An 80892-nucleotide genomic window follows, 5' to 3' on the forward strand; every position below is an offset into this window, starting at 1 on the left:
AAAGAAAGACTATCTGAAGGAAAGAACAGGCATTCAGATGGCCGTTTCCTCAAAAATGATGGAAGCTTTGAGAAAATGGAAGAAAGCTTATATCAATGAGTCAGAATGGGTCAGTGAAAAAGTTCCCAGTCTTGAACTCCCATCATCTATAGCAAGTGAAATCGCACGTCTTGTGACGATAGAAAGCAAAGTTAATTTATCTGGCTCAGCAAAAGCTGATTATATAAATTCTTGCCTTGAACAGTATATAAACAACAAAAAGAACATTGTTGAAACCGCCTGCTCGATTGGTGGAATGTATTTCAAACCTTTCTATGATGGTGATGAAGTTCTTATTGATTTTGTTTACCAGGATGAAGCTATTCCTTTCAGATTTGATGGAAAAGGAAATGTAACAGGAGTCATATTTCCAACGTTTCTATTCAAGAACAATAAGCGCTATACAAAACTTGAAATTCATGACTTTCGAAAAGATAAATATATTATTGAAAATCGTGCTTTTGTATCTAAGGAAAAGAATATCACAGATTTATTTGTAGGTGATCCAGGACATGAAATATCTCTGACAGATGTAGAAGAATGGCAGAATATAGAGTCTAAGATACTAATTAATGGAGTTGAAAATCCATTTTATTCCTATTTTAGAATACCATTAGCTAATAATGTCGATAGGAAATCACCTCTTGGTGTATCCGTTTATGCAAGAGCGTTGAAGGATATTAAAAAAGCTGATATACAGATGTCACGACTAGATTGGGAATTCGAAAGCAAGGAAACTGCTATAGAACTTGATGAAAGCTATCTGCAGCAAGATATATACGGGCAAACATTCCTTCCAAGAGGAAAGGAGAGAATGTTCCGAACATACCAATCACAGGATAGCTTCGATAAACAAAAGTTATTTGAACATTTTAGTCCTGAAATCCGTGATCAGTCATTTATTAATGGTTTCAATAAATATCTTCAGCAGATAGAATTCAAGTGTGGGTTAGCGTATGGAACACTTAGTGATCCACAACAGGTCGATAAGACTGCTGAAGAAATAAAGACATCAAAGCAACGTTCATATCAATTAATCAGCGATATACAGGGGTCTCTAGAAAATGCACTCAGGGGACTGATCAATTCCATTGATGATTTGTGTATTGCGAATGGAATCTTTGATGGTGGTGAAATAAACGTTGCATTCACATGGGATGATTCAATCATTATCGATGCCGCCAAGGAAAAACAGCAGGATATTCAGGATATCAATACTGGGGTGTTGAACAAATATGAATATCGCATGAAATGGTATGGTGAAGATGAAGAAACAGCAAAGGCAAAGATTGCAGAAATGAATGCATCTCGTCCAGGCATAACATCTGCCTTCATGAGGGACGATGTTGGTGAAGAATAATGCTTGATCCAGATTACCTGAAGGACTGTACTCAGGATCTAGAAAATTACTGGTACAATCTTGAAACACAAATACTTTGTGATATTGCTGAAAGAATTAAGCTCAACGAAAACAAATTGACTTCTACTGCCAATCATGAAATAGCCATCGCTCAAAACATTGGGGTCACAATTGATAGACTTAATGCATATCTTTCTGAAGCATTGGATATTACAACCGAAGAGGCTTCAAGGTTGATTGAAGATTCTTCATATATGTCTGTTGAATATGACAATGAGCTGTTTCAAGAAGCCTATAAAAAGGGATTGATTGATCATTTCAGTTATGACAAAGAAAGTTTTAAAGATATCATCAATGAAGGAATATCTCTTACTGTTAATGACATAAACAATCTGTGCGATACCACTGCTCAGGTCGCCCAGGAAAAGCTTTATGAATCTCTAAACTCCGCTTATATGATGGCGCAGAGCGGAGCTTTTGGAAATGATGTGATTGTCGATAAGGTTGTAACAAAACTCTCGCGAGATGGGCTGGAATGGATTGATTATGATACTGGAGTTCATAGAAGGCTAGATACTGTTGTGAGAATGGCAGTAAGAACTTCAATCAATCAAACTGCTGCAAAATGTCAGGAAAAGAATCTGGATGATTTGGAATGCAATCTTGTAGAAACAAGTGCTCATGCTGGTGCCAGACCAAGTCATGCCGAATGGCAAGGTCAGATATTCTATCGAAACAAGCCATATAAGGGTTATTCAAATTTCTATGATGCAACTGGATATGGAACTGCTGGAGGGTTATGTGGCGTTAACTGCAGACATAGCTTCTTTCCCTATATTGAGGGTATAAGCACACCTTCATTTGAGAAGATTGATTCCAAGGAAAACAACGAGTTTTATGAAAAGCAGCAGGAGCAACGCTACAATGAACGTCATATCCGTGAATGGAAAAGACGACAGAAAGTCGGTGAAGCCGCTGGTCTTGATGTCACAAAGGAAAAAGCAAAGGTTCGTGAGTGGACCAAGAGAAATCAAGAGCTTATCGCATCAGATTCAAGGCTTAAACGAAATTATGCTAGAGAAAGGGTGCAATTAACATATAAAAATGGTAAAATAGACTTGTCAGATATAAAGGTATCTGGGGCTTTAGACCCAACTTCTAAACAAGCAAGTAAACACGCTGTTCAATATTATGAGTCTGTTAGAAAAATGAAAACAGACTATAAAAAAATTGCTGAAAATACAGGATATAGTGAATCTCTTATAAAACGAGTAAAGGACTATACCTTTATAAATGAGCATGAGTTAATTAATGGAAAGTCAAGATTTTATCCTGATTATCATATGGCACAAAGTTGGCAGCGATTGATTGATGGTAAGAATATACAGGAACATGATTTTCTTATGCTTGAACATGAACTTTATGAATCTATTCTTGTTGATGAAGGGGTATCTCAAATGGAAGCTCATGATCTAACTAATCAAATCTATAACTACAAGGAAGGATGTGACAAATACGATGGTACTATTAAGAAATTTTACAAGAGATGATAAAAATTTAGAATGTGACTTTTATCCAGAGGCAAGTGAAACAAAAGAAAATAAATGTCATATTGTCATTGATATAGAAACAGAAGAAATCGTATCTGTTGATATTCCTGAAACATCCAAATGTTATAGTATGGATATAGGTGGAGCAAGGGCTGTTCTTGCAAAATATATAAATGAAGAAAAGTTTCCAGAGATGGATTATTATATTGAAGGTTAATTTAGGATAAGATATTCTGAAGTAGAGAATGTGCTGCTACGCACCGTAAGGTCAAAAGAAATGCAAGGTTGGCACGCTTGCCAGAATTCTTATGGAACGCCACTAAAAAGCTGTGTTTTCTTTTAGAACATATAATGATATTTAGCGAGTAGAAATACTCGCTTTTATTATGCCAAAAAACAGGAGGTGAGACTATTGTCTGAAGGATTGAAACCACATTATCATCAATATTATCTCTATGATATTAAACGATATTTTGATAGACATAAGAATTGCATGATAAAGCACGTAACTTTTAGAAGTATGATTTGTGATAAGGAATATCATGAAAGATATGAGTATAAGCCACCTCCAAGAAAGGAAAAAAATAAAGATAAAGTCCTATACAAAAATAGGAGAAAGCATAGCAGCCATAATTAAGGTACTTTTTATTTTGTCCAATCGCAGTCATGACATGAAACTGTCCTGGAGAACTTGGTGAGACACACCTAAAACAGGAAATATAGTGAGCTACACTCAAAACTTGTAATACTTAAAAATATCGTGTGACACACGTAAAACAGGAGGAATTTATTTATGAAACAAAATTTTTTGAAATATCCATTGAATATTCAGTTATTTGCTGAACCTGGTGGTGAAGGCGGAGATGGTGGAGACGGAACAAACCAAACTGTCGTTAATACAAATACAAGCATTGATTATGACAAGTTGGCCGAAGCAATTGAAAAAAGAAACGCTTCTCATGAAACAACCATCCTAAAAGGAATGCTTAAGGAACAGGGAATGACCAAAGAAGAAGTTGATGAAGCAGTCAAACTGTATAAGCAAAACAAAGCTAACAAAGCAAAAGAAGAGCAGCAGAAAATTGATGATATTCTCGCAGAAAACAAGCGTTACAAAGAAGCCGAAATTGTCAAACAGGTTAATGGAGAAGCATCCAATATTGCTAAAGAACTTGGTGTGCGTGATGATCGAGTTGAAACGCTTATTGCATTATGTGACAGAAGCAAATTCACTGATGACAAAGGAGCTATTATCAAAGAAGAAATGAAGAAGGAACTGGAAGCAAAATTGACATCGGTTCCTGAATTTAAGAACAAAAAGCAAGTAACTATTCAGTCAGTCAAAACAAATGCCCAGACACCGCATGAAATGACTGATGAAGAAGAATATCGAAAAAGAAAATATGGAAAGAACAAATATTTTAGAGGATAACAAGGAGGAAAATTATGAATTACGGAAACTTAAATGTTGATGAAAGATATAGCTCTATTGTAGAGCCTAACTTATATGCCGACAATATCTTTGAGCCAGGCGTAACATACAATGATGTATATCAGGGGGATGCTAATTCAGGAGCAGTAAAAGTGTATAAAGAAGTTTCTGATGGAATCGTTGGTGCAGATACACCCGCTGGTGATTTCTCAGATGAAGCAGCAAAAAATGAATTGTTGGACATTCATTTGAACAACTCATTCAGAAAATCTAAGAAGATCTATAAAGTAGGAGCAAATTCTGTTTCTTATGATTTAGCTGATCAGACTCTTTCTACTGCTATCAAAGATTGTCAACAAGGAGAAATGGCTGCAGGTTTAGCATGTTTAGTGCATGAAGGAACTGACTTAGGAGATACAACTGCAATCACTTCTAAAAACGTGAAATCAATGATCTTAAAAGCACGTGTAAAAGCAAGAAAAGGAAAATCTTCTCCAAATGTAGTATTAGCAAGCGTTGATGTATTCTCTGCAATGCTTGAAGCTGCAGGAGATCAATTCACGCCTATCTTTAATGATGAAACTGTTAGAACTGGTCAGGTTGGTTACTGGTTAGGCATGTTATGGAAAGAGGCTAATGCGTTAGAAAATTCTGCAGCTGCTTACTATGATTATGCTGGGACAAAACAGACAGAAGATCTAACAAAAGTTGATTTTGTTATGTATGATTACAAGGCATTCCATAAAGTTGACAACTTGGAAGAAATTCGTGTAATTGATTCAGAAAGATTTGTTGGATCATTAGCACAGGTTGAATTCAATGATGGGTTCCGTGTATCAAATGCCGCTCGTGTTATTGTAAAAAAAAACAGCTAACTGAGGGTGAAATGAAAGACAATGCAGGAATTGCTTCTAATCTATCAGCTGTTGATGCAGAAACTGACTGCTACGGGAAGCAAGCATCAGAACTAGGTACTGTTACATTTGATGGTAAAATCCTTTCAGGAACTTTAAACAAGGTGACTGGATATACAGGATTTAACTCATCTGTCGTAGAAGAACAGTCTGGATACTATTTGCCATTCCTTTATGATGGAACAGACAACTTGAAAATGTATGTCAAGACTGCTGAAAAGCAGGCAACAGTAGATAAGGCTCCAACAGTCAATGTTGCATTTCTAGGAGCAGATAAAACCACTGCAGAAAAAGCAGTTCTTCATCTTGTGAAGGAAGATGGTGCCATGACTGAAGTATATATGACTGGAATCACATTCAATGAAGGTGAGTAGCCATGATTAAATATGATCAATATACAGAAACTTTTGATGATGACATTGATAAAGGGGAGTTTGACTCCCTTTTATTGAATGCCACGACTTTTCTGCAAAGCTATTGTGAAGAATTCATATTTCAATTCAAGCTGAAGGATAATTTCGAGGACTATGGATTGAATATCGATGATGCAATCATGCAGCAGATTCATTTTTCGTTCGAGAACGGTGGCGATGCTATCTATTCAGGACAATCAGACATGGATGTTACACAGGTTTCAACTTCTGGGTTTTCCTTTTCCTATGGATCAGGAGGCAATGAGAAGATTACATTCTTTAACGGAATACCAGTTTCACCTATGGCCAAGATGTTGATCAACAAAGAGCTTAGAAAGAAAGGATATCTAAATAGGTGGGTATATGCCTAGAAGTCCAAGATTTTTAAGACCTCATTCTGTAATTATTAAACATAAGCTTGGCGAGAATGATCATTTTGAATCTGTTTATGAAGAAACAACATTAAAATATGTCAAATTCGAGAATGACAAGTCCTTGAATCAATCTGATCAAGGAAAAGAAGATACAGCCACTTCATTATTGATTATTGACTGCAATGATCTATATGCCAAGAAAAATGGCCTAAAATGCAGATATGTTAATTCAAGCAAGTATGTTCCTGAAGATGGAAGGTTTTCTATCTTTATCGGTGATACGATTATGTTTGGGGATGTTGAATATGTAGTGACATCCGTTAAAGAAATAAAACCATTTGGACATAGACCAGAATTCATAGAAGTGAACTGCAATGGCTAAGGATGTAAAAGTCAGGATTGATTTTTCTGCAAGTGCTATAACGAAAAGATACAGAAACAAAGGCAATATGGCATTGACTACATTAAAGAATGAAATCATAAAGGATACCGATCCATATGTTCCTATGCGTGATGGTGGATTGAAAAAATCTGTTTTAAGTAGCACAGGAACAAAAAAGATGGAAATAGTATATCGAAAGGTCTACGCTAAATTTCTTTATTATGGAAAAGTCATGGTAGGTGTAACCACACGTCGTCCATGGGCTAAAAAAGGCGAAACAAAGGAAACAATCAATCGAAATCTGACATATTCCTATGGTGGTCCAAAGTGGTTTGAAGAATCAAAGGAAAAGAATTTGAATAAATGGATTGATATTGCAAAGAAACTGTTTAAGTAGGTGAAGAAGATGAGCGAAAAGAAATTTGTTGATTCAGCTGAACTCACTCAGCTGGGAATTGACCTTTACAATTATGTGAGAAAGCTAGATGTTGGTACAAAAGCAAAGTGGCATAACGAATATCTGGAAGCAAATGAAATTCCATGCATTGCTTTTAAGAAGGAATCAGCAACTGTTGAAAAATTGAACGCAAACATTAAGGGAGGATATGAAGCGGAAATACCTTTTGTTGTTTACTATCGTGACGAGGTAAAGGATACGAAGGCGACGCTTAACATTGTTCAGCCATTGAATATGCTTGCGGATTTGTTTAATGAGGAAACCGATAATGGTTTTCCTAATCTAAAAATAACAAATGAAAAGATAGAGCCAGTATCATTGGAGATGACAGCCACTCCAAGTGATGCAACTGGTGTTGAGAATAATAGAGCTACATTTGTAGCGTCTTATAGATTTACTTATAGAAAGAAAGGAGATTTTGAATAAATGGCAGTTACATTACCAAAAAGAGAATTGAAAACAGAAGAAAATCTTCATTATGTAAAGCCTTTGACTGAAATTACTGGTGTAACATTTGAATCCTATGTATTGGCCGGAGATGGATTGACTGACTGGACACAATCATCTAATCCAAATACAGAAGACGGACAATACATCCATGAAAAGACTCAGCATTCAAACATGCTGGGATATGCTGGATCAGTATCTTACTCTGGGATTGCATATCCGTCTGATCCATTCAACTATTGGATCTATTTAATCGGTAAAAACGAAATTGTCGGTGCTCAGTTTGAAGAAATTGAGGTTGAAACATGGAACAGCACTGAAGCAGGCAAATATAAGGCTTATAAGCACATCTATGAAGTGCAGCCTGATAACCCAGGATCAGGAGAAGGTGGAGCAAAACTTGCAATCGAGGGAACTTTTGCTCAGCAAGGCTCAGTTGTTCCAGGAGTTTTTGACATCAGCACAAAGACATTTACTGCTGATAGTGAACAACAGGATGAATTATAATATTTAAAGAAACAGTAGGAGGAATATGAAATGAAAGAGAATATTCAAGACATAAATCAAGTTGAAAATCAAAAAGTTGATGAAACTATCACTTTATCGCTTGGCAAGAATGTCAAGACAATTGTCATTGACGGCATTAGATTAGAGATGGATCTAGATGATCCAGATGTTTTCAAAGCATTGTTGGAATTCAAGGATGATCATAACGATCATCCGGCCAATATCGAAACTGATGTTGACGGATTATTAGAAGACTGTGCTGATGTCATTGATACCGTTCTTGGCGAAAGAACTTGCAGTAAGCTTTTCAAAGGGCCAGATATGAAAATGTATCTGCTTGTTAATGAATTAGCTAAAATCTATTTAGAAAATTTCATGAAGGAAGAACGTGAAGCTGCAGAAGCAAGAAACAAAAAAGAAATGGAAAACCTAAAGGAAATTATTCATTCCATGACAAAGATTGCTGATATGGCTAAATACGCTGACAACAAATATGGAAATAAGAATAGAGGTATGAGAAATTATGTCCGCAATAAGAAATCTTCCCAAAAGCATAAGAATAAAAAGAAATAGTTATAAACTGAGGACTGATTTTCGTACATGGATTGATGTCGAGAGAATTCTCATGGATGATAACATTCCTCCAAATTTCAAGATATATGTTATGTCGAATAATCTTGATTTGTTCTTTGGAAATGAAAATATATTTGATGAACCAATGGATGCCATAATGTCTGGCATCCTTTCTTTTTGGAGACTTTTCAAAAACGATGATAAATCGACTGAAACCAAGAAAACCAATACCGATATTGCCTATGACTATGATGAAGATTACGATCTCATCTGCGCTGCGTTCATGCAGCAATATGGCATAAACCTAAGACGTGCGCGACTGCACTGGTTTGAGTACAAATCGCTTTTTGATGGTCTTACTAGAGAGACACAGTTTGTCAAGATTGTCGGATATCGAACAACCGATATCAATAAACTTCCAAAGGAACAGAGAAAAGAGGCTCGACATCTTAAGGAACTCTATGCAATCAGGAAGAATCAGCCTCCAAAAAGAACGCAAAAGGAGATTGAAGCTGAACTGCTTGCAAAACTAAAAGAGTAGAAAGGCAGGTGGATACATGCCTAGTAATACGGCTGATGGTTATATTTATATAGACCTTCAGTTGAGACAAGATGAGTTTGAAAAAAGATTAGCGCAAGTTGAGGGTAAAACTTCAAGCTTCGCTTCTAAAGTTAAAAAGACCTTATTAGCTATTGGAATCGGAGCAATAGCTAAGCAGGCAGCGGGATACATTTATAACGTTGGTGCAGAATTCGAAGCAGCAATGTCAAGAGTGCAGGCTATCAGTGGTGCTACTGGTAAGGATCTGGAAGCCTTGACTGAAAAGGCCAAAGAGCTTGGAGCTAGCACAAAATATAGTGCTCCAGAAGTTGCTGCAGCCATGGAAGAAATGGCAAAGGCAGGATGGAACACTCAGCAGATACTTGAAGGTATGGAAGGTGTCCTTGATGCTGCAGCTGCAAGTGGTGAGGGACTCGCTACAACATCAACTATCGTTGCCGATGCAATAACTGGTTTTGGTCTAGCAGCTAAAGACTCTACAAGAGTTGCCGATTTACTAACTCAAGCAGCAAATGCAGGAACTATTGATATTGCTGATCTAGGCGAAACATTCAAATATATAGCTCCTGTTGCCAGAACGATGGGTCTATCAATCGAGGATGTCACAACCGCTGTATCTGCTATGTCAATGGCAGGTATCAAAGGGTCACAAGCAGGTACATCATTAAGAACAGTTCTAACGAGAATGGTTAAGCCGACGGAATCTGTTTCAGTCGCAATGAATGATCTTGGCATAAGCCTTACTAATCAAGATGGATCATTCAAATCCCTTGATCAGATTGTAAAGGAAATGCGTAAATCATTCAGTGGATTGACTGATGAACAGAAAACATATTATGGAGCAATTCTTGCTGGGCAGGAAGGAATGTCAGGACTTCTTGCATTGCTCAACCTTTCGCAAGATGAGTACGATGCAATTGCAGAAAGCATGGATAACTGTAATGGTGTTGCAAAGGAAACAGCGGCAGTCATGCAGCAGAATCTTTCATCGGCAATGGAACAGCTTGGTGGTGGATTAGAAACAATCGCAATAAGCATCTACGAAAAGGTAGCTCCAGCATTAACAGAATTCGTAAATTATATTACTAATAATGTCTTACCGGTTATTAATGATTTCATTGTAAATATTGAAGATTGGTATCCAACCATCAACAGGATAATTGGTATTCTAGCAGGTCTGACATCTGGTTTTATTGCATTCAAGTCGGCTCTGGCCGTCAAGGGTGCTATAAAGAATGTCAAAACCTTATACAATACATTCAGCGGATTAAGAAGTCTTGGATTTTCTAATATTACTTCATTTTTAGGAATATTGGAAAAAGGAAAAGGAATATTCGCGACTCTTGCTGCAAATGCAATAAGTGCAGGTGGTGGATTAAAAGGATTAGGATCTGCACTTGTATCAATGGCAGGGGGTCCTGTCACGATAGCCATTGCAGCTATTACAGCTATAGTTGCAGCAATCATTTATTTCTGGAATACTTCAGAAGACTTCAGAAACTTTGTTATCAGCTGCTGGAATTCGATACTATCCGCGTTGGGTTCTGCTGCTACAGCGATTGCAGGATTCTTTACAGAAACCGTACCAAGTGCATTCAACTCATTCATTGAATTATTGAAATCATTTGGAAACAACATTGCTTCGTTTTTCACACAGACAATTCCAAGTGCTTTCAATTCGCTTTTGACATGGTTTTCTCAGCTTCCAACAGCAATTGGAACATGGCTTACAAACACATGGAACAGCATAGTTTTATGGGGTCAGAATCTTCTGGCAAAAGCCATAGAAATAGGATCTAATTTCCTTAATGGTATTCTTAATTTCTTTGATCAGCTTCCATACATGATTGGTTATGCAATCGGTCTTGCATTAGGACAGATCATTCAATGGGGTATTGATCTATACAATTTTGCTACAGTTGATATACCAAACTTTATAAGCATGGTGGTTGAATGGTTTGCACAGCTACCTGGAAAAATAAAGGAAACAGTAGATATTATGATTGCCACTGTGACAAAATGGCTGACTGATATGTATAACTCAGCGGTGCAGTGGATTTCTCAAACTGTAAATTCTATTGTTAGTTGGTTTAGTCAGCTCCCAGGAAAAGTCGCTACATGGTTATCTAATACATACACAAGAGTGACAACTTGGGGAAGCAATATGCTAAATAAGGCAAAAAGCATTGCCTCAAATTTCATAAATGGCATTATCAACTATATCAAGCAGCTGCCTGGAAAGATTGCCACATGGCTAACAAGTGCAGCTTCTAAGGTTGTTTCTTGGGGTTCTAGCCTTGCAAGCAAAGGGAAAGCTGCAGCCACAAAATTATTGAATGCTGTTGTTAATGGTGTCAAGTCTATTCCATCAAAGATGGCATCTATCGGGTCTGACCTTGTCAAAGGTCTATGGAATGGAATCAATGACATGGTTGGATGGATTGGGAACAAGATCAAGTCGTTTGGAAAAGGAGTATTGGATGGAATCAAGAGCTTTTTCGGCATTCATTCACCATCTAAACTTATGGCCGATGAGGTCGGAAAATATCTTCCTAAAGGTATTGCAGTAGGTTTTGAAGCAGAAATGCCTAATACAGAAAACGATATGATTTCTAATACTAGAAAGATGATAGACGACTTCAAATACGAAGTTAATAATAGTGCAAATAGAAATCAAGGTAATGGTCCATATAAACCTGGTCCAGGTACACCTGGAAATGATCCAATAGACTATACAAGATTAGGAAATGAAATGGTTAATGCCTTCAGCAAGGCTGGAATAACAGTAAGCATCGATAAGAGAAAAGCAGGAAGAATTTTAAAGGAGGTCCAATAATATGAGCAACATATATTATCTTAATTCAAGAAATGAAAGTGTTGATTTCGTTGAGGACTTTCCTCTTCTTGATATAGATGACCTTTTCGGTAATTCATTTACAAACATCACGAATAACAATGTCATAACTGGTTTCAAGAATGAAATTAAAAATTACACAATAGAAGGAGATGAACCGGTATTAGATATTGATAATATAACAGATATTTTTGATTACGATATCTATAACAATCTCAGAGGTCAATTCTATATCGGACAATATTTCATGTTCTGCAATATAATTGGATCAGATCTTTCTAATGTCAATATCCATAGAAAAAAGCTCAAGAACAAGCTGACAGTAACTACCGATATACCTTACTGGATAAAGGAAACAAGATTCTCTTTTGTCAAAAGCTTAGAAGTCAAGACGGATGGATTTACATATCCTTTCGAATATCCTTTTACCTATGGAAATGCTACAGGTACATCTTCTTTTACGAATGATTCAATAAAGGATAGCAATTTCAAGATGATTATCTATGGTCCTGTATCAAACCCAAGTGTTTCAGTCAATGGAAATATATACACAGTCAGCACTGAGGTGCTGGCAAGTGAATATCTTGTGATTGACTCAATCAACAGAAAAGCATACAAGGTTGGAATGAATGGTGAAAAGACAAATGTATTTTCTAAGAGAGGGTTAGATTTCGATATCTTCACGAAGTTTCCTTCAGGAAGAAATACCGTTCAATGGAGTGGTGCCTTTGGATTTGATATCTATCTATATGATGAAAGGAGCAAGCCTAAATGGATTTCATCTATACAGGAAATGATCTAGTCGACATTGGTTATCTGGACAGACAGATGGAGCTTGATATGGAGATAGGCTCATATCTTTCATCTTCACGAAACGATTTCGAATTAACAGTTCCTTATTCAGTATGGAACCCGAGATTTAGTGAAGGATCTATCATTTACGATGAAACCAGTGAATATGGTGGAAGAATCCAGGGAATCACCAGTGATACTGCAAATGAAAGTCTCACCCTCTATGGATATACCTGGAGAGGGCTTATATCAAAGAAATATGTTGTGCCACCATCAGGTCAGGCATATTATCAGGCACGTGGAGATGCCAATGATTTCTTAAGAGCAATCTTGGATGATCAGTTTGATGGCCTGATTATAGGATCAACAGAATTATGTGGTGTTGAAGTCAATAGAGACTTACGATATGTCAATATGCTTGAGGCTATAGAAAAGACTTTAGCTGATGTAGGACTTAAATTAAAGATAACTTTTGATATACAAAACAAGTGTGCTGTATGTTCAGCTGCTCCAATCGTTAACTACAGCAATGATACAGAATTGAATAATGACTATGGTTACAATCTTGTAGCAAAAGCTATAAAGAATGGATATAACCATGTCATTTGTCTTGGTCAGGGAGAACTCACTGAAAGAACTGTCATTAATCTTTACAGATTGAGCAATGGAACTGTTACGCAGGATGAATCCTTGGCCATTGCTGATGGAAATGTCGGAATAAACAGGAGAACTATGCTCTATGATTATTCCTCTGTAGAAAGTGAAGAAGAATTACTTCAGGGTGGAATTGATCAATTGAATGAAAACCAGGATACCAACACTCTTGAAATCAGCAATGTAGAAAATGTGGATATTAGTGATATAGTCGGTGCAAAGGATAGAATTACAGGCATCTACATGCAAAAACAGATTATATCGAAGGTGCTGACAGGATTTATAGATAACATTGATATTGAATACAAAGTGGGTGATAAATAGAAATGGCAAAGCTTATTGTTAAGACAGGGCAGGAAGTAGAAGCTAGAGACCATGCCCTGTTTTTTGATGGTATTTTTAGAGGAAATGGTGTCATGCATCGTGGCAATGAATTAGAACTGACAACACAGACAGCCAATCTCGTTAAAATAAAGGATGGAATTGTAGTCATTCAAGGATGGCCATACATCATCTATCCTGGAGAAATCATTGATGTGAGCATTGATAATGGAACTCAGAACATGAAAAGAAATGACATTGTTGTTGCTGAGTTCACGAATGTTGATGGCGTGCAGACAATGACAATCAAGGCTATTAAAGGTACACCAAACGAAACAACTGCTGATGATCCAGTACTGACACAGCAGGATACATTGGATGCAGGCACGACATATCAGTTTCCTCTCTATAGAATTCGATTGAACGGAATAAACATAGAGGGAACTGATGATTTAAGAACTTTTGTTAATAATCTCAACAACGCTCCTCAGGTAACAGCTGTGACGGATGAGTATGTCGAGATGGAAATTAATTTTGATGAATAATTTTTTATAAGAAAGGAGAAAAGAATGGCAATACAGACAGTAAAGGCCACAATTAATGGCCAGGAATACGATCTTACTTATAGTTCTGGTACAGGCAAGTGGACTGCAACGATTACCGCTCCAAACAAATCATCTTATAATCAGCCTAATCACTATTATGATGTCACACTGAAGGCAACTGATGATGCTGGAAATACGGTAACAAAGGATAGTACAGACACAACATTAGGGGATTCACTAAAGCTTTATGTAAAAGAAAAAGTCGCTCCAACGCAATCTATTACATATCCAACTGCAAATGCACTTATTACAAATAATAAGCCTACAATTACTTGGGAAGTCAGAGATGATGATTCTGGTGTAGATCCTGATTCAATCAAGTTAACGATTGATTCAAATGCTGCTATCACTACTGGAATTACAAAGACACCAGTAAGTGGAGGATATGACTGTTCGTACACTCCATCAACAACACTTGCAGATGGTCAGCACACAATCAAGGTCGATGCATCAGATCATGATGGAAACGCATCTATCCAGACATCAATATCATTCAAAATTGACACTGTGGCACCAATATTGAATGTCACAAGTCCAACTGAAAACTTCATTACAAATCAGTCACAGATTACAGTTGAAGGTACAACAAATGATGTGACATCTAGCCCTGTCACTGTAACAATCAATGATGAACCAGTGACTGTACAAAGCAATGGATCATTCAGCAAGCAGATTACATTGAGTGAAGGTGAGAACACAATCACTGTTGTTGCAACAGATGGTGCAGGCAAGTCAACGACAGTTACTCGTCATGTCACATTGGATACAGGTGGACCAGTCTTCAAGTCCGTAACAATTACTCCAAATCCAGTAGATGGTGGACAGACATTCATTATCGAAGTAGAAGTTGAAGATGATTAGAAAAGTATATGGGAGAGCCAATGATTTAAATATTACATTTACATATAACGAACAGAAGGGATTGTATGATGCTGCAATTCCTCGTTCTGTAAATGGAACGTATTTTCTAGATTTGTACGCTGAAGACGTAGCTGGAAATGTTACATTCATGGCTACAGCACTTTTTGAGTTTGATCCATCTTCTTTCAAATGCTCTATCAATATTATTGATTATGCAGAGAATGCAATGTTGAAAGAATTCAAGGAATCACTTTCAAATGGTGGCTTCAATGTCATCAAAAATGAAAAGAAATATGATGAAAGTTTGGCTCTACAAAACAGATATGAAATCGAGGTGGTGAAGATATGCTGTTCATAAAAGGGGAAGTCAGAAAAATAGATATGATAGTCTCGTCATGCAGTGGGAATGAAAACTTTGAAATCGCAACTGCAAAGGTGGAGCTTTTTAAAAATTGCGAAATGATTTCTGAACTTCCAAAGATGATTGAAGAGCAGTCCATCACAATCACTTTAGACACTTCTACTTTGGATGCAGGATATTACAATCTTGTTATTACTTACAGCATTGGAGCTGAAACCATGAAGAGAAAGTTCGAGGTGGAAATACAGGATGTGTGCTAGATACAGAATATATAGTGTAAAATTCTCTAAGCAGACCGTGGCCACGAATGAACAGATAATCATGGAAGTTGATATTCTTAGCTGGGACTGGATCAAGAAGAATGTAACAACTTGGAATGCATTAAGAAATCGTTTCAGCAAGTGGGGTGATCTGATTGAGCAAAATTGAACATATTTCATTTGATGAAATATCCTATGATGACATGCCAGATATTGCTGCAATCAACACGATACTTCAGCAGATTGAAACAAAGATAAATGAAACCATTGATCAAGTTAACAATGCAATTCAGTTTGTTTCAGCAACAGACGAATATGTAGAAGTTGAATACAATGAAGAATAAAGAAAGGATTGAAAAAAACATGGATGAGCAAGAAATGAGAATCACCCACACCCGCAAAATTCATGCGGGGGGGGTACAAAATACCGCAATATTATCAGAAAGGGGGATGCTATCGAGAGAAGATAGCATCTTCTCTTTTAGACAATTTGGAAAGAAAAGAGGTGAGTGCTTGTAGCATTCACCGTGATAAATTATGAAGGAAAAACTAGCGTTATATGATATTACAAATAATAGAGGATATTTTAGGGCCGTATCTACCCAAATCGAATTGAATCAAGCATATAATTATTATTCTAAAAAATGTAATGTTTTTCTTGTTTGCGCCCAAAGTGAAGAACATTTTATAATGCTAATTGCAGTTTGGAATGAAAAGTATTATGGCACTACCAATGTACCATATGAAAAAATCATTCAACATGGGATTATAGATGTTTCGGCAATAAATAATATAGGATCTATTGCTTTTACTCATAATGTTTATATAACTGTTATTCCATTACAATAATTTATCAATGCTACATGCGATTGTATGGGAATAAAATTACCGACAAAGGAATATGTGGATAAAGAAACTAATTATTCTCAAGTCTACAATGACTGGGGGTTGAAAGGATTCGTCAAGAAATGCAAAGGGATGACAATTGTACATGTGGAAGGAGTACTTAACAACAATACTTCATCTGCTGGCGATGCATATCCAATAATTACATTTTCTAACTCTCTGGTTAACTGTCCACACGTAATCGGTTATCGAATTGTGGATGTTAATGGTGGGCAATTTGGATATGGTGTTTTATCAGGAAATACATTAAAAATTTTGCCGGATGAAGGGAGTACATTAAATAGAGGAACCACAATAAATCTTACTTTTATCTACTGATTGTTTCTTTCCAAACGATAGCAAATTAATTTATGAATTCAATTAAAAATAACCCTCGAAAAATCGTCGGGGGGGGGTCAGAATTCTGGCCATGTATACAAATCAATGCTGGAAGGAGGTTGCTGTCATTTAGAAGCAGCTTCTATAACAGAAAGAGAGGTGAACGCTTATTAGCGTTTGCCAGTGATACGTTATGAGTAGCAATTATAAGTTATTAAAAAAGAGAAAGAATGTAACAATATCTTCCTGGGGGAATTCATTCTGTACTCGAGGAGATAATAATCGTTACATTATATATGTACCTGGTATTCTTATGGATGGAACACCAAAGTGTTCAAGTGCATCTTTTCAACTGGTTGGAATAAATAGCAACAACAATACTATTGCCAAACAAGATATAACTGAACTTGAATCGGTATATAACATAGTTAATGGAATTGCTTTTTCTTTTTTATATAAAAGCGGTATGAACATGATAAACTTTGGGATAGCAGTTCCTACAAAGGATATTATAGTTACAGTCTAATAACGTATCTAACGCTATAAGCTCTTTATGAAAGTAAAGATACCATTGTTTGATAAACTTCATACTCAGATCTGTGGATTCCATGAAAATAAAAAACTTGAATATCCTTTATTGGATGAATCATATAGAGGAATTTTTATATTTTTTATAGAGATGAACGGAAATACAAATCATGTCTTTGATTTAGTATATATAAATGGATATTCAATTACTAAAATTATAAATAACGCAGATGGAGGTATGAAGTATTCTATTTATAACAAACATCTAATTGTAGAATGTGCTAAGGAATGGAGCTATGGTATTGTCATCTCAAACTTTCTGTGACAGCGAAAGATAATGAGAAAAATGAAACACACGGTTGCGTGTGACACACACACACACACACAACCTTTACAAAATATATATCTTCTACAGAGAGGGGGCTACAATGTAGCTCCTTCTTGCATGAAGGGTGGTGTCAAGCTAGATTAAGCATGACACGTGATTGGTTATGAGTTCTGTTAAACTTGAAATAGCAAGTGAAGTCGTTGTGAAAAATGGAGTTGCAATTAAATTTTCTAATGGTTATATGATTGCATATGGATTTATTGGTTTATATGGAACATTTGAGGATAAAGGTGCATACCTCTGCACATTAGAAGTTAATACCCCTTTTCCTGTAAACTTTGTTGATTCAAATCCTGTTGTCTGTGCCACAACTTCAGGCACGACAGGTGGCATTTACAGATTAGAAAAAGATACAGGTAAAATTAAAAGTATAACATTAATAGGAAATGGAGCTTATGAGTTTTCAACGACAGCTAATTACATTGCAATAGGTAGATGGAAATAACCAATCATATGCTATCTAGCGTTTTCCATGAAAACAAAAATGCAAAGATATATAGAAAAAATAGAAAATGCAAATGGTACAGCCTTAAAGTTTCCAGATGGAACCATGATGGCTTACAAGGATTCTAATAGATATGACAATCTTATATTTTCAGATATTGTTGCAGGGAAAATGGCGATAATCAATGATGCATGGATATATCCTGTCGAGTTCGTTGAACCACCAGCAATATTTTCTACAGTGATAACTGGAAATTGCACTTCATACAGAACAATGCGAGATAAAGCCAGAGTTTATGAACAATCTGTACTGGCAATGACTTCTTCTATTTCTGTAAATGAAGTTAGATTATCATATTTTGCAATAGGAAAATGGAAATGACACCATAGCTACATAATTCTTATGAAGCTAAAACTACCAAATTGGGGAAGCTTATGTAACCCGAATCTTTTAATGAATTCTGATTATAGATCAGGAATTATCAATCAAAAAGGTATTACATCTCTTGATAAAAGTGATGGAAGTACAGAGTTAGGCATAGATGGTTGGATTCAATATGGCATTAATATTGCTGTTGGACCTAATTATGTTACTTTTGCCAATAGAACAAGTTCTAATCATACAGTACAGCAGCCCCTTGATATTAAAGGCTTAAAGACAGGAGATAAGGTTACATTCTATGCATCATGTTTTAATATTACAGGAAATGTATATATTTACATGACAGGATTGGATGCACAAAAGAAAAAGTTGGTTAATGGAGATAATGAATTTACATTTACATTAACTTCAGCTCTGGAAAGATTCTATATAGAGCTTGCACCAAACGCAGTTGTTTCTTTTAATTGCAAGAAATTAGAGATAGGTGAACATTTCACAGGCATGCCTGCCTGGGATAGGCCTGTAGAAGTCATGAAATGTCGAAGATGTTTTAGAAACTTGAATGGTAGTAAAGATGAAACAATTTTTATAGGAGTTACTGACCAAAATGGTGTTATAACTTTTCCCATTTCAACATATGACATGGCAAAGACACCATCCGTATCATTAAAGAATATATGGGCTGTAGCAGATGATAGTATTTATCAAGAAGTTAGTGTAAGTTCAACTTCGACCCGTAATACAATCTTACTTTTGACAAAGATACCTAATAAAACTGTAAGATTGTATTATTCTAGCAATGATAATTACTTCTATATTGATGCCTACAATTATGGTTAGTTCTCATGCACTTTTTATAGAGTGCTTTTTATTTTGAAGGAGGTGAGAGGACAAAGATGAAAAAATTATTTATTTCACAGCCGATGCGAGATAAGACGGATGAAGAAATTTTAAAAGAAAGAGAGTTAGCCATTAAAAAAGCTGAAGAATTGATCAAAGAACCAGTTGAAGTTATTGACTCATTTTTCCAAAATGCTCCAGCTGAGGCTAAACCATTATGGTTTTTAGGAAAGTCAATAGAGCTTCTTTCTACGGCTGATATTGCTTATTTTGCAAGTGGATGGGGAAATGCACGTGGATGTAAAATTGAACATGAATGTGCTAAAGAATATGGTATTCAGATAATGGAATAGGAGGAAGATTAAAATGATTAAAAAATATGATTTTAAACATTGGTGTAAAGCAGCGGGTGTACGTGCTGTTAAAACTATGGCACAGACATTCGTTGCAATGGTTGGTACTTCAACAGTCATGAGTGAAGTCAATTGGCCAATGATTGCAAGTGCAACAGTTTTATCAGGTATTTTGTCAGTGGCGACATCAATTGCTGGATTACCTGAGCTTGAAGAAGTGACAGAACAGTAGGTGTTAAAATGACACCGGAAACACAAGTATCTCTTGCATTGCTTATAAGTGTTTCTACATTTGTATTTGGAGCTATTAATTTCTTTTCGTCAAGAAAAAAAGAAATCAAAAGTGACAATGAAGCACTTATAAAGGCAAATATGAAATTGGATCAAATATGCGCCACAACAAACGAAACAAGAAGTGATATTAAGTCTATAAATGCACAGATTAAAGAAATCACTGAACAGCAGATTATTCAAGGTCAGCAAATTAAAGAGCTGTGGAGACATATTAACAAATTAGAAAAAGAAAAAAATGAGTAGTCAAAAAGACTGCTCTTTTAAATTATAAAAACGAGGAGGAAATAATTATGAAAATTGTAAAAGATTTAGTAAGTAGTTCAAAATTTGATATCAAATGTCCATATAGCATGACACCAAAATTTATTGTTATTCACAATACTGCGAATGATGCACCTGCTAAGAATGAAATCTCATATATGAAAAGCAATAACAACGAAGTTTCATTCCACTTTGCAGTTGATGATGTAGAAGCAAGACAAGGATTACCATTAGATCGTAATGGATGGCATGCAGGTGATGGTGGCAATGGTCAAGGCAATAGATATGGTATTGCTATTGAAATTTGCTACTCCAAGAGTGGTGGAGATAAATTTACTAAAGCTGAAAAGAATGCTGCAAAATTAGCTGCACAATTAATGCATGAACGTGGATGGGATATCTCGCATTTGAAAAAACATCAAGATTTCTCAAACAAATATTGCCCACATAGAACATTGGATTTAGGTTGGGATAGATTCAAGAAAATGGTTCAAACTGAATTAAATGCATTAGAAGGAACTACAACATCTAATTCAAAACCATCAACAAGCACATCAACTTCTTATTACAAGAAATTTGATAGTACAAGCATTGTAGATGGTCTAAAATCAATCGGCGTGGACTCAAGTTTCTCTAACCGTGAAAAAATTGCTAAAGCAAATGGTATTTCTAATTACAGTGGCACAGCTTCGCAAAATACTAAGTTATTAGATTTAGCAAGACAGGGAAAATTAAAGAAAGCTGGTAGCACAAGTACTTCAGGGTCATCAAATGCTTCAACGAGTTATTATAAAAAATATACTGGTAAGTCAGGATCTATCGTAGATGCACTAAAAGCAATCGGGGTAGATAGTTCTTATGATTATAGAAAAAATATTGCAAAGAAAAATGGTATTAACAATTACTCTGGTACTGCTAGCCAAAATGAAAAATTACTATCTCTTTTAAAACAGGGCAAACTCAAAAAGGCATAAAAATGGTAAAGTTTATTTTTGTAAAGATAGAATATCTAGCTCCAACAGTGGATGGAGATCATATGGAACTATGGTTGTATTCCAGACCGCTTTATGTTATAAAAGAAACAGAGAACACTGTTGTTGTACGTTACAATAATTCAGAATTTTATGTCTATGAATTTGACAAGAAATATATAGAAAAAAGCCTCTAGCCTTATGGTTAGAGGTGTTTTTTTATTTTTGGAAATAATTCAACAATTTTTGTTGAATTATTTCTTTTTGTGTGTTAATATAGTTATGCAAGGGTAAGGAGAAAAATATGATCGGAGGAACTGAAATGATAACAAATTTTGGAAAAGAATTAAGGAAATTGCGAATTGACAATGATGAGCTATTAAAAGATATGGCCGATAAGCTAGGTGTAACAATTTCATATTTGTCTGCTGTAGAACATGGAAAAAGAGAAGTACCAGATGATTGGGTGAATACTATTTCAAAATTATATCAATTATCTGACGCAGAAAAGGACAATTTAGAAGATTTAGCTTATATGAGCAAAAACAAAGTTAGCATTGATTTATTAGAAGTAAATGATAAAAAGAAAAATACAGCTTTAGCCTTTGCGAGAAAATTTGATAACCTTTCTGACGAGGAAATCAACAAAATCAATAAAATTTTAAATAATAAGGAGGATGATTAAAATGGGGACTGGCAATGAAGCTAAGCCACTATCAAGAAAAGATATCAGAAGGATGGCAAAGAAATTTAGAAAAAGATTAGGTATTGAAAATGTTATTTATGTAGATGTTCTTCGAATTTTGGAAATTGACATGCCTAATCTATTCCCAAATTTTGATTACGAAATTTTAACAGAAGAACAATTAGGCGTTCATGGATTAACCACACCAGATGAAAATAAGATTTATATCAGAGAAGATGTATACAATGGTGCAGCTAGAGGTGAGGGACGCGATAGATTGACTATTATGCACGAGATATTTCATTTTTTGTTTCATAGAAAACAAAATATCAGATTAGTGCAAAAAGGATTTGCAAGAGAAGATGTAAATAGACCTATTACATATAAGGATCCTGAATGGCAAGCAGATGCATTTGCCGGAGAAGTACTAATGGATTCTGATATTATTGCAGATATGAATATATTTGAAATTTCTCAAAAATGTGGAGTGAGCTTAGCTGCTGCTAGGACACAAAAAAGCAAACAAAAAAAATCAAGTTAAATAACTCGATTCCAAAAAAGATTTTTTGATAGTTAATTTTATTAGCAACAAAATTATAACATCATCAAAAAATCTTTTCAAGGATAAATTTTGAAAGGAAGGAGATGTTGTTATGTATATTTTTAGAACAAGCATGACAATCAATGGTGTAACATACTATGCCAAAGATTATGGAAAACGTGCATTCAAAATTGATGTTACATCTAGAAAATAAAAGTAAAAACACCATTAACCAATAAAGGTTGATGGTGTTTTTTTGTGCTTTAAAAAATTTTTAAACTTTTTTGCAAATAAAAAAAGAAAAATGAAAAATTTTTGCGTATATAAATAGTAGAGGGGGTGAAATTATGGATATATATGTAAATGAACTTCAAAAGGTTTCGAATGAATTGCAATTACATAATTCTATTTTAAACTTAATTTGCAATGTAAAAGATGATGCAGAAGTAGAAGATATTCAAATTGTTTTAGACTACTTTGCAGATCGTTTGATGGATCTTGACGATGAAGTTCAATCAATTTTAGAGTTCTAGCACTAGGCTAGAACTTTTTTGTCATCACAAATGATTTTTTGTCATCAATTTGTTAACAAATTATATTTATATCATATTTATACCAAGATATCATAGAATTACAAAAGTTATGTATATCAATGAAAATAAGGAAATATATTAATATCGTATTGCTATCAAAATACAATGCACAAATTCTCTTCTGTATTAGTGTTATTTTAATTATCCTCCTTCTTGTTATTCCTAATGTCACATCCAAAAATACAGTGGTTAAAAATAAAGGCTGCGAAGCACAAATAGAAGTCGTCAACTCACAGATTCTATTATATGAAATAGAGAATGGAGAATTACCAACATCTATTTCTGATTTAACAAGCGGCTCACATCCTTATTTAACCGAAAAACAAGGTATATGTCCAAATGGAAAACGTATTTCGATTGATGATGGTCAAGCATATGTTCAATAAATCAGGTTTTACTTTGATTGAAACATTATTTGTTTTCATGATTATGTGCATGTTGTTTGTTTTGTCTTTTCGCATTCATATACCACAAAAAAGCGATACAGTCAAGATTGAAGAAATTACACGATTTTTGAATCAAGCAAAAATGACAGCCATGAACCAAAAAAATCAGGTGAAAGTTATTTTTGGAGCCGATGAAATATTATATGAGTGTCAGGATATAAGTGAGAAATATGTTCTAGATACGCAAGATTCATTCGTGCCATATGAACTAACATTTAATGAAAATGGAAATATTCATGGAGCTAAGACATTAACTTATTACTGTGGTCAACATCAGTATCATTTGGTCTTTCAAATTGGGAGTGGAAGCTTCTATGTGGAATAATAAGGGTTCAACACTCATTGAAAGTTTATTTGCTTTTGAAATTTTTATTTCAATTTTGATTCTTTTTGTCAGTTTATTTTCAGTGTTGTATGAAAAAGAAATAATAGTAAATGAGAAGTATCAATATCTTTTAGAAAAAGAAGGTGATTTCACATATACAGCAGATTACACAGAAATAATCGAAAAGGTTTTACATTGATAGAAATGTTATTATCGCTAGGCATAACTTCTATAATACTATTATCTCTCACAAGTTTCTTTCAACTTGTTCGTTATGCATATACTGCTCATACAGAAAACCAGGAAGATATTTATATTGCATCAAAACAATGCACTCAGTATACAATAGGAAGCTCTTATCTGGAAGTAGGTGATGTATATCGCTTTATGAATTTAGAAGGTGAGGAAACGACTATTCTATACGATCAGGGAAGACTCGTAAAGAAACCTGGATATGAAATTCTATTATTTAATGTTGATGATGTTGATTTTTATATTGAAGACGATTTGATATATATGAATATTGAAAGGAATCGTAAAAACTATGTCTTTTTATTAACATATGCTTATTTAGAAAACGAGGATGAAAATGAAGAAGATATTAGTGAAGAACTTGAAGAATTGTGATGGATCAATCCTTCAAATCATTCTTATTGTTTTTATGATTTTGACCTTAGGACTTTCAATAACATCATTTTATATTCTTCAGTCTGTTAAGAATTATTCTGCAATTGAACAGTTGATGAAACAAAAGAATTTAGAAATATTATTAGTGAAATATTATAGTGACACAGTCCAAAATGATATTCTCCTTAGTGAAGATTATATGACGGATTTATGGGAAATAGAAACAGTTGTTGATGATCTGGGAAATTATTATGAAGTGAATACTTCAGTTCATACGAATCAAATGAACTATTCTTTTTTAACCTGGATTGAAGTAGAAACAGGAAAAATCTTAAAATTTGAATATCTATAAATGGGGGTGCTTATGATGATTTATTATATCGTTTTTGGGTTGCTCATATTCTGCTTTTTATTAACATGTTATAAGGATAAAGGTGTTGTTGAAGAAAAGCAGAAAAAGAAGATGAGAATATGGATTTATTTTTTATTAGGAATAGATTTGCTGATTATTCTTCTTTTTTAAAGATAGGTAAAATGAATGTTTTATTTTACAAGGTTATATAAATTTGCTATAATTCTAAAGGAAATCAAACAAAGGAGAGAATAATTATGGCAGTCAATATTAAAGAATTAAAACCAGGTAATGCATATACAGAAAATAATGATTTGTTCTTATGTATTTCTAATGAACAAAACAAACAAGGTAGATTATCAGGAAAATATATGGTTAAAAGAAAAAATATGAGAACAAGTGCTATTACTGAGGTTTCTTATAATCCAACAGCTAAAGTTGATTTAGCATTGATTGAAAAAAGAAAAATGCAATATCTTTATGATTCAGGGGATATGTTAGTATTTATGGATAATGAAACATATGAACAAATAGAAATTCCTGGTGAACGTTTAGAATGGGAAAAGAATTTCTTAAAACCATCAGATGAAGTAGAAATCACAAGTTATCAAAGTGAGGTTTTAGGTGTTCAGTTACCAATTAATGTTTCTATGAAAATCACAGAAACAGAACCAGCAGTGAAAGGTGATACAGCTACTGGTGCTACAAAATATGCAACAATTGAGACAGGTTTTCAAATTAAAGTTCCTTTATTTATTAATGAAGGAGAAGAAGTTATTGTCAATACTGTTGATGGTAAATATCAAGGAAGAGCGTAAGCTCTTTTTTTCATATTTCAGCTTCTTGAGACATATATTATATAGGAAGAAAAGGAGAATGAATATGAATAAACAGGCGTTTACTTTTTTAACTTTATTTAGTCTTATCCTTGTTTTATCTATCTATTATATTATGTTGCCTCCAGCATCTCAAAGTGAGGTTGTACAAAATGAACAATCAACTATAGAACAGTTACAAAATCAATTAGATAAAAAAAGGGAAGAAATTATCAGTAAAAACAATGAAATTATTGCTAAAGAGTCAAGTACTTCAGAATCTATTAATGAAGCGCTTGAAACCATTAGTGAAACAAAGAATATCACAGAAAAAGAAAAAAGTATTGTTTCTAAATTGACAGAATTAGGTTATCAGGAAAGTTATGTAGAAATTGATAATCAAACTGTAAAAATAACGATATTGAAAAAAGATGCTTCGCAAAGTGATGCATCCAATGTTATTAAAGAAGTTTTAAATCTTGTTGGTGATTCATATCAGGTTGAAGTCAAATTTATTGATGAATAAAACTTGTATTTTTATTGTTTTTTATATACAATAAGAATATAGAAAAGAGGTAATATTATGGCACACAATGATTATTATACTTATACCCAAGGGCGTGTTAATGGGAAAATAATGATGAATGTTCAAGTGTTTGATGAAATCGCTAAAAGAACTGTCAGTGAAATGAAAAATATTTCTTTAGATACATCAAAAGGAATTCAAATTCCTGGAACAAAAAAAGTCGTGAATTGTTCTATTAAAGATAATGAAGTTTATATTTGCATCCATGTTCGTATTAAATATGGCGTAAATATCTCAGCAATTACAAAAGAAATTCAAGAAAAGATTGCTGTTGCAGTTAAACAAATGACAGATGTTGATGTTAAACATGTTAATATTGACGTAGATAATATTGAATTCGATTAAAAAAGTAAGGAAGTCATTTTCTTACTTTTCTTTTGTTTATTTTTATGTATAATTGTGGTAAAATGTAATAAATTTGAGAACTGTGGAGGCATTTTAATTATATGGAAAAAACACATAGAAAAATAGCAAGAGAGATAGCAACTATTGGTATTTATCAAAATTTATTAGTTGATGCACCTCTTGATGATATTTTTAGTTATATATCTGAAAATGAAAAACTAGCTGAAAGTGAAGATTCAATGAATTTTGCAAAATGGTTGATTGAAACAACACTTTCAAATAAAGAGTCTTACCAAGAATTATTAGAAAAGCATTTAAAAAAAGGATGGTCTTTTGAACGTTTGAGTGTTATGGAAAGAGCCATCTTACTTATTGCAACATGTGAGTTACTGGAATCTGATCTTCCAAAAACAATTGTCATAAATGAAGCTGTTGTCAATGCAAAGAAATTCTGTGATGATGATTCATATAAGTTTATTAATGGAATATTAGGTCATGTTGCTTGATGAATGAAAAAAGATATATTAGTGTACATACTCTAAATAAATATATAAGATCAAAATTTGATCAGGATATATCTTTGCATAATGTCTATATAAAGGGAGAAATTTCAAATTATAGACCACATCCTAGTGGTCATCTTTATTTCACACTAAAAGATGATCATTCAAGGGTGTCAGCTGTTATGTTTGCTTCGCTTGCCCAAAAATTAGCGTTTAAATTAGAAAATGGCATGCAGGTTTTTATTCGTGCACGTGTTTCTGTTTACGAAATAACAGGGGAATATCAGTTATATGTTCAAAGCATAGAACAAGATGGATTGGGAAAACTATATCTTGAATTTGAAAATTTAAAAAAGAGATTAGCTAATGAAGGTTTGTTTGATGCCAAATATAAAAAACCCATTCCGCATTTCCCTAGATCTATTGCATTATTATCAGCTAAAAGTGGTGATGCTGTTCATGATTTCATTCAAATTGCCCATTCTCGTTTTCCTCATGTGAGAATTATTTTATTTCCTATACCAGTTCAAGGAAAAAATGCATATTTGAAAATTATAGAAACACTTCAGGCAGTTGATCGCATTGGTTTTGATCTTATTGTTATAACACGTGGTGGAGGTTCTATAGAAAATTTATGGAACTTTAATGAAGAAGCTTTAGCAAGAACAATTTTTCAATGTCAAACACCAATTATTAGTGCGGTTGGACATGAAATGGATTTTACTATTTGTGATTTTGTGAGTGACTTGCGTTGTCCAACACCTACTGCAGCAGCTGTAAGTGCAACACCTGATCAACAAAAATTAAAAGATCACCTTCATGAATTGGAAGAGCAACTTGTATATCGTATGAAACAATATTTACAGATAAAAAAACAGGTTTTATACAGGTTAGAAAATTCTTATTTCTTAACAACACCAGAAGCTCTATATTCGCAGGAAATATTAAGATTAACGCATATTAAAGACCAGTTATCATATCAATTTAAAGTTTTTAATATCAAGACATATCAACAATTGTCTCAACATCAGAAACGTTTAAAAGAACAACTGGATCAAAACATTCAAAAACAGAACTATAAAATAAAACAACTGATTATTCAGTTAGATGCACTAAGTCCTTTAAAAGTCATGCAAAGAGGTTATACATTAGTTCAAAAAGATCAACAGCTTATTAAGTCGTATCAAGATTTGAAGACTGGTGATTTGATTGATATACAGTTTTACGATGGAATAAAGAAAGCAGAAATAAAGTAGGTGAAGATATGGAAAATATGACATACGAAAAAGCAATTGAACGCTTAGAAGAAATTGTATCATTACTTGAAAACAATGAAATCCCATTAGAAGATAGCATTTCATTGTTCCAAGAAGGTATAACACTTTCTAAATATTGTGATGATAAGTTAAAGAATATTCAAGAAAAAGTTGCACAAATATATGAAAATGGTCAATTGAGCGAATTCAAAAGTGAGGAATAACGCATGGAAAAAATGAAAAATGAAATCAACCAAAGATTAGCAGAGTTATGTGAACCCTTAAAAGATGGAAAGGTCAAAGAAGCTGTTCAATACTCATTATTAGCACCAGGAAAACGTTTAAGACCTCTATTATTTCTGACTGTATTAAGATCTTATCAGATTGATTATCATCCATATATGGATATTGCTTGTGCTATAGAAATGATTCATACATATTCGCTTATTCATGATGACTTGCCAGGAATGGATAATGATGATTTAAGAAGAGGACGTAAAACTTGTCATAAACAATTTGATGAAGCAACCGCAATTTTAGCTGGTGATGCCTTATTAAATCTTGGAGTCAACATCATTTTACAGACTTCAATTGATGATTCTCTAAAAGTGCAACTCACAAATCTATTATATAACGCCAGTGGTATCAATGGGATGATTTATGGTCAACAACAAGATTTATTTTTTGAAAATCGTAAAGCAAATTTAGATGAATTACAAGATATTCATAAACATAAAACAGGTGAATTGATTTCAGCCAGTTTACAAATGGGAGCATGTATTGCAAAAATTTCAGATATTGAAAAATGGAGAGATTTGGGATTTGATCTTGGTTTAGCATTCCAAATTCAGGATGATATTTTAGATGTCACTGGAACAACTGAACAATTAGGAAAAAAAGTAGGAAGTGATGAAGATAATCATAAGTCTACTTATGTCACTTTATTAGGAATTGAAGAATCTAAGAAAAAAGTTGAAGATTTATTTCAGCAATGCTATGAAAAAATATATACAATGCAAATTAATCATGGATTGATTTTAGAATTGTTAATAAAAATTTTGAAAAGGGTGAGTTAAATGAAGCTTGAGAATATCAAGGATCCTCAATTTTTAAAGCAGTTAAATATTGAAGAATTAGAAGAATTGGCTGAAAACATAAGAACGTTTATTATTAAAAATGTTTCAAAAACAGGTGGTCATTTTTCTAGTAATCTAGGGGTCGTTGAATTAACTATGGCTTTACATTATATTTTTAATTCTCCAACAGATAAAATTATATTTGATGTCGGACATCAATCATATGTTCATAAAATTTTAACAGGACGTGGTTCTCAATTTGATACTCTTCGACAATTTCATGGGTTGAGTGGGTTTCAAAAGCGCAAAGAAAGTATACATGATGCCTGGGAAGCCGGTCACTCTTCAACTGCTTTATCTGCTTCTATTGGTATGGCTATAGCACGTGATCTTAATCATGAAAAAGGAGAAATTATTTGTGTTGTTGGAGATGCGGCATTGATGAGTGGTGAATCATTTGAAGCTTTAAATTATATTGGCTCTGTTGATTCAAAAGTTATCATCGTTTTGAATGATAATAATATGTCAATTTCAAAGAATGTTGGTGGACTTAGTAATTTCTTTTCAGATATTAGAATATCTACTCAATATAAAAATGCACGTAATAATTACATTTCTTTTTTAAGTAAATCAAGTTTAGGAAAAAAGATTTATAAAATCACAAAAAAAATGAAAGATCAAATTAAAAATAATATTATTAATGATAATATTTTTGGAGAGTTTGGTTTAGACTATATTGGCCCTATTAATGGTCATGATTTTCATGATTTAATGAATGCTTTTCAATTGGCTTCTGAGATGGATCATAGTGTGGTTGTTCATGTTCACACGATTAAAGGAAAAGGATATCCTTTGGCTGAAAATGATCATTATGGCATATATCATGGTGTAGCCCCATTTGATTATAGAGAAGGGATTCATAAAAAAGAAAGCTCTATGATAACATGGAGTGAAACCCTTGCCCGTCATTTAGAAAAATGGATGAGTACAGACAATGACATAGTCACAATTACTCCAGCCATGATATCTGGAAGTTGCTTGAATCATATTTTTGAAAAGTTTCCAGAGCGTTCTTTTGATGTGGGTATAGCTGAAGAACATGCTATGACTTTTGCGGCAGGTTTGTCTAATGCTCATAAAAAACCATTTATTACGATTTATTCTTCATTTTTACAGCGTGCATACGATCAAATTAATCATGATATTGCCCGAATGAACCTTCCGTGTTTAATAGGTGTTGATCGTGCTGGTCTTGTTGGTGCAGATGGAGAAACACACCATGGTGTGTTTGATATTAGTTTTTTATCTGCAATACCTCATCTTATTATAATGACACCTAAAGATGCTGCAGAATTAAAAAGAATGATGAATACTGCTTTTCATCATTTTACACAACCATATATTTTGAGATTTCCTAAAGGTTGTGTAGAAGACTGTGAAGTTTCTTTAGATGAAACGATAGAAATTGGTTCGTGGGAAAAAGTGATTTTTCAATCAGATTATCCATTAACAGTTATTACATACGATGCAAAAGTCAATAATGTCTATGAAGCTCTTTTAAAAGAGAATCTTCCTGTCAATCTCATTAATGCTAGATTCATTAAACCACTTGATCAAACAATGTTAAAAGAATTATATGAATTGAATCAGCATTTACTTATTTATGAAACTGATTTAAAAATTGGCTCACTCGGTTCAATGATTTCATATTTTTATTCAGAATCTCATATGCCAATGCAAATTGATTATATGGGAATAGATGATCATTATACACCTCAAGGTGATTGCGATACTTTATTAGAAACTGAACATATTCATGTCAATGATTTAATGCTAAAGATAAAGGAGATACTTCGTGAAGAAAGAAAGAGTTGATGTTCTCTGTGTCGAACAGGGATTATTTGAATCAAGAGAAAAAGCAAAAAGAGCCATTATGGCAGGTATTGTAAGAGATGACTATGATTATATTGACAAACCAGGTACAAAGATACCAGTTGATTCGCACCTATACATTAAAGGTGAAAAACTGAAATATGTTTCGCGTGGTGGATTGAAATTAGAAAAGGCCATTCAAACTTTTCATTTAGATTTAACTAATCTTTTAATGCTGGATATTGGATCATCAACGGGTGGATTTACTGATTGTGCATTACAGTATGGTGCTAGAGAAGTTTATGCTTTAGATGTTGGAACAAATCAGCTTGTCTGGAAATTAAGAAATGATGAACGTGTCCATGTCTTAGAACAAACAAATTTTAGATATGCAACTTTAGATTTATTTCAATATGGGCAACCAGAATTTGCAAGCATTGATGTTTCATTTATTTCACTCAAACATATTTTTCCTGCTTTATCTCAAATTTTAAAAGAAAATTCTTATTGTGTTGCTTTAATTAAACCACAATTCGAAGCAGGAAGAGACGATGTTGGCAAACATGGTATTGTTGCAGATGCTCATATTCATCAAAGAGTCATCCAAGAAGTTATACAGTATGCACATGAAAATGGTTTTTCAATCAAAGGATTAACATATTCACCTATTACAGGTGGAGTTGGAAATATAGAGTTTTTAGGTTGTTTTCTTTATCAAAAAGATGTTGATGTAGAAATTGATATCGAAAATGTTGTGAATGAGGCTCATACTCATTTTAAGGGATAGGTGAAAAAAATGTTAAAAAGTTTATATGTTTCATCATTTGTCATTATTGATAAAATAAAAGTTGATTTTTATGAAGGCATGAGTGTTTTAACCGGAGAAACTGGTGCAGGGAAATCAATGATTATTGATGCTATTGGACAATTATGTGGAAATCGCTCTTCTGCTTCATATGTAAAAAAAGGTTCTAAAGAGGCAGTTATAGAAGGGATTTTTGATGTTGATATTACACCTCAATTAGAAAAAATATGTGAAGAATTACATATTGATTGTGATAATGAGTTTGTTATTACAAAACATATTCAAAGTAATGGTAAAAGTCAAGTTAAGATTAATTATCATTCTTCTACACATGGTGCTTTAAAATTATTAATGCCTTTTCTTATTGATATTCATTCACAGTTTGAAACACAAAAACTTTTTGAAGAAAAAAATCATATTCATTTACTTGATGAGTATGCAAAAGAGGCTATTCAAGAGATCTTACCTGATTATCAAGAACAATTTTCTCAATATAGACATATCAAAAATCAATTAGAAAAAACAATTCAAGAAGATATGTCTGATGAACAGCTTGATTATTTAAACAGTCAATTAAAAGAAATTGATGAAGTTCCTTATAATGATGATGAGATTGATTCATTTGAAGAAGAATTAAAAATTTTACAAAATTATGAAAAGATGAATGAAAAAATTCAAAATTTTGATCAATTAATGAATCATAATCAAGGAATTTTACCAAAATTAAAAGAAGCTGTTTATGAGATACAATCCTTATCTCAATATCATGAATTTGAAAAGAGTTATGAAAATATGAATAATATTTATTATAATCTAATGGATGTGACAGAAGATATCCTTAATACATATCACTCTTTTCAGTTTGATGAATATCGTTTTAATGAATTACAGGATATTTTATTTAAAGTTAATAGATTAAAACGAAAATATGGTTTTACAATGGAAAGTATTCAAGAATATAGAGAAGAACTTATAAATAAAATTTCTATTATTGAAAATAGAGAAGAATATATTCAAGAATTACAGAAACAATTGAATGATCAACAGAAAAAAGTTGATCAATTAGCTGATCAGTTACATCATATTAGACAGACTTACGCAGAGAAATTTGAAAAAGATATTCAAAAAGAATTAAAAGATCTTTATTTAGATAAAGCTATTTTTAAAGTTCAAATAACAAAAACAAAACGACACGTATTAGGTGCTAGTGATATTCGATTTTTTGTTGCCATCAATCAAGGGCAGGATTTAAGCTTATTAAATGAAACAGCCAGTGGTGGAGAAATATCACGTATTATGTTGGCCATTAAAACGATTATCTTAAAATATAATGATATTGATACAATTATATTTGATGAAATTGATACAGGAGTGAGTGGTAAAGTAGCAACACGTATAGGTGAAAAAATGAAACAGATTGCCGATTATAAACAAGTCATTTGTATTACTCATTTACCACAAGTTGCTGCTTTAGCACATCATCATTATTGTATTGAAAAAAAATCTCATCATGATGATACAGTAACATCTATTCGTTTATTGAATGACCAAGAAAAAATTAATGAAATTGCTAAAATGCTTTCAGGAGAAAAAACAACTCAAGAAGCAATAGAAAATGCAAAAAAATTATTAAATGTATAAAATAAAGCATATATGCCAAAATAAAATGTAATCTTTAATGATTACAAGGAGGTGTATATGCTTTGCTTTTTAAAAAGTTAAGTATATCGCTCATCACTGTCGTTTCACTAATCTTTCCATCTTTCCAAGTTTTCGCTGCTGATGTCATCTTAGGTGGTCAATCTATTGGCATTGAGCTAGATTATGAAGGAATTATGATTACGGGTACTTATGATATTTCTATTGACAATGAGACCTACAATCCAGCAAGTGATGGTTATCAATCAGGGGATTTGATTACTCAAGTTAATCAACAAAAAGTACAAAGCATATCTGAATTAATGAATGCAATTAAAGAAAATATTGAAAATAATCAAAAAATCATCTTGACAATAAAAAGAGAAAATCATTCATTAGAAAAAGAATTAAAATTCCAAAAAAAGAATGATCAATTCACAACAGGTTTATATGTGCAAGATGGTCTATCAGGTATAGGAACAATGACGTACTATAATCCAGAAAATCATCATTTTGGAGCATTAGGTCATATGATGTATGATACTTCATTATCTAGTGAAACAGTTGTCAAAAATGGAACAATTTATAATTCTTATGTAAAAAAAATAAATCCATCAGAAAATGGTAACCCCGGAGAAAAAATTGCTGATATTGGTAATATAGAAATTGGAAATATTTTTGATAATAATCATTATGGGATATATGGAGAATATACTCATATTTCAGATGGTTTAAAGACAATTTCTACAGCATCAATAGATGAAGTTGAAACCGGTGGTGCCTATTTTTTAACAGTATTAGATGGACATGAAGTAACGCGTTGTTCGATTCGAATAACCGACTTAAAAAAGCAAGATGCGCCAGCAGTGAAAGGAATCACTTTTGAGATAACAGATAAAAGAGTTTTATCATTAACAAATGGTATTGTTCAAGGAATGAGTGGATCACCTATCATTCAAAATAATAAACTCATTGGATGTGTTACTCATGTCGATGTTCATAATGTTCATCAAGGTTATGGTTTGTATATAGATTGGATGTTAGAAAACGACAAATAGAGAGAGAATCGTCAAAGATTCTCTTTTTCTTATTTCAACATAATTAGACTTTTTAACAAATTTCTTGTCGGAAAAAGCAGTGAGAATTTTGACGAATTGATATAAATTCATTTTTTCATATATGTTTTTTGTCAAAAAGCTAGGAATATAATTTTGACACATATATAATAAATTTGCTGATGAGAATAAATCAAAAGGGAAAATTGGAAATCATGAAAACATATATTGCCATTGATCAACCGGAATTATTGGAAAATATAAAAATTAATTTAGAAAAAACAAATAAAATAACAATTGTAGGTACTGCTAACAATGGAAATGATTGTTTGAAATTTTTTAATCAAAGAACTTGCGATTTATTAATCATTGATTTGATGTTATCAGAAATTGATGGAATTGGTGTCCTAAAAAAATTAAAAGAAATGAAGAATCAAGCATATCAAAAAGTTATATGTATTACACAATTTACCAATCAAACAATATGTAATATGTTAGAAGAACTTGATGTTACATATTGTTTCAAATATCCTTTTGATATTCAACATTTTGTTCAATCGACACTTTATATAGCTGCTTCAGAGTTTAAAAAACAGGAATTAATGGATCAGGATGAATCTGAAAAGTATAAAAGAGTGAAAATAGAAAATGAAATCACAGAAATTCTTCATGAAGTTGGTATTCCTGCTCATATTAAAGGTTATATGTATTTAAGAACAGCTATTTTAACAACATATTACAATATTGAAATCTTAGGACAAGTAACAAAAGTATTATATCCAGATATTGCGAGAATGTATAATACAACATCTTCTCGTGTAGAGAGAGCTATACGCCACGCTATTGAAGTTGCATGGAATAGGGGAAATACAGATGCAATTGATGATATTTTTGGATATACTGTTTCAGCTGTAAAAGCAAAACCAACAAATTCTGAATTTATTGCTATGATAGCTGATAAATTAAGATTAGCTCATAAAACTGATCATGTAAAAAAAGAAAGTCTTTATAATTATAAAAACTATATGTTAAAATAGAATCATGAAAGTTGAGGTGATGTCTTTGCAAATTATATTTCATATTGATTTGAATGCATTTTTTGCAAGTGCAGAGATTTCGCATAATCCTCAACTTAAAGGAAAACCAATTGTTGTCTGTCGTGAGTCAAGACGAAGTATTATTACGACTGCTTCTTATGAAGCAAGGAAATATGGTATTCATTCAGCTATGCCTTTATTTAAAGCAAAAGAACTTTGCCCACATCTCGTTATCGTCCCACCTCATTTTACTTTATATAAGACATTATCAAATCATTTTTTTGAAATCATTTCTTCCTTTTCAAGAAAATTAGAAGTAGCAAGTATTGATGAATGTTATGTCGATATGACAGAGTATATTCAAACCAACAAAATAAGCCCCTATGAAGCTGCAAAAGCGATTCAAGACAAAGTATTTCAGACACTTGATTTGCAATGTTCTGTTGGAATTGCTCCCAATAAGTTTTTAGCTAAAATGGCGAGTGACATGAAAAAACCTATGGGTATCACAATTATTACAAATCGTAATTTTAAAGAAAAATTATGGCATTTACCAATTAGTGATATGTATGGAATAGGGAAAAAAACTGTTCCCAAACTTCAAAAACTGCAGATATATACAATTGGTGATTTAGCAAAATATGAGAATTATGAAAAAATAAGAAGTATCTTTCAAAAAAACGCTTTTATTATTTATCAACGTGCTAATGGAAAAGATTTTTCTAAAATCAATTATGAACGCAACGAATTAAAATCTGTAGGAAATTCTACAACATTTGAAAGAGACAGTCATGATGAAGAATTCATTCGATCTGTTTTCCATTCTTTATCACAAGAAGTTTCTTCTCGAGCCAAAAAAAGAAATCTGGTTTCTAACTCTATTTCTATCACTTTAAAATATACTCGTGAAAAGGCTAAGACAAAACAAATTATAATTGATCAATATACAAATGATTATGAAGTTATATATGCTACAGCATTATTATTATTTGAAAGCATATATCATGGTGAGAATTTAAGATTAGTAGGAGTCAGTTTAAATAATGTTGTTCAAATGAAAAATCTAAATATACAACTTTCATTGTTTGGAAATCATCAATCAGAAAGCCAAATTTCTCAAAATGAACAAACAACTGATCAGCTCATTTTTCATTTAAATGAAAGCTTTCCAAATACAAAAATAATGAAAGCTTCTTCTTTAATAAAAGACGAAGAAATTCAAAAGAAATATCTTGAAAATAATGAATAACTGTAAAGAACGCTCATATACTTTAAAGAGGTGATAAAATGAGTGTTTTTTTACGTCGACTTCTTCAAGATAAAAAATATTTTTTAATTATGATCAGTTTTATTGTCTTTATGGGTTTTTTATTTGGATTTTATCAATATTCTCATACGAATATAACAATTCAGGAGTTCTTTCGTTATTTGTTTTATTTTAATATAGAAAAATATGAGAATCATTATCAGCTATATCTTATACAAAGTGGGTTATTTATTGTTATATGTACATATTTAAGTACAAGTTATATTGGTCAATTTGGTTTATTATTTATAACTTTTTTAAAAGGATTACAGATTTCTTTTTCAATACAATATACATTATCTATTATTCAAATTGATTTTATGATTATTCTTTTGATGTTATGTGAAATTGTTTTTGAAATTGTAATGGTTTTTATTATGATGTACATTGGCTTATATATATCTAGTTATGTCACATTAGTTAATTTTTATATTGAACAAAACTTTAATATCAAAAGTATTCTTAATTATCGTTTAAATTTTATTATTGCAGTTTTAATTATTTTAACATTGTCTCTTGCATTTCGATTATATATCATACCATTATTTTAATAAGCAACATGAGTGGTTTTTTTGTCAAAATATTGTTATAATAATAAAGTGATGTATTATCAAGGAAGAAAATAAAAAAAGATTCATATCAATTACATCCAAGAATGCAAGAAAGGAAATAGAAAAATGGAAAAATATAAACGTATATTTCTCATTGTACTTGATTCATTAGGAATAGGTGATGCACATGATGCTGCTGATTTTGATGATTTAGGTGCAAACACATTAGGTCATATTTGTGAAAAAGTAGGGGGGTTAGATGTTCCATGCCTAGAAGGAATGGGATTAGGTAATATTGGTTCTTTTCAAGGAATACATCCTCTTAAAAATCAGTTAGCATATACAGCCAGATTAGAAGAAGTTTCTAATGGAAAAGATACAATGACTGGACATTGGGAGATGATGGGGCTTCACATTACCAAACCATTTAAAACTTTTACAGATACTGGATTTCCTGAAGAATTCATTCGTTTATTTGAAGAAAAAACAGGAAGAAAATGTGTAGGAAATTATGCAGAAAGTGGTACAAAAATACTGAATGATTGGGGAGAACATCAAATCAAAACTGGTGATTGGATTGTTTATACATCTGCAGATTCAGTTTTTCAAATAGCAGCAAATGAAGAAGTCATTCCTCTTGAAGAATTGTATAAAGCATGTGAAATTGCTAGAGAAATCGCTATGGATGATCGCTGGAAAATAGGACGTGTCATTGCGAGACCTTATATTGGAAAAAAGAAGGGTGAGTTTGTAAGAACGGCCAATCGCCATGATTTAGCATTAAAACCATTTGGTAAAACTGTTTTAGATAGCTTAAAGGAAAATCTTATTGAAGTTATTGGAATTGGAAAAATCCCTGATATTTTTGTTGATCAGGGAATTACACGTAAAGTTAAAACTGTATCTAATCAAGATGGTATGAAAAAAACAATTGAAATTGCAAAAGAAGATTTTACTGGATTAGCTTTCCTCAATCTTGTAGATTTTGATGCTGTATATGGTCATAGACGTAATCCAGAAGGGTATGGACAGGCAATTGTCGAATTTGATCATCAATTAGAAGAATTATTATATCATCTCAATAGTGATGACTTATTAATGATAACGGCAGATCATGGAAATGATCCAACATATAAAGGGACTGATCATACACGTGAAAATGTTCCACTTATTATTTATAGCAAATCACTACAAATGCCTAAACATTTAGGTTTATTAAAAAGTTATGCAGTCATAGGTGCAACGATTGCAGACAACTTCCAAGTAGACAATCCTGGTATAGGTACGTCATTATTAAATCAAATTATTTAGGAGTATTCTTTTATGAGTGATATGCAAAATGGACGTCGTTCAGTCATGTTGGTCTTGGGAGGAACATTGTTAGGTAGTTTATTATATATTTTTAGTTTATCTATGCAAAACCAAATTTTGTTAACAGTAGATTATTTGATAGCATTGTTCTTATATATATGTTCATTTTTGGCTTCTTATCAACAATTTAAAAAATCCTCTCAATATATTTTCTTATATATCATGGTGATGATCGTTATAATAGCAGTGATATGTACATATAGTTTCTTTATGTCTTTATAAACGTCTTATTGTTATATAAAATGATAGTATAAAAGCAGACTTAAATGTCTGCTTTTATCATATGTATTGTTATAGTCATTCTTTAATCATTTATGATTCTTTTGAGCTCTTGGATGAAAATGCTTATATTCTTCATTGATTTTTGTATTATTAACATGAGTATAGATGGTTGTTGTTGAAATATTTCTATGACCTAATAATTCCTGAATTGAGCGGAGATCTGCATCATTATTCAGCATTTCTGTAGCAAATGAATGTCTAAGTGTATGTGGAGTTATGTGTTTGGTAATTGGACTATTATTGACTCTTTTTTTTAAAATATTATAAAATTCATTTCTTGTCATCGGCTTTCCATTGTTTAGCAAAAAGACAAATGAGTTTTCATTTTTTATAAATTCATTTCTATAATGATTAAGATAATTAGAAAGTATTTCTTTTGTTTGTTCGTCAATAAAGACATTTCTTTCTTTTCTTCCCTTTCCATATACTTTAATTGTATTATGAGCCATAGATATATCTTTAAGCTGCAAATGACACATTTCACTAACACGCATTCCTGTCGCAAATAATAAAGCTATCATACATTTATCACGGACATCACTTTTATTTTTTATCTCTATTGAATTTAAAATCTGAGCCATTTCTTGTGATGTTAACGTTTGTGGAAGAGTAGAGGGCTTTTTTTGTGACTCAAAGAAAGATGCAGGATTTGATGAAATATAATGGTTTCTCTCTAAAAAAATAAAAAACATTTTCATAGAAGCTAAAAGGCGATTTTTAGATGCAATGGAGTATTTGCTATCAACACTAATAATATAACTGCGGATATGATCCCTTGATACATCTTGAATGTCATAAACATTTATAGTATTTAAATAATTATGAAATTGTTGTAAATCTGATAAATATCCTGATATCGTATTTTGACTGGCATTCATTTCAACTGTTAAATATATTCGATATTCATTTATAGCATCTTTAATAGTCATTATATGAAAACTCCCTTCTTTTTATATTACTAATATAACATAAATATGCTTTTTTTCAATAAAAAAAATGACATAACGTATATTATGCGAAGTTAATGATATTTAATAATTTCTTTGATTCCGTATAACCCCTTTTCTATATGTTCCTTCATTGAGTTGAATATGAGTTAATAAAGTATAAATATTAGGTTTGAATTTTCAAAAAATAATCCTATAAAATAAAAACACTTCCGTTTCCCATATCCATTGGAAGTGTTTTATACCTTTATCAATAGACTTCATTGATATATTTCTTTAAATCAAATTGATCTTCTGATAGCTGGTTTGACATCATTGTTATCACAAAATCTTTTTTTCCATCAATATTAACATTTATATCACACTCTACTATTAATTTTTTTGAAGTGTTCTTGAAATATGCAAGCATTTGATTGAAAGCTTGATTATTTAAATAAATCAATTCATGAACATATATACTTATTTCATCTTCATGATATACGAGATAACCCTTTTCTTTAAATATTAACACCTGATCCTCAAAACTTTGACATCTCTTTTTAAATAGATTCCAATAATTTTCAGAACGCAGTCTATACTCATCAAAGTTTTTAGTGAATAAATCATAATATTGTGATAATAAAGAAAAATCATCTGATAATTCAAATTTTTCAGTATCATTGAGAGTATCTTTATTAACCTCTATAACTTGATGGTAGTGGGATGCAAAAAATCCAAAAGGACGATAAATTTCTGGGTGATACGCTTGTAAATAAATCTTTTTATGATGATATTGCTTTAAAATATATTGCATTAATTGCTTCATTAAGCCTTGTTGGCGGAAATTTTGATTTGTACAGACACCCAAAATAAAGTAACATTCTTGTTCCTGTTGCTTTTGAATGATCGTCATGGGAACTATCTGAAGTACAGAAAGAATTTGATCATTATTTTTGAGTACATATGTATTATGGCTGTTATACATATAAGAAAAATAAAAATCTGTAGATTCATCAGTTTCATCTTTAAAGCAATCTTTCCATAAGCTCTTTATTTGATTTTTTTCACTTTCATTAGCCTTTTTTATAACAGTATGATTTTCATAAATACGATATTTATGAATCATTTTGACTGGATGAAGTGATTGTTTGGAACGACGTAAATTCTCTAGTCCCATATCTTCTTCTCTATTAATCCATTTCTCATCTTGAAAATGATGTTCTAACAATTCTTTTAAAATGGCCGGATATAAACCTCTAATCTTTTTATTCGCTTTTTCAACGTGAATTTGAATAGTTGAATGATTTAATCGTGATGCGATAATAAAAGCTTCCATTTGATTATCTATGAAAATGCCACCTATTTCAAAATCAAGCAAATGTTTAGAAGATAATAATGACATAATTCCGCGCACTTCACTTGTCATAGATTCACTCAAATATTCTTTTTCCCCTTCCCATCTATTCAGACAAGAAAGAATAGTATCAAAATCATTTGTAATATCTAAATCACGATATTCGTAATTTGGGTGTTCTTTAAGAAATGCATTATAATGATTTCTTCTTTTCTGCATTTTCTTTCCAGACAATGTTTGATGCATTTTCTTATCATAAATATAGTCATCATTATAGGGTGTTCTTTCAAATAAAAACTTTTTTTGAGAATCATTTCTTTGAATCTCTTTAACGAAATCCTCAACAGCACAATCAATCATAAATGGAAATTGGTGATCATGACTATATTGAATCATAAAATCCATAGCTTCTTGATAATACTCAGGTGTTGTAAAAGGCATAGCCCAAAAATAAATATTTTTATAATGATGTAACATGACAAGAAAATGGTCATGAATTTCATATTGAATATGATATTCATGATTCCACATCATCATCGTTACAAAATTCGAATTATATCCTTCATAATTAGCTTTTTTTAAATAAGGTTGAATAATAGAATAATCTTCTAAAGTTAATTGTTTCATGATTGTTTAGAAAGCAGCATATGAATAAATTGTTTTGCTGTTCTTCCAGAAAAACCTCCATTTCTCATTTCCCATTGCAATGCCAACTCATGTAGACGTTCAATTGGCATTTGAATATGATAGAATTTTGCTAAAGCATCAATAATATCTAAATAATGCTGTTTATCAGGATGAATATACATGATTTGAACTCCAAATCGGGATACTAAAGACAGTTTTTCTTGCATTGCATCATTATTATTAATTTCCTGATCATGATTACGATCATTCCATGTTTCCTTAATTAAATGACGTCTGTTGCTTGTTGCATAAATAAGAATATTATCTGGTTTCTTTTCTAAACCACCTTCAATGACTGCTTTCAAATACTTATATTCAACTTCAAATTCCTCAAAAGATAAATCATCCATAAAAATAATAAAACGATAATTTCTATTTTGTAATTCATCAATAATTTGAGGCAAAGATATAAATTGATGTTTATAAACTTCTATCATTCTTAAACCATCTTTATAATAACGATTTAATAATGCTTTAATACTACTTGATTTACCAGTCCCACTATCACCATAAAGCAATACATTATTTGCTTTTTGACCATTTAAAAAGGCTTCAGTATTAGCAGTTAATCTACGTTTCTGGTCTTCATAACCAATCAGTTGTTCAAGTGTATTATTCCCAATATGTTCTATTGGTATAATATGATGATCTAAATAACGGAAAGCTTTATTTAAACCATATTTTCCAACACCATACTGATAATAATGATTATATAATATTTGATAGAATTCTTCTACTGATGTGCTCTTTGAAAGTTTAATTTGAAGTTGAGTTAAAAGATCATAAATCTCTTGATTGATAATAGTAGAACTATTTTCAAAAGATAAAAATAAATCTCTATATAAATCATCTATATGAGAAAAATCATAATGATAGAGCTGAAAAATAATCTCTAAATCATGACAAACAACTTTTTTTAATGAGTTTGAAATTTCTTTTTTTCTTTCTAAAGCTAAAGTAAAAGTATTTTCATGATATGCTAATAAATGTGTCAAAAGACTTTGAAATAAATGACCATGAAGTTCATATTTTTCAGCCAAATTCAGCATATATGCAATAAATTCTGATTCATTTATATGTACTTCTTTATCATCAACAAAAGAAAGACATTTTAAAACAAGAGAATCTTCAGATATATTTTTATAAATAATAAGTTGATTATTAAGCATGATGAAATCCTGATATATACTTAACTTATGAGTTAGTATATAATTTTCCTTTCTATTAATTTCAATTAATTATATTTTATAAACTCTTTGTAAAAAAAGACGATTGAATCGTCTTTTAGTTTTTAAAACTATGAATTGGTGCAGGAATTCGTCCACCTCTATCAATGAATTCATCACATGAAAAAGGATTAACAGGCATAATTGGAGCATACCCCAATAAACCTCCAAATTCAACACTTTCTCCAACATCCTTACCTATAACAGGTATGATACGTACAGCTGTTGTCTTTTGATTGATCATACCGATTGCCATTTCGTCTGCAATAATACCAGAAATTGTCTTTGCAGAAGTTTTACCTGGAATAGCAATCATATCCAAACCAACTGAACAGACACAAGTCATAGCTTCTAATTTTTCTAATGTTAAAGCTCCTGCTTCTACAGCATCAATCATTCCCTGGTCCTCACTTACAGGGATAAATGCACCAGAAAGTCCACCTACATATGATGATGCCATAACACCACCTTTTTTAACCTGATCATTTAAGATAGCTAAAGCCGCTGTTGTTCCTGGAGCCCCTACTCTTTCTAACCCCATTTCAGTCAAACAATCAGCTATACTATCTCCAACAGCAGGAGTTGGTGCCAATGATAAATCTATAATTCCAAAAGGAATATTCAAAGCAGCAGATGCCTCTCTTGCAACCAACTGCCCTACTCTTGTAATTTTAAAAGCTGTTTTCTTTACAATTTCGCATAGTTCCCCAAAATCTTTTCCTTTAGCTGTTTGAATAGCTTTTCTAACAACTCCAGGACCACTGACTCCTACATTGATAATAGCATCAGCTTCACTTACACCATGAAAAGCTCCAGCCATAAAAGGATTATCATCAGGTGCATTACAAAAGACAACAAATTTTGCACAACCGATAGAATCGCTTTCTTGTGTCAATTCAGCTGTTTCTTTTATGATTTCACCAACTAATTTAACAGCATCCATATTAATTCCTGTTTTTGTTGATCCAACATTAACAGAACTACAAACCAGTTTCGTTTCTTTCATGGCTTGTGGTATAGATTGAATAAGTAGTTTTTCAGCTTGTGTCATACCTTTAGAAACAAGTGCACTATAACCACCAATAAAATTAACACCAACTTTTTCTGCACATCGATCTAAAGTTTTCGCAATCTTCACAAAATCATCTGTAGAATGACATGCAGCAGCTCCAACTAAACCGATTGGTGTTACTGAAATTCTCTTATTGACAATAGGAATACCATATTTCTTTTCAATAGCCTCTCCTGTTTCAACCAAATGCGCTGCAACAGTCGTTATTTTTTGATAAATATTTTGACATAAAACATCAATATCAGCATCAATACAATCAATCAGACTAATACCGATTGTTATTGTACGCACATCTAAGTTTTCCTGTTCAATCATCTTATTTGTTTCATTAACTTCAAATAAATTAATCATGACCATCCTCCTTAGATTCTATGCATTTTATTGAAAATATCTTCGTGTTGTAATTTAATATGAACACCAATATTCTCACCAAGATTTTCTAACTGATCACAAACATCAGAGAAAGATTCTTTCGAATCACTCATATCTACAATCATCATCATATTAAAATATCCCTCTAATATTGTTTGAGATATATCCAAAATATTAATATTTGTTTTTGCTAAATATTGACAAACATTAGCAATAATTCCAACTTGATCTTTACCCACAACAGTTATAATTGCTTTTTCCATTTTTCATCCTCCTGATTGACAATATTATAACAAACAATATATAAAAAGAAAAGAAAAAAGGAGCAATGCTCCTTTTTTGGGATTATTTTAATAAAGACAAAGCCTTTTCAAATACAGCTTTACCGTTCATTGTACCATAATCTCTCATATCAATGACGTCTACAGGGATAGGTCCAGCTTTTCTACCAGCAGCTAATTTTTCAATAGCAGCTTTTTGGAATCTAACTTGTGGTCCAAGCAAGATGCAGTCAACTTCTTCTAATACTCTTGGTGCATCAGAAAATGGTAATGCAAAGATTTTGCATTCAACTCCAGCATCTTTAGCAGCAGCTTCCATTTTAGTAACTAATAAGCTTGTAGACATTCCTGCAGAACATACTAATAAAATAGTTTTCATATTTCTTACTCCCTTTCTTATTTTTACAATATATATTGTAACAATTTTTAGATGAATTGTAAACACTTACGGACAAAAATTTTCTGTTTCAGAAAATATCATGATTTCATCAATAAAATATGATTTTATAAATGAGTTATGATAAAATAGATAAAGAAAAGAGATGATGAAAATGAAATTACTTGTTGTTAGTGATAGTCATTTATATAAAGATCATTTACAACGTGTTGTCAAATTGTATAGATCTCAGGTTAATTATATGATACATTGTGGAGATTCGTCTTTACCTTTAGATAATCCCTATATTCAAAAGTTTGATATAGTTGTAAGAGGTAACCATGACGATGCTCCTTTTCCTATTTATCAAGTTTTACAAAATATATGTATAACACATGGACATTATTATGACGTTTATTATGGTTATGATAAACTTATTCAGCTTTGTCAAGAACATGATTGCTTTTTATGCCTACATGGTCATACTCATGTACCTACTTTTCAAAAACATCAAAATATTTATTTTCTTAATCCAGGTAGCCTGATGATGAACCGTGGTAGCTATGGATATGGAACTTATGCACTTATTAATATTCAAAATAAAGATATTCAGGTTGAATTTCGACATTGTGAGACAGATGAAGTTTGTCATCAGGACATTCTTGATGAAGGACTTGACTTATTAGAGGAATTCAAACAGTTGCTTAAATAGACATGAAAAAAGGAGCCGATATTGAAATGAACCCCGTTATTTGGACACCCAAATAATGGAGGTTCATTTTTTATTATGGCAAAACTTACAAGAGAACAAAAAATAGAATTATATGTGAAACGAAAGCAAGGACAAACTTTACCATCATTATCTGCAGAATACAAAATAAACAAAAAAAATATTGCATATTTAATAAGATTGATAGATAAGCATGGGTTTGACATTTTGAATTCTGGAAAAAACAAATACTACTCACTAGAATTAAAATTAGAGGCTATCAATAAAGTCATTCTCGATGGTCAATCAATAATAGGTACAGCTATTGAGTATGGTTTATCTAGTGATGGCATGTTACTAAATTGGATTAACTCGTATAAAGAGAATGGATATGTTATAGTAGAGAAAACGAAAGGAAGACCATCTACTATGAACAAAAAAGATCAATTCAATAAAAAATACGAAGATATGACTCCAGAAGAAAAAATCAAGTATCTTGAGGAAAAAAATCAGTATCTGGAAGCGGAAGTTGAATACCTAAAAAAATTGAGAGCTGCAGTTCAGGCAAGGAAGAATCGACAACCGAAGAAAAAGTAGCGGTAATTTGTGAACTGCAGCGTAAATATCCACTAAGGATTCTTCTTGAGATATCCGGATTAAAACGTTCAACATATTACTACACGTTATCCAAGACTCATAAAGACATGAAAAATGATGAAATAATGAACGTTATTATCGATATCTTTTATACGCATAAAGAACGTTACGGCTACCGTAGAATAACTTTAGAATTAAGAAATAAGGGATATGCGATCAATCACAAGAAAGTCAAACGATTAATGTCTATAATGGGATTATATACCAAAACGCCAAAAGCAAAATATAAGTCATATAAAGGTGATATGAATGGTACAGTAAAAAATCTATTACTTGATAAGGTAGTTGATGAAGAAAATCATAAGACATATTATAAAAGAAATTTTAATACAACAAGATGCAATGAAATATGGTCTACAGATGTATCAGAATTTCATATAGCAGCAGGCAAACTATATCTTTCACCGATTTTAGATTTACATAATCGAGAGATAGTATCTTTCAATATATCAACAAGTCCAAATTTTGAACAGACAAAAGATATGCTTAATAAAGCGTTTGATAAATATGATAACTTGAGTAATCTTATCTTTCGTTCAGATCAGGGGTGGCAATATCAAATGCAACCATATCATAAAATGCTTGAGGAAAAGGGAATTCAACAATCAATGCCAAGAAAAGGAAATTGTTTAGACAATTCACCAATGGAGAACTTTTTTGGAAAGATGAAAAATGAAATGTTTTATGGATATGAGTATACTTTTAAAACATTAGATGACTTAAAGACTGCAATGGAAGAATATATCGAGTATTATAATACTCAAAGAATTACAGTAAAATTAAAAGGATTAACTCCTGTTCAATACAGGAATCAATCCTTATTAAATGCTTAAATAACAAATTTAAATAAGTGTCCAACAAACAAATTGGGTTCACTTCAATGAAGACTCCTTTTCGTCTTATTGCTGTGCTTTGTTTTTCTCTTCAATTCTTTTGCGCTTATACTCTATTATAAACATAACTTCTTTTAAATCATCATCTGGTAATTCAGTCAATAAACGAGCGATATTGGCGATATTATAATAATCATATTTTTTACCACTCATAATCTCTTCAACACTTCTTCCATATAAATGAGAAAGAATTTTGAGCTCACTAACAGTTACATCTCTTTTTCCATTTTCTATGTCTGAAATGGCAGAATGTGGAACATTAAGATGAGAAGCAACTTCTTTTTGAGTAAGATGTTTAAAATTACGATACACTTTCAAGCGTTTTGCTAAATCCATATCTATTGCCATTATGCCACCTCCATATATTCATTATATCATGGACAAAAAAAGAAGGCAATTTAGAAATTAAAAAAAATCTTTTTATGAAAGACATAAAAAGATAAAATTTGTCATATTTCTTTAAAATAACTGGAAGTTATTTTTATTTTTTCTCTAAGAATACTTTTCTGATGTTGAAAAATAACATTAACAAAATCATCCATTATCCATTTGACTGTTTTTTGATCTTCATCAGTAAAACGAATCATAATCCCTCCTACTGACAAATTCTGAAATTTCTCATAATAAAGAGTATGGGCATTTAACAGATGCATGCGACATTGTTCATCAACCATAATATGAAAAACTTCCTTTTTTCTATCCATTAAAGCAAATTGACCTTGCTGACACATATGGCAATGCTTATTTTGATATCCAAAATAATATTGTGAAATTGGACAGTAATCACTAATCATATTTTCCGTTTTTCCAAATATCTGAACAATGCATTGTGATGGATCAATTCGTAAATGTTCAATTTCATTAGCAGACATTTCCAATGAAGTCACAAATGGATGAGAATAGTAATTCGCCGCATAAGAATTATATATGTTTAAACCCGAACCTGCAATGACATTTTTGTCGCGAAATGCATGATAGCTTCCATAATCATTGACTAATATTGTATCTATAGATTGATAAATATGGGAAGAAAGGATATCTTGAACTTCATTATCTTTCATAACAGGTGATGTCATCATAATCATTTTTTTGTGATGTTTCTGACAAAGGTCAAATGCCTCATCGATATCCTTCTGATATGGATAAACGATAATATCAAAAGAATAGTCAACAACAATTTGTAATTGTTCTAAAGAATATACCACAATATAAACATCTTGATGTTGAGATGGATTTTGGCGCTTCAAAACAGGTAATTTTGTTAAGGATTGACGATGATGAATTTTTTGAGACGATAATTTCTGTGATAAATCATCAGTTGCTTTTCTACGCATTTCATTTAAATTTTTAATTGGCATAGAAATATTATCATCACTAGATATTTGAATATCTTTGGCTTCAAAAGGCGTAGAACCTAATTTTGAAAGTTGTTGAAAAATACGTTGTCTATCCAATGGTGTTTTTCGGGCATATTCGACATCACAATCAGATTGAACTGTTACACTTGCGTTTGGTGTTGTAAGTGTTAATTGGGCTTTGTGGTTAAGCTGAGCATCGAAATTCATAGTCACCGGTATTTTTCTTTGACTGGTCTGATAAGTTTGTTGTAAGCTTTCTACTACCTTTTTATCCAATGTTTTTCTCACATTTCCTTGGCTTACATACTGATCAAACTCAATTTCAATAATATCTTGCGCATGAGCTGTATGAACCAATTTTTTTTGCAAATACATTTTATTAACTGGTCTCCCTTTATCAATGTGCTCAAAAACTATGCTATCCCCTTGACAAAGAGTATCTGTAAGTTGGATACCTACTCTCTTGTGTTTCTTATGATAATATAAAACATGACCAACAAGAGTACCCTTATGTCCAGAATAATCCCCATCTACAAGATGTGTATCATGTTTTAAATAACCTAATGTATAATTGCGATTAAACATTGACTTCATGTCATGAATAAGTGGCTCTAAGTCCACTTTTTGACGTGCATAATAGGCATCAATAGCTTGACGATATGCGCGTGTAACACTCGCAACATATTCAGGCCTTTTCATGCGCCCTTCTATTTTTAAAGAAGAAACTCCTGCTTCAATAAGAGATCCAACATGTTCAATAGTCATCATATCTTTTGGTGATAGAAGAAAGGGATATTTTTCAGGTAAAACCTGGTTGTCCTTTAATAATCGATATGGTAAACGGCATGGCTGAGCACACTGCCCTCTATTTCCGCTTCTTTTACCTATCATACTGCTCATTAAACATTGTCCTGAATAACAGACACACATAGCTCCATGAACAAAAACTTCGATGTCTATAGATGTCTTTTGACAAATATGTTGAATTTCTTCTAAAGTATTTTCACGTGCGAGCACAACACGTGCGGCTCCACATTTTTCAAAATAGTCAACACCATAGAGATTCATAATTGAAGATTGTGTACTCATATGTATTTCAAAATCCGGATATAAAGTTCTGACAATATCAAACAATCCAATATCTTGTATGATTAAGGCATCAACTTGAAATTGATATAATTTATCAATATATGAAACCAAAGTTTCTATCTCTGTATCTTTGAATAACGTATTCACAGTTACATAAATTTTGACGCCATATAAATGCGCATATTGGATTGCCCATTGTAATTGATCATCATCAAAATTTTTAGCAAAAGCACGAGCACTAAATAAAGTTCCACCTAAATATATAGCATCAGCACCATTTTGTACTGCTGCTATTAATGATTCCTGATCTCCTGCAGGAGCTAATAATTCAATTTTTTTCATAATGTTCCTCCTCGAACAAAAAGCAATAACAGTATGTTATTGCGATAATGTTGAAATGAACTGATAACACATTTTTGCAGATGCCTGACTGGCCTTTTTGAGATATTCATCAAATTGAACGTGATTTTCTCCTTTTTGATAAATATCACTCAAAGATCTGGTAATGATAAATGGAATCTGAAATACATGACAAACTTGAGCGATAGATGCAGCTTCCATTTCTGCGCACATAGCTTCAGGAAAATCATTTTTAATTTTATTAACCTGATCCTCACGTGAAATAAACTGATCACCAGAAACAATTAATCCCAGATGGTATGGTTGTTCAAATTCCTGTAAAATATCTTGAATTTTATTCAAGGCATTCAAATCCGGTTCAAAAATGCATGGCATACCAGGGACTTCCCCCAATGGTCTTTGAAAAGCCGTTACATCTACATCATGATGTAAGACTCCTGTAGAAATCACAACATCTCCTACATTCTGTGATAATGACAGACCACCAGCCGAACCGATGTTGATTAGAAAATCAATTTCATAATGACAAAATAACAGTGTTGTAGAAATTGCAGCATTCACTTTCCCAATTCCGCCTTGAACAAGAACAACACATTGGTTACTCATTTTTCCTTCATAAAAAGTATAACCATTCAAGACCTTTTGAGATTCAATTTCCATATATTTTTTAATTTCAGCAACTTCTTCTTCCATGGCACCAATGATTCCAATCATCGTCATACCTCCTTACGACAAACAAATATAACTCTTTCACATTTTTCTTGATATGAAGAAAAATCACTATAATACTCAACTTTTTTAAAGCCAACATCATGAAGCCAATATAAATATTGAGAAACAGGATATGTTTTTTGATAATGTTCTTCATCAACAATCTCATTTTCTATTTTATCTTCAATATAGACATGATGATGAACATATCCATCTGCAATTTTTTCAACTTTCCACTCAAATGAAAATTCTTCATCTTCTTCCTTTTCAATGTATTGATCTAAAATAACATTCATCTTATATAAACTATCAACATCAAAAATAAATGTTCCTCCATCTTTTAATGAACGAAAAACATTTTGGAAAGTTTTAACAACTTGTTCAGGATCCAATAAATAATTGATAGAATCACATAAGCATAAAATCAAATCAACGGGACGTGATGTTTCAAAATCACACATATCCACTCTTTGTAAAATCAGATTGACCTGATGAGTTATAGCTTTTTGTTTGGCAACTTCTAACATATCAGAAGATAAATCAGAAGCAAAAACTGTTTTTTGATCTTGAGCCATTCTGATGGCGATTTCTCCTGTTCCACATCCAAGCTCAAAGACCTCATCAAAATCACAATGACTTTTAATAAATTGGTAATAATCATCATAAAATTGAGAATCCATTAAACTATCATAGTAATAGGCAAAATTTTCATAACTCATTTTGCTAACATTCCCTCAACGTTAATTCTAGGCATATCTCCCCAAAGTTTTTCAAGATTATATGTTTCTCTTTCTGCAGCCTCAAAGATATGGCAAACAATATCACCAAGATCAATAAGAATCCATTTGGAATTTCTTAAACCTTCAATACTTTTAATTTCAAAATGATTTTTTGCGCATTCTTCTTGAATATTATCTTTAATAGCTTTCATTAATCTTTCATTACTGGCTGTACATAAAACAAATGTGTCAAATATAGGACTGGCATCACGCATATCAATAGCAGTAATGTGAGTTGCCAATTTATCATCCATTGCTTTTACAATACATTCTAATTTTGTCATCACTTTTCTCCTTTTACTACATAATAATCATAAATTTCATAAAAACATTCATCGATTTCTCTATTCTTTTTCTTCGAAAATTGGTAAAAATCAATCAAGGCATTTCTAAACCCTTCATCAATATCCTTTTTGCATATTTCTATTTGTTGAGATGAATCATATCCTCTTAATGGATCTAATTTATCAGCAACATATAGACATTTTCCTATAGGTGAAATATGTATAGATGCTGTTGTATGATCTTCAATCGCTTTTAAAATAACAGGATCATCAATAAAAAATTCATGTTCACAGACATATCTTGAAAGCCATTGATGCCACACTGGAACTGGTTTTGATAAAAACTCAGGAAAATTTTCTTTCATGATTTGATAAGCTTTTTTTTCATCCATTTCCTTTGCAATATCATGCATCATTCCTGCAATATAAGCCTGTTGGCCATTCAAGTGATTAGCTTCAGCAATATCTCGAGCCAATCGAGCTACACTGCATGTATGTTTCCAGCGTTTTTCTTTCATATAAGGAACAATCATTGTTTCCAGATATAAACCATGATTTGAGATATAATGCAAAACCTTTGTATCTAACATTTCAATATGTCCTTGACGGACCTCACTGCTTGAAGCATAAACGGGTTCATTATTTAATGTTATAAAATGATATTGTTTTAAAATGTCATGATGAGGCTCATATCCTCCTCTTTGAAATGCTACCAATTGAACCAATTGAGATATTTTTTCTGGTTTTTTCCATTGATGAAAAGAATTAGCCTGATCCATTCCCATAATATAATAATATTGAATATCAGGATTTTGTTTTGTGATTTTCTTAAGTGTATGAATGGTATAATTTTTTTCATCATTCTTATTTTCTAACTCAATAGTATTGACAGATAATTTTGGATATCCTTCAATAGCTATATGAATCATATGCAAACGTTCTTTTGCATTAGCACAACTCTGATTTTTCCATGGATTATTTTTAGTAGGAATAAACTGAACTTCATCTAATTGTAACTGTTCTATAGCATGTTTAGCGATTTCAATATGTCCTTTATGAATAGGATCAAAACTTCCTCCAAATAAACCTATTTTTTTCATGGTAAGCGATAGATTCCTTGTTGAGATTTCTTATATAAAACTATTGTATGTCCAATAATTTGAACAACTTCAGCCTTTGTTTGCATACTTATTTCAACAGCTACACTATTAACATCATCTGGACAACTATCTAATAGTTTCACCTTAATCATTTCCTGAGCTTCTAGAGCTTCTTCTATACCTTTGATTTGATTAGCAGAAACACCATCTTTTCCTACCTGAAAAATGGCTTTTAAATGATGAGCTTCACTTCTTAAATAACGTTTTTGTTTACCTGTTAACATATAAATCTTTTCCTTCCTATATAATTGCTTCTCTTATCATAACTGAAACCTTTGGTGGAACATAAACTTTCACTTTCCCACCTTGTGATGCGATTGTTATAAATCCTAATCCAGAAATAACAATATCACATTTTCCTGGTTTCAAATGAAAATGGTATGTTTTCATATCATCAATGTTTTTCATATCATCAAGTTCATATTGAAATGTTTTATGACGATTATAAAGAGCATCAGCATTTTCTGTTTTTGTACGATGTATTTTTAAATTGTTTGAAAAGTAAGTAATAAAACTTGCCTGATCTCCACTCAAATAATCTATTCTACCTAATCCATCAAAATAAATCGTCTGTTTTTCTTGAAGTTGAAAAACAATAGGTCTTAATTCACTTTGTGGCATTATTTTCTTTAAATTCTCTGCCTTGACAAAATGTGTTATCTGATCATCATTCACTATTCCAGGTGTATCATATAGTGATGAATGTTCGTCCAATGGTATTTCTATAAAATCAAGTGTTGTTCCAGGGAATTCAGAAACTGTAATCAAATTTTGATCTTCTACTTGGGCATAATGTTTCAACAAAGCATTAATAAATGTTGATTTTCCTACATTTGTAACTCCAACAATATAAACATCTCGATGTTTACGATATGACATAATAGCATCATAAATCATATCCATATTCATATTCTTTTTGCCACTGGTAATCATGACATCTACAGGTTTTATGCCCTCTTCCTTTAATTGTCTTCTAACCCAGTGTTCAAGCTTTCTTTCTTTCACCGATTTTGGTAATAAATCACGTTTATTTCCTAAAACAAGTACATCATTATATCCAATATGTCTCATTAGTCCACTAATAAGACTTCCATTAAAATCAAAGAGATCAATCATATAGACAACTAAGCAATCTTTTTCTCCAATGTAATCCAAAAGATTCAGAAAGTCATCCTTTGTTAATGAAGTTTCCTGCAATTTATGATAATTCTTTAATTGAAAACAACGTTGACATAAAATATGTTCTCTGTCAGCCGCATTTTTAGGAACATATCCTATATGCTTTTGATCTTCACTTTGAATAATGGCTCCACATCCATAACATCTTTTTATCTTATCCATACATACCTTCCTTCTTGAATATTGTATACTATTTCTATTTTGATGAAAAGAGATAAACATAAACATCGACAAATTTCATATAATATTTTGAGGTGAATTATGTTTACAACGATTATTACATTATTACAACAATTTCTCTTTGTTTCATTCATTAAAACGCAAGCCTTTAAACCACAGCTAACCCCTAAACAAGAAAATGCCTTATTAGAAAAATACTTTCAAGGTGATCAAAATGCTAGAAACGATCTTATTGAACATAATCTAAGACTTGTTGCACATATTGCAAAAAAATACGAGAACACAAAAGACTTACAGGAGGATCTAATAAGCATTGGAACAATTGGTCTTATTAAAGCAGTTGATAGCTATAATGCTGATAAATCAACCAAGCTTGGAACTTATGCAGCTAAATGTATTGAAAATGAAATACTGATGCATCTGCGTCATAGCAAGAAAGCTGCACTTGATGTATCTTTAAATGAAGTCTTAGGCGTTGATAAGGATGGTGGAGAGATGACTTTATTAGATATCATTCCAGCTCAGCAAAAAGATATTATTGAACAAATACAAACAAACGATCAAATTCATAAACTACAGGAATATTTTTCTCAATTGTCTCCTCGAGAACAGGAAATACTTATTTATCGCTATGGTCTCAATAATCATCCTGTTTATACACAAAAAGAAATAGCCCATATGATGAATATTTCACGTTCATATGTTTCACGTTTAGAAAAACGTGCACTGATTAAGCTTTTAAAAGCTTATCTTCATAATAAATGATTTATTCTTAAAAATCATCATTAAATAAATCATCAAAAGAAATAGGTTCAAAATGTTTATCTTGTTCTTCTTTTGAATTTTGATTATTCGTTTGACTCTTTTGTGTATCTAAATTCTGATCAATATTCTTTTCCATCTTTAGATTTTGAAATAAATCTGTAGACAGCGATTTTTTGATATAAACATTAACAATTGTTTCATTTTTCATAGATTGAATAACACTTGGTTTTTGTTGAATCTGTGATAATGAATAATCTTTAATGTTGATTGTTTCTTTATGTTCAGATGTTTCAACTTCAATTTGTTCATGCGGATCTAAAACAAAAGATGTAATAGCATGTATTGGATTTGTTTTCGGAGATTTAAAGACTAAAGTTCCTTTCGTCGAACGATTGCAGCTAGGAATATCAGATATTCTCATTCGCTTAATACCAGGTTGATCACTGACTAAAACATAAGAATAGGAATGCAATGGATCAAAACTATTGAGCGAAACAAGATGATCTTCTTTTAAATTCATAGCTTTTATACCACCAGCTTTTAAGCCTAAAACAGAAATTTCCTGTTCACTATAAAGAGAAACATAACCAAGTGATGATGTCAAAACAATCGCCTGATGATCATTTGTTAATTGGACTTGAATAAGAGCATCATCATTTTTTAAATTCATACACTTGATTGGTTTTGTATATCTGACAACTTCAAATTCTTTTAATGAAACACGTTTAATCTGTCCAAGGCGCGTTGCTAAAACAACATAAAGAGGTAATTCAAATGATTTCACAAGAATGGATCCAATGATTTTTTCTTCTGGTGAAACTTTAATTAAATAACTAATATGTTTTCCGAGTTCTTTCCATTTAAATTCCTCAAGTTTATGTAGTGGTATAAAAAGATAATTTCCTTTATTTGTAAAAACAAGTAATTTATCTAGAGTATTGGCATGATGGACATCTAATAAAATGTCATCATCTTTTTTACCAAAAGCAATATTTTCACTTGCCTTATAAGAACGCTGAGATATTCTTTTGATATAGCCATCACGTGTGATTGACACATAAATATCTTCTGGTAATATCATTGCTTCTTCATTAATGACAATTTCTTGAACTTCGTCCTTGATTTCAGTCAATCTAGGGCTAGGATATTGCTTTTTAATTTGTTTTAACTCATCAACAATAACCTTTCTTAAAACTTTATCGCTATCTAAAATATTTGTCAGTGTCTGAATTAAAGTTTCCAAATCTTTTTTCTCATTTTCTAAAGACACAATATCAGTATTTGTTAAACGATACAATTGTAACATCACAATGGCTTCAGCTTGTTTCTCAGAAAATTGATATTGTAACTGTAAATTATTTTTCGCATCTTGTTTATCACGTGAATGTCGGATAGTATGAACAACATCATCTAAAATAGAAACTGCTTTGATCAAACCATCAACAATATGTTTACGCTCTTGTGCCTTTTTTAAATCATACAATGAACGTTTTGTAATGACTTCAATCTGATGCTCAATATAACCATCAAGAATTTCTATAATTCCCATACACACAGGTCGCTTATTTTTAATAGCAACCATATTATAATTATAGTTTTTCTGCAAATCAGTATTCTTATAAAAATAATTTAAAGTATTTTGTACATCTACATCTTTTTTTAATTCAATTACAATACTTAATCCACTACGATCCGATTCATCTCTAACTTCAATAATACCATCAATATTTTTCTGAAAACGTATTTCATCTAATTTTTTAACTAATTCTGCTTTATTGACTTCATAAGGAATTTCACTAACAACAATTTTATTGATGTTTTTTTCTTCAATCACTTTTGTCTTAGAACGAACAACAACTTTTCCTTTTCCTGTCTCAAAAGCTTTTCTAATACCCTGAATACCTTCTACAATAGCACCTGTAGGAAAATCAGGACCTTTCATAAACTTCATTAAGTCATCTAAAGTACAATCTGTATGCAAGATACGATAGATTGTGGCATCAATGACTTCTTCCAAATTATGAGGAGGAATATCAGTTGCATATCCAGCAGAAATACCAGTCGCTCCATTGACAAGAAGATTAGGAAATTTTGCTGGTAAAACAGTTGGTTCATATTCTGTATCATCAAAGTTTAAAGCCATTTGTACAGTATCTTTATCAATATCTTTTAATAATTCTAATGCAATAGGTGATAATCTTGCTTCAGTGTAACGCATTGCGGCAGCTGGGTCATTATCAATAGAACCATTATTTCCTTGCATATCAATAAGAGGTATACGCATTTTCCAATCTTGTGATAGACGAACCATAGCCTTATAAACAGAACTATCTCCATGTGGATGATAATTACCAATAACATTCCCTACTGTTTTTGCCGATTTACGATATGGTTTTTGATGTGTATTTCCTTCTTTATACATAGCATAAAGAATTCTACGCTGTACAGGCTTTAATCCATCTCTGACATCGGGTAAAGCACGATCTTGGATAATATATTTTGAATATTTTCCAAAACGATCACCCATGATATCATCTAATGATTGTGTTATGATTTTTTCTTTCATAGCTTACCTCCCTACTGATTAATAAAAAATGAATCTTCTAATGAGAATTGAACATTATCTTCAATCCATTCACGTCTTGGTTCTACCTTATCTCCCATTAAAACAGAAACTCTTCTTTCAACTAAAGCCGCATCTTCAATAGAAACCTGAATTAAAGTACGCGTTTCAGGATTCATTGTTGTTTCCCATAATTGATCAGCATTCATTTCACCCAAACCTTTATAACGTTGTATATTATAGCCACGACCAATTTTCTTTTTCGCTTCTTCTAACTCATCATCATCCCAGGCGTAAACAACATCTTCATGCTTACCATTTTTCTTTGACACTTTATATAAAGGTGGTAATGCAATATAAACCTTTCCAGCTTGAATCAATCCACGCATATAGCGATAGAAAAAAGTTAACAATAAAACCTGAATATGGGCGCCATCAGTATCCGCATCGGTCATAATAATCACTTTTGCATAATTAGAATCATCGGCATTAAAATCAGCACCAACACCAGCACCAACTGTATTAATAATGGTACTAATTTCTTCATTTTTTAAAATATCACTCATTGCTGCTTTTTCCGTATTAATGACTTTTCCTCTTAATGGTAAAATAGCCTGATATTTACGGTCTCTTCCTTGTTTTGCACTTCCTCCAGCTGAATCTCCTTCGACTAGATATAATTCTTTACGCTTTTTATCCTTAGATTGTGCTGGAGCTAATTTTCCACTTAAAATCTTTTCAACTTTGTTTCCTTTTCCCTTACGCGCTTCTTCGCGAGCTTTTCTAGCTGCATTTCTCGCCTGTGAAGCTTTAATCATTTTCTTAACAAGTTCATTAGCAATATCTTTATTTTCTTCTAAAAAATAATTCACTTGTTCATACACAACATTTTCAACAATATTTCTTGCTTCAGGTGTCCCTAATTTAGACTTTGTCTGACCTTCAAATTGCAATAATGACTCAGGAATTTTAACAGAAATAACAGCTGTTAAACCCTCTCGAACATCACTACCTTCTAAGTTTTTATCTTTAGGTTTTAATAATCCATATTGTCTTGCGTATTCATTGAAAACTTTTGTGAAACCTGAACGAAATCCAGTTTCGTGAGTTCCTCCATCTCCTGTTCTGACTAAATTGACAAATGAGATAATATTTTCTTGATAGCCATCAGTAATCTGGAATGATACTTCAACTTCAATCGGATGAGAATCATCATCGAATGTAACCGTTGAATGCAATGTTTTTTTATCATAATTCAGATATTCAATAAATGCTTCTAGCCCATTATCATATTGAAATGTATCTCTTTTTTCCGTTCTTTCATCGATAACATTCATCTCAATGCCTTTTAAAAGAAAAGCACTCTCTCTTAATCTTTCACATATTGTGGAATAGTTAAATTCAATAGTAGAAAAAATATCTTTATTTGGCTTAAAACGAATAGTCGTTCCAGTTTTTGAAGTTTTTCCAATAACTTTTAATGGTGAAATTATTTTTGCACCATCTTCAAAACGTTGCTGATATATTTTACCATCACGATATACTGTAACTTCTAACCATTCACTTAACGCATTCACGACAGATGATCCAACACCATGTAAACCACCAGATGTTTTATATCCGCCATCCTCACTAAATTTACCACCTGCATGAAGAATTGTTAAAATAACTTCTGTCGTTGGTCTTCCCGAAGCATGCATACCAGTCGGCATTCCTCTTCCTTCATCTTCAACCTGAATGCTATTATCTTTCCCTATAGTTACTGTAATCTTTTTCCCATATCCGGCCAAAGCTTCATCAATTGAGTTATCTACAATTTCCCATACGAGATGATGTAAACCACGAGAATCAGTCGAACCGATATACATACCCGGACGTTTTCTAACTGCTTCTAATCCTTCAAGAATTTGGATATTTGATTCATCATAGTGATTTGCTTTCATATGTGATTTCCTCCTTTTCCAACTTTATAATTATACCAAAAATGAGCTTATATTGCTAGGGATATCCTATCTTAACAGATTTCTATAATTTTCGCAAATTATTTAAAAAATTTGATTTTTCTATGTTTTTATGTATAATAGTGCTCGAGGAAGTGAAAAAATGAATATATTGATATATATTTTATTAATCATTATGGCTTACTTGTATGGTTCAGTTCCATTTGCCTTAGTCATTGGAAAACTGTTTTACCACACTGATGTTCGAAATAGTGGTTCAGGAAATTTAGGTGGAACAAATGCCGGAAGAGTTTTAGGAAAAAAAGCTGGGTTAGCAGTTATTTTATTGGATGCATCCAAATGTTGTATATCCATCTTGATTGCTTCAATGATCGCTGAAAACATGAATCTCAATCCAGATATTATTTATCCATGTGCCTTGGCATGTGTTATTGGTCATTGTTATCCTATTTTTGCTGGATTTCGTGGTGGAAAAGCCGTTTCGGTTGCTATTGGATATGCTTTAATGACAAATATATATGCATTTCTTATTGCATTGGTCATCTTTTTAGTTACATTAAAGATTTCTAAGTATGTTTCATTATCTTCAATATTAGCATCTCTTTCTATTGCTATTATTTCTCCATTTTTAGGTTACAGTTCTATTGGCATCATCACCAATATATGTATTGTGGCATTACTTGTTTATAAACATAAAAGCAATATACAAAGATTAAGAAACGGAACAGAGAGCAAGATTACTTGGATGTAAAAAATGAATATAAATATAGAAAAACCTCTCAGAAAACAGTATTACATATCAAATACTGACGAGAGGTTTTTATTTTACAAACCATCATATCAATTATGATTTTGAAAAACTCGCATGCATCACATGTGGTAAAAAATGATAATCATTATAATAAACCACTTGATAATGCCCATCGTCTTCATCAACACAAGTTAACGAACAACCTTCAACAATCTGTTGATTGATTTTGACAAAATCTTTTTTAGCAAGATTCATTATAACTGCCATCAAAACAACAAAATACATTCCATGTGTGACAATCATAATCTGACTATCAAATTTTAATTTTTGTAAATCTCGTAAAAAACTTTTTACTCTTTCAATAACTTCATCATAACTTTCACCATGAGGAATGCGATCAAAAAGTTCTGGATGATTCCACAATTGATCATATAACTGATCTTTTTTGGCTAATAAATCAGAAATTTTTTGACCTTCAAAATCACCAAAATTCATTTCCATCAAACGTTCATCAGTGATAACCTGACTTTGATCAAATAACAAGCATGCTGTTTCATAAGCACGTGGTATAGGACTTGAATAAACATAATCAAATTTTAATGAAATCTCATCTAAATATTTTTTTAAAGCTCGAGCATTTTCAATACCATCTTTTGTGAGCGGGGAATCTAAACGTCCCTGTAATCTTTTTTCTTCATTCCACAATGTTTTGGAATGACGCGTTATATATATTCTCATATATGAAAAAATAAGGGTTAACCCTTATTTGTATTGATCATTAATGCTCTTCATAATACGTTTAATTTGAGTTTCATTTGGTTTACGTCCCATTTCCATAAACATAGCACGAATCATCTTTTCATTAATTGGTGGATTCTTTTTCAAGTTTTTCTTAAAGAAGTAACGAGCAGCAAAGAATCCTATAACAAGACCTATTAAAAGTCCTAAAATTCCGTATAACATCTTTCAATCCTCCATTCAATTACTTGTCTATTATAGCATAGTCATATTATTTTTGCAAAATTATTTCAAAATCATATAGAAGTTTTTAGAAAAAGTTGAAATCATATCAAAAATATAATGATGATTCCCCTCTTCTTCAACATCCAAATCATATTCATTCATAGAAATAAATATTTTTTCATGCGTAATAGGATTTTTTAATTGGTGGACTCCGTGATAATAAGAATAATTTTCTCTTTCCTGTATATTATGTAAAAGTTTTTCTTTTTCTGAAATCATTTTTGAAAACATCAATTCTATTTGTTTGGTTTTATACATATTATTCTGTTCCTGATAAATATCCGATATTAATGTAGGATACGTATTTACGAGTTCAACAAATGGAATTTTTATACATACAATTTTATATTTCACAGCTATCACCATGGTCATTATAACTGATTTATATGAAAATATTTGTCAAAAAAAAAGAATCAGTTCTGATTCTTTTTAAAGTGATAAAAATGTATCTACAATATTGTCAACAGTAAATCCATATTTTTCAATAATAACATTTGCTGGGGCACTAGCACCAAATTGATTAACAGAAATAACTTTTCCATCTAATCCAACATATTTATGCCAACCAAAATCACTTGCCATTTCAATAGCTAAACGTTTACGATTTTCTTTTGGCAATACAGATTCTTTATATGATTCATCCTGCATATCAAATAATTCCATTGATGGCATTGATACAACACGGACATCATATCCTTTATTTAATAAAACCTTCTGAGCTTTGACTGCTAACTCAACTTCACTTCCTGTGGCAATTAAGATACCATCTAATTGATTTTGTTCTTTTGATACAATATAAGCACCATGGCAAACATCGTTGTATGTTGCATGTGTGAAGTTTGTAACATTTTGTCTTGTCAAAATCAAAGCTGTAGGTCTATCAGTTGTTTCAATAGCTTTTTTCCATGCTCCTGCCATTTCGTAAGCATCAGCAGCTCGAATAACCTGAATATTAGGCATAGATCTCAACATAGCCAACTGTTCAACAGGTTGATGTGTTGGACCATCTTCACCAACAGCAATAGAATCGTGAGATAGTGGTAAAATGATTGGTAACTTCATTAAACAAGACATTCTTAAAGCTGCTTTAAAATAATCACTAAAGACCATAAATCCACCAGCTGCAACTTTAATACCTTTATGCAATGTCATACCATTCATAATAGCTACCATAGCAAATTCACGAATACCGAAGAACAAATTACGTCCACTATAATTTTCACAACTGAAACGTTCTGCATCTTTAATAATTGTTTTTGTAGATGAAGCCAAATCAGCAGTACCTGACATAAAAGTTGGATTTTGTCTTGCAACTTCATTAATTAGCTTTTCACTTGTAGAACGTGTTGCTTCACTCATTCCATCCTGATATGCTTTTATGAATTCATTAATATCAAGTGTATATTCGTCATTTATATTTGAGAATAATTCCTGATATAAATCAGGATATTCAGTTTTATATGAATCAATCATTTTATTCCATTTATTATATAAACGTTTACCACGATTGAAAACATTTTTCTTAAAGTCATCATAAACTTCCTCTGGAACAAAGAATTTTTCTTTGTAATTGAAACCATAATGATTTTTTGCATATTGTCCATCTTCCTCACCTAGCGGAGAACCATGAACTTGATTTGTTCCTTGGAATTTTGATCCATACCCTATAACTGTGTCAACAATAATCAAAGTTGGTTTATAAATTTCTTTTTTGGCCTTTTTAATTGCTTTATGAATAGCTTCGTAATCATTTCCATCCTGAACACAAATAACTTGCCAATTCATAGATTCATATCTCTTTTTTACATCTTCACTAAATGAATAATTTAAAGGTCCATCTAAAGTGACATGATTAGAATCATAAAGGACAATTAATTTTCCTAATGAAAGATGCCCAGCTAAAGAAGAAGCTTCATATGTCACACCTTCCTGCATATCACCATCACCACAAAGTACATATGTATAATGATCAATGATATGAAAATCATCTTTATTGTATCTTGAAGCAAGAAAAGCTTCAGCCATAGCCATTCCTACTGCCATAGGAATACCTTGACCTAATGGCCCACTTGAAGCATCTACACCATCAGTCATCTCAACTTCTGGATGTCCAGGTGTACGACTTTCCCACTGTCTAAAAGCTTTCAAATCCTCAATTGATAAATCAAAACCAGATAAATGTAATAAACTATATAACAATGATGAAGCATGTCCACTTGCCAAAACAAAACGATCACGATTCATCCAATGCGAATGTGCTGGAAAGATTTTTAACTCTGTTGTAAATAAAGAGTATAAAGCTGGTGCAGATCCTAGAACCATACCAGGATGCCCAGAATTCGCTTTATTAATCATATCTATTCCAAGCGCTCTAATAGTTGCAATTGATAACTCAGATTGATTCATTATCTCATTATTCCTCCTTATAACACACACTAACATTATACACAAAAAAAATGCAATATCAAACATGAATTAACATAATTCGAGATTTCTTTAATTTTTCTGTTTACGAGGTGTTATATCCTTTCCAGTTGCATCTACTACTTTGACATGATCTAACTGTTGTTTAAAACCTTGTCTAAAAATACGTAGATATTCTTTTCTCAATTCCTGTTGACGTTTCTTTTCTTCATCATTTAAACCTTCAGCTTTACTTTTTCTTGCTAAGGCATTAATTTCATTAATCATTTCATCACTTATTTTACTCATATTTCCTCCTCAAAAAGAAAAACCTAAGAGTTTTTTAGATTAATCCCTGGTATATGCAGGTGGGTATCTTGTGCTTTGTTTTAGGATCCCTATTCAAGATAGGTTTTCAACACCACAAAGCAACAATCAGATTCCCTTATCTATAGTGTAGGAAATACATATGTCTCTTAGGTCACTCACATTATAACATAAAAATCATTTGTGTAAATAGATAAATCTTTCAATATCTAAAATGTCTTCATAAAATCGACTTATTTTTGTGGAAGAATCATAAACGAACTAGCATATTGAATATCAAATAGTGGCCTTAATTGTTCCAAATCTTCAATTGTTAATTCATTGAGACAATCAATTAAATCAAATATCATAATTCCTTCAAAGTAATAACGACTAAAAATATTTGCAATACTTTCAGGACTGTTAAAAACTGAAATTAAGATTCCCATTGTTTTTTTCTTTAAACGCAAGAAATCTTTTTCATTAAAGTCATATTCAGCAAAATGAGAAATAAAATCTTGAATTTTGTTTTTTAGTTTTTCAGGATAGAGTGAATCTCCCCCTATCTGCAAGAAAGAATAATCTCTCTCTTGAGTAAACTGTGCACTAAAGCTATCGTTAATTAACTCTTCCTTCATCCATTCTTCATATAAAGAAGAACTTTTTGCAAAGAAAATATCCAATAAAAGATTCATTGATAGTTCACGTTTTAGACGCTCTTGAGGATTGATTGGAATATCATTAATTTTTAATGAAACAATCATTTTAGGCATCGTAACATCCATATAAAGCACATCTTCTTTTTTATCAATAGCCAAAGGTTCTTCTACTTTCATTCTTTCAATAGCATTCGCTTTTTCAAATGTTTTGGCATTTTGATTTTCACGAATAAACGGCATAATTTCCTGAGAATCAATATTCCCTACAACAAACAGCATCATATTACTTGGATGATAAAAAGTATGATAGCATTTTTCTAAAGTGCTTTTATCAATTTGCGAAACTGTCTCTACTGTTCCTGCAATATCAATTTTTACAGGATGTTTTTGATATAAATTTTGTATACTTCCAAAATAGCAACGCCAATCAGGATCATCATCATACATACCAATTTCCTGATTAATGATTCCTTTTTCTTTTTCGATATTTTCATCTGTCAAGTATATATCTTGAACAAAATCAAGCAATAACTCTATACATTCTTTTTCATGACTTGTTGCACTAAACAAATAAGCAGTTCTTGATGAAGAGGTAAAAGCATTCGTATTCGCTCCTAATCGTGCAAATTTAGTGCTGGCATCTCCATCTTCCATTTCAAACATTTTATGTTCTAGAAAATGAGCAATGCCATCAGGAACTTTTATCATTTCTTGTTCATGTAGAGGAACAAAAGTTGTATCAACAGATCCAAAACGTGTTGTAAATAAACCATACGTTTTAGAAAATCCCTCTTTAGGTAAAAGATAAACTTTTAATCCATTTTCCATTTCTTCAAAGTAAAGTGTTTCCTGTAAATTCGGATATTTAATAATTTTCATGGAACTCCTTTCCTGTAAGGAAGTAAATTGTATCAAGCTTTACGTTTTGAGCCACTTGAACAATTTCTTCTAAAGTTACATTCATCAATTTTTCAATATATTCTTCATTTGTTTCATGAATACCAGTGATATCACGATTATATGCCAAAGCAATCATGCTGCTCGCTTCATCATTGGTTTTTTTCAATGCATTTTTCAGCATCATTTTTGCAATAGCTATTTCTTCATCTTGAATATGACCATTTTTCAAATCACTAAGTTGCTGTTCAATTAAGTTGAGTGTTTTTTGATAATCTTGTGCCTCAATTCCAGCATTAACAAGCATAACACCATTAAAAGCATCATAGCTTGATGAAATATAATAACAAAGACTATTTTGTTCCCTCACAACCTGAAATAATCTTGATTGAGAAAAACCACCAAAAAGAGCATTAAAGACAGTAAAAGCATAATGATTTTTTGAAGTAAAATCACAATCAATTGTATATCCAAGATTTAATTTTGATTGTGTAATATCCTGCTTTTCTATCACTTCTAAGACTTCAGCTCTTGGACTTTCAAAAGTATAAGACGATAAATAATTTTGCTGATTTTGTGGAAACTGTAGATTTTCCTGAAAAATCTCAACTATATTTTCCTGAAAATCACCAACAACATAAACATGTTTCACATCTCCACGAATACATTTTAACAAATATTGATAAAGTTGTGATGCTGTTATATCTTGAATCTCATTTTCATATCCAGTGCTAGGAATTCCTAAAACCTGGTCTCTCCCCATGTATTCAAACAATTTATCAAGTGAGTAAGAGAATTTATCATCCTTGTTTGCTTGTAATTTTTCTTTTAATTCCTTTTTTTTGAGTTGTACAATAACTTCATCAAAAGCATCTTGGATGATACAAGGATCATAAAATAAATCATTTAATAGCTGTAATTGTTTCTCCAATAAATTTTCTTTTGTAGGCAAAAACTTATCATTCACAAAGCTTGTATTGATATTGATAATTTGTGACTTCCCTTTTGTTGAGACATGTGTTGATAAACTTGCTCCATAATTCTCATCTAAATAAGCAGCCAATTGCTTTGTGGATGGATATTTTTTTGTAGCAGCAATCAAAACAAATGTTAATAATGTTCTGATAGTTGTTGTTTCTTTCAATAATGGGCTTTGTAGCCTTAATGAAATTGTGATTGTTTTAAATTTTTTTGTTGGAATAAGATGTAATGTATATCCAGACATTTGATAGATGTTTTCCATAAATACCTCCAATTACATATATATTATACTCATTTTTTTACAAAATAAAATAAAAAAGACCAAGAGATTCTCTTGATCTTAACGTTTACCTTTATCAAACGGCTCTCCTTCTGCACGTGGTGCAGCAGAATTTTTAGATGTAAAAGCTAATACAATAAGTGTTGCTACATATGGTGTAATTTTATAAAAATAATTTGGAATAGATAACGAAGCTAGGAATGGCAAACCAGCAGAAGCAATAGTTTTCATAAAACCAAAGAAGAAAGCTGCTCCAGCAATATGCCAAGGCTTCCATTGACCAAAAATTAATACTGCTAATGCCAAGAATCCATAACCAGCAACATCTGCATTAAAGTTTGTACTTGTAGGAACAATAAATATTAATCCACCCATACCAGCTAAGAATCCTGAAATAAGTGTTCCTGCATAACGAATTTTATAAACATTAATACCAGCACTATCAGCTGCTTGTGGTAATTCACCACAAGAACGTAATCTAAGTCCAAAACGTGTTTTATATAAAATCAGCCATGACAAAATCAAAATAAGAATTCCTAAAAAGTTTGTAATATATGTATTTTGGAAAAGGAACTCTCCAATAAATGGAATATCTCCAAGAACTGGAACTTTTGTAATTCTAAATGTATTAGAAAATTCAACCTGTTGTGTTTGTTGAACTAATCTAGCAACAAATATACAAAATGCAGGTGCAAACATATTCAATGCAGTACCACTAATTGTTTGATCGGCTTTCATATTAATAGAGGCAATCGCATGGAATAAAGCAAATAATGTTCCAGATAAACCAGCAATGAGTAAAGCAATCAACAAACAAATTTGTGGATCCATTGCCTCTTGAAAAAAGTGAATGAAAAAGATTCCTGCAAATGCTCCAATAATCATCATACCCTCTAACGCAATATTAATAATACCACTACGTTCAGAGAATAAACCACCCAATGCAACAATTAAAAGTGGAATAAAGAAGAACATTGTCTGTTGAAATAAGAATAAAATATCACTCATATTATTGTCCCTCCTTTACTTTAGGTTTCTTCTTAAAATGGAAACCATTTGCTATAATACCTTTAACCATAAGTGCAAAAGCTGAGAAATAAATAATAATTGCTATAATAATATCAACAATTTGTGGAATAAATCCATAAATTTGCATTAATGAACCACCAATTGTTAAATGAGCAATAAATAATCCAGCTGCTAAAATACCAAAAGGACTAGAAAGACCTAATAAAGCAACAGCTATACCATTAAATCCTTCAGGTGCTAAAGTATCTACAACTGCCAAACATTTTCCAGTTCCACCTAAATAAACCAAAGCACCACCAATACCAGCTAATGCTCCTGCGATCATCATAGAGCAAACAATTTTTTGTTTAGCATTAATACCAGCATACTTACTCGCATCACGATTAAAACCACAAGCCTTCAATTCATAACCAAGTACAGATTTGTTGAGAATGATATGAATAACAATAACGAGAATAATCGCAATAACTATACCTCCATTCACATTTGGAATGAGATGTTCAATGCCAAATTGTGGAATGACAGCACTTGAGGCAACTGGTAATGTTTCATTTTTATTAATATTAAATACTGTTAATGGAACAATATAATTAACTGTATACATTCCAATATAATTCATAATAATCGAAGCAATAACTTCATTAACATTTAAATAGGCTTTCATAATTCCCGGAACACATCCCCATAATGCTCCAGCTAATGCCGCAAAGATAATAGCAACCAGCCAATGAATAGCACCAGGAAGAAAAGTCCATTCTACACCAATATAAATAGCTACAAATGCCCCAACAACAAACTGTCCAGGAGTTCCAATGTTAAAAAGTCCTGTTTTAAAAGCAAATCCCACTGATAAACCAGTTAAAATAATAGGCGTTGCATTATTCAAAACTTGTCCAATTCCTCTTGTTCCATTACTAAAGCCACCTTGAATTAAAGTTAAAAAACCATTCAATGCATTTGATGGATTAGCAATAATAATAACAATTAATCCTATAATTAATCCAGCAATAATTGCTGTGACAGAAGATGCAAAATTAAGTGATGCTTCAGATTTAAACAGCTTTTTCATTTGTATCACCTCTCTTACTTCCTGCCATATAAAGTCCTAATTCTTGTACTGTAATTTCTTTAGGATTAAATTCTCCAACAATTTCACCTTCATATATAACTAAAATTCTATCAGATAAATTCATAACTTCATCTAACTCTAAAGAAACTAATAAAACAGCTTTTCCCTCATCTCTTTCACGAATAATTTGCTTATGAATATATTCAATAGCTCCTACATCCAAACCTCTTGTTGGTTGTACAGCAATTAAACAATCAGGATTTTTATCAATCTCTCTAGCGATAATTGCTTTTTGTTGGTTACCACCAGACATACTTCTAGCAATTGTTTTTGAACCTTGACCACTTCTTATATCATATTGTTCAATCAATTTTTCAGAATATTTTTCAATTTCTTCAAATTTCAAAAATCCATGCTGTGAAAACTGAGGTTCAAAATATCTTTGTAAAACCAAATTATAAGAAAGAGGATAATCCAAAATAAGTCCATGTTTATGTCTATCTTCAGGGATATGTGATATACCACTCACATTTCTCTGTCGTATTGAAGCATGTGTGATATCTTTTCCATTTAACAATATAGTCCCATTTAAAATAGGCATCAATCCTGTAATAGCTTGTACAAGTTCTGTTTGACCATTACCATCTATACCAGCTATACAAACAATTTCTCCCTTTCTTACAGAAAAACTGATATTATTTACTGGATTTTTATGTCCTTTTTTACTTACTGAAAGATTTTTTACAACCAAAATATCATCTGTTGGGTGTGATTCAGTTTTTTCAGTTGTTAAATTGATTTTTCGTCCAACCATCATTTCAGACATTTCTTCTTTAGTTGTTGTGGCAACATCAATTGTTCCAATGTATTTACCCTTTCTAAGTACAGTGCAACGATCAGCCACTTCTTTAATTTCATTTAACTTATGCGTAATAAATAAAATAGATTTACCTTCTTTTGCTAAATCTCTCATAATTTGCATAAGCTCTTCAATTTCCTGTGGTGTTAAAACTGCAGTAGGTTCATCAAAGATTAAAACTTCATTGTCACGATACAGCATCTTAATAATTTCAACACGTTGTTGCATTCCCACAGTAATATCACTAATCAATGCATCACAGTCAACTTTTAAATTATAACGTTGAGAAATTTCTTCTACTTTTTTTCGAGCATTTTTCATATAAAGGAAACCATGTTTTGTATCTTCGGCACCTAAAACGATATTTTCTAAAACAGTAAAATTATGAACTAATTTAAAATGTTGGTGAACCATTCCAATTCCCAAGTTATTTGCATCATTAGGATTATTAATTTGAACAACATGACCATTCTTTAAAATTTCTCCCTTTTCAGGTTGATATAGCCCAAACAAGACACTCATCAAAGTTGATTTTCCTGCACCATTTTCCCCTAGTAGTGCATGAATTTCACCTTTTCTTAATTCAATAGTCACGTCATCGTTTGCAATGATTCCTGGAAAAACTTTCGTAATATGTCGCATCTCGATAACGTTTTCCATTTTCTTCCTCCTTTTTCTATTTATCTTCATTATTTATTATAACTTAATTTTCAATAAAATCACAACAATAAAATATATTTGAAAATAAGGCTTGAAAATTATGAATTTCAAGCCTTAAGTATTTCAATTAATTTTCTATTGTTAAGTCTACATTTGAACAATTTAAATCATTTGGAGATTCAGCATCTTTATTATTTTTAATTGTTACAGAACCATCAACAATTTTATCATAAATTGCATTATAATCAGCTTCAGTAAATTTATCGAATTTAGAAGTTTCTAAAGGTAACCCAACATCTCCATCTTTAGCACCTAAAACAATATTTTGTCCACCTCTAAATTGGATACTTGTATCATCAGTTTTATCGAAATCACCACTATAAATAGATTCTAGTGCTTTTTGAACAGCATCACCTAATCTTTTATATGCAGAAGTGACAACTGTATCAGATTCAGAAGATTGATCAACGTCAACACCAATAACTTTTCCTGCAGGATTACTAGCTTCAGCAGCAGCCATAACAGAGTTTCCTACAGAACCACCACATCCAAATACAATAGTTACTCCATCTTTATACCATGAAGAAGCTTTTGTTTGAATTTCAGGAGTTGCACTAAATCCACCTGTATAATGATATTTCATTTTGACTGTAATACCTAATTCTTTAGCAGCATCATTAGCACCTTGAACATAACCATATCCAAAGTTCATAACAGCAGGTACTGCTTGTCCACCCATGAATCCTAAGCTTGTATTACCATCTTTAACAGCAGCATATCCAGCTAAATAACCAGATTGTTCTTCTTGGAAAGTAATACCGATTGTGTTCTTTTCAGTTTTATAGTCTTCATAACTTGCATCATGTGGGTTTCCATCAATTAAAATAAATTTAACATCAGGGTATTCAGTTTGTTTGATATAGATTGATTCTTCAAATAAATATCCAGGACACACAACAACTTTTGCTCCTGATTTTACAGCCTGATCAATAGAATTGTTGTATTCATCTGTTGTTGCATCAACAGGTTTGATGTATGTACAGTCAATTCCATTTTTCTCTGCATATGCTTTAACACCTTCATATGTACCTTGGTTGAATGACTTATCATCAATAGTACCTTTGTCAGTTAACATAACAATTTCAGGCTTTGAACTAGATGCAGAATCACCTCCATCACCACCACATCCTACTAACACCATAGATAATGCCAATAAAGACGCAAACATTTTTTTCATATCTTGTTTTCCTCCTTTAACATTCTAACCATATTTTAACATTATTTTCACAAAATAAAAAGAGAAAACAACAAATCTCTTTATATTCATTATTTTCTCTTTTTTAAAATATTTATTTTTTATAAATCTTCTTCATGATATTGACGAATATAAACCTCTCTTGGTTTGCTACCTAATTGAGGACCAATAACGCCTTCTTCCTCTAATCGATCAATAATACGTGCTGCTTTATTATAACCTATTCTAAATTTTCTTTGTAGTAATGACGTACTTGCTTTTTGAGCTTGAATAACAAATTCTCGACATTTTTCATATTCCTCATCTTCTTCATCAAAACTATCACCTGTCTGTGAAGAAGAAACAGACTGAACATTGACATATTTATCATCATAAGCAGCTTCCTGCTGAGAAGAAACATAATGAACGATAGAAGCAACTTCATCATCGCTGACAAAGCATCCTTGAACACGAACCGGAGACGAAGATCCCATTGGAGAAAAAAGCATATCCCCTTTTCCTAAAAGTTTCTCTGCCCCAGAAGTATCTAAAATAGTACGCGAATCAATACTAGACGAAACTGCAAAAGCAATTCGTGAAGGAATATTGGCTTTGATGACACCTGTAATAATATCTGTTGAAGGTCTTTGTGTCGCTACAATCAAATGAATCCCAGCTGCACGTGCCATTTGAGAAATACGCATAATACAATCTTCAACTTCTTTGCTGGCAACCATCATTAAGTCTGCCACCTCATCTAAAATAATCACATGATATGGCAAAATTTCTTTTTGCTCTTCTGTATGATCAGCATTATAATGTCTGATAAAATCATTATAACTTTGTATATTTCTGGCATTTACTCCAGCAAAAAGATCATAACGTCTTTCCATTTCTGCTACTACTTCTCTTAAAACGCCAGCTGCTTTTTTAGGGTCAGTGACAACTGGTGCCAATAAATGAGGAATTCCATTATATATGGACAATTCCACTTTTTTAGGATCAACCAGAATCAATTTGACTTCATCAGGTTTAGCACGCATTAAAAGAGAAGAAATAATCGTATTTACACAGACAGATTTTCCAGAACCCGTTGCACCCGCAATAAGTAAATGAGGCATTTTATCCAATTGTGCAAAAATAGGCTTTCCTGATACATCTTTACCTAATGCCACAACTAGCTTATTATCCTGATATTTCTGATTAGATAATAAACTTTTTAAAACATCCTTAAATCCAACCACAGAAGCACTTTGATTTGGTATTTCAATTCCTACATAAGGTTTACCAGGAATAGGTGCTTCAATTCTAATATCAGCTGTCGCCAGTGCCAACTTAATATCATCCTGTAATTGTAGTATTTTATTCACTCTTGTTCCAATTTCTAGTTTCAATTCATATTTTGTAATAGTTGGTCCAATAAAAGCATTCTCAACAGTGGCATTGACACCAAACTGTTTCAAAACATTTGTTAATCTTGAAGCATTTTTTGAAGCAATACTTTTTTCTTTCGTGCTATTTTTTGTTGATTGTGTTGACAATAAAGATAATGGTGGTAACTGATATGAAGATGTATCAAAATTTCTAGGAACCACTTTTTCTTTTTGTTTATTGTTTTGTCTCGTTTTTTCTTTGACTGGTTTTTCAGGCTTTTCTTTGATATCCAACTTCATATCATCCTGATTAAATTCAAAAGCACTGGTTATTTCAGGATCAATCTTATCATCAGACGCATCTTCAAAAACGGAGTCAGGAAACAAAGGAATTTCCTTATCCTTAGATAAGAAATCAAAAAAATGTGATTTCTTTTTAAGAACAATGGTTTGTACTGGCGGTTCACTTTTTTTCTCTTTTTTCTTTTTAATTTTCTTCTTAAAATACAATTTACTAAAAATTAAGGCTAAACCAATAATAAGAATGACAATCGAAAGAATCAAAGCTCCCAAACTTTCAAACAACGCACTAAAAACACCATAAAGACATGATCCAATAAAACCACCTTTATTCATCTGTTGACTTTGAATATATGTAGAAATCACCCCTAGTCCACTCACCTGAGGTTGACTGGGAATCGTTGCAATTGTCAAAATACTGGCAAAAACAGCATAAATACCAATAGCTTCAGGACCATTAAAACGTGGTATTTTAGCAGTATATAAAATATATATACATAAAATAAGTAAAGCCAAATAAACAACACCATATAAATTACCTGTTAAAAAGGCAAAGCAATTATGAAGTCCTTGACCTATAAAACCTAAACGTAAAGCGGAAACAATAATAGCAAATATTAATAATAAAACAATAATTCTTAAACGTAATTTTTCTTCTAAAATCTGATTTTTAGACTTTTTAGAACGCTTTGTTTTTGCCATTATGCTCACCTTCTTTCACTTTCAACATTATACCAAAATATAGCGTTATTGCAAAGAAAAAGCAAGATTTCTCTCGCTTATATTTCGACAACAACACCAATAAAAACTGGCTTCTTTCCTGTCTCTTTCATAATATATCTCATAGATTGTTCTTTCATCATACTTCTGATTTCAGCTATTTCCATTTGTGGATTTTCTTTTAACTGACCTACGACTTTTTCACATATTTCAATGATATGTTTAATAATATATTCTGAATCTTTTAAATAAACAAATCCTCTACTTTGGCAATCTGTTTGAGCCACAATCTCTTTTGTCTCTCTTGAAATCGTTAGCCCCACTATAACAACACCATCGTTAGCTAATTGAATACGATCATCAATAACCTTTTCACCAACATCACCAATACCAATTCCATCAATCATGACATCTTCTATTTCATATGTATCTCTTGTATTCAACAGTTCACCTTTTTCAAAAGTTATTCTTTCACCATTATCCATAATAACAATATGGTCATCATCAATTCCCATATCATGTGCAATCTGTTGATTAAAAATAAAATGCTGATATTCACCTTTCATTGGAATATAATATTTTGGCTTGAAGATTTGAATGATGACTTTTATATCTTCTTTAGAAGCATGCATTGAAAAAAGATCTTTGTTCTTTAATAAATAAACATGGGCATCTGTTTTATATAAACCATTATGCGCTTTATTTGCAATCTTTTCTGTTCCTGGTAAAACAGGTGAAGCCACGATAAAAGTATCACCTTTTCTTAACTTCAATAAATCATCTCCACCATCAATAATATCACAAATGTCATGATAGATACGTCTTGGACTACCACTTAATAAAATGACATAATTGCTATCATATTGTGGATTACCAATCTTATCTTTATCTCCTAACAATTTGTCGGGAACTTTTAAAACAGGTTTCTTTGATTTTTGAGCAATTCTGAAAAGACTGTTGGTATTATCATATTTATCACGTCCATAAAAAACAATCTGACGTTTATATTTTTTGGTAAGATCAATAATTTCTTGTGTTCTAAAAACATTCTGCGCATAGCTTGAAATAATGATTCTTTCATTACTATCTTCAAAAATATGATCAATCTTATTTGTTAATTTATGATTTGGAGATGTGTAACCCTCATGTTTGGCACCAGAAGATTCAACCAATAAAGCCAAAACTCCTTTTTTTCCTATTTCCATCATTTTTTGAATATCACATTGAAATTCAAGAGGTGCCCCAAAATCAATAATAAATTCACCACTGTAAACCAGATAGCCATAACTTGTCCAAAGTGCAACTCCCACACTTCCAGGAATCGAATGTGTCACTGGGAAAAACTCCACAGGAACTCCAGCGATATCAATAGAAGCATTTCTATCAACACTATGAAGATCCAAATCAATCTTAACTGGATTATGACGTTGAAAACGATCTATCATCTGTTTAATAAGAAGAGCTGTTAAACGAGGTGCATACACAGGCGCATGAACACTCTGCAATAAATATGGTAAAGCAGCCATAGCATCATCATGTCCATGCGTAATGATAATTGCAGCAATCTGATCAGCTCTTTCTTCTAAATATGTAAAACTAGGAATAATAATATCAACACCTAGTTTATCTGAATCAGGAAAACGAAAACCTGAATCTATTATAAAAATCTTATCATTAATTTCAAAACAATACATACTTTTACCCATTTCGGCTTGTCCACCCATAGGTATTAATTTGATAACATCATTTTTCATCTTTTCACCCTTTCTTTTTTTGTTTCTTTCTAATATCATTATACCTTTGTTTGTTCTTTGTGTATAGTTTTTTTCAAAAGTACGATTATCATATCATATTCTTTTCATTGCTTCAAATCATTTTCTTATATTTTTCTATTAATGGTAATAATTTCTTTTGTGAGTCACGATCAATTTCAACCAAGGGAATTCTTAATATATTTTGAATATATCCCAATTGGCTCAAAATATACTTGATTGGTGCAGGATTTGGTTCAATAAAAAGAAACTGACTTAATAATTTTAAATAGCTGTCATCAAATACATCTTCTTTTTGACATATCCTTTCAACTAACGGATAATCAATATGACTAACGACTGAAATAATCCCATCAGCTTTTTGTTTAAGGGCCTCCAGTAAAAGATGATCATCGCCAATATAAATTTTAAATTCCGGTAAAGATTTCTTAATTATTGAAATATCTTCTAAAGCCCCACATTGTTTCATACCGATAATATTTTTATGTTTTTTTGCTAATTGAATGACTGTTTCTGGTTCTATCGACACCCCACAACGAGATGGAATATTATAAATCATAATCTTTTTTGATGTGGAAGCCGCAATTAAATCGAAATGTTTCTGTATGCCTCTTTGATTTGGTTTGATATAATAAGGAACAACAACCAAAAATGCATAAATAGCCTGATTGTCTTTATACATTTGTATATGTCTAATGACTTCTGCAGTATTATGAGATGATATCCCAATCATGATACGAATCTGTGGATATTTTTTCAAAACATTTTCTACAAGGACTCTTCTCTCATCTAATTTTAAAGAAGATGTTTCTCCAGTTGTTCCACACAACAAAAAAGATTTGTTTCCTTCATGAATCAATTTATCCATTAAACGATATAAACCAGAATAATCAATAGACTGATCCTTGTTGAAAGGAGTCACTAATGCTGTAAAAACTTCTTTCATTTAAATCTCCCTATACCCTAATAAAAATGGCTGATATTGCTGGTGAGATAAAGCCGCCTTCAATGTTTCTTTAACCTTTTTCTTACAAGCTATCATACTTTGTGGTTTTGCCAGATAATGGTCTTGAAACATTGGCACAAAATAATAATTTTTCTTATTAAATAAAGACAATAGATGCACACCACTATTGGAAAGAATATCATTAGAATAGACCCCTAATACAATAGGAACCTGATTGCGTAAACTAGATTTCACAAGCATTGTTACACAATTATCATTAATTCCTAAATCCAATTTATTTAAAGTCGTTCCATCACATGGATAGACCAGTACTGCATCTAATTTCTTTTTTGGTCCATAAACCTCAGCTTCCTGAATAGTCGTATGAATATCTTTATGTGTTATCTTTTTGACTTTCTTTTCTAACTCATCATGACAATAAAAACGTGTATCCATCTGTTGAACATGTGGCGTCATAAATACTTCTACATCATAATCATGACATACTTCATTTAACACATCTAACATATCATCCATACTGCAAAATGAACCTGTTATAGCAAATCCTAATTTAAGCACGAGATATCATCCTTTCTATCAAATCAGCCATCATCATTCCCGCATAACCATAAGCATATTTTCCTGGAATCGATGGTAAAATAACACTCGACATTCCTTTGGATAAAGCATAATGATGATCAATTCCATAAGGATATGAGGCAATATCAATAAGACATATTGATGATTTTGCCTGATCCAATATCTTTGGCTTCACAACCTGGGATGGTATGGTATTAATTAATATATCACATTGTGATAAGTCCATATCCTCCAGCAAATAAGGGTGTCCGCCTATATTTTGAATATCATTCAATAATTGTGGATTTCTGACACCTACATAAACATCACCCTGCAAGGCAATCAAATCTTTCACCAGTGGTTTTCCACAGTGTCCATATCCCAAAACATGAATTTGACTTTGAAAGATAGGAAAACGTCGATGAGAAATCAAATATGAAATAACACCTTCAGCTGTCAAAAAGCCATTGTTTTCCACAAACGTCTCATCATCTAAAAAAGCAGAATATTGAAAATGATATTGATGAGACAATTCTTCTAAATAAGAGTTATGGATCATTGTCCATATATAAGTATGTGGTCTCAATTGTTTGAAAACATCTTCATTCATTACAATTGTTTCATCATGTAACAATAAACGGTTTTTACGATCTAAACCTTTTAATCCTAAATAGATACATTGACAATAACGCAAATCTTTCATTTGATCGGTCACATAATAATGTCTTCTGACTAATTCTTCCATAAGTTCTTGACCTCTCAAATCATCATGATTAATAAAAAACAGCATTGATTTCACCTCATTTTAAAATATGAAAAATATGCAAATTGGTGACAATCATCTTCATAAAAAAACTTATGAAGTCAATATAACATATAAGTTACAAAACATAACTAAACAGTTTTATGAAAAAAAGTAAAAAAAGTCTTGCATGTTATAAAATGATATGCTAATATATATGAGCAGTCAAAAATAAGATGTCTACGTAGCTCAGCTGGATAGAGCACACGCCTTCTAAGCGTGCGGTCGCGGGTTCGAATCCCTCCGTGGACGCCATTTGAAAACAACCTCATATTTGAGGCTTTTTTATTTATCCTTAAGTATATAAAAGTAGTGAATATTAATTTTCTATGATATAATGAATCTCAAAGGAGATAATGAAATGAAAAAAGATCCATTTTATAAAAGTTTAAGTTATGCTATTGAAGGCATTTTTAACTGCATTAAAAAAGAAAGAAATATAAAAATACACATTTTATTTATGATGTTGGTCATTTTATGTGGTTTTCTATTTCAAATTACTTATGTAGAATGGCTGATTTGTATTTTACTGTTTGGTCTAGTTATATCTTTAGAATTAGTCAATACATCTATCGAAGCTGTTGTTGATCTATGCACCCAAGAGTTCCATCCTTTAGCTAAATTAGCAAAAGATACAGCAGCCGGAGCCGTTTTAATCAGTGCTATTGCTGCAGCTATGATTGGTTTGATTATTTTTATTCCTAAAATCTTTTTTTAAAAACAAGCAAGGATTATTTTCCAAGCTTGTTTTTTTGATGTCGATCAATCAAAAACAAATAAGTACAAATCATAACAACATATAATAATTCTATTAAACCATTAACACGTCCACATACTAAAAATAATATGGCTAGCATCTGTAAACCAACATGAAAAATAGAATGCGTATGTAAATATATATCAGGACTTTCTATAGAAAGTCGATATGTATAAATCTGTAAAATAATAAGAAATAAGCAAGAAGCAAGCATCGAACACCAAACATGAACTTGAGACATAAAGTTCAGTTGATTGTCATAAGGTGAAAAAGCGCCCATTATCATGAATAATGCTGTTAGAAAAATAAGATATGGAACATAACGCGGATATGTATGCAAATGTCGAAAATGAGAAAACATCTGATACATAAAATAAAACGTACAAACCAAGATATAAATAACAACCAAAGCACGATATTGGGGCAAAGCAGAGACTCCTGTGATATTTTCATACATAATATCACGACGTGTTGTCACCAGTAATGTCAAAAAGATAATTATGAAATAAGACATATTGACTCCTTTTTAAGCATAAACTTATCGTTATTGTAAAAAATTCCTTGGTTGAATATACTTTTGTATTCTTTCACCCAAAGAATTATATTCATTTTTCAATTTCTTTTAACTGAAAATCTACTTTTCCATGGTCAATAGTCAAGACAGCATAACTTCTTGCACTACCACCTCTAGGTAAAGTTGTAGAACCTGGATTAACATAATAGAAAGATCCATCTTTTTGAAACATTGGCATATGGGTGTGTCCAGAAATTAATATTTGACACTGACGTCTTGTTAATAAATCATTCATAGCAAGCTCTCGATTAAAATACCCAAAATATTGCCCATGTGTTATAAGTATAGGAATGTCTTCAACAATGATGCGTGCTTCCTTAGGAAAGTCCAAAGCCCAATCATTATTTCCTTTAACACATATAAAACCATTAAGAATTCTTTTATCAATGGCTTCACTATCTCCACAATGAATATAATAATCTCCATGAGGTTCATGTTCTTTCACATAATCAATCATAGTCTGATCTCCATGATTATCAGACATAATTACAATCTTTTTCATTTTT

General features: G+C 31.8%; 97 protein-coding genes, 1 tRNA gene and 1 other RNA gene. 64 read left to right on the forward strand and 35 right to left on the reverse strand.

Annotated elements, in window-relative coordinates:
* The 58 genes from ACZYT4_RS07885 to ACZYT4_RS08170 form a co-directional block, all read left to right on the forward strand.
* Window positions 1–1399 (forward strand): phage portal protein (locus tag ACZYT4_RS07885; RefSeq protein WP_463784351.1); only part of this gene is annotated, 1399 nt, incomplete at its 5' end.
* The gene (locus ACZYT4_RS07890; RefSeq protein ID WP_463784354.1) at window positions 1399–2949 is read left to right on the forward strand and encodes a phage minor capsid protein; all 1551 of its coding nucleotides are present in this window, start codon (window positions 1399–1401) and stop codon (window positions 2947–2949) included. The genes ACZYT4_RS07885 and ACZYT4_RS07890, both read left to right, overlap by 1 nt.
* Complete coding sequence (locus tag ACZYT4_RS07895; protein ID WP_463784356.1) at window positions 2918–3166, forward strand: hypothetical protein; 249 nt, start codon at window positions 2918–2920, stop codon at window positions 3164–3166. Before ACZYT4_RS07890 ends, ACZYT4_RS07895 begins: the two co-directional genes overlap by 32 nt.
* Window positions 3167–3742: 576 nt before the next feature.
* Complete coding sequence (locus ACZYT4_RS07900) at window positions 3743–4381, forward strand: hypothetical protein (RefSeq protein ID WP_463784358.1); 639 nt, start codon at window positions 3743–3745, stop codon at window positions 4379–4381.
* A 14-nt stretch (window positions 4382–4395) separates the two neighbouring features.
* The gene (locus tag ACZYT4_RS07905; protein ID WP_317316499.1) at window positions 4396–5256 is read left to right on the forward strand and encodes a hypothetical protein; all 861 of its coding nucleotides are present in this window, start codon (window positions 4396–4398) and stop codon (window positions 5254–5256) included.
* A gap of 11 nt (window positions 5257–5267) precedes the next feature.
* Window positions 5268–5669 (forward strand): hypothetical protein, encoded by a 402-nt coding sequence (locus ACZYT4_RS07910; protein WP_463784360.1) that lies wholly within the window; start codon window positions 5268–5270, stop codon window positions 5667–5669.
* A 2-nt stretch (window positions 5670–5671) separates the two neighbouring features.
* Complete coding sequence (locus ACZYT4_RS07915) at window positions 5672–6079, forward strand: hypothetical protein (RefSeq protein ID WP_211964541.1); 408 nt, start codon at window positions 5672–5674, stop codon at window positions 6077–6079.
* Complete coding sequence (locus ACZYT4_RS07920) at window positions 6072–6464, forward strand: hypothetical protein (RefSeq protein ID WP_463784362.1); 393 nt, start codon at window positions 6072–6074, stop codon at window positions 6462–6464. Before ACZYT4_RS07915 ends, ACZYT4_RS07920 begins: the two co-directional genes overlap by 8 nt.
* Window positions 6457–6861: a minor capsid protein gene (locus ACZYT4_RS07925; RefSeq protein ID WP_463784365.1), complete on the forward strand. Its 405-nt coding sequence runs from the start codon at window positions 6457–6459 to the stop codon at window positions 6859–6861. Before ACZYT4_RS07920 ends, ACZYT4_RS07925 begins: the two co-directional genes overlap by 8 nt.
* Window positions 6862–6870: 9 nt before the next feature.
* On the forward strand, window positions 6871–7347 hold the full coding sequence (locus ACZYT4_RS07930) for a hypothetical protein (RefSeq protein ID WP_463784368.1): 477 nt from the start codon (window positions 6871–6873) through the stop codon (window positions 7345–7347).
* A complete protein-coding gene (locus tag ACZYT4_RS07935) occupies window positions 7348–7875 on the forward strand; it encodes a hypothetical protein (protein WP_463784371.1) in 528 nt (175 codons plus the stop codon).
* 30 nt (window positions 7876–7905) lie between these two features.
* Complete coding sequence (locus tag ACZYT4_RS07940) at window positions 7906–8448, forward strand: hypothetical protein (RefSeq protein WP_463784375.1); 543 nt, start codon at window positions 7906–7908, stop codon at window positions 8446–8448.
* Entirely contained in the window at window positions 8399–8989 is a 591-nt protein-coding gene (locus tag ACZYT4_RS07945) for a Gp15 family bacteriophage protein (RefSeq protein ID WP_463784378.1), read from the forward strand. Before ACZYT4_RS07940 ends, ACZYT4_RS07945 begins: the two co-directional genes overlap by 50 nt.
* A 16-nt stretch (window positions 8990–9005) precedes the next feature.
* Entirely contained in the window at window positions 9006–11846 is a 2841-nt protein-coding gene (locus tag ACZYT4_RS07950) for a phage tail tape measure protein (protein WP_463784380.1), read from the forward strand.
* 1 nt (window position 11847) lies between these two features.
* Complete coding sequence (locus ACZYT4_RS07955; protein ID WP_463784382.1) at window positions 11848–12666, forward strand: hypothetical protein; 819 nt, start codon at window positions 11848–11850, stop codon at window positions 12664–12666.
* Entirely contained in the window at window positions 12636–13634 is a 999-nt protein-coding gene (locus tag ACZYT4_RS07960) for a hypothetical protein (RefSeq protein ID WP_463784384.1), read from the forward strand. The genes ACZYT4_RS07955 and ACZYT4_RS07960 overlap by 31 nt, the downstream gene beginning before the upstream one ends.
* Before the next feature lie 2 nt (window positions 13635–13636).
* On the forward strand, window positions 13637–14176 hold the full coding sequence (locus ACZYT4_RS07965; RefSeq protein ID WP_463784386.1) for a hypothetical protein: 540 nt from the start codon (window positions 13637–13639) through the stop codon (window positions 14174–14176).
* Between the two features lie 24 nt (window positions 14177–14200).
* Window positions 14201–15097 carry an Ig-like domain-containing protein gene (locus tag ACZYT4_RS07970; RefSeq protein ID WP_463784388.1) on the forward strand — a complete coding sequence of 299 codons (897 nt, stop codon included), beginning with the start codon at window positions 14201–14203 and terminating at the stop codon, window positions 15095–15097.
* Window positions 15090–15455 (forward strand): Ig-like domain-containing protein, encoded by a 366-nt coding sequence (locus ACZYT4_RS07975; RefSeq protein WP_463784390.1) that lies wholly within the window; start codon window positions 15090–15092, stop codon window positions 15453–15455. Before ACZYT4_RS07970 ends, ACZYT4_RS07975 begins: the two co-directional genes overlap by 8 nt.
* Window positions 15443–15718 (forward strand): hypothetical protein, encoded by a 276-nt coding sequence (locus ACZYT4_RS07980; protein ID WP_463784392.1) that lies wholly within the window; start codon window positions 15443–15445, stop codon window positions 15716–15718. Before ACZYT4_RS07975 ends, ACZYT4_RS07980 begins: the two co-directional genes overlap by 13 nt.
* A complete protein-coding gene (locus ACZYT4_RS07985; protein ID WP_463784394.1) occupies window positions 15708–15887 on the forward strand; it encodes a hypothetical protein in 180 nt (59 codons plus the stop codon). Before ACZYT4_RS07980 ends, ACZYT4_RS07985 begins: the two co-directional genes overlap by 11 nt.
* The gene (locus ACZYT4_RS07990; RefSeq protein ID WP_463784396.1) at window positions 15874–16062 is read left to right on the forward strand and encodes a hypothetical protein; all 189 of its coding nucleotides are present in this window, start codon (window positions 15874–15876) and stop codon (window positions 16060–16062) included. Before ACZYT4_RS07985 ends, ACZYT4_RS07990 begins: the two co-directional genes overlap by 14 nt.
* On the forward strand, window positions 16052–16237 hold the full coding sequence (locus ACZYT4_RS07995) for a hypothetical protein (protein WP_463784398.1): 186 nt from the start codon (window positions 16052–16054) through the stop codon (window positions 16235–16237). The genes ACZYT4_RS07990 and ACZYT4_RS07995 overlap by 11 nt, the downstream gene beginning before the upstream one ends.
* Before the next feature lie 18 nt (window positions 16238–16255).
* Window positions 16256–16567, forward strand: a complete 312-nt coding sequence (locus ACZYT4_RS08000; protein ID WP_463784400.1) for a hypothetical protein — start codon at window positions 16256–16258, stop codon at window positions 16565–16567.
* Between the two features lie 24 nt (window positions 16568–16591).
* Window positions 16592–16942 (forward strand): hypothetical protein, encoded by a 351-nt coding sequence (locus ACZYT4_RS08005; protein ID WP_463784401.1) that lies wholly within the window; start codon window positions 16592–16594, stop codon window positions 16940–16942.
* Window positions 16943–17255: 313 nt separating this feature from the next.
* Complete coding sequence (locus ACZYT4_RS08010; protein WP_463784402.1) at window positions 17256–17468, forward strand: hypothetical protein; 213 nt, start codon at window positions 17256–17258, stop codon at window positions 17466–17468.
* Window positions 17469–17961: 493 nt separating this feature from the next.
* Window positions 17962–18303, forward strand: a complete 342-nt coding sequence (locus tag ACZYT4_RS08015) for a hypothetical protein (protein ID WP_463784405.1) — start codon at window positions 17962–17964, stop codon at window positions 18301–18303.
* Window positions 18304–18411: 108 nt separating this feature from the next.
* A complete protein-coding gene (locus ACZYT4_RS08020; RefSeq protein WP_463784408.1) occupies window positions 18412–18684 on the forward strand; it encodes a hypothetical protein in 273 nt (90 codons plus the stop codon).
* A 21-nt stretch (window positions 18685–18705) separates the two neighbouring features.
* Entirely contained in the window at window positions 18706–19524 is an 819-nt protein-coding gene (locus tag ACZYT4_RS08025; protein WP_463784412.1) for a hypothetical protein, read from the forward strand.
* 56 nt (window positions 19525–19580) lie between these two features.
* The gene (locus tag ACZYT4_RS08030; protein WP_463784414.1) at window positions 19581–19877 is read left to right on the forward strand and encodes a DUF4406 domain-containing protein; all 297 of its coding nucleotides are present in this window, start codon (window positions 19581–19583) and stop codon (window positions 19875–19877) included.
* A 13-nt stretch (window positions 19878–19890) separates the two neighbouring features.
* Window positions 19891–20109: a holin gene (locus ACZYT4_RS08035; protein WP_463784417.1), complete on the forward strand. Its 219-nt coding sequence runs from the start codon at window positions 19891–19893 to the stop codon at window positions 20107–20109.
* 8 nt (window positions 20110–20117) lie between these two features.
* The gene (locus ACZYT4_RS08040; protein WP_463784418.1) at window positions 20118–20414 is read left to right on the forward strand and encodes a hypothetical protein; all 297 of its coding nucleotides are present in this window, start codon (window positions 20118–20120) and stop codon (window positions 20412–20414) included.
* Between the two features lie 47 nt (window positions 20415–20461).
* Window positions 20462–21406 (forward strand): peptidoglycan recognition protein family protein, encoded by a 945-nt coding sequence (locus tag ACZYT4_RS08045; protein ID WP_463784421.1) that lies wholly within the window; start codon window positions 20462–20464, stop codon window positions 21404–21406.
* A gap of 301 nt (window positions 21407–21707) precedes the next feature.
* The gene (locus ACZYT4_RS08050) at window positions 21708–22088 is read left to right on the forward strand and encodes a helix-turn-helix domain-containing protein (RefSeq protein WP_463784424.1); all 381 of its coding nucleotides are present in this window, start codon (window positions 21708–21710) and stop codon (window positions 22086–22088) included.
* A gap of 1 nt (window position 22089) precedes the next feature.
* Entirely contained in the window at window positions 22090–22629 is a 540-nt protein-coding gene (locus ACZYT4_RS08055) for an ImmA/IrrE family metallo-endopeptidase (RefSeq protein ID WP_463784426.1), read from the forward strand.
* A 347-nt stretch (window positions 22630–22976) separates the two neighbouring features.
* Complete coding sequence (locus ACZYT4_RS08060; RefSeq protein ID WP_463784428.1) at window positions 22977–23162, forward strand: hypothetical protein; 186 nt, start codon at window positions 22977–22979, stop codon at window positions 23160–23162.
* Window positions 23163–23281: 119 nt separating this feature from the next.
* On the forward strand, window positions 23282–23608 hold the full coding sequence (locus ACZYT4_RS08065; RefSeq protein WP_463784430.1) for a competence type IV pilus major pilin ComGC: 327 nt from the start codon (window positions 23282–23284) through the stop codon (window positions 23606–23608).
* A complete protein-coding gene (gene comGD, locus ACZYT4_RS08070; RefSeq protein ID WP_463784433.1) occupies window positions 23562–23993 on the forward strand; it encodes a competence type IV pilus minor pilin ComGD in 432 nt (143 codons plus the stop codon). Before ACZYT4_RS08065 ends, comGD begins: the two co-directional genes overlap by 47 nt.
* A complete protein-coding gene (locus ACZYT4_RS08075) occupies window positions 23983–24192 on the forward strand; it encodes a hypothetical protein (protein WP_463784436.1) in 210 nt (69 codons plus the stop codon). The genes comGD and ACZYT4_RS08075 overlap by 11 nt, the downstream gene beginning before the upstream one ends.
* A 5-nt stretch (window positions 24193–24197) precedes the next feature.
* On the forward strand, window positions 24198–24620 hold the full coding sequence (locus tag ACZYT4_RS08080; RefSeq protein WP_463784564.1) for a competence type IV pilus minor pilin ComGF: 423 nt from the start codon (window positions 24198–24200) through the stop codon (window positions 24618–24620).
* Window positions 24583–24972, forward strand: coding sequence for a hypothetical protein (locus ACZYT4_RS08085; protein WP_463784439.1), 390 nt, complete (start codon window positions 24583–24585; stop codon window positions 24970–24972). Before ACZYT4_RS08080 ends, ACZYT4_RS08085 begins: the two co-directional genes overlap by 38 nt.
* Before the next feature lie 12 nt (window positions 24973–24984).
* Complete coding sequence (locus ACZYT4_RS08090; RefSeq protein WP_463784441.1) at window positions 24985–25143, forward strand: hypothetical protein; 159 nt, start codon at window positions 24985–24987, stop codon at window positions 25141–25143.
* An 86-nt stretch (window positions 25144–25229) separates the two neighbouring features.
* Window positions 25230–25790: an elongation factor P gene (efp, locus tag ACZYT4_RS08095; RefSeq protein WP_463784443.1), complete on the forward strand. Its 561-nt coding sequence runs from the start codon at window positions 25230–25232 to the stop codon at window positions 25788–25790.
* A 64-nt stretch (window positions 25791–25854) separates the two neighbouring features.
* Complete coding sequence (locus ACZYT4_RS08100) at window positions 25855–26313, forward strand: SpoIIIAH-like family protein (RefSeq protein WP_463784445.1); 459 nt, start codon at window positions 25855–25857, stop codon at window positions 26311–26313.
* 57 nt (window positions 26314–26370) lie between these two features.
* Entirely contained in the window at window positions 26371–26718 is a 348-nt protein-coding gene (locus ACZYT4_RS08105; RefSeq protein ID WP_463784448.1) for an Asp23/Gls24 family envelope stress response protein, read from the forward strand.
* A gap of 101 nt (window positions 26719–26819) precedes the next feature.
* On the forward strand, window positions 26820–27224 hold the full coding sequence (gene nusB, locus ACZYT4_RS08110) for a transcription antitermination factor NusB (RefSeq protein ID WP_463784451.1): 405 nt from the start codon (window positions 26820–26822) through the stop codon (window positions 27222–27224).
* A complete protein-coding gene (gene xseA / locus ACZYT4_RS08115) occupies window positions 27224–28477 on the forward strand; it encodes an exodeoxyribonuclease VII large subunit (RefSeq protein WP_463784454.1) in 1254 nt (417 codons plus the stop codon). Before nusB ends, xseA begins: the two co-directional genes overlap by 1 nt.
* Before the next feature lie 8 nt (window positions 28478–28485).
* Window positions 28486–28701, forward strand: a complete 216-nt coding sequence (xseB, locus tag ACZYT4_RS08120) for an exodeoxyribonuclease VII small subunit (protein WP_463784455.1) — start codon at window positions 28486–28488, stop codon at window positions 28699–28701.
* A 3-nt stretch (window positions 28702–28704) separates the two neighbouring features.
* Window positions 28705–29553 (forward strand): polyprenyl synthetase family protein, encoded by an 849-nt coding sequence (locus ACZYT4_RS08125; RefSeq protein WP_463784458.1) that lies wholly within the window; start codon window positions 28705–28707, stop codon window positions 29551–29553.
* Window positions 29554–31428, forward strand: a complete 1875-nt coding sequence (dxs, locus tag ACZYT4_RS08130; protein WP_463784461.1) for a 1-deoxy-D-xylulose-5-phosphate synthase — start codon at window positions 29554–29556, stop codon at window positions 31426–31428. It abuts the gene before it with no gap.
* Entirely contained in the window at window positions 31409–32212 is an 804-nt protein-coding gene (locus ACZYT4_RS08135; protein WP_463784464.1) for a TlyA family RNA methyltransferase, read from the forward strand. Before dxs ends, ACZYT4_RS08135 begins: the two co-directional genes overlap by 20 nt.
* 9 nt (window positions 32213–32221) lie before the next feature.
* Complete coding sequence (recN, locus tag ACZYT4_RS08140; RefSeq protein ID WP_463784468.1) at window positions 32222–33871, forward strand: DNA repair protein RecN; 1650 nt, start codon at window positions 32222–32224, stop codon at window positions 33869–33871.
* Window positions 33872–33933: 62 nt separating this feature from the next.
* The gene (locus tag ACZYT4_RS08145) at window positions 33934–34926 is read left to right on the forward strand and encodes a SpoIVB peptidase S55 domain-containing protein (protein ID WP_463784471.1); all 993 of its coding nucleotides are present in this window, start codon (window positions 33934–33936) and stop codon (window positions 34924–34926) included.
* Window positions 34927–35138: 212 nt separating this feature from the next.
* Window positions 35139–35960, forward strand: a complete 822-nt coding sequence (gene spo0A, locus ACZYT4_RS08150; RefSeq protein WP_463784474.1) for a sporulation transcription factor Spo0A — start codon at window positions 35139–35141, stop codon at window positions 35958–35960.
* A gap of 19 nt (window positions 35961–35979) precedes the next feature.
* A complete protein-coding gene (locus tag ACZYT4_RS08155; protein WP_463784566.1) occupies window positions 35980–37209 on the forward strand; it encodes a DNA polymerase IV in 1230 nt (409 codons plus the stop codon).
* Between the two features lie 38 nt (window positions 37210–37247).
* A complete protein-coding gene (locus ACZYT4_RS08160; RefSeq protein ID WP_463784476.1) occupies window positions 37248–37817 on the forward strand; it encodes a hypothetical protein in 570 nt (189 codons plus the stop codon).
* Window positions 37818–37943: 126 nt separating this feature from the next.
* Complete coding sequence (locus ACZYT4_RS08165) at window positions 37944–39128, forward strand: phosphopentomutase (RefSeq protein ID WP_463784477.1); 1185 nt, start codon at window positions 37944–37946, stop codon at window positions 39126–39128.
* 12 nt (window positions 39129–39140) lie between these two features.
* Complete coding sequence (locus ACZYT4_RS08170; protein ID WP_463784478.1) at window positions 39141–39410, forward strand: hypothetical protein; 270 nt, start codon at window positions 39141–39143, stop codon at window positions 39408–39410.
* An 86-nt stretch (window positions 39411–39496) separates the two neighbouring features.
* Here ACZYT4_RS08170 and ACZYT4_RS08175 read toward each other — a convergent pair whose 3' ends face one another.
* From ACZYT4_RS08175 to ACZYT4_RS08200, 6 genes are all read right to left on the reverse strand, one after another.
* Complete coding sequence (locus ACZYT4_RS08175) at window positions 39497–40399, reverse strand: tyrosine recombinase (RefSeq protein WP_463784481.1); 903 nt, start codon at window positions 40397–40399, stop codon at window positions 39497–39499.
* Between the two features lie 268 nt (window positions 40400–40667).
* The gene (locus tag ACZYT4_RS08180; RefSeq protein WP_463784483.1) at window positions 40668–42377 is read right to left on the reverse strand and encodes a GNAT family N-acetyltransferase; all 1710 of its coding nucleotides are present in this window, start codon (window positions 42375–42377) and stop codon (window positions 40668–40670) included.
* Entirely contained in the window at window positions 42374–43606 is a 1233-nt protein-coding gene (locus ACZYT4_RS08185; RefSeq protein ID WP_463784485.1) for an ATP-binding protein, read from the reverse strand. The genes ACZYT4_RS08180 and ACZYT4_RS08185 overlap by 4 nt, the downstream gene beginning before the upstream one ends.
* 115 nt (window positions 43607–43721) lie before the next feature.
* Window positions 43722–45086 (reverse strand): PFL family protein, encoded by a 1365-nt coding sequence (locus tag ACZYT4_RS08190; protein WP_463784487.1) that lies wholly within the window; start codon window positions 45084–45086, stop codon window positions 43722–43724.
* An 11-nt stretch (window positions 45087–45097) separates the two neighbouring features.
* Entirely contained in the window at window positions 45098–45370 is a 273-nt protein-coding gene (locus ACZYT4_RS08195) for an ACT domain-containing protein (protein ID WP_463784489.1), read from the reverse strand.
* A gap of 82 nt (window positions 45371–45452) precedes the next feature.
* Window positions 45453–45767: a PTS sugar transporter subunit IIB gene (locus ACZYT4_RS08200; RefSeq protein WP_087244016.1), complete on the reverse strand. Its 315-nt coding sequence runs from the start codon at window positions 45765–45767 to the stop codon at window positions 45453–45455.
* A gap of 172 nt (window positions 45768–45939) precedes the next feature.
* Here ACZYT4_RS08200 and ACZYT4_RS08205 point away from each other — a divergent pair, with 172 nt between their 5' ends.
* Both ACZYT4_RS08205 and ACZYT4_RS08210 read left to right on the forward strand, forming a co-directional pair.
* Complete coding sequence (locus ACZYT4_RS08205) at window positions 45940–46476, forward strand: metallophosphoesterase family protein (protein WP_463784491.1); 537 nt, start codon at window positions 45940–45942, stop codon at window positions 46474–46476.
* A gap of 75 nt (window positions 46477–46551) precedes the next feature.
* Window positions 46552–47963, forward strand: a protein-coding gene (locus tag ACZYT4_RS08210) for an IS3 family transposase (protein ID WP_463784493.1) whose coding sequence is annotated in 2 segments (ribosomal slippage) — window positions 46552–47061 and window positions 47064–47963 — 1410 coding nt in all. Because the reading frame shifts where the segments join, the coding sequence is not laid out codon by codon here.
* Window positions 47964–48029: 66 nt separating this feature from the next.
* Here the strand turns inward: ACZYT4_RS08210 and ACZYT4_RS08215 are convergent.
* The 8 genes from ACZYT4_RS08215 to yqeH all read right to left on the reverse strand — a co-directional run bounded on the left by ACZYT4_RS08215 (window position 48030) and on the right by yqeH (window position 55105).
* On the reverse strand, window positions 48030–48371 hold the full coding sequence (locus ACZYT4_RS08215) for a helix-turn-helix transcriptional regulator (RefSeq protein ID WP_463784494.1): 342 nt from the start codon (window positions 48369–48371) through the stop codon (window positions 48030–48032).
* Between the two features lie 101 nt (window positions 48372–48472).
* Window positions 48473–50812: a U32 family peptidase gene (locus ACZYT4_RS08220; RefSeq protein ID WP_463784496.1), complete on the reverse strand. Its 2340-nt coding sequence runs from the start codon at window positions 50810–50812 to the stop codon at window positions 48473–48475.
* Between the two features lie 36 nt (window positions 50813–50848).
* Entirely contained in the window at window positions 50849–51544 is a 696-nt protein-coding gene (locus tag ACZYT4_RS08225) for a 5'-methylthioadenosine/adenosylhomocysteine nucleosidase (RefSeq protein ID WP_463784498.1), read from the reverse strand.
* A gap of 2 nt (window positions 51545–51546) precedes the next feature.
* Entirely contained in the window at window positions 51547–52260 is a 714-nt protein-coding gene (locus ACZYT4_RS08230; RefSeq protein WP_463784499.1) for a class I SAM-dependent DNA methyltransferase, read from the reverse strand.
* Window positions 52257–52604 (reverse strand): ribosome silencing factor, encoded by a 348-nt coding sequence (rsfS, locus tag ACZYT4_RS08235; RefSeq protein WP_463784500.1) that lies wholly within the window; start codon window positions 52602–52604, stop codon window positions 52257–52259. The genes ACZYT4_RS08230 and rsfS overlap by 4 nt, the downstream gene beginning before the upstream one ends.
* Complete coding sequence (locus ACZYT4_RS08240; RefSeq protein WP_463784504.1) at window positions 52604–53704, reverse strand: nicotinate-nucleotide adenylyltransferase; 1101 nt, start codon at window positions 53702–53704, stop codon at window positions 52604–52606. Before ACZYT4_RS08240 ends, rsfS begins: the two co-directional genes overlap by 1 nt.
* Window positions 53701–53988, reverse strand: a complete 288-nt coding sequence (gene yhbY / locus ACZYT4_RS08245; RefSeq protein ID WP_463784507.1) for a ribosome assembly RNA-binding protein YhbY — start codon at window positions 53986–53988, stop codon at window positions 53701–53703. Before yhbY ends, ACZYT4_RS08240 begins: the two co-directional genes overlap by 4 nt.
* A gap of 16 nt (window positions 53989–54004) precedes the next feature.
* Window positions 54005–55105 (reverse strand): ribosome biogenesis GTPase YqeH, encoded by a 1101-nt coding sequence (yqeH, locus tag ACZYT4_RS08250; protein ID WP_463784510.1) that lies wholly within the window; start codon window positions 55103–55105, stop codon window positions 54005–54007.
* Between the two features lie 99 nt (window positions 55106–55204).
* Between yqeH and sigK the strand changes: the two genes are divergently transcribed.
* On the forward strand, window positions 55205–55888 hold the full coding sequence (sigK, locus tag ACZYT4_RS08255) for an RNA polymerase sporulation sigma factor SigK (protein WP_463784512.1): 684 nt from the start codon (window positions 55205–55207) through the stop codon (window positions 55886–55888).
* Window positions 55889–55895: 7 nt separating this feature from the next.
* Here sigK and parC read toward each other — a convergent pair whose 3' ends face one another.
* The gene (gene parC, locus ACZYT4_RS08260) at window positions 55896–58454 is read right to left on the reverse strand and encodes a DNA topoisomerase IV subunit A (protein WP_463784515.1); all 2559 of its coding nucleotides are present in this window, start codon (window positions 58452–58454) and stop codon (window positions 55896–55898) included.
* Between the two features lie 11 nt (window positions 58455–58465).
* A complete protein-coding gene (gene parE / locus ACZYT4_RS08265) occupies window positions 58466–60394 on the reverse strand; it encodes a DNA topoisomerase IV subunit B (protein WP_463784516.1) in 1929 nt (642 codons plus the stop codon).
* A gap of 160 nt (window positions 60395–60554) precedes the next feature.
* Between parE and plsY the strand changes: the two genes are divergently transcribed.
* Window positions 60555–61163 carry a glycerol-3-phosphate 1-O-acyltransferase PlsY gene (gene plsY, locus ACZYT4_RS08270; RefSeq protein ID WP_463784518.1) on the forward strand — a complete coding sequence of 203 codons (609 nt, stop codon included), beginning with the start codon at window positions 60555–60557 and terminating at the stop codon, window positions 61161–61163.
* A gap of 93 nt (window positions 61164–61256) precedes the next feature.
* Here plsY and ACZYT4_RS08275 read toward each other — a convergent pair whose 3' ends face one another.
* From ACZYT4_RS08275 to ACZYT4_RS08355, 17 genes are all read right to left on the reverse strand, one after another.
* Window positions 61257–61901: a histidine phosphatase family protein gene (locus ACZYT4_RS08275; RefSeq protein WP_463784520.1), complete on the reverse strand. Its 645-nt coding sequence runs from the start codon at window positions 61899–61901 to the stop codon at window positions 61257–61259.
* Window positions 61902–61925: 24 nt separating this feature from the next.
* Complete coding sequence (locus tag ACZYT4_RS08280; RefSeq protein ID WP_463784522.1) at window positions 61926–62126, reverse strand: YneF family protein; 201 nt, start codon at window positions 62124–62126, stop codon at window positions 61926–61928.
* 60 nt (window positions 62127–62186) lie between these two features.
* Window positions 62187–62540 carry a hypothetical protein gene (locus tag ACZYT4_RS08285; RefSeq protein WP_463784526.1) on the reverse strand — a complete coding sequence of 118 codons (354 nt, stop codon included), beginning with the start codon at window positions 62538–62540 and terminating at the stop codon, window positions 62187–62189.
* Between the two features lie 75 nt (window positions 62541–62615).
* The gene (gene tkt / locus ACZYT4_RS08290; protein ID WP_463784527.1) at window positions 62616–64592 is read right to left on the reverse strand and encodes a transketolase; all 1977 of its coding nucleotides are present in this window, start codon (window positions 64590–64592) and stop codon (window positions 62616–62618) included.
* Between the two features lie 90 nt (window positions 64593–64682).
* On the reverse strand, window positions 64683–64898 hold the full coding sequence (locus ACZYT4_RS08295; protein ID WP_463784530.1) for a DUF896 domain-containing protein: 216 nt from the start codon (window positions 64896–64898) through the stop codon (window positions 64683–64685).
* Window positions 64899–64914: 16 nt separating this feature from the next.
* A non-coding RNA gene (gene ssrS / locus ACZYT4_RS08300) (6S RNA) lies at window positions 64915–65075 on the reverse strand.
* A 74-nt stretch (window positions 65076–65149) separates the two neighbouring features.
* On the reverse strand, window positions 65150–66433 hold the full coding sequence (gene yfmH, locus ACZYT4_RS08305) for an EF-P 5-aminopentanol modification-associated protein YfmH (RefSeq protein WP_463784533.1): 1284 nt from the start codon (window positions 66431–66433) through the stop codon (window positions 65150–65152).
* Window positions 66420–67694: an EF-P 5-aminopentanol modification-associated protein YfmF gene (yfmF, locus tag ACZYT4_RS08310; protein WP_463784535.1), complete on the reverse strand. Its 1275-nt coding sequence runs from the start codon at window positions 67692–67694 to the stop codon at window positions 66420–66422. Before yfmF ends, yfmH begins: the two co-directional genes overlap by 14 nt.
* A gap of 78 nt (window positions 67695–67772) precedes the next feature.
* Entirely contained in the window at window positions 67773–68720 is a 948-nt protein-coding gene (locus tag ACZYT4_RS08315; protein WP_463784538.1) for an ABC transporter permease, read from the reverse strand.
* 1 nt (window position 68721) lies between these two features.
* The gene (locus tag ACZYT4_RS08320) at window positions 68722–69810 is read right to left on the reverse strand and encodes an ABC transporter permease (RefSeq protein WP_463784539.1); all 1089 of its coding nucleotides are present in this window, start codon (window positions 69808–69810) and stop codon (window positions 68722–68724) included.
* Window positions 69794–71329, reverse strand: coding sequence for an ABC transporter ATP-binding protein (locus tag ACZYT4_RS08325; protein ID WP_463784541.1), 1536 nt, complete (start codon window positions 71327–71329; stop codon window positions 69794–69796). Before ACZYT4_RS08325 ends, ACZYT4_RS08320 begins: the two co-directional genes overlap by 17 nt.
* A 127-nt stretch (window positions 71330–71456) precedes the next feature.
* The gene (locus ACZYT4_RS08330) at window positions 71457–72566 is read right to left on the reverse strand and encodes a BMP family lipoprotein (RefSeq protein ID WP_463784544.1); all 1110 of its coding nucleotides are present in this window, start codon (window positions 72564–72566) and stop codon (window positions 71457–71459) included.
* Window positions 72567–72685: 119 nt separating this feature from the next.
* The gene (locus ACZYT4_RS08335) at window positions 72686–74938 is read right to left on the reverse strand and encodes a DNA translocase FtsK (RefSeq protein WP_463784546.1); all 2253 of its coding nucleotides are present in this window, start codon (window positions 74936–74938) and stop codon (window positions 72686–72688) included.
* Between the two features lie 77 nt (window positions 74939–75015).
* Window positions 75016–76710 carry a ribonuclease J gene (locus ACZYT4_RS08340; RefSeq protein WP_463784549.1) on the reverse strand — a complete coding sequence of 565 codons (1695 nt, stop codon included), beginning with the start codon at window positions 76708–76710 and terminating at the stop codon, window positions 75016–75018.
* Between the two features lie 112 nt (window positions 76711–76822).
* Window positions 76823–77674: a 4-hydroxy-tetrahydrodipicolinate synthase gene (gene dapA, locus ACZYT4_RS08345; RefSeq protein ID WP_463784551.1), complete on the reverse strand. Its 852-nt coding sequence runs from the start codon at window positions 77672–77674 to the stop codon at window positions 76823–76825.
* Window positions 77675–78253 (reverse strand): dipicolinate synthase subunit B, encoded by a 579-nt coding sequence (locus ACZYT4_RS08350; RefSeq protein ID WP_463784553.1) that lies wholly within the window; start codon window positions 78251–78253, stop codon window positions 77675–77677.
* Complete coding sequence (locus ACZYT4_RS08355) at window positions 78246–79043, reverse strand: hypothetical protein (protein WP_463784555.1); 798 nt, start codon at window positions 79041–79043, stop codon at window positions 78246–78248. Before ACZYT4_RS08355 ends, ACZYT4_RS08350 begins: the two co-directional genes overlap by 8 nt.
* Before the next feature lie 190 nt (window positions 79044–79233).
* Between ACZYT4_RS08355 and ACZYT4_RS08360 the strand changes: the two genes are divergently transcribed.
* Both ACZYT4_RS08360 and ACZYT4_RS08365 read left to right on the forward strand, forming a co-directional pair.
* A tRNA-Arg gene (locus tag ACZYT4_RS08360) sits at window positions 79234–79310 on the forward strand.
* 106 nt (window positions 79311–79416) lie between these two features.
* Complete coding sequence (locus ACZYT4_RS08365) at window positions 79417–79773, forward strand: diacylglycerol kinase family protein (protein ID WP_463784557.1); 357 nt, start codon at window positions 79417–79419, stop codon at window positions 79771–79773.
* Window positions 79774–79786: 13 nt separating this feature from the next.
* Here ACZYT4_RS08365 and ACZYT4_RS08370 read toward each other — a convergent pair whose 3' ends face one another.
* A complete protein-coding gene (locus tag ACZYT4_RS08370; protein ID WP_463784560.1) occupies window positions 79787–80326 on the reverse strand; it encodes a hypothetical protein in 540 nt (179 codons plus the stop codon).
* A 91-nt stretch (window positions 80327–80417) separates the two neighbouring features.
* The coding region (locus ACZYT4_RS08375) for a metallophosphoesterase family protein (RefSeq protein ID WP_463784562.1) at window positions 80418–80892 on the reverse strand (475 nt) is incomplete at its 5' end.

The sequence above is a fragment of the Massilimicrobiota sp. mt181 genome, assembly GCF_055420065.1.

What these genes read in the sequence shown, in the direction of transcription:
- ACZYT4_RS07980 (WP_463784392.1), top strand. Translation starts at nt 15,443, where the DNA reads ATGCTGTTCATAAAAGGGGAAGTCAGAAAAATAGATATGATAGTCTCG.
- ACZYT4_RS07970 (WP_463784388.1), top strand. Translation starts at nt 14,201, where the DNA reads ATGGCAATACAGACAGTAAAGGCCACAATTAATGGCCAGGAATACGAT.
- ACZYT4_RS08065 (WP_463784430.1), top strand. Translation starts at nt 23,282, where the DNA reads ATGAAAATAAGGAAATATATTAATATCGTATTGCTATCAAAATACAAT.
- yfmF (WP_463784535.1), bottom strand. Translation starts at nt 67,694, where the DNA reads ATGGAAAACATCTATCAAATGTCTGGATATACATTACATCTTATTCCA.
- rsfS (WP_463784500.1), bottom strand. Translation starts at nt 52,604, where the DNA reads ATGACAAAATTAGAATGTATTGTAAAAGCAATGGATGATAAATTGGCA.
- yqeH (WP_463784510.1), bottom strand. Translation starts at nt 55,105, where the DNA reads ATGGATAAGATAAAAAGATGTTATGGATGTGGAGCCATTATTCAAAGT.
- ACZYT4_RS08085 (WP_463784439.1), top strand. Translation starts at nt 24,583, where the DNA reads ATGAAGAAGATATTAGTGAAGAACTTGAAGAATTGTGATGGATCAATC.
- ACZYT4_RS08320 (WP_463784539.1), bottom strand. Translation starts at nt 69,810, where the DNA reads ATGAAAAAGCTGTTTAAATCTGAAGCATCACTTAATTTTGCATCTTCT.
- recN (WP_463784468.1), top strand. Translation starts at nt 32,222, where the DNA reads ATGTTAAAAAGTTTATATGTTTCATCATTTGTCATTATTGATAAAATA.
- ACZYT4_RS07925 (WP_463784365.1), top strand. Translation starts at nt 6,457, where the DNA reads ATGGCTAAGGATGTAAAAGTCAGGATTGATTTTTCTGCAAGTGCTATA.
- ACZYT4_RS08035 (WP_463784417.1), top strand. Translation starts at nt 19,891, where the DNA reads ATGATTAAAAAATATGATTTTAAACATTGGTGTAAAGCAGCGGGTGTA.
- ACZYT4_RS07915 (WP_211964541.1), top strand. Translation starts at nt 5,672, where the DNA reads ATGATTAAATATGATCAATATACAGAAACTTTTGATGATGACATTGAT.
- ACZYT4_RS08175 (WP_463784481.1), bottom strand. Translation starts at nt 40,399, where the DNA reads ATGACTATTAAAGATGCTATAAATGAATATCGAATATATTTAACAGTT.
- ACZYT4_RS07960 (WP_463784384.1), top strand. Translation starts at nt 12,636, where the DNA reads ATGGATTTCATCTATACAGGAAATGATCTAGTCGACATTGGTTATCTG.
- ACZYT4_RS07950 (WP_463784380.1), top strand. Translation starts at nt 9,006, where the DNA reads ATGCCTAGTAATACGGCTGATGGTTATATTTATATAGACCTTCAGTTG.
- ACZYT4_RS07930 (WP_463784368.1), top strand. Translation starts at nt 6,871, where the DNA reads ATGAGCGAAAAGAAATTTGTTGATTCAGCTGAACTCACTCAGCTGGGA.
- ACZYT4_RS08230 (WP_463784499.1), bottom strand. Translation starts at nt 52,260, where the DNA reads ATGAGTTATGAAAATTTTGCCTATTACTATGATAGTTTAATGGATTCT.
- ACZYT4_RS08060 (WP_463784428.1), top strand. Translation starts at nt 22,977, where the DNA reads ATGGATATATATGTAAATGAACTTCAAAAGGTTTCGAATGAATTGCAA.
- ACZYT4_RS08355 (WP_463784555.1), bottom strand. Translation starts at nt 79,043, where the DNA reads ATGCTGTTTTTTATTAATCATGATGATTTGAGAGGTCAAGAACTTATG.
- spo0A (WP_463784474.1), top strand. Translation starts at nt 35,139, where the DNA reads ATGAAAACATATATTGCCATTGATCAACCGGAATTATTGGAAAATATA.
- ACZYT4_RS07940 (WP_463784375.1), top strand. Translation starts at nt 7,906, where the DNA reads ATGAAAGAGAATATTCAAGACATAAATCAAGTTGAAAATCAAAAAGTT.
- ACZYT4_RS08090 (WP_463784441.1), top strand. Translation starts at nt 24,985, where the DNA reads ATGATGATTTATTATATCGTTTTTGGGTTGCTCATATTCTGCTTTTTA.
- ACZYT4_RS08160 (WP_463784476.1), top strand. Translation starts at nt 37,248, where the DNA reads ATGAGTGTTTTTTTACGTCGACTTCTTCAAGATAAAAAATATTTTTTA.
- ACZYT4_RS08335 (WP_463784546.1), bottom strand. Translation starts at nt 74,938, where the DNA reads ATGGCAAAAACAAAGCGTTCTAAAAAGTCTAAAAATCAGATTTTAGAA.
- ACZYT4_RS07920 (WP_463784362.1), top strand. Translation starts at nt 6,072, where the DNA reads ATGCCTAGAAGTCCAAGATTTTTAAGACCTCATTCTGTAATTATTAAA.
- ACZYT4_RS08040 (WP_463784418.1), top strand. Translation starts at nt 20,118, where the DNA reads ATGACACCGGAAACACAAGTATCTCTTGCATTGCTTATAAGTGTTTCT.
- ACZYT4_RS08000 (WP_463784400.1), top strand. Translation starts at nt 16,256, where the DNA reads ATGAAGGAAAAACTAGCGTTATATGATATTACAAATAATAGAGGATAT.
- ACZYT4_RS08200 (WP_087244016.1), bottom strand. Translation starts at nt 45,767, where the DNA reads ATGAAAACTATTTTATTAGTATGTTCTGCAGGAATGTCTACAAGCTTA.
- sigK (WP_463784512.1), top strand. Translation starts at nt 55,205, where the DNA reads ATGTTTACAACGATTATTACATTATTACAACAATTTCTCTTTGTTTCA.
- nusB (WP_463784451.1), top strand. Translation starts at nt 26,820, where the DNA reads ATGGAAAAAACACATAGAAAAATAGCAAGAGAGATAGCAACTATTGGT.
- ACZYT4_RS08295 (WP_463784530.1), bottom strand. Translation starts at nt 64,898, where the DNA reads ATGAGTAAAATAAGTGATGAAATGATTAATGAAATTAATGCCTTAGCA.
- ACZYT4_RS08325 (WP_463784541.1), bottom strand. Translation starts at nt 71,329, where the DNA reads ATGGAAAACGTTATCGAGATGCGACATATTACGAAAGTTTTTCCAGGA.
- plsY (WP_463784518.1), top strand. Translation starts at nt 60,555, where the DNA reads ATGAATATATTGATATATATTTTATTAATCATTATGGCTTACTTGTAT.
- comGD (WP_463784433.1), top strand. Translation starts at nt 23,562, where the DNA reads ATGGAAAACGTATTTCGATTGATGATGGTCAAGCATATGTTCAATAAA.
- ACZYT4_RS08080 (WP_463784564.1), top strand. Translation starts at nt 24,198, where the DNA reads ATGTTATTATCGCTAGGCATAACTTCTATAATACTATTATCTCTCACA.
- ACZYT4_RS08015 (WP_463784405.1), top strand. Translation starts at nt 17,962, where the DNA reads ATGAGTTCTGTTAAACTTGAAATAGCAAGTGAAGTCGTTGTGAAAAAT.
- ACZYT4_RS07895 (WP_463784356.1), top strand. Translation starts at nt 2,918, where the DNA reads ATGGTACTATTAAGAAATTTTACAAGAGATGATAAAAATTTAGAATGT.
- ACZYT4_RS07935 (WP_463784371.1), top strand. Translation starts at nt 7,348, where the DNA reads ATGGCAGTTACATTACCAAAAAGAGAATTGAAAACAGAAGAAAATCTT.
- dxs (WP_463784461.1), top strand. Translation starts at nt 29,554, where the DNA reads ATGAAGCTTGAGAATATCAAGGATCCTCAATTTTTAAAGCAGTTAAAT.
- ACZYT4_RS08045 (WP_463784421.1), top strand. Translation starts at nt 20,462, where the DNA reads ATGAAAATTGTAAAAGATTTAGTAAGTAGTTCAAAATTTGATATCAAA.
- ACZYT4_RS08225 (WP_463784498.1), bottom strand. Translation starts at nt 51,544, where the DNA reads ATGATTGGAATCATTGGTGCCATGGAAGAAGAAGTTGCTGAAATTAAA.
- ACZYT4_RS08075 (WP_463784436.1), top strand. Translation starts at nt 23,983, where the DNA reads ATGTGGAATAATAAGGGTTCAACACTCATTGAAAGTTTATTTGCTTTT.
- ACZYT4_RS07910 (WP_463784360.1), top strand. Translation starts at nt 5,268, where the DNA reads ATGAAAGACAATGCAGGAATTGCTTCTAATCTATCAGCTGTTGATGCA.
- ACZYT4_RS08155 (WP_463784566.1), top strand. Translation starts at nt 35,980, where the DNA reads ATGTCTTTGCAAATTATATTTCATATTGATTTGAATGCATTTTTTGCA.
- ACZYT4_RS08180 (WP_463784483.1), bottom strand. Translation starts at nt 42,377, where the DNA reads ATGAAACAATTAACTTTAGAAGATTATTCTATTATTCAACCTTATTTA.
- efp (WP_463784443.1), top strand. Translation starts at nt 25,230, where the DNA reads ATGGCAGTCAATATTAAAGAATTAAAACCAGGTAATGCATATACAGAA.
- ACZYT4_RS08170 (WP_463784478.1), top strand. Translation starts at nt 39,141, where the DNA reads ATGAGTGATATGCAAAATGGACGTCGTTCAGTCATGTTGGTCTTGGGA.
- yhbY (WP_463784507.1), bottom strand. Translation starts at nt 53,988, where the DNA reads ATGTTAACAGGTAAACAAAAACGTTATTTAAGAAGTGAAGCTCATCAT.
- ACZYT4_RS08185 (WP_463784485.1), bottom strand. Translation starts at nt 43,606, where the DNA reads ATGCTTAATAATCAACTTATTATTTATAAAAATATATCTGAAGATTCT.
- ACZYT4_RS08340 (WP_463784549.1), bottom strand. Translation starts at nt 76,710, where the DNA reads ATGAAAAATGATGTTATCAAATTAATACCTATGGGTGGACAAGCCGAA.
- ACZYT4_RS08275 (WP_463784520.1), bottom strand. Translation starts at nt 61,901, where the DNA reads ATGAGAATATATATAACGCGTCATTCCAAAACATTGTGGAATGAAGAA.
- ACZYT4_RS08240 (WP_463784504.1), bottom strand. Translation starts at nt 53,704, where the DNA reads ATGAAAAAAATAGGTTTATTTGGAGGAAGTTTTGATCCTATTCATAAA.
- ACZYT4_RS07965 (WP_463784386.1), top strand. Translation starts at nt 13,637, where the DNA reads ATGGCAAAGCTTATTGTTAAGACAGGGCAGGAAGTAGAAGCTAGAGAC.
- ACZYT4_RS08190 (WP_463784487.1), bottom strand. Translation starts at nt 45,086, where the DNA reads ATGATTAATTTATTTGAAGTTAATGAAACAAATAAGATGATTGAACAG.
- ACZYT4_RS08100 (WP_463784445.1), top strand. Translation starts at nt 25,855, where the DNA reads ATGAATAAACAGGCGTTTACTTTTTTAACTTTATTTAGTCTTATCCTT.
- ACZYT4_RS07890 (WP_463784354.1), top strand. Translation starts at nt 1,399, where the DNA reads ATGCTTGATCCAGATTACCTGAAGGACTGTACTCAGGATCTAGAAAAT.
- ACZYT4_RS08205 (WP_463784491.1), top strand. Translation starts at nt 45,940, where the DNA reads ATGAAATTACTTGTTGTTAGTGATAGTCATTTATATAAAGATCATTTA.
- yfmH (WP_463784533.1), bottom strand. Translation starts at nt 66,433, where the DNA reads ATGAAAATTATTAAATATCCGAATTTACAGGAAACACTTTACTTTGAA.
- ACZYT4_RS08165 (WP_463784477.1), top strand. Translation starts at nt 37,944, where the DNA reads ATGGAAAAATATAAACGTATATTTCTCATTGTACTTGATTCATTAGGA.
- ACZYT4_RS07955 (WP_463784382.1), top strand. Translation starts at nt 11,848, where the DNA reads ATGAGCAACATATATTATCTTAATTCAAGAAATGAAAGTGTTGATTTC.
- ACZYT4_RS08365 (WP_463784557.1), top strand. Translation starts at nt 79,417, where the DNA reads ATGAAAAAAGATCCATTTTATAAAAGTTTAAGTTATGCTATTGAAGGC.
- ACZYT4_RS08010 (WP_463784402.1), top strand. Translation starts at nt 17,256, where the DNA reads ATGGATGGAACACCAAAGTGTTCAAGTGCATCTTTTCAACTGGTTGGA.
- ACZYT4_RS08220 (WP_463784496.1), bottom strand. Translation starts at nt 50,812, where the DNA reads ATGAAAAAAATTGAATTATTAGCTCCTGCAGGAGATCAGGAATCATTA.
- dapA (WP_463784551.1), bottom strand. Translation starts at nt 77,674, where the DNA reads ATGAAAGAAGTTTTTACAGCATTAGTGACTCCTTTCAACAAGGATCAG.
- ACZYT4_RS08055 (WP_463784426.1), top strand. Translation starts at nt 22,090, where the DNA reads ATGGGGACTGGCAATGAAGCTAAGCCACTATCAAGAAAAGATATCAGA.
- ACZYT4_RS07995 (WP_463784398.1), top strand. Translation starts at nt 16,052, where the DNA reads ATGAAGAATAAAGAAAGGATTGAAAAAAACATGGATGAGCAAGAAATG.
- ACZYT4_RS07905 (WP_317316499.1), top strand. Translation starts at nt 4,396, where the DNA reads ATGAATTACGGAAACTTAAATGTTGATGAAAGATATAGCTCTATTGTA.
- ACZYT4_RS08005 (WP_463784401.1), top strand. Translation starts at nt 16,592, where the DNA reads ATGGGAATAAAATTACCGACAAAGGAATATGTGGATAAAGAAACTAAT.
- parC (WP_463784515.1), bottom strand. Translation starts at nt 58,454, where the DNA reads ATGAAAGAAAAAATCATAACACAATCATTAGATGATATCATGGGTGAT.
- ACZYT4_RS07975 (WP_463784390.1), top strand. Translation starts at nt 15,090, where the DNA reads ATGATTAGAAAAGTATATGGGAGAGCCAATGATTTAAATATTACATTT.
- ACZYT4_RS08280 (WP_463784522.1), bottom strand. Translation starts at nt 62,126, where the DNA reads ATGTTATACGGAATTTTAGGACTTTTAATAGGTCTTGTTATAGGATTC.
- ACZYT4_RS08050 (WP_463784424.1), top strand. Translation starts at nt 21,708, where the DNA reads ATGATCGGAGGAACTGAAATGATAACAAATTTTGGAAAAGAATTAAGG.
- ACZYT4_RS08020 (WP_463784408.1), top strand. Translation starts at nt 18,412, where the DNA reads ATGGCTTACAAGGATTCTAATAGATATGACAATCTTATATTTTCAGAT.
- ACZYT4_RS08025 (WP_463784412.1), top strand. Translation starts at nt 18,706, where the DNA reads ATGAAGCTAAAACTACCAAATTGGGGAAGCTTATGTAACCCGAATCTT.
- ACZYT4_RS08315 (WP_463784538.1), bottom strand. Translation starts at nt 68,720, where the DNA reads ATGAGTGATATTTTATTCTTATTTCAACAGACAATGTTCTTCTTTATT.
- parE (WP_463784516.1), bottom strand. Translation starts at nt 60,394, where the DNA reads ATGAAAGCAAATCACTATGATGAATCAAATATCCAAATTCTTGAAGGA.
- xseB (WP_463784455.1), top strand. Translation starts at nt 28,486, where the DNA reads ATGGAAAATATGACATACGAAAAAGCAATTGAACGCTTAGAAGAAATT.
- ACZYT4_RS07900 (WP_463784358.1), top strand. Translation starts at nt 3,743, where the DNA reads ATGAAACAAAATTTTTTGAAATATCCATTGAATATTCAGTTATTTGCT.
- tkt (WP_463784527.1), bottom strand. Translation starts at nt 64,592, where the DNA reads ATGAATCAATCTGAGTTATCAATTGCAACTATTAGAGCGCTTGGAATA.
- ACZYT4_RS08195 (WP_463784489.1), bottom strand. Translation starts at nt 45,370, where the DNA reads ATGGAAAAAGCAATTATAACTGTTGTGGGTAAAGATCAAGTTGGAATT.
- ACZYT4_RS08105 (WP_463784448.1), top strand. Translation starts at nt 26,371, where the DNA reads ATGGCACACAATGATTATTATACTTATACCCAAGGGCGTGTTAATGGG.
- ACZYT4_RS07945 (WP_463784378.1), top strand. Translation starts at nt 8,399, where the DNA reads ATGTCCGCAATAAGAAATCTTCCCAAAAGCATAAGAATAAAAAGAAAT.
- ACZYT4_RS08215 (WP_463784494.1), bottom strand. Translation starts at nt 48,371, where the DNA reads ATGGCAATAGATATGGATTTAGCAAAACGCTTGAAAGTGTATCGTAAT.
- ACZYT4_RS07985 (WP_463784394.1), top strand. Translation starts at nt 15,708, where the DNA reads ATGTGTGCTAGATACAGAATATATAGTGTAAAATTCTCTAAGCAGACC.
- xseA (WP_463784454.1), top strand. Translation starts at nt 27,224, where the DNA reads ATGAATGAAAAAAGATATATTAGTGTACATACTCTAAATAAATATATA.
- ACZYT4_RS08125 (WP_463784458.1), top strand. Translation starts at nt 28,705, where the DNA reads ATGGAAAAAATGAAAAATGAAATCAACCAAAGATTAGCAGAGTTATGT.
- ACZYT4_RS08330 (WP_463784544.1), bottom strand. Translation starts at nt 72,566, where the DNA reads ATGAAAAAAATGTTTGCGTCTTTATTGGCATTATCTATGGTGTTAGTA.
- ACZYT4_RS08370 (WP_463784560.1), bottom strand. Translation starts at nt 80,326, where the DNA reads ATGTCTTATTTCATAATTATCTTTTTGACATTACTGGTGACAACACGT.
- ACZYT4_RS08030 (WP_463784414.1), top strand. Translation starts at nt 19,581, where the DNA reads ATGAAAAAATTATTTATTTCACAGCCGATGCGAGATAAGACGGATGAA.